The sequence below is a fragment of the Roseomonas sp. F4 genome (assembly GCF_053891155.1).
Map to the genome: position 1 here is coordinate 389,369 of NZ_JBSSHK010000004.1, position 111,303 is coordinate 500,671.

The 111,303-nt window shown below is 69.5% G+C and carries 102 protein-coding genes and 1 tRNA gene (2 of these 103 only partly in view); 45 read left to right on the forward strand and 58 right to left on the reverse strand.

Annotated elements, in window-relative coordinates:
* Positions 1-600: the 5' portion of a hypothetical protein gene (locus ACVFYP_RS18300; RefSeq protein WP_499201638.1), read on the reverse strand. The gene continues 93 nt to the left of window position 1, outside the view; the window shows 600 of its 693 coding nt (coding positions 1-600); the start codon lies at positions 598-600; its stop codon lies beyond the left edge, outside the window.
* 162 nt (positions 601-762) lie between these two features.
* Between ACVFYP_RS18300 and panC the strand changes: the two genes are divergently transcribed.
* A complete protein-coding gene (panC, locus tag ACVFYP_RS18305; RefSeq protein ID WP_499201639.1) occupies positions 763-1,590 on the forward strand; it encodes a pantoate--beta-alanine ligase in 828 nt (275 codons plus the stop codon).
* Between the two features lie 2 nt (positions 1,591-1,592).
* Here panC and ACVFYP_RS18310 read toward each other — a convergent pair whose 3' ends face one another.
* The gene (locus tag ACVFYP_RS18310; RefSeq protein ID WP_499201640.1) at positions 1,593-1,964 is read right to left on the reverse strand and encodes a YraN family protein; all 372 of its coding nucleotides are present in this window, start codon (positions 1,962-1,964) and stop codon (positions 1,593-1,595) included.
* Positions 1,965-1,998: 34 nt separating this feature from the next.
* Between ACVFYP_RS18310 and ggt the strand changes: the two genes are divergently transcribed.
* Together ggt and ACVFYP_RS18320 are read left to right on the forward strand one after the other, a co-directional pair.
* Complete coding sequence (ggt, locus tag ACVFYP_RS18315; RefSeq protein ID WP_499201641.1) at positions 1,999-3,672, forward strand: gamma-glutamyltransferase; 1,674 nt, start codon at positions 1,999-2,001, stop codon at positions 3,670-3,672.
* A 13-nt stretch (positions 3,673-3,685) separates the two neighbouring features.
* A complete protein-coding gene (locus ACVFYP_RS18320) occupies positions 3,686-4,150 on the forward strand; it encodes a CreA family protein (RefSeq protein WP_499201642.1) in 465 nt (154 codons plus the stop codon).
* 93 nt (positions 4,151-4,243) lie between these two features.
* Here ACVFYP_RS18320 and ACVFYP_RS18325 read toward each other — a convergent pair whose 3' ends face one another.
* Entirely contained in the window at positions 4,244-6,316 is a 2,073-nt protein-coding gene (locus ACVFYP_RS18325; protein ID WP_499201926.1) for a methyl-accepting chemotaxis protein, read from the reverse strand.
* Positions 6,317-6,484: 168 nt separating this feature from the next.
* On the opposite strand from ACVFYP_RS18325, the gene ACVFYP_RS18330 reads away from it, so the two are divergent.
* The 6 genes from ACVFYP_RS18330 (at position 6,485) to ACVFYP_RS18355 (ending at position 13,213) form a co-directional block, all read left to right on the forward strand.
* On the forward strand, positions 6,485-7,219 hold the full coding sequence (locus tag ACVFYP_RS18330) for an ABC transporter ATP-binding protein (RefSeq protein ID WP_499201643.1): 735 nt from the start codon (positions 6,485-6,487) through the stop codon (positions 7,217-7,219).
* Positions 7,219-7,950, forward strand: coding sequence for an ABC transporter permease subunit (locus ACVFYP_RS18335; RefSeq protein ID WP_499201644.1), 732 nt, complete (start codon positions 7,219-7,221; stop codon positions 7,948-7,950). The genes ACVFYP_RS18330 and ACVFYP_RS18335 overlap by 1 nt, the downstream gene beginning before the upstream one ends.
* Before the next feature lie 5 nt (positions 7,951-7,955).
* Positions 7,956-9,899, forward strand: coding sequence for a GldG family protein (locus ACVFYP_RS18340; RefSeq protein WP_499201645.1), 1,944 nt, complete (start codon positions 7,956-7,958; stop codon positions 9,897-9,899).
* The gene (locus tag ACVFYP_RS18345) at positions 9,896-10,987 is read left to right on the forward strand and encodes a DUF4340 domain-containing protein (RefSeq protein WP_499201646.1); all 1,092 of its coding nucleotides are present in this window, start codon (positions 9,896-9,898) and stop codon (positions 10,985-10,987) included. Before ACVFYP_RS18340 ends, ACVFYP_RS18345 begins: the two co-directional genes overlap by 4 nt.
* Positions 10,984-11,421 carry an NUDIX hydrolase gene (locus ACVFYP_RS18350; RefSeq protein WP_499201647.1) on the forward strand — a complete coding sequence of 146 codons (438 nt, stop codon included), beginning with the start codon at positions 10,984-10,986 and terminating at the stop codon, positions 11,419-11,421. Before ACVFYP_RS18345 ends, ACVFYP_RS18350 begins: the two co-directional genes overlap by 4 nt.
* A 70-nt stretch (positions 11,422-11,491) precedes the next feature.
* On the forward strand, positions 11,492-13,213 hold the full coding sequence (locus ACVFYP_RS18355; protein WP_499201648.1) for an ATP-binding protein: 1,722 nt from the start codon (positions 11,492-11,494) through the stop codon (positions 13,211-13,213).
* A 4-nt stretch (positions 13,214-13,217) separates the two neighbouring features.
* On the opposite strand, the gene ACVFYP_RS18360 is transcribed toward ACVFYP_RS18355, so the two are convergent.
* From ACVFYP_RS18360 to ACVFYP_RS18375, 4 genes are all read right to left on the reverse strand, one after another.
* Complete coding sequence (locus ACVFYP_RS18360; protein WP_499201649.1) at positions 13,218-13,346, reverse strand: hypothetical protein; 129 nt, start codon at positions 13,344-13,346, stop codon at positions 13,218-13,220.
* A gap of 125 nt (positions 13,347-13,471) precedes the next feature.
* Complete coding sequence (gene msrP / locus ACVFYP_RS18365) at positions 13,472-14,461, reverse strand: protein-methionine-sulfoxide reductase catalytic subunit MsrP (RefSeq protein ID WP_499201650.1); 990 nt, start codon at positions 14,459-14,461, stop codon at positions 13,472-13,474.
* Between the two features lie 49 nt (positions 14,462-14,510).
* On the reverse strand, positions 14,511-15,941 hold the full coding sequence (locus ACVFYP_RS18370; RefSeq protein ID WP_499201651.1) for an ArnT family glycosyltransferase: 1,431 nt from the start codon (positions 15,939-15,941) through the stop codon (positions 14,511-14,513).
* Positions 15,938-17,032: a glycosyltransferase gene (locus ACVFYP_RS18375; protein ID WP_499201652.1), complete on the reverse strand. Its 1,095-nt coding sequence runs from the start codon at positions 17,030-17,032 to the stop codon at positions 15,938-15,940. The genes ACVFYP_RS18370 and ACVFYP_RS18375 overlap by 4 nt, the downstream gene beginning before the upstream one ends.
* 227 nt (positions 17,033-17,259) lie before the next feature.
* Here ACVFYP_RS18375 and ACVFYP_RS18380 point away from each other — a divergent pair, with 227 nt between their 5' ends.
* Positions 17,260-18,957, forward strand: a complete 1,698-nt coding sequence (locus tag ACVFYP_RS18380) for an ATP-binding protein (RefSeq protein WP_499201653.1) — start codon at positions 17,260-17,262, stop codon at positions 18,955-18,957.
* Between the two features lie 271 nt (positions 18,958-19,228).
* The gene (locus tag ACVFYP_RS18385; RefSeq protein ID WP_499201654.1) at positions 19,229-23,431 is read left to right on the forward strand and encodes an EAL domain-containing protein; all 4,203 of its coding nucleotides are present in this window, start codon (positions 19,229-19,231) and stop codon (positions 23,429-23,431) included.
* 27 nt (positions 23,432-23,458) lie between these two features.
* Here ACVFYP_RS18385 and nhaA read toward each other — a convergent pair whose 3' ends face one another.
* Positions 23,459-24,664 carry a Na+/H+ antiporter NhaA gene (gene nhaA, locus ACVFYP_RS18390; RefSeq protein WP_499201655.1) on the reverse strand — a complete coding sequence of 402 codons (1,206 nt, stop codon included), beginning with the start codon at positions 24,662-24,664 and terminating at the stop codon, positions 23,459-23,461.
* Between the two features lie 178 nt (positions 24,665-24,842).
* Positions 24,843-25,634, reverse strand: coding sequence for an SDR family oxidoreductase (locus tag ACVFYP_RS18395; protein ID WP_499201656.1), 792 nt, complete (start codon positions 25,632-25,634; stop codon positions 24,843-24,845).
* A gap of 129 nt (positions 25,635-25,763) precedes the next feature.
* Between ACVFYP_RS18395 and ACVFYP_RS18400 the strand changes: the two genes are divergently transcribed.
* From ACVFYP_RS18400 to ACVFYP_RS18425, 6 genes are all read left to right on the forward strand, one after another.
* Positions 25,764-26,777, forward strand: a complete 1,014-nt coding sequence (locus ACVFYP_RS18400) for a Bug family tripartite tricarboxylate transporter substrate binding protein (RefSeq protein ID WP_499201657.1) — start codon at positions 25,764-25,766, stop codon at positions 26,775-26,777.
* Between the two features lie 24 nt (positions 26,778-26,801).
* Positions 26,802-27,269 (forward strand): hypothetical protein, encoded by a 468-nt coding sequence (locus ACVFYP_RS18405; RefSeq protein WP_499201658.1) that lies wholly within the window; start codon positions 26,802-26,804, stop codon positions 27,267-27,269.
* Positions 27,270-27,281: 12 nt separating this feature from the next.
* Positions 27,282-28,793 (forward strand): tripartite tricarboxylate transporter permease, encoded by a 1,512-nt coding sequence (locus ACVFYP_RS18410; RefSeq protein WP_499201659.1) that lies wholly within the window; start codon positions 27,282-27,284, stop codon positions 28,791-28,793.
* Positions 28,794-28,857: 64 nt separating this feature from the next.
* A complete protein-coding gene (locus ACVFYP_RS18415) occupies positions 28,858-29,373 on the forward strand; it encodes a hypothetical protein (RefSeq protein ID WP_499201660.1) in 516 nt (171 codons plus the stop codon).
* Between the two features lie 89 nt (positions 29,374-29,462).
* On the forward strand, positions 29,463-30,629 hold the full coding sequence (locus ACVFYP_RS18420; protein WP_499201661.1) for a glycosyltransferase 61 family protein: 1,167 nt from the start codon (positions 29,463-29,465) through the stop codon (positions 30,627-30,629).
* A 21-nt stretch (positions 30,630-30,650) separates the two neighbouring features.
* Positions 30,651-31,118: a MaoC family dehydratase gene (locus ACVFYP_RS18425; protein WP_499201662.1), complete on the forward strand. Its 468-nt coding sequence runs from the start codon at positions 30,651-30,653 to the stop codon at positions 31,116-31,118.
* Here ACVFYP_RS18425 and ACVFYP_RS18430 read toward each other — a convergent pair.
* Together ACVFYP_RS18430 and ACVFYP_RS18435 are read right to left on the reverse strand one after the other, a co-directional pair.
* Positions 31,095-32,114, reverse strand: a complete 1,020-nt coding sequence (locus ACVFYP_RS18430; protein ID WP_499201663.1) for a Gfo/Idh/MocA family protein — start codon at positions 32,112-32,114, stop codon at positions 31,095-31,097. The genes ACVFYP_RS18425 and ACVFYP_RS18430 overlap by 24 nt on opposite strands.
* Positions 32,111-32,851: an enoyl-CoA hydratase/isomerase family protein gene (locus tag ACVFYP_RS18435; RefSeq protein WP_499201664.1), complete on the reverse strand. Its 741-nt coding sequence runs from the start codon at positions 32,849-32,851 to the stop codon at positions 32,111-32,113. The genes ACVFYP_RS18430 and ACVFYP_RS18435 overlap by 4 nt, the downstream gene beginning before the upstream one ends.
* Positions 32,852-32,913: 62 nt before the next feature.
* Between ACVFYP_RS18435 and ACVFYP_RS18440 the strand changes: the two genes are divergently transcribed.
* The 6 genes from ACVFYP_RS18440 (at position 32,914) to ACVFYP_RS18465 (ending at position 39,685) form a co-directional block, all read left to right on the forward strand.
* The gene (locus ACVFYP_RS18440) at positions 32,914-34,458 is read left to right on the forward strand and encodes an acyl CoA:acetate/3-ketoacid CoA transferase (RefSeq protein ID WP_499201665.1); all 1,545 of its coding nucleotides are present in this window, start codon (positions 32,914-32,916) and stop codon (positions 34,456-34,458) included.
* A complete protein-coding gene (locus tag ACVFYP_RS18445; RefSeq protein WP_499201666.1) occupies positions 34,455-34,892 on the forward strand; it encodes a MaoC family dehydratase in 438 nt (145 codons plus the stop codon). Before ACVFYP_RS18440 ends, ACVFYP_RS18445 begins: the two co-directional genes overlap by 4 nt.
* Positions 34,893-34,984: 92 nt before the next feature.
* Positions 34,985-35,983 (forward strand): TRAP transporter substrate-binding protein, encoded by a 999-nt coding sequence (locus ACVFYP_RS18450; protein ID WP_499201667.1) that lies wholly within the window; start codon positions 34,985-34,987, stop codon positions 35,981-35,983.
* A 67-nt stretch (positions 35,984-36,050) separates the two neighbouring features.
* Positions 36,051-36,566, forward strand: coding sequence for a TRAP transporter small permease (locus tag ACVFYP_RS18455; protein WP_499201668.1), 516 nt, complete (start codon positions 36,051-36,053; stop codon positions 36,564-36,566).
* Entirely contained in the window at positions 36,566-37,885 is a 1,320-nt protein-coding gene (locus ACVFYP_RS18460) for a TRAP transporter large permease (protein WP_499201669.1), read from the forward strand. Before ACVFYP_RS18455 ends, ACVFYP_RS18460 begins: the two co-directional genes overlap by 1 nt.
* A gap of 39 nt (positions 37,886-37,924) precedes the next feature.
* Positions 37,925-39,685: an ABC transporter transmembrane domain-containing protein gene (locus tag ACVFYP_RS18465; RefSeq protein ID WP_499201670.1), complete on the forward strand. Its 1,761-nt coding sequence runs from the start codon at positions 37,925-37,927 to the stop codon at positions 39,683-39,685.
* Between the two features lie 66 nt (positions 39,686-39,751).
* Here ACVFYP_RS18465 and ACVFYP_RS18470 read toward each other — a convergent pair whose 3' ends face one another.
* From ACVFYP_RS18470 to cysK, 3 genes are all read right to left on the reverse strand, one after another.
* A complete protein-coding gene (locus ACVFYP_RS18470; RefSeq protein ID WP_499201671.1) occupies positions 39,752-40,483 on the reverse strand; it encodes a hypothetical protein in 732 nt (243 codons plus the stop codon).
* The gene (locus ACVFYP_RS18475) at positions 40,473-41,462 is read right to left on the reverse strand and encodes a Bug family tripartite tricarboxylate transporter substrate binding protein (protein WP_499201672.1); all 990 of its coding nucleotides are present in this window, start codon (positions 41,460-41,462) and stop codon (positions 40,473-40,475) included. The genes ACVFYP_RS18470 and ACVFYP_RS18475 overlap by 11 nt, the downstream gene beginning before the upstream one ends.
* A gap of 136 nt (positions 41,463-41,598) precedes the next feature.
* Positions 41,599-42,576: a cysteine synthase A gene (cysK, locus tag ACVFYP_RS18480; RefSeq protein ID WP_499201673.1), complete on the reverse strand. Its 978-nt coding sequence runs from the start codon at positions 42,574-42,576 to the stop codon at positions 41,599-41,601.
* Positions 42,577-42,706: 130 nt separating this feature from the next.
* On the opposite strand from cysK, the gene ACVFYP_RS18485 reads away from it, so the two are divergent.
* On the forward strand, positions 42,707-43,156 hold the full coding sequence (locus ACVFYP_RS18485; protein ID WP_499201674.1) for an RrF2 family transcriptional regulator: 450 nt from the start codon (positions 42,707-42,709) through the stop codon (positions 43,154-43,156).
* A gap of 3 nt (positions 43,157-43,159) precedes the next feature.
* Here the strand turns inward: ACVFYP_RS18485 and ACVFYP_RS18490 are convergent, their stop codons facing one another.
* Positions 43,160-43,834 carry a GntR family transcriptional regulator gene (locus tag ACVFYP_RS18490; protein ID WP_499201675.1) on the reverse strand — a complete coding sequence of 225 codons (675 nt, stop codon included), beginning with the start codon at positions 43,832-43,834 and terminating at the stop codon, positions 43,160-43,162.
* A gap of 110 nt (positions 43,835-43,944) precedes the next feature.
* Between ACVFYP_RS18490 and tcuA the strand changes: the two genes are divergently transcribed.
* From tcuA to ACVFYP_RS18535, 9 genes are all read left to right on the forward strand, one after another.
* Entirely contained in the window at positions 43,945-45,342 is a 1,398-nt protein-coding gene (gene tcuA, locus ACVFYP_RS18495; protein WP_499201676.1) for an FAD-dependent tricarballylate dehydrogenase TcuA, read from the forward strand.
* Positions 45,329-46,474 (forward strand): tricarballylate utilization 4Fe-4S protein TcuB, encoded by a 1,146-nt coding sequence (gene tcuB, locus ACVFYP_RS18500; RefSeq protein WP_499201677.1) that lies wholly within the window; start codon positions 45,329-45,331, stop codon positions 46,472-46,474. The genes tcuA and tcuB overlap by 14 nt, the downstream gene beginning before the upstream one ends.
* Positions 46,475-46,643: 169 nt before the next feature.
* Positions 46,644-49,511: a hypothetical protein gene (locus ACVFYP_RS18505; RefSeq protein ID WP_499201678.1), complete on the forward strand. Its 2,868-nt coding sequence runs from the start codon at positions 46,644-46,646 to the stop codon at positions 49,509-49,511.
* 30 nt (positions 49,512-49,541) lie between these two features.
* Positions 49,542-50,150 carry a glutathione S-transferase family protein gene (locus ACVFYP_RS18510; protein WP_499201679.1) on the forward strand — a complete coding sequence of 203 codons (609 nt, stop codon included), beginning with the start codon at positions 49,542-49,544 and terminating at the stop codon, positions 50,148-50,150.
* Between the two features lie 386 nt (positions 50,151-50,536).
* The gene (locus tag ACVFYP_RS18515; protein WP_499201680.1) at positions 50,537-52,813 is read left to right on the forward strand and encodes a DUF3141 domain-containing protein; all 2,277 of its coding nucleotides are present in this window, start codon (positions 50,537-50,539) and stop codon (positions 52,811-52,813) included.
* A 130-nt stretch (positions 52,814-52,943) separates the two neighbouring features.
* Positions 52,944-53,147 carry a hypothetical protein gene (locus ACVFYP_RS18520; RefSeq protein ID WP_499201681.1) on the forward strand — a complete coding sequence of 68 codons (204 nt, stop codon included), beginning with the start codon at positions 52,944-52,946 and terminating at the stop codon, positions 53,145-53,147.
* Between the two features lie 57 nt (positions 53,148-53,204).
* On the forward strand, positions 53,205-54,146 hold the full coding sequence (locus ACVFYP_RS18525; RefSeq protein WP_499201682.1) for a 3-hydroxyacyl-CoA dehydrogenase: 942 nt from the start codon (positions 53,205-53,207) through the stop codon (positions 54,144-54,146).
* Positions 54,143-55,066: a 3,5-dioxohexanoate:acetyl-CoA acetone transferase gene (gene kce / locus ACVFYP_RS18530; protein WP_499201683.1), complete on the forward strand. Its 924-nt coding sequence runs from the start codon at positions 54,143-54,145 to the stop codon at positions 55,064-55,066. The genes ACVFYP_RS18525 and kce overlap by 4 nt, the downstream gene beginning before the upstream one ends.
* Positions 55,066-55,869 (forward strand): hypothetical protein, encoded by an 804-nt coding sequence (locus ACVFYP_RS18535; RefSeq protein ID WP_499201684.1) that lies wholly within the window; start codon positions 55,066-55,068, stop codon positions 55,867-55,869. Before kce ends, ACVFYP_RS18535 begins: the two co-directional genes overlap by 1 nt.
* A gap of 12 nt (positions 55,870-55,881) precedes the next feature.
* Here the strand turns inward: ACVFYP_RS18535 and ACVFYP_RS18540 are convergent, their stop codons facing one another.
* The 5 genes from ACVFYP_RS18540 to ACVFYP_RS18560 all read right to left on the reverse strand — a co-directional run bounded on the left by ACVFYP_RS18540 (position 55,882) and on the right by ACVFYP_RS18560 (position 60,444).
* Positions 55,882-56,568 (reverse strand): hypothetical protein, encoded by a 687-nt coding sequence (locus ACVFYP_RS18540; RefSeq protein ID WP_499201685.1) that lies wholly within the window; start codon positions 56,566-56,568, stop codon positions 55,882-55,884.
* 81 nt (positions 56,569-56,649) lie between these two features.
* Complete coding sequence (locus ACVFYP_RS18545) at positions 56,650-57,633, reverse strand: ABC transporter ATP-binding protein (protein ID WP_499201686.1); 984 nt, start codon at positions 57,631-57,633, stop codon at positions 56,650-56,652.
* A complete protein-coding gene (locus ACVFYP_RS18550) occupies positions 57,630-58,595 on the reverse strand; it encodes an ABC transporter ATP-binding protein (RefSeq protein ID WP_499201687.1) in 966 nt (321 codons plus the stop codon). Before ACVFYP_RS18550 ends, ACVFYP_RS18545 begins: the two co-directional genes overlap by 4 nt.
* Positions 58,592-59,452 (reverse strand): ABC transporter permease, encoded by an 861-nt coding sequence (locus ACVFYP_RS18555; RefSeq protein WP_499201688.1) that lies wholly within the window; start codon positions 59,450-59,452, stop codon positions 58,592-58,594. The genes ACVFYP_RS18550 and ACVFYP_RS18555 overlap by 4 nt, the downstream gene beginning before the upstream one ends.
* The gene (locus ACVFYP_RS18560) at positions 59,449-60,444 is read right to left on the reverse strand and encodes an ABC transporter permease (RefSeq protein WP_499201689.1); all 996 of its coding nucleotides are present in this window, start codon (positions 60,442-60,444) and stop codon (positions 59,449-59,451) included. Before ACVFYP_RS18560 ends, ACVFYP_RS18555 begins: the two co-directional genes overlap by 4 nt.
* Positions 60,445-60,508: 64 nt before the next feature.
* Here ACVFYP_RS18560 and ACVFYP_RS18565 point away from each other — a divergent pair, with 64 nt between their 5' ends.
* The 4 genes from ACVFYP_RS18565 to ACVFYP_RS18580 are packed head-to-tail and all read left to right on the forward strand — an operon-like array spanning position 60,509 to position 65,179.
* Positions 60,509-62,095, forward strand: coding sequence for an ABC transporter substrate-binding protein (locus tag ACVFYP_RS18565; protein ID WP_499201690.1), 1,587 nt, complete (start codon positions 60,509-60,511; stop codon positions 62,093-62,095).
* On the forward strand, positions 62,095-62,802 hold the full coding sequence (locus tag ACVFYP_RS18570; RefSeq protein ID WP_499201691.1) for a creatininase family protein: 708 nt from the start codon (positions 62,095-62,097) through the stop codon (positions 62,800-62,802). Before ACVFYP_RS18565 ends, ACVFYP_RS18570 begins: the two co-directional genes overlap by 1 nt.
* Positions 62,787-63,797 carry a ketopantoate reductase family protein gene (locus tag ACVFYP_RS18575; RefSeq protein ID WP_499201692.1) on the forward strand — a complete coding sequence of 337 codons (1,011 nt, stop codon included), beginning with the start codon at positions 62,787-62,789 and terminating at the stop codon, positions 63,795-63,797. Before ACVFYP_RS18570 ends, ACVFYP_RS18575 begins: the two co-directional genes overlap by 16 nt.
* The gene (locus tag ACVFYP_RS18580) at positions 63,794-65,179 is read left to right on the forward strand and encodes a M20/M25/M40 family metallo-hydrolase (RefSeq protein WP_499201693.1); all 1,386 of its coding nucleotides are present in this window, start codon (positions 63,794-63,796) and stop codon (positions 65,177-65,179) included. Before ACVFYP_RS18575 ends, ACVFYP_RS18580 begins: the two co-directional genes overlap by 4 nt.
* A 1-nt stretch (position 65,180) precedes the next feature.
* Here the strand turns inward: ACVFYP_RS18580 and ACVFYP_RS18585 are convergent, their stop codons facing one another.
* From ACVFYP_RS18585 to ACVFYP_RS18605, 5 genes are all read right to left on the reverse strand, one after another.
* Positions 65,181-65,756 carry an NAD(P)H-dependent oxidoreductase gene (locus ACVFYP_RS18585; RefSeq protein ID WP_499201694.1) on the reverse strand — a complete coding sequence of 192 codons (576 nt, stop codon included), beginning with the start codon at positions 65,754-65,756 and terminating at the stop codon, positions 65,181-65,183.
* A 50-nt stretch (positions 65,757-65,806) separates the two neighbouring features.
* Positions 65,807-66,301 (reverse strand): gluconokinase, encoded by a 495-nt coding sequence (locus tag ACVFYP_RS18590; RefSeq protein WP_499201695.1) that lies wholly within the window; start codon positions 66,299-66,301, stop codon positions 65,807-65,809.
* Positions 66,298-67,275 (reverse strand): phosphogluconate dehydrogenase (NAD(+)-dependent, decarboxylating), encoded by a 978-nt coding sequence (gene gnd, locus ACVFYP_RS18595; protein ID WP_499201696.1) that lies wholly within the window; start codon positions 67,273-67,275, stop codon positions 66,298-66,300. The genes ACVFYP_RS18590 and gnd overlap by 4 nt, the downstream gene beginning before the upstream one ends.
* Before the next feature lie 47 nt (positions 67,276-67,322).
* Complete coding sequence (locus ACVFYP_RS18600; RefSeq protein ID WP_499201697.1) at positions 67,323-68,213, reverse strand: MBL fold metallo-hydrolase; 891 nt, start codon at positions 68,211-68,213, stop codon at positions 67,323-67,325.
* A 75-nt stretch (positions 68,214-68,288) separates the two neighbouring features.
* On the reverse strand, positions 68,289-68,933 hold the full coding sequence (locus tag ACVFYP_RS18605) for an isochorismatase family protein (RefSeq protein WP_499201698.1): 645 nt from the start codon (positions 68,931-68,933) through the stop codon (positions 68,289-68,291).
* A 111-nt stretch (positions 68,934-69,044) separates the two neighbouring features.
* Here ACVFYP_RS18605 and ACVFYP_RS18610 point away from each other — a divergent pair, with 111 nt between their 5' ends.
* The gene (locus tag ACVFYP_RS18610; protein ID WP_499201699.1) at positions 69,045-69,947 is read left to right on the forward strand and encodes a LysR family transcriptional regulator; all 903 of its coding nucleotides are present in this window, start codon (positions 69,045-69,047) and stop codon (positions 69,945-69,947) included.
* Between the two features lie 16 nt (positions 69,948-69,963).
* On the opposite strand, the gene xdhB is transcribed toward ACVFYP_RS18610, so the two are convergent.
* From xdhB to ACVFYP_RS18630, 4 genes are all read right to left on the reverse strand, one after another.
* Positions 69,964-72,243: a xanthine dehydrogenase molybdopterin binding subunit gene (gene xdhB / locus ACVFYP_RS18615; RefSeq protein WP_499201700.1), complete on the reverse strand. Its 2,280-nt coding sequence runs from the start codon at positions 72,241-72,243 to the stop codon at positions 69,964-69,966.
* Positions 72,240-73,649, reverse strand: a complete 1,410-nt coding sequence (locus ACVFYP_RS18620) for an FAD binding domain-containing protein (RefSeq protein ID WP_499201701.1) — start codon at positions 73,647-73,649, stop codon at positions 72,240-72,242. The genes xdhB and ACVFYP_RS18620 overlap by 4 nt, the downstream gene beginning before the upstream one ends.
* Before the next feature lie 36 nt (positions 73,650-73,685).
* Entirely contained in the window at positions 73,686-76,877 is a 3,192-nt protein-coding gene (gene treS / locus ACVFYP_RS18625; protein ID WP_499201702.1) for a maltose alpha-D-glucosyltransferase, read from the reverse strand.
* A 427-nt stretch (positions 76,878-77,304) separates the two neighbouring features.
* Complete coding sequence (locus ACVFYP_RS18630) at positions 77,305-78,057, reverse strand: response regulator transcription factor (RefSeq protein ID WP_499201703.1); 753 nt, start codon at positions 78,055-78,057, stop codon at positions 77,305-77,307.
* 247 nt (positions 78,058-78,304) lie between these two features.
* Here ACVFYP_RS18630 and ACVFYP_RS18635 point away from each other — a divergent pair, with 247 nt between their 5' ends.
* Both ACVFYP_RS18635 and ACVFYP_RS18640 read left to right on the forward strand, forming a co-directional pair.
* Positions 78,305-79,579, forward strand: a complete 1,275-nt coding sequence (locus tag ACVFYP_RS18635; protein ID WP_499201704.1) for a response regulator — start codon at positions 78,305-78,307, stop codon at positions 79,577-79,579.
* Between the two features lie 99 nt (positions 79,580-79,678).
* A complete protein-coding gene (locus ACVFYP_RS18640) occupies positions 79,679-80,836 on the forward strand; it encodes a family 8 glycosyl hydrolase (protein ID WP_499201705.1) in 1,158 nt (385 codons plus the stop codon).
* Positions 80,837-80,853: 17 nt separating this feature from the next.
* On the opposite strand, the gene ACVFYP_RS18645 is transcribed toward ACVFYP_RS18640, so the two are convergent.
* Genes ACVFYP_RS18645 through ACVFYP_RS18655 form a run of 3 tightly spaced genes read right to left on the reverse strand, consistent with a single transcriptional unit; the run spans position 80,854 to position 83,682 of the window.
* A complete protein-coding gene (locus ACVFYP_RS18645) occupies positions 80,854-81,711 on the reverse strand; it encodes an alpha/beta hydrolase family protein (RefSeq protein WP_499201706.1) in 858 nt (285 codons plus the stop codon).
* 13 nt (positions 81,712-81,724) lie between these two features.
* Positions 81,725-82,909, reverse strand: coding sequence for a toxic anion resistance protein (locus ACVFYP_RS18650; protein WP_499201707.1), 1,185 nt, complete (start codon positions 82,907-82,909; stop codon positions 81,725-81,727).
* The gene (locus ACVFYP_RS18655) at positions 82,906-83,682 is read right to left on the reverse strand and encodes a hypothetical protein (protein ID WP_499201708.1); all 777 of its coding nucleotides are present in this window, start codon (positions 83,680-83,682) and stop codon (positions 82,906-82,908) included. The genes ACVFYP_RS18650 and ACVFYP_RS18655 overlap by 4 nt, the downstream gene beginning before the upstream one ends.
* A 295-nt stretch (positions 83,683-83,977) precedes the next feature.
* Between ACVFYP_RS18655 and ACVFYP_RS18660 the strand changes: the two genes are divergently transcribed.
* Positions 83,978-84,418: a pyridoxamine 5'-phosphate oxidase family protein gene (locus tag ACVFYP_RS18660; RefSeq protein ID WP_499201709.1), complete on the forward strand. Its 441-nt coding sequence runs from the start codon at positions 83,978-83,980 to the stop codon at positions 84,416-84,418.
* Positions 84,419-84,420: 2 nt separating this feature from the next.
* On the opposite strand, the gene ACVFYP_RS18665 is transcribed toward ACVFYP_RS18660, so the two are convergent.
* From ACVFYP_RS18665 to ACVFYP_RS18690, 6 genes are all read right to left on the reverse strand, one after another.
* On the reverse strand, positions 84,421-85,302 hold the full coding sequence (locus ACVFYP_RS18665) for an ABC transporter permease (RefSeq protein ID WP_499201710.1): 882 nt from the start codon (positions 85,300-85,302) through the stop codon (positions 84,421-84,423).
* Entirely contained in the window at positions 85,299-86,246 is a 948-nt protein-coding gene (locus tag ACVFYP_RS18670) for an ABC transporter permease (RefSeq protein ID WP_499201711.1), read from the reverse strand. Before ACVFYP_RS18670 ends, ACVFYP_RS18665 begins: the two co-directional genes overlap by 4 nt.
* A 78-nt stretch (positions 86,247-86,324) precedes the next feature.
* Positions 86,325-87,839: an ABC transporter substrate-binding protein gene (locus ACVFYP_RS18675; RefSeq protein WP_499201712.1), complete on the reverse strand. Its 1,515-nt coding sequence runs from the start codon at positions 87,837-87,839 to the stop codon at positions 86,325-86,327.
* The gene (locus ACVFYP_RS18680; RefSeq protein WP_499201713.1) at positions 87,836-88,894 is read right to left on the reverse strand and encodes an ABC transporter ATP-binding protein; all 1,059 of its coding nucleotides are present in this window, start codon (positions 88,892-88,894) and stop codon (positions 87,836-87,838) included. The genes ACVFYP_RS18675 and ACVFYP_RS18680 overlap by 4 nt, the downstream gene beginning before the upstream one ends.
* Positions 88,891-89,877: an ABC transporter ATP-binding protein gene (locus ACVFYP_RS18685; protein WP_499201714.1), complete on the reverse strand. Its 987-nt coding sequence runs from the start codon at positions 89,875-89,877 to the stop codon at positions 88,891-88,893. Before ACVFYP_RS18685 ends, ACVFYP_RS18680 begins: the two co-directional genes overlap by 4 nt.
* Positions 89,874-90,590, reverse strand: coding sequence for a DUF1028 domain-containing protein (locus ACVFYP_RS18690; protein ID WP_499201715.1), 717 nt, complete (start codon positions 90,588-90,590; stop codon positions 89,874-89,876). The genes ACVFYP_RS18685 and ACVFYP_RS18690 overlap by 4 nt, the downstream gene beginning before the upstream one ends.
* Positions 90,591-90,775: 185 nt before the next feature.
* Between ACVFYP_RS18690 and ACVFYP_RS18695 the strand changes: the two genes are divergently transcribed.
* On the forward strand, positions 90,776-91,153 hold the full coding sequence (locus ACVFYP_RS18695) for a hypothetical protein (RefSeq protein ID WP_499201716.1): 378 nt from the start codon (positions 90,776-90,778) through the stop codon (positions 91,151-91,153).
* Here the strand turns inward: ACVFYP_RS18695 and ACVFYP_RS18700 are convergent.
* The 7 genes from ACVFYP_RS18700 to ACVFYP_RS18730 form a co-directional block, all read right to left on the reverse strand.
* Positions 91,092-92,597: an ABC transporter substrate-binding protein gene (locus ACVFYP_RS18700; protein ID WP_499201717.1), complete on the reverse strand. Its 1,506-nt coding sequence runs from the start codon at positions 92,595-92,597 to the stop codon at positions 91,092-91,094. The genes ACVFYP_RS18695 and ACVFYP_RS18700 overlap by 62 nt on opposite strands.
* An 89-nt stretch (positions 92,598-92,686) precedes the next feature.
* On the reverse strand, positions 92,687-94,657 hold the full coding sequence (locus tag ACVFYP_RS18705) for a methyl-accepting chemotaxis protein (RefSeq protein ID WP_499201718.1): 1,971 nt from the start codon (positions 94,655-94,657) through the stop codon (positions 92,687-92,689).
* A gap of 62 nt (positions 94,658-94,719) precedes the next feature.
* Complete coding sequence (locus ACVFYP_RS18710) at positions 94,720-95,706, reverse strand: branched-chain amino acid ABC transporter permease (protein ID WP_499201719.1); 987 nt, start codon at positions 95,704-95,706, stop codon at positions 94,720-94,722.
* A 3-nt stretch (positions 95,707-95,709) separates the two neighbouring features.
* Positions 95,710-96,597, reverse strand: coding sequence for a branched-chain amino acid ABC transporter permease (locus ACVFYP_RS18715; protein WP_499201720.1), 888 nt, complete (start codon positions 96,595-96,597; stop codon positions 95,710-95,712).
* Between the two features lie 72 nt (positions 96,598-96,669).
* Positions 96,670-97,914, reverse strand: coding sequence for an ABC transporter substrate-binding protein (locus ACVFYP_RS18720; RefSeq protein WP_499201721.1), 1,245 nt, complete (start codon positions 97,912-97,914; stop codon positions 96,670-96,672).
* 41 nt (positions 97,915-97,955) lie between these two features.
* On the reverse strand, positions 97,956-98,648 hold the full coding sequence (locus ACVFYP_RS18725) for an ABC transporter ATP-binding protein (RefSeq protein WP_499201927.1): 693 nt from the start codon (positions 98,646-98,648) through the stop codon (positions 97,956-97,958).
* A gap of 7 nt (positions 98,649-98,655) precedes the next feature.
* Complete coding sequence (locus ACVFYP_RS18730) at positions 98,656-99,456, reverse strand: ABC transporter ATP-binding protein (protein WP_499201722.1); 801 nt, start codon at positions 99,454-99,456, stop codon at positions 98,656-98,658.
* A 254-nt stretch (positions 99,457-99,710) separates the two neighbouring features.
* Here ACVFYP_RS18730 and ACVFYP_RS18735 point away from each other — a divergent pair, with 254 nt between their 5' ends.
* Positions 99,711-100,340: a GAF domain-containing protein gene (locus tag ACVFYP_RS18735; protein WP_499201723.1), complete on the forward strand. Its 630-nt coding sequence runs from the start codon at positions 99,711-99,713 to the stop codon at positions 100,338-100,340.
* An 81-nt stretch (positions 100,341-100,421) separates the two neighbouring features.
* On the forward strand, positions 100,422-101,585 hold the full coding sequence (locus tag ACVFYP_RS18740) for a multidrug effflux MFS transporter (RefSeq protein ID WP_499201724.1): 1,164 nt from the start codon (positions 100,422-100,424) through the stop codon (positions 101,583-101,585).
* A gap of 52 nt (positions 101,586-101,637) precedes the next feature.
* Here the strand turns inward: ACVFYP_RS18740 and ACVFYP_RS18745 are convergent.
* From ACVFYP_RS18745 to ACVFYP_RS18780, 8 genes are all read right to left on the reverse strand, one after another.
* Positions 101,638-101,714: transfer RNA gene (locus ACVFYP_RS18745), tRNA-Pro, on the reverse strand.
* Positions 101,715-101,780: 66 nt separating this feature from the next.
* Positions 101,781-102,200 (reverse strand): MerR family transcriptional regulator, encoded by a 420-nt coding sequence (locus ACVFYP_RS18750; protein ID WP_499201725.1) that lies wholly within the window; start codon positions 102,198-102,200, stop codon positions 101,781-101,783.
* A complete protein-coding gene (locus ACVFYP_RS18755; RefSeq protein WP_499201726.1) occupies positions 102,197-102,517 on the reverse strand; it encodes an integration host factor subunit alpha in 321 nt (106 codons plus the stop codon). The genes ACVFYP_RS18750 and ACVFYP_RS18755 overlap by 4 nt, the downstream gene beginning before the upstream one ends.
* 138 nt (positions 102,518-102,655) lie before the next feature.
* The gene (locus tag ACVFYP_RS18760) at positions 102,656-103,669 is read right to left on the reverse strand and encodes a beta-ketoacyl-ACP synthase III (RefSeq protein WP_499201727.1); all 1,014 of its coding nucleotides are present in this window, start codon (positions 103,667-103,669) and stop codon (positions 102,656-102,658) included.
* 11 nt (positions 103,670-103,680) lie between these two features.
* A complete protein-coding gene (plsX, locus tag ACVFYP_RS18765; protein WP_499201728.1) occupies positions 103,681-104,751 on the reverse strand; it encodes a phosphate acyltransferase PlsX in 1,071 nt (356 codons plus the stop codon).
* 31 nt (positions 104,752-104,782) lie between these two features.
* Positions 104,783-104,983 (reverse strand): 50S ribosomal protein L32, encoded by a 201-nt coding sequence (gene rpmF / locus ACVFYP_RS18770; protein WP_216877644.1) that lies wholly within the window; start codon positions 104,981-104,983, stop codon positions 104,783-104,785.
* A 103-nt stretch (positions 104,984-105,086) separates the two neighbouring features.
* Complete coding sequence (locus tag ACVFYP_RS18775) at positions 105,087-105,611, reverse strand: YceD family protein (RefSeq protein WP_499201729.1); 525 nt, start codon at positions 105,609-105,611, stop codon at positions 105,087-105,089.
* On the reverse strand, positions 105,608-106,153 hold the full coding sequence (locus ACVFYP_RS18780) for a ubiquinol-cytochrome C chaperone family protein (RefSeq protein WP_499201730.1): 546 nt from the start codon (positions 106,151-106,153) through the stop codon (positions 105,608-105,610). Before ACVFYP_RS18780 ends, ACVFYP_RS18775 begins: the two co-directional genes overlap by 4 nt.
* A gap of 86 nt (positions 106,154-106,239) precedes the next feature.
* On the opposite strand from ACVFYP_RS18780, the gene ACVFYP_RS18785 reads away from it, so the two are divergent.
* Positions 106,240-106,794 (forward strand): outer membrane protein assembly factor BamE, encoded by a 555-nt coding sequence (locus ACVFYP_RS18785; protein ID WP_499201731.1) that lies wholly within the window; start codon positions 106,240-106,242, stop codon positions 106,792-106,794.
* 21 nt (positions 106,795-106,815) lie between these two features.
* Here ACVFYP_RS18785 and ACVFYP_RS18790 read toward each other — a convergent pair whose 3' ends face one another.
* The 5 genes from ACVFYP_RS18790 to nuoN all read right to left on the reverse strand — a co-directional run.
* Positions 106,816-107,472 (reverse strand): hypothetical protein, encoded by a 657-nt coding sequence (locus tag ACVFYP_RS18790; protein ID WP_499201732.1) that lies wholly within the window; start codon positions 107,470-107,472, stop codon positions 106,816-106,818.
* 81 nt (positions 107,473-107,553) lie between these two features.
* A complete protein-coding gene (locus tag ACVFYP_RS18795; RefSeq protein ID WP_499201733.1) occupies positions 107,554-109,191 on the reverse strand; it encodes a ribonuclease J in 1,638 nt (545 codons plus the stop codon).
* A 102-nt stretch (positions 109,192-109,293) separates the two neighbouring features.
* Positions 109,294-110,109, reverse strand: a complete 816-nt coding sequence (locus ACVFYP_RS18800; protein WP_499201734.1) for a type III pantothenate kinase — start codon at positions 110,107-110,109, stop codon at positions 109,294-109,296.
* A gap of 3 nt (positions 110,110-110,112) precedes the next feature.
* Entirely contained in the window at positions 110,113-110,850 is a 738-nt protein-coding gene (locus ACVFYP_RS18805) for a biotin--[acetyl-CoA-carboxylase] ligase (RefSeq protein WP_499201735.1), read from the reverse strand.
* Positions 110,847-111,303, reverse strand: partial view of an NADH-quinone oxidoreductase subunit NuoN gene (nuoN, locus tag ACVFYP_RS18810; protein ID WP_499201736.1) — the 3' end only. 962 nt of this gene lie beyond the right edge of the window; 457 of the gene's 1,419 nt are visible here — the last part of the coding sequence; its start codon lies beyond the right edge, outside the window — the gene reads right to left on this strand; its stop codon occupies positions 110,847-110,849. The genes ACVFYP_RS18805 and nuoN overlap by 4 nt, the downstream gene beginning before the upstream one ends.

Genomic DNA, 111,303 nt, shown 5'->3' on the forward strand with positions numbered 1-111,303 from the left:
GGCCGGGCGTGCCGTGGGGTCCAGCCCACCACCTGGCGGCGCGGGGCGTGCCGTGGGGTCCATGTCGAAGCCGCTGCCATTGCGCTGGCGCATCTCTGTCACGCAGGCGGTCATATGCGGCAAGCTGGCCTGGGTGCCGCGCAGGCCGACGCCCCAGTTGACGCCGCTGGCGAAGCGAATCTCCGCCGAACTGGCCTGGGCGAAATCCACGATGAAGCCACGCATGGCCCGAGGCTCGGCGGTGATCAGTCCGGCCGCGCCGCCCAGATTGTTGCGGTCATTGAAATTCCCGAAGGTGAAGGTCACCGGATAGGCGCGCCCGCCCACCGCCACCGCCGCCTGCTGCCCCCGCAACCGGTCGAGCCGCATGTTCGGCGCGCTGATGAACAGATGCAGTCCCTGGCTGTTCAGCATGAAGGAGACAATGCGGCCGGAGCTTTGAAAGCGGGTGTCCCAGGAACACCAGGCGCGGTCGCCCTGGTTCTGGAACAGCTTCACCGTCCATTGGCCGCTGGACCGGCGCCAGATCTCATTGGCCTCCGCCGCCGGAGCTACGCCCAGTCCCAGCGCCAAGCCGACAAGCCATCCACGCAGCCGCATGCCGCCCTCTCCTCCATCCCGTTCCTGAGACGGTAAGGCGATCCTGACCCGCCTGTCATCCGCCCGCCATGCCGCCGCGCCGTCCCTGAAATGCGCCCACCGGGCTTGCCCTGGCGCCCCGCCTCCCCCAATCCGGGGGGCAATCCGGGAGAGGGCCAGGCCATGAAGATCATCCGCGACCTTGCCGCCCTGCGCGCCAGCAGCGCGGAATCGCGCCAGAATGGCCGCAGGCTGGCGCTGGTGCCGACCATGGGCGCGCTGCATGCGGGCCATCTGGCGCTGGTCGCCGCGGCGCGACAGGCGGCGCAGACGGTGGCGGTTTCCATCTTCGTCAACCCGCTGCAATTCCTCGCGAGTGAGGACCTCAGCCGCTATCCGCGCGACGAGGAGGGGGACCTCGCCAAGCTCTCCGCCGGTGGCTGCGACATCGTCTGGATGCCCGATGTGGCCACCATGTACCCGGAGGGTGCCGCAACCACGGTGGAGGTCGCGGGCCCCGCGGAAGGCTATGAGGGCCACGCCCGCCCCGGCCATTTCCGCGGCGTCGCGACGGTCTGCACCAAGCTGTTCAGCCAGACCGGCGCCGATCTGGCGGTGTTCGGGGAGAAGGACTGGCAGCAATTGCAGGTGGTGCGCCGCTTCGTCGCCGACCTCGACCTGCCCATCCAGATCCAGGCCCATGCGACGGTGCGGGAGGCGGATGGGCTGGCCATGTCCTCCCGCAATGTGCGCCTCAGCGCGCAGGAACGCGCGGTGGCGCCGACGCTGCCGCGGGTGATGCAATCCGTGCTGGGCGCGATCCGGGGCGGCGCGCCGCTGGCCTCGACGCTGGAACACGGGATGGCGACGCTGCGGGACGCCGGATTCGCGCCGGACTATCTCGACCTGGTGCAGCCGGAGACGCTGCGCCCCTGGCAATCCGGCCCCGGCCGGCTGCTGGCTGCGGCGAAGCTCGGCGATGTGCGGTTGCTCGACAATATGGCGCTGTAGCCTCACCCCGCCCGCAGCGCATCGGTGATGCGGCGTACCCGCCCCGCCGCATCCACCAGCAGCACATCGAAGCGCACACCCTCCCCGCCCTCGCCCGGATTGGCCGCCATCCAGGCCCCCGCCGCCGCCATCAGCCGGGCTTGCTGGCGCGGGCCGAGGGCGAAGGCGGCGTCGCCCAGCGTGGCGCGGGCTTTCACCTCGACGAAAACCAGCAACCCGCCGCGCGCCACCACCAGGTCGATCTCGCCCGCGCCGGTGCGGGCACGGCGGGCGAGAGTCACAAAACCTTCCGCCGCCAGCGCCGCCTCCGCCCGCGATTCCGCATGCCGGCCGCGCGCTTCAGAAGCGCGGCGCGTGGCGGTGGCATCCTGCATGGCCTAGGCTCGGTTCAGGCTGATGGTGGACTCCATGCGCATCCTGCTGCTCCTTCTTCTCGTCCCCGGCCTGGCCTTCGCCCAGCCGGCCCAGCGCCACATGGTCGCCACCGCCAGCCCGCCGGCCAGCGAGGCCGCCCGGCAGGTGCTGCGCGATGGCGGCAGCGCGCTGGATGCGGCGATTGCCGCGGCGATCATGATGACACTGACGGAGCCGCAGGCCAGCGGCATCGGCGGCGGCGCCCTGATGCTGCATTATGACGGGGAGGCGCAGGAGATCGAGGCCTGGGACGGCCGCGAAACCGCGCCCGCCGGCGCCACGCCAGGTCTGTTCCTGAACCCCGATGGCAGTCCGATGCGCTTCGCCGCCGCCATGGAAGGCGGCCGCAGCGTCGGCGTACCCGGTCTGCTGCGCATGCTGGAGGCCGCGCATCGCGAACATGGCCGCCTGCCCTGGGCAAGGCTGGTAGCGCCCACCATCGCGCTTGCCGAGGCGGGCTTCGCCATTCCCGCCCGCATGGCCGCCGCCATCGCTGGCAATGCCGAATCGCTGCGCCGCGACCCGGGCGCGCGGGCCTATTTCTTCGCCGCCGACGGCACCCCCCTTCCCGCCGGCCATCGGCTGCGCAATCCGGAACTGGCCGATACGCTGAGACGGGTCGCCGAGCAGGGCGCGGTGGCGCTGCATGAAGGTCCGGTGGCGGAGGCGATCGCCGCCGCCGTGCGGGGCCATGCCAATCCCGGCAGCATGACCACCGCCGACCTGGCCGGCTACGCGCCGCAGCGCCGCGCGCCGCTCTGCACCCCCTATCGCATCTGGCGCATCTGCGGCTTTGGCCCGCCGAGTTCGGGCGGCGCCGCCGTGGCGCAGATCCTCGGCGTGCTGGAGCATTTCGACCTGCCGGCCCTGGCCCCGGACAGCGCCGATGCGGCGCATCTGCTGGCGGAGGCCGGGCGCCTCGCCTTCGCCGACCGCAACCTGTACCTCGCCGATGCCGATTTCGTCCGCGTGCCGCTGCACGGGCTGGTGGAGGCGCCCTACCTCACGCTGCGCGCGCAGCTGCTGGACCGCGACCGCGCCTTGCCCGAACCCCGCCCCGGCAATCCCCGCTGGCGCCAGGCCGGGCTGGCGCCGCAGCCGACGGAGCAGGAGGCCGGCACGACCCATATCTCGGTCATCGACGGCTTTGGCGATGCCGTCTCCATGACCTCCACCGTCGAGGCGGTGATGGCCAGCCGGGTCTTCGTGCGTGGCTTCCTGCTGAACAATGAGCTGACGGATTTCAGCTTCCTGCCGGAGGTCGGTGGCCGCCCCGTCGCCAACCGGGTGGAGCCGGGCAAGCGGCCGCGCTCCTCCATGTCGCCGACCATCGTGCTAGATGCCGATGGGCGGCCGCTGCTGCTGCTGGGCTCGGCCGGCGGGGCTCGCATCATCGGCCATGTGGCGCAATCACTGATTGCGATGCTGGACTGGAACCTGGAGCCGGCCGAAGCGCTGTCCCTGCCACGTATCGGCGTCACCGGCACAGGGCCGGTGGAGTTGGAGGCGGGCACGCCGGCCGCTGCATTGGCGCCGGCACTCGAAGCCCGCGGGCATCGGGTCGATATGCGTGAGATGAATTCCGGCCTGACCGCCATCCGCGTGACGCCACGCGGTATCCTCGGCGCGGCCGATCCACGGCGCGAGGGCGTGGCCCTCGGCGATTGAAGGAGTTTCCACCATGCGCCGCCTGCTCGCCTGCCTGCTGCTGCTGGCCGCCACCCCCGCTTTCGCCGAGGAAACGCGGGAGATCGGCCATGTGAACACCGCCATCACCAATCTCGGCCTGACCCGCAGCCACCGCGTGGTGGTGGAGCGTTTCACCGATCCGGAGGTGCGCGGCGTGTCCTGCTACATCAGCCAGGCCCGCACCGGCGGCCTGTCCGGCATGCTCGGCGTGGCCGAGGACCCGGCCCGCTTCGCCCTGAACTGCACCGCCACCGGCCCCGTGGAAGTGCAGCCCGGCGCCCGCCGTGGGGAGCGTGGCGAGGTGGTGTTTGAAAGTAGCACCAGCCTGTTCTTCAAGGAAACCCGCGTGCATCGCTTCATCGATGAGGAGCGGAACGCGGTGGTCTACCTCGCCTGGTCGACCCGGCTGATCGACGGCTCGCCCTACAATGCGGTGGCGGCCGTGCCGGTGAGGTAAGACCAGCAGGCGGGACAGGGCGCTATACCAGCACCAAGTTCCCGCCTTCTACCTGTGCCTTGGCTACCCCGGATGCGGGGTAGCAGGGTCCGGTCAGGCGCTGCGGACCTCCTCGAGGAAGCGCTCCACCTGCACCCGCAGCGTCTTCGCCACGCCATCCACCTCCTGCACCGCCGTGAAGACGGTATCGGCGGCGACGCCGGTCATCTGGCTGTCATTGGCCACCAGGCCGATGGTGCCCGTCACCTCCTGCGTGCTGGTTGCGGCGAGCTGGACGCTGCGGGCGATTTCCTGAGTCGCGGCGCTCTGCTGTTCCACCGCGGCGGCGATGGCGGTCGCCGAGCCGTCGATGCCCATGATGCCCTGGGCGATGGATCGCGTGGCCTGGACGGCCGCCTGGGTCGCGGTGCCGATCTCCTGCACCAGCGTCGCGATGCCATCCGTGGCCTTCGCCGTCTCCACCGCCAGGTTCTTCACCTCGGAGGCGACCACCGCGAAGCCCTTGCCGGCCTCGCCCGCCCGCGCCGCCTCGATCGTCGCATTGAGCGCGAGGAGGTTGGTCTGCCCGGCGATGCGGCGGATCAGCCCCACCACCTCGCCGATCCGGGACGCCGCGCTGGCGAGGTTCTGCACCACCCCCTCCGTCCGCTCGGCCTCGGCACTCACCTGCCGCGCTTCCTGGGCCGAGCCCTGCACCCGGGCGGTGATCTCGCGGATCGAGGCGCCGAGCTGCTCCGTCGCGGCGGCCACCGTGTTCACGCTGTCCATTGCGATCTCGGCGCTGCTGGAGGCGCTGGTTGCCTGCTGCCCGCTGCGCCCGGCCTGCTCCCGCATCTGGCCCGCCGCCCCCTGCAGCCGCGCGCCGGCGCCGCCGAGATCCTGCAGCGCGCCGGCCACGCCGGCCTCGAAGCCGCGGCAGAGCGTCGCGACGCTTTCGGCCCGCTCCAGCTGCGCCTTCTGCTGGGTGGCGCGCTCGGCGCGCAACGCCTCTGCCCTGGCGGCGCCTTCGCGCAGCGCCTCCAGCGCCTCGGCCATGCTGCGCAGCTCATCCGGCTGGCGCGGCATCGGCACAGGGGTGGCGAGATCGCCGGCGACGAGCCGGCCGACGGCGAGGTTGAGCGCACCCACCGGCCGCGCCAGGCGGCGCAGCAGCACCACGCTCGCGACCAGGCTCAGCGCCAGGGTCAGGGCCAGGATGGCGGCGGCGACGACCAGGCTTCGCCAGGCGGCGTCCTCCTGCGCCTCGGCGTTCTCGAGCGCCGAATCCAGGGCGGCGGTGCCGATCGCGATGATCGAGGCGAAGGGCGCGTTGCATTGCCTCGTCCAATCGGCGGCGGGCATCACCGGCCGGTTGCTGCCGTCAAGGCGGGTCACGGCGTCGCGGATCGCGGCATTGGCCTGGTCCACCTGGCCCGAGGCCGTCCCAAACGCCTGGCGCAACGCCGGGTTGGCGCCCTCGCGGGCGAGAAGACCCTCCAATGTCTCGCGGCCCGAGGTCGCGATCTGCGAAATCCGCGCCCAATCCACCTGGGCCTGCACATCCAGGGGGCGGGAGGTGGCGATGAAGGGTCGCAGCAGGGAGCATTGCTGCCCGAAGCCGGACCGCAGCTCCCAGGCCTGCTGGCGCACCGCGACCAGTTCCGCGGCCAGCGGGCTGGTCATCCGCATCCGGGCGCTGACCACCTGGCTGAGATCGCTGACAGCATCGCCCACATCGCGCTGCGCCTGGGACAGCGCGGCCAGCGTCCGCACATCGCGCTCGCCCCTCGGCCGGGTGTAAAGCGCCTCCAGTGCCGGCATCTGCGGGGGCACCTTCGCCAGCGCATCCTGCAGGGCACGGAGCGGGGCGGCCAGCGTGGGGTCCCCCTGCCGGGCCACCGCCTCCAGCGTCTGGCGCGTGGTGGCATCGATCTCGCGGAACATCGCATCGATGCGGGGCTTCGGGTTGTCCTCCGTCAGGATCGCCGTCTGAATGAAGGCGGTCGGGCTGCGCTGGGCCTGGGCCAGGGCGAAGAGCAGGCGATCCAGTTCGGCGACCCCACGGGAATCCCGGGCGTTTGCCAGGCCTGACAGGCTCTGTTGCAGCTGGACCCCCGCCATGGCGAGAAGTGCCAGCAGCGGCACGGCGAACAGAAGGCCCAGAAGTTTGACGACCGAACGGCGCATGGCATTCACGGGCGGAAGTCCTTGAGAGTCATTTGCAATGACTTATCCCCGAAGCCGATTAATCGGACGGTAATGGCCGGCCCCACGGGCCCGCCGCCCCCCGGGGGGGTTGCATCACGCCCCCCGCCTCCTTAATCGCCGCGCTGTGTATTCCGGGGGGTGCCGGCATTGACCGCATTGATTGAGATCGAGCGGCTGACCAAACGCTTCGGGGCCTTCACGGCCGTGGATGACGTGACGTTTTCCGTCGCCAAGGGCGAGGTTCTGGGCTTTCTCGGCCCGAACGGCGCCGGCAAGTCGACCACCATGCGCATGCTGGCGGGCTTCATGACACCAACCTCCGGCACCGCCCGCATCTGCGGGGAGGATGTGGTGGACCGGCCCGTGCCGGCGAAGCGGCATCTCGGCTTCCTGCCGGAAGGCGCGCCGACCTATCCCGAGATGACCGTCACCGGCTTTTTGCAGTTCTGCGGTCGCGCCCGTGGCTTCCATGGGTCCGCCCTCGGTGACCGGGTGGCGCATGCCATGTCCCTGACCCAGCTCGAAGGCGTCCGCCTTCAGCCGGTGGAGACGCTGTCGAAAGGCTTCAAGCGCCGCGTTGGGCTGGCGGCGGCGCTGCTGCACGACCCCGCCGTGCTGGTGCTGGACGAGCCGACGGACGGCCTGGACCCGAACCAGAAGCACGAGGTCCGCAACCTGATCCTGTCCATGGCGCCGACCAAGGCCATCGTCATCTCCACCCATATCCTGGAGGAAGTGGCCGCCGTCTGCACCCGCGCCGTGGTGATCGCGCGCGGCCGCGTGGTGGCGGATGCGACGCCGGCGGAGCTTGCCGCGAAGGGACCGACCATGGATGCCGTCTTCCGCGCCTTGACCCTTCCCGCCGAAGCGGAGGCCGCGTGATGGGTGGCCTTGTCACCGTCTTCCGCCGCGAGCTGGCGGGCTATTTCGCCACGCCCGTCGCCTATGTCTTCATCGTCATCTTCCTGGTGATGGCCGGCGCGCTGACCTTCACGCTGGGCAATTTCTTCGCCCGCGGTCAGGCGGATTTGCAGCCCTTCTTCACCTTCGTGCCCTGGCTGTTCCTGTTCCTGGTGCCGGCTCTGACCATGCGGCTCTGGGCCGAGGAACGCCGGCTCGGCACCATCGAATTGCTGCTGACCCTGCCGCTGGCGCAGTGGGAAGCGGTGGTCGGCAAGTTCCTCGCCGCCTGGGCCTTCTGCGGCATCGCCTTGGTCCTGACCTTCCCGCTGGTCATCACGGTGAACCTGCTGGGCAATCCGGATAATGGCGTGATCCTGACCGGCTATCTCGGCTGCATGATGGTGGCCGGCGCCTTCCTGGCCGTGGGCGCGGCGATTTCCGCGCTGACGAAGAACCAGGTCATCGCCTTCGTGCTCGCGGTTGCCGCCTGCTTCTTCCTGACCGCCGCCGGCAGCCCGGTGGTGACGGAGTTCCTGTCGCAGCGCGTGCCGCAGCTCGCCGATATCGCGCGCGGCATCAGCATCACCGAACGCCTCGGCGGCTTCACCCGTGGCGTGATCTCGGCGCGGGATGTCGTGTTCTTCGCCTCCTTCATGGCCTTCTTCCTCTTCGCGAACACCATCGCGATCGACCAGCGGAAGGCGGACTGAGCCTCATGAGCACCACCACTTCTCCCGCTCCTGCGAAGGCCCAGGGCAAGCGCGGCCTCTCCGCGCTTCTGGCGCTGGCACTCGCCGCCGTGCTGATGGTCGGCGTGAACATGCTGGCCGACCGGCTGCTGTCCCGCGCCCGCATCGATCTGACGCAGAACCGCCTCTACACGCTCTCCGACGGTACCCGTCAGGTGTTGCAAGGTCTGACCGACCCGGTGACCTTCCGCGTCTTCTATTCGCGCCGCCTCGGCGCCGCGATCCCGCTCTACGGCGCCTATGCCGAGCGGGTGCGGGCGATGCTGGAGGAATATGCGGCCGTCTCCGCCGGCAAGGTGCGCCTCGAATTCTTCGACCCGGAACCCTTCTCGGAGACCGAGGACCGCGCCATGGCGCTCGGCATCCAGGGCGTGCCGGTCGACCAGTCCGGCGAGCAGGTCTATTTCGGCCTGGCCGGCGTGAACCTGCTGGATGACGAGCGGACCATTCCCTTCTTCCAGCCGGATCGCGAGCGTTTCCTCGAATACGATCTGACCCGCATGGTCTGGGAGCTTTCGAACCCGACGCGGCCCGTGCTCGGCGTCATCTCCTCCCTGCCGCTGAATGGCGACCCGCGGGCGATGATGATGCGCCAGCCGGGCGTGGGTCAGCCCTTCGTGGTGATGAACCAGATCCGCAACTTCTACACGGTGCGCGACATCGCCATCGACGCGCAGGTGATCGCGCCGGATGTGCAGGTGCTGCTGGTGGCCCATGCGCAAGGGCTGTCGGACGCCACGCTCTATGCCATCGACCAGTTCGTCATGCGCGGCGGGCGGCTGATCGCGCTGACCGACCCGCATAGCGAAAGCCAGGCCTCCCGCCCCTCCCCGGGCCAGCGGCCAGCTACCGATACTTCCTCCTCCCTGTCGCGCCTGCTGAATGCCTGGGGCGTCGAGGCGCCGTCGGACAAGGTGGTGCTCGATCTGCGCGGCGCCTGGCGCGTGCGCGCTGATCCGCGTGACCGGGTGCAGGCGGTGGACTACCTCGCCTGGTACAATGTGCCGACCGATGGCCTGAACCGCACGGAGGTCGCGACCGCCGAGCTCCAGCAGGTGACCGTCGCCTCCGCCGGCGAGGTGCGCCGGCGCGAGGGTGCCACGGTGGAATTCACCCCGCTGGTCACCAGCAGCACGCGCTCCATGCTGGTGGATGCGGCCGCGGTGCGAACCGATCCGAGCCCGACGCGCCTGCTCTCCGACTTCCGCCCGGACGACACCAGCCGCACCATCGTGGCGCGGCTGCGTGGCCCGCTGACCAGCGCCTTCGAGGCGCCGCCGGCACCGCCCGAGGGCGCCGAGCGACCGGCGGATTTCCCGGCACATCGCCCGCGCACGGAAGGCCCCGCCAACCTCATCGTGGGCAATGACGCCGACATCCTGGAGGACCGCTTCTGGGTCCGCACCCAGGACTTCTTCGGCCAGCAGGTGGCGACCCCGATCAGCGACAACGGGTCCTTCCTGATCAACCTCGCCGACAGCATGGCGGGTGGTGAGGCGTTGGTTTCGCTGCGCTCCCGCGGTGAATCGCTACGCCCCTTCGCCTTGGTGGATGACATCCGCCGCGATGCGGAGGCGCAGTTCCGCCAGACCGAGCGCGGGCTGACCGAACGCCTGGAAGCCACCGAGCGCCGCCTGCGCGAATTGCGCCAGGGCCCCGGCCAGGGCCAGCCCGCGGCCAATACCGTCATCACCCCGGAACAGCGCGCCGAAATCGACGCGGCCCGCGCCGAGATCGTCCGCACCCGTGGCCAGCTTCGCCAGGTGCAGCTGGAACTGCGGCGGGATATCGAGCGGCTGGAGACCTGGCTGCGGCTGGCCAATATCGCCTTGGTGCCGGCGCTGTTGACGCTGTTCGCCATCGGCCTCGGCATCATGCGCAGCCGTCGTCGCGCGGGAGCGCGCGCATGACCCGGCGCGGCCTTCTTCTGCTGGGCGGTGCGGCGGCGGTGGCCGTTGGCGGCGCCATCCTGCTGACACCGGATCAGGCGACGCCGCCCTCCCCCTCCAGCAGCGATCTGGCCTTTCCGGGCCTGGCGCAGCGGCTGGCCCAGGCGGCTGCCATCGAGGTGAAGCGCCATGACGGCACCTTGCAGGTCCGCCGCGCCGCGCCGGATGTCTGGGTACTGCCAGCCAAGGCGGATTATCCGGTGCGGCCCGAACGGGTGCGCGAATTGCTGGTGGGGCTCACCGAGCTGCGCCTGACCGAACCCCGCACCGCCAATCCCGAGATGCTCGACCGTCTCGGCCTGGATGATCCGACGCGGGAGGGGGCGACCTCCTCCCTGCTGCGCATCCTGGACGCCCAGGGCGCCGCGATCGCGGAGCTGGTGGTTGGCCGGCGCCGCGTCCGCACCCAGGGCAATGTGCCGGAATCCGTCTATGTCCGCCGGCCCAATGAGAGCCAGGCCTGGCTCGCCGAGGGTCGGCTGCCGTTGGATGGCGATCCGAATCTCTGGATCGACCGCGACCTGGCGAATATCCCGCGCGACCGCGTGCGCGGCGTGACGGTGAACCGCCAGGGGGAGGCGCCGCTGATCCTGCGCCGTGGCGCCGATACCGACGCGCCGCTGGCGGTGCTGGAGCCCACCACCACGCCGGAGCTGGACGAGATCAGCCTGGATGAGGTCGCGCGCGGCTTCGAGTTTCTGACGTTTCTCGATGTCCGCAAGGCGGCCGAGATCCCCGGCGAACGGATCGGCGAAGGTCGCTTCGAACTGACCGACAACCTCCGCATCACCGTCACCATGAACAAGGATGGCGAGACGCTGTGGGGGATGCTGGCGGCGGAGGGCGATGAGGAAGCGGCGCGGCTGAACGCCCGCTGGCGGGGCTGGGCCTATCAGCTCGGCCAGTGGAAGGAGAAGTCCTTCGTGCCGCGGCTGGAGGACCTGCGAAAGCAGGAGGCCAGCGCCCCGGCCGCGACCGCGCCGGAGGCTCCGGCCGTGACCACGCCGAGCGAGACACCGGACGCGCCACCCCCCGCCGCACCCCAGTGACGGCGAATCCGCGCGAATACCCGACCCGCCCCTGGGTCGGGATCGGCGTGGTGCTGCTGCGAGGTGAGGAGGTGCTGCTGATCCGTCGTGGCCGGCCGCCGCGCATCGGCGAATGGTCCCTGCCCGGCGGCGGCCAGCGCCTGGGCGAAACGGCCGAAGCCTGCGCCCGCCGCGAGTTGCTGGAGGAGACGGGGGTCGAGGCCGGCCCCCTCACCCTGCTCGCCGTGGTCGATGCCATCACCCCCGGCGGGGCCGGATGCGGCCCGCGCTTCCACTACACCATCATCGACTATGCCGGCGCCTGGACCAGCGGCAGTGCGAGGCCCGGCGGCGATGTGACGGAGGTGGCCTGGGCGCCGCTGGACGGGCTGACACCCTTTGGACTGTGGCCGGAGGCGCTGCGCGTGATCGCCCTCGCCCGGTCCCGCCGATAGAGCGTTGTCACCGCCACTGTCGCGATTGTGCAGTGGCGGTGCCGCCGCTGATGCGCCAGTTTGACCATGGATGCGGACCGCCCTGAACACTGACCGCCCCACCGGCTGGCGCCCTGCCCGGCGCGGCTTCGCCCTGCTCTGGGCTGCGGCGGTGCTCCTGCCGGCCCTGGGCGTGCTCGGAACCGGCCTGACCTCCTGGCGGGAGGTGGAGCGGGAGGCGCATGACCGGCTCCACCGCAACACCGACATGCTGCACCAGCACGCGCTGCGCGCCTTCGCGACGCAGGAGGCGATCCTGGCCGCCCTGGCCCGCGCCACCGCCTATCGGGACTGGGATTCGCTGCGCCAGGACGCCGCCCTGCACGGTCTGATGGCGGAAATGACGGCGGCCGGCCAGCCGTTGATCCGCGCCGTGGCGCTGGCCGATGACACGAACCGCGTCGTCGCCGCCTCCTATGAATTTCCGGCACGCCCCATCGATCTGAGCGACCGGGCCTATATCCGGGCGCTGAGCCAGGGGGCCGGACAGACGGTGGGCGAGCTGGCGGAAGCCCGGCCAATGGGCGGCCGCGCCTTCGGCATCGCCCGCAGCGCCCCGCCGCGGCCCGATGGGGCGCCGGGCACGCTGATCGCCTCCTTCAACCCGGGGCCGCTGGAGGCCTTCTATGCCTCGGTCGCGGAGGCGCCGCGCGATGTGGTGGCCCTGGTGAGGCTGGATGGTGCCACGCTGGCCCGCCACCCGCCGCTGCCGGCCGATGCCGATCCGGGGCCCAGCCCCGTCGCCGAGGCGCGGCTGGCGGAGGCCCTGTCCCGCCCCCGTGGCGTGGCGCCGCTGCCGTCCGAATCACGCTTCGATCCGGTCAACCGCCTGTTCGTCGCCCGGCAGGTCGGTCAGTGGCCCGTGGCGGTGCTCTACGGCCTCGACCGTGGCGCGCTGGCGGCGACCTGGCGACAGCGCATGGTGGGGCCACTGGTCAGCGGGGTGGGTGCGGCCATCCTTCTGCTGTTGCTCACCGGCGTCGCGGCGCGCGGCGCGCGGCAGGAACGCAAGGCGGCGGAGCGCCGCATGCAGGCGGAGGCGCAGCTGGCCAGCGCCAATCGCGCGGCCGCCATCGGCCTGCTGGCGGCGGGGCTGGCGCATGATGTGAAGAACCTGGTCCAGGCCGTGCGCAGCGGCGCCCGGCTGATGGACCAGCGCGCCGGCGACCCTGTGGAAGTGCGGCGCTGCGCCGGCCTGCTGGGCGATGCGGCGGAGCGTGGCCGCAAGCTGGTGGATGCGATGCTGGCCTTCGCCCGCGGGGGCGAGGCGCCAGAGACGACGCAGCTCGACCTGGCGCCGGCGTTGCGGGAGCTGGTGGAACTGCTGAACCGCACCCTCGGCAGCGGCTGGCGCGTGGCCGCCGAGCTGCCCGCGGACCTGCCGCCGGCGCGTGGCGACCGGGCGGGATTCGAGGCGGCGGTGGTGAACCTCGCCGCCAACGCCCGGGATGCGATGCCGCGCGGCGGCGTTGTGACCATCGCCGCGCGGGTGGAGGAGGTGACGGAGGAAGGGCCGCTGCGGCCCGGCCGCTATGTGGTGACCGCCGTCAGCGACACCGGCGCGGGCATGGATGCGGAGACATTGGCCCGCATCGGCGAGCCCTTCTTCACCACCAAGCCCGCGGGCATCGGCACCGGGCTTGGCCTCGCGACCGTGCGCGGTTTCTGTGAGGCGGCGGGCGGGCTGCTGCGGATCGACAGCGAGCTGGGCCGTGGCACCACGGCCGCGATGTGGCTGCCGGTGGCGGCGTAAAGCGCTACCGCCGCCGCGCGAAACCCGCCAGCAGCAGCAGCACGCCGAGCCCCGCTGGCACGACCCAGACCGGCCAGAGCAGCACCGGCAGGATCACCCAGTCCCACAATTCCGGCAGGACACGACGCTGCACCCCGGCCTGGAAGGTATTCAGGAATTCCGGCCATATCCGAAAAATCGCGGCGCCCAGCGGCGTGTCGGCGCCGAACCACAGCCCCAGCGCCAGGGCTGCGATCAGCAGAAAACTTCCGAGGAATTTCAGGCGTAAAGCCTCTCATTCTGAAGGTTGGTGTAAAGTCCGGCGACGAAATCGCCGTAGCCGTTGAACATGCGCGTCGGCACCCGTTCATTGCTGCCGATCAGCCGTTCCGTCGCCTGGGACCAGCGGGGATGGGGCACCTGAGGGTTCACATTGGCCCAGAAGCCGTATTCGCTGGCCTGCAAGGTCTCCCAGAAGGAAACCGGGCGCTGGTCCGTCAGGGTGATGCGGGCGATCGACTTGCCGGATTTGAAGCCATATTTCCACGGGAAGACCACGCGGAACGGCCCACCATTCTGCGGCGGCAGCGGGCGGCCGAACAGGCCGACCGGCATGAAGGTCAGCTCATTGGCCGCCTCCTCGATGGTGCAGCCCTCGATATGCGGCCAGGGGTACCAGGACTGCCGCAGCCCGGTCATCACCTCCGGCTTCTGCGCCGTCTCGAAGCGCACGTATTTCGCTGAGCCGAGCGGCTTCACGATGTCCAGCAGCTTGGAAAGCTGGAAGCCGGTCCAGGGCACCGTCATGCCCCAGGCTTCGACGCAGCGCAGGCGATAGACGCGCTCCTCCAGCCCGATGCGGCGGATCAGGTCGTCCACGTCGAATTCGCCGGGGCTTTCGACCATGCCCTCGACCTTCACGGTCCAGGGCCGGGTCGGCATTCTGAGCGCGGTGCTCCAGATGCCCTTGTCGCTGCCGAATTCGTAGAAGTTATTGAAGGTGACGGCGTCCCGCTCGGGCGAGATGGCGCGATCCGCCGGGTAGCGGGTGTTGCGCATGGCGGGCGGCAGGTCGGGGATTTCGGCCGGCAGGCGGGTCCAGGGGTCGGCGGGTTCGCTGCGGCGCCAGAACTGGGCCTTGGCGACGCTGGGCGCGAGCATCGCCCCGGCGCCGGCGGCGGCCATCAGGGCGCGGCGGCCCAGCACCAGATGTTCGGGGGTCGCCTGGCTTTCCGGGATCTCCCAGCCGCGCGGTCGCTTGATCAGCATGGTGGTCTCCGCCTTGGGGTCTCTAAGCTTCGTGCGACCCCGCCTTCCGTCAAGGACGGGGAAGGATCGCGGAGGGTGGCAGGCCCGGTCGCGACTCGATCCGGAAGACGCGATAGCGCTCCGCCTCGATGCCCCGCCGGCTGCGCGACAGGCTATGCCCAACCGGCTCGGCTCCGGGCCAGTCAGGCGCGCTGTCCCTTCTTTCGCTTTGCACCAACACCCCGGTTACGCCCGGCACGGGGCGCGGAAGATTAAAAAGCGCCCATCGGGGATTCAGCGCCACCACCGGGATGCCCGGCGGCAGGTTCAGGGCGAGCTGCGCGGCCAGGCCGTATTCCTCCGCCGCCACGAAGCTGGCGCCCTGGGTGCGCCGTTCGGCCTCCACCGCCTGGGCCAGCTCCGGCCAGCCGCCGAGCCGTGCCAGGGTCGGGTCCTGCCGCCGGCCGAGCGGCAGCGGCGCGAAGGCCGCCTGGATATAGACCGCCAGCGCCAGCACGGCGCCAAGCCCCACCGCCGGCCGCTGCCAGCGATGCAGACGCGGCGGCAGGAAGGCGGCGGCGGCGAGGCAGGCGGCGGGGTAGAGGATGGCGGGCCAATTGCCCTGCACCCGGCTGCCGGTCGCCTGCCACAGGAACAGCGCCACGCCCGGCAAGACCAGGGCGGCCAGCAGGCCCGCCGCCGCATCGCCCCGCCACCAGCGGCGCGCCGCCACAGCCACGCCGACGACGCAGAGCAGAAAGACCAGCGGCGTCGCCAGGCCGATCTGCCCGCCGATCAGCTCCCCCAGATAGCGCAGGGTGAAACCCGCCTCATCCGTCCCGGCCCGCCCGCCCTGCTTGGCGAAGGAAGCCCAGTCGTTCCGCGCGTTCCACAGCACCACCGGCAGGAAGACCAGCCCGGCGAGCGCGCCGCCGGCATAAAGCCGCCAGTCCCGCCACCAGCGCCAGGCGTCGCGGCTGCCCACCAACCACAGCACCACGCCGGCGCCCAGCAGCACGGCCGTGTATTTGGAGAATAACGAAAACCCCGCCAGCAGCCCGAAGGCCAGCCACCAGCGCCCATCCTGCGTCGCATGCAGCCGGGCCAGCGCCCAGAGCGCGGCGGTCCAGAACACCAGCAGCGGCAGGTCCGGCGTCACCAATATGCCGCCGACACCGACCAGCAGCGTCGCGTTGAACAGCAGCGCCGCCCAGAAACCCGGCTTCCGGTCCGGAAACAGCGCATCCCCGGCACGGGCCAGCAAAAGGGAGGCGATGGCGAGCGCAATCGGCCCGATCAGCCTGATTCCGAAAGCATTCTCCCCGGCCAGCAGCGTGCCGGCGCGGATGAACCAGGCGACCATCGGCGGATGGTCCAGATAACCGCCCTGAAGCGTGCGGGACCAGACCCAGTAATAGGCCTCGTCGGGCGCCAGCGGCACCAGCGCCGCGACGCCCAGCCGCAGCGCCGTCACCCCCAGCAGCAGCCAGGCCAGGCTCATCGGGCGCGCCAGACCAGGGTGGAGGAGACGGCATAGTTCCACACGACGGTGATCAACGCCCCGGCCGCCCCGGCCGCGCCCCAGGCCAGCAGCCCGTCCCGCACGAGAAGCCCGGCAATGCCGACATTCGCCGCCGCGCCGATGCCGCAAACCAGGTAGAACAGTGCCAGCCCGCGCCACAGCGCCGCCCCGCGCAGCCGTGCGTCGCGATAGGTGATGCGGTTGTTCAGCACGAAATTGGCGGTCATCGCCACGAAGGTCGCGGCCCATTGCGCCGGCCCGAAGCCCAGCGGCCCGACCAGCAGGGCCAGCGCCAGCATATGCACCAGCAATCCGATCGCCCCGACCGCCGCGAAGGCGACGAAGCGCAGCGGCACCGCGCCGCGCGTGGCCTTGTCCAGCAGCAGCCCGCCGAATTCCAGCAGCACCGTGGCGTCCAGCTTGCTCTCCCCCGCCTGGCGGGAGCGGAAGCTGTAGGGCAGCTCCGCCACCACCAGCTTCCGACGGGCCGAAAGCAGGATATCGAGCAGGATCTTGAAGCCGCGCGCGGCCAGCCGCGGCGCCACCTCCTCCACCAGGTCGCGCCGCAGCAGGAAGAAGCCGCTCATCGGATCGGCCACCTTCACAGGCAGTAGCAGCCGCGCCAGCGCCGCGCCACCTTCGGAAAGCGCGCCGCGGGCGGCGGAAAATCCGCCCTCCGCCGCGCCGCCGGCGACGTGCCGGCTGCCGATGGCGATATCGGCACCGCCTTCCACCGCCGCCAGCATGGCCGGCAGGATGGTCTCGTCATGCTGAAGGTCGCCATCCATCACCGCCACGAAGGGTGTGGAGACGGACAGGAATCCCTCGATGCAGGCCGAAGCCAGCCCGCGCCGGCCAATTCGGCGGATGCAGCGGATGCGCGGATCGGTCGCGGCGATGGCGCGGACGGCCGCGGCCGTGCCATCGGGGCTGTCGTCATCGACGAACACGGCCTCCCACGCCAGGCCGGCCAAAGCGGCGTCGAGCCGCGCGACCAGGGGGGCGACGTTGGCGGCCTCGCCATAGACGGGAATGATGACGGCCAGGCGGGCAGGCAGGGTGGCGTTCACCGGCGCCCTCCTACAGCAAGATCGCCAGCGATGAAATCGGTGCGGCGGCGGAGTCACCCGACGTTACAGGCGCTCAACCATAGCGTGCGGGGGGTCATTTCACCCCGGGCGTAAGAAGGTTAATGTCGCCGCCATGATGCCATCGGCGCCTCGACAGGACAGGACCGCGTGCCCGACCACAGGTCGGATGCGATAACGGCGTGATACGGCCTTTCCGGATCCTGCCCTTGCGCCGGCCGCGAGGTCTCTGGTTGCTGCGCGCCGCGGCCATCCTGTTGCCCTTGGCGGCCCTGATCGCCGTGGGCTTCGGTATCTACCGTTCGACGGAACAGGCGGCGCGCGGGCGGGTGCAGCGGGTGGCGGACATGCTGCACGAACACGCGCTACGCGCCTTCGAGGCACAGGAACTGACCATCGCGGCGGTCGAACAGCGCATGTCCGGTCTGGACTGGGACTCGGCGGCGCGGGACCCCGGGCTCTACGACTTTCTGCGCGTGCTGGATGCGGTGAATCACAGCTCCGGCGGCATCGCCCTGGTCGATCCACGCGGGCTGCTGGTGATGTCCTCCGCCCGCCCGCTCAATGCGGTGCCGCGCGATGTCGCCGGCCAGGACTTCGTCGCCGCCCTGCCGGCGGGGTCCGCCATCCGCGATGCGCCCTTCATCAGCCAGGTGATCCGGGAGGCCGATACCGGGATGCTGGCCTTCTCCCTGGTGCGGCCGCGCGCCCGGCCGGATGGGCTCAGCGATGGGGGCGCCGTCCTCGCGGCGCTCTGGCCAGGGAGTTTCCAGTCCTTCTATCGCAGCATCCTGGAGACTCCGGGCGATTCGGTAACGCTATTCCGGCTGGATGGTGCCCTGCTGGCCGCCGTGCCGCCGCCGGCCTCGCCCGAGGGCGCCGCCCTGCCGCGCGGCGCGGGAGATGTGCTGCGGGCCATGCGGCGGGGCCAGGTGGCCACGATGCGCGGCCCCTCCCCCTTCGATGGCGAAGCGCGGCTGACCGCCTTCCGCCGGGTGGCGCGGCACGACATAGGCGTCGCCTATGGCCTGTCGGAACAGGCGCTGCGGCGCGAATGGCTGCGGCGCATGCTGGGACCGGTGGTCGGCGCCACGCTCGGCATGGCGCTGCTGCTGGCCGCGACTTGGCAGGCGGAGCGCGCCATGCGCAACCGCAGCCTCGCGGAGGCCCGGGCGCGCGGCGCCGAACGGCAGGCGACGCTCGGCCTGCTCGCCGGCGGACTGGCGCATGATTTTGGCAATATCACCCAATCCGTGGTCGCCGCCGCCCGGCTGCTGGACCGCCATGCGGAGGATACGGTGCGGGTGCGGCAGGTGGCGAGCCACCTCGCCCGCCACGCCGAACGCGCCACCGCCCTGGCGCGCCGCCTGCTGGACACCACCCGTCGCGCCGACCCCGCCACGCTGTCGAATGCCCCGCCCGTCGATGTCAGCGCTTCGCTGCAGGAACTGACGGCGCTGCTGGATGCCACGCTCGGCGCCGGCATCCGGGTGCGCTGCGAGGCGCCGAGCGGACTGCGCAGCGCGCCGGGCCTGGACCGGGCGGAGCTGGAGACGGCGCTGATCAACCTCGCGGCCAATGCGCGGGACGCCATGCCGGCGGGCGGGGAGGTACGGATCATGGCCCAGCGGCTGACCATTCCGCCGCAGCCGGACGGTGTGACCGGCCTGTTGCCGGGTGCCTATCTGCGTATTTCCGTGAGCGATTCCGGCCAGGGAATGGCGCCCGAAGTGCTGGCCCGGCTGGGAGAACCCTTCTTCACGACCAAGCCGGAGGGGCGGGGCACGGGGCTCGGACTGGCCATGGTGGCGGCCTTCCTGCGCCGGGCCGGCGGCGCGCTGACGGCCGAAAGCGCGTCCGGGCGCGGCAGCACCGTCCATCTGCTACTACCCGCCCAGTCGTCATAGGACCTTTCCCGCCGGGAAGGCGACCAAGGGAACCAGAAGCGAAGCCGATGCCTACTTGTTACCCAGCGGAAAAGCGTCGCCAGGCGCGCCCGCAAACCCATTGTCCACAGGCTGACAGGGCACGCAGCTTCACAATTCCTCCCACTCTTGTCGGGCATTTGCCTTCCTAGGCGGGGAATTATGTTGTCTGATACCACCCTGAGTTGTCAGACGTTGGACGTCACCACCAGGACGAGAAGCGAGAGACGCATTGCCTCCGGCCGGTCTGCCTGTGAATGAGACGGAACGCCTGAAAGCGCTACATGCGACCGGCATTCTCGATACCCCGACCGATGCGCGGTTCGATGCTTTCGCACGGCTTGCCGCCCATCTGGCCGGCACCCCCATGGCGCTGGTCTCCCTGATCGATGCGGACAGGCAGTGGTTCAAGGCGGCGATCGGCCTGGACCTGCGGCAGACCCCGCGCCGTACCTCCTTCTGCGCCCATGCCATCCTGGACCCCGATGCGGTGATGGTGGTGGAGGATGCGGCGCAGGATCCGCGTTTCGCCGACAACCCGCTGGTATTCGGCCCGCCCCATATCCGCTTCTACGCCGGGGCGCCGATCATCGACCGTGATGGCCATGCGCTGGGCACGCTCTGCGTGCTGGATCGGGAGCCGCGGCAGATGTCAGCCGCGGCGGCCGATGCCCTGGCCGATATCGCGCAGGGCGTCGCGGCGGCGATCGAGCTGCGCGGCAGCCTGGAATCAGCCCAGTCGGCGGCGCTGCGCGACCCGCTGACCGGGCTGGCCAACCGCCCCCTGTTCGAACAGCGGCTGGAGGAGGCCATCGCCCAGGCCCGGGCGCCGGATGGGCACGGCTTCGCCGTGTTCTGCCTGGACCTGGACCGCTTCAAGGCGGTGAACGACCTGCTGGGCCATGCCGGCGGCGACGCTCTGCTGCGGGAGGCGGCACGGCGGCTGATGGCCTCGGTGCGCGATGCCGATACGGTGGCGCGACTCGGCGGTGACGAATTCGCCGTCATCCTCTCCGGCCCCGTGACGCATGGCGAGGCCGATGCCCTGGCCGTGCGGCTGATCGAAGCGCTGAGCGCGCCCTTCGAATATGCGGGCCAGCCGGTGCCGATCCGCACCTCCGTCGGCTATGCGCTGGCGCCCGCCGACGGGCTGGATGCGGATGCGCTGCTGCGGCGCGCCGACAACGCGCTCTATGCGGCGAAGAACCACGGCCGCGGCCGGCAGATGCGCTTCGACCCGGCCATGGAGGGCCAGCTCGCTGGCCGCCAGGCGCTGGAGCGGGATCTGCGCGCCGCGCTGGCGCATGGCGCCTTCCGCTTCGACTGGCAGCCCGTCGCGGATGCGCGGACGGGGCGGATCGTCAGCTGCGAGGCGCTGCTGCGCTGGGACCGCCCCGGCTTCGGGCCGGTTTCCCCGGCCGTCTTCGTGCCCATCGCGGAAGCCTGCGGCCTGGGCGGCATGCTGGATGAATGGGTGCTGCGGGAGGGTTGCCGCCAGGCCGCGGCTTGGCCGCATCAGCTCAAGGTCGCGTTGAACGTCTCCGCCTCCCGCTTCCATCTCGGCGGGCTGGCCGGGCTGGTCTCCGCCATGCTGCGTGATTCCGGCCTGGCACCGGACCGGCTGGAGCTGGAGGTGACGGAGGGCACCCTCATCAAGGATGAGGCCGCCGCCGCCGTGACGATCGAGGAGCTGCACGTGCTCGGCGTGCGGGTGGCGCTGGATGACTTCGGCACCGGCTATTCCTCGCTCGGCTATCTGCACGCCCTGCCGCTGGACAAGGTGAAGCTCGACCGGTCCTTCATCCTGGGCGTCGAGGGCAATGACAAGGCGCGCAACGTCATCCGCGCCGTGCTGCAGCTTTGCCGCGGCCTGGGCATCAAGGCCTGTGCGGAGGGGGTAGAGACGCAGGCGCAGCTCGACTTCCTGCGCGCCGAAGGCTGCGATCTGATCCAGGGCTATCTGATCGGCCGCCCGGCCCCGACGCCCCCGGTGCCGGACGCCGCGCCCGATGCGCCCTCCGCCTGGATCCTGCCGCCCCGGCCGGAGATCCTCGCCGCCCCGAGCCGCGCCGCCCCACGTCAAAGCTGGGCCCGGGGCGTGCGGCTGCGCTGGGCCGGGCTGGCGATGCTGGCGCTGATCCCGATGCTGGGCTTCTCCACCTGGCTGCTGGAGACCGAGGCGCGCGACCGCATCGCCGCCGCTGAGAGCCAGGCCGCCGAAGTGGCTCAGCGCGGCGCGCGGGAGGTGGATGCGCTGGTCGAGCAGGCACAGGCACTGCTCGGCGCGCTGTCCCGTCTGCCGGCGGTGCAGGACAGCCTCCGCGACGGATCAGGCGCCGAGGCCTGCACCAATGTTCTGCGGGAAGTGTCGGACGGCGCGCTCTGGCTGCTGTCGCTGACGACGATGCGCCCCGATGGCTGGAGCGTCTGCAGCAGCCGCGGCGGCCCTCCGGTGAATCTGGGGGAGCGTCCCGGCATCCAGCAGATGCTGCGGGAACGGCGGGATGTGCTGTCCGGCCTGACCCGGCCTGCCACGGGCGACGGGCCGCCGGCACTGTATGTGGGGCGGCCGATCCCGGGTGAAGACGGTGAGATCGCGGGCATGATGACCGCGGGCCTCGACGTCGGCTGGCTCATGCGGCGCCTCACCGCCAGCGCCCCCGCCTCCTTCCGCATCGGCCTGATCGATGGCGAAGGGCGACTGGTCGGGCTGCATCTGCCGGATGTCGATGCGGCGGAGCTGGCGAATTGGCGGACAGGCAATGATGTCGCGGCCAATCCCGTGGTGCGGGCCGCACTGGCGGCCAATGGGCCGGGCAGTGTGCGCGCGCCGATGCGCGATGGCGCCGATGGGATCTTCACCTTCGCGCCGCTCGGGCTGGGTGGCGCGCGCGTCATCGTCGGGGTGGATGAGGCGCTCCTGCTCGGCCCGGTGAATCAGCGGCGTCTGCTGTCCTATCTGCTGATGGGCATTGGTGGGCTGGCCCTGGTTGGCCTGGTGCTGGTGCTGGGCGAGGTGCTGGTGCTGCGGCCGATCCGCCGGCTCGGCCACACCGTGGACCGGCTGGCCGATGGCGACCTGTCGGCCCGGGTCGGATTGGGCACGGGCATCGCGACGCCGGAGCTGACGGCGCTGGCCAGCCGCCTCGATTTGATGGCCGCGCGCCTGGCTGCGGCGCTGGAGACGGCCCGGGCGGCGAGCGCGGTGAAGTCGCGCTTCCTCTCCGCCGCCAGCCACGAGCTGCGCACACCGTTGAATGGCATCCTGGGCTGGGCGCAGCTGATGCTGCGCGACCGCACGCTTGGGCCCGACCATCGGGAGCAGGTCCGCACCATCGCCGAGGCCGGGGAGCATCTGGCCGGCGTGGTCGGCCGGCTGCTGGAGATCAGCACCATCGAGGCCGGCCGCGCGGAAGCACCACGGTTGGAGCCGACGGACGCGGCCGCGCTCGCCAGGTCCTGCGTCGATCTGCTGCGGCCCTCGGCCGACCAGAAGGGGCTGTCGCTGCGCATCGAGGTGGCGGCGGACGTGCCCCGCGCGGTGCTGATGGACAAGGCGCGGGTGCGGCAGATCCTTCTCAACCTGCTGGGCAATGCGGTGAAGTTCACCGAGGCGGGCGGCGTCACGCTGCGCGTCTTCCGCCCGCTGGAAGGCCGTCTGCGCTTCGATGTCAGCGACACCGGGCCGGGCGTGTCACCCCGGCTGAACGGCCGCCTGTTCCAGGATTTCGTGCGTCACGATCCGGATGGAAAGGGCGTGGCGGGGTCGGGGCTGGGGCTGGCGGTCTCCGCCCGTTTCGCGGCGCTGCTCGGCGGCCAGATCGAATACGAGCCGGGGCCGGACGGCCGCGGCAGCCTGTTCTGGTTCGAGCTGCCGGCACCCGCAGTGGCCGCGGCGGAGGCCACGCCGTCCTCCGGCTCCACCATGATGGGCCGCGTGCCGGCACCCCTGGTGCTGCCCGAATTGCGGCCGACCGCCCCCGCCAATGCGGAAACCCCTCCCCCCGCCACGACGCCTCCGGCGCCCGCTGACGCACGGCGGGGTTTGCGCATCCTGGCCGCGGATGACGTGGCGGCGAACCGGTTGCTGCTGCGCGCGACGCTGGAATCGGTGGGCCACCGGGTGGAGCTTGTCGCGGATGGCGCCGCGGCGGTGGAGGCGGTGGCGCGTTCGGGCGGCTGCTATGACGCGGTGCTGATGGATGTGCAGATGCCGGGAATGGACGGGCTGGAAGCCACTCGCCGCATCCGCGCCCTGCCCGGCCCGATTAGCCGCGTGCCGATCCTGGCCGTGACCGCCGGCGCCTTTCGCGAGGATATCGAAGCCTGCCAGGCGGCCGGCATGGACGGCCATGTGGAAAAGCCGATCCGCGTCGCGACCCTGGAACAGGCCCTGGCCGAGCTGGTCGGGCCGATCGACGCCATCGCGGAGGCGGCGCGCAGGGCCTCCGCCTGACCGGCGCAATCCAGGATACGCCCGCCGTCAGGCGCGCGCGGTCTTTGGCGCAGGGACGCGACGGGGCGCCAGTCGCAGCAGCAGGAAGCCCAGCGCGCCGGCCATCGCCGATCCCATCAGGATGCCGATCTTCACATTGTCCTGCAGCATGGGGGCATCGGCGAAGGCCAGCAGGCCGATGAACAGGCTCATGGTGAAGCCGATGCCGCAGAGCAGCGCGATGCCCAGCAACTGTGTCCAGCTCGCGCCCATCGGCAGCTCCGCCAGGCCGGTGCGGATGGTCAGGGCGGCGAAGCCGAAGACACCGATCAGCTTGCCGAGGAACAGGCCCATCGCCACGCCGAGCGTCAGGTTGTTGCCCAGCGTGGCCAGGGTGACGCCGGCGAAGCTCACCCCGGCATTGGCGAAGCCGAAGATTGGGATGATGAGGAAGGCGACCCAACGGTGCAGCGCATGTTCCAGTTGGTGCAGCGGGGAATGCAGGTCGTCCGGCGCGCCGGGGGCCGGGCGCAGCGGAATGGTGAAGGCCAGCAGCACGCCCGCCACCGTGGCATGCACGCCCGAGCGCAGCACCAGCACCCAAAGCACCGCCCCCAGCAGCAGATAGGGCCAGAGCTTCATCACCCCGCCGCGGTTCATCGCCATCAGCACCACGATCACCGCCGCCGCCAGACCGAGGTCGAGCAGCGAGATATTGCCCGTGTAGAACACCGCGATGATGGCGACGGCGCCGAGGTCGTCGATGATGGCGAGCGCGGTAAGGAAGACCTTCAGCGAGGTCGGTACGCGCGAGCCCAGCAGGGACAGAACACCAAGCGCAAAGGCGATGTCGGTCGCCGCCGGAATCGCCCAGCCGCGCGCGGCGATGGGGTCGGCGGCGTTGAAGGCCAAGTAGATCAGCGCCGGCACGACCATGCCGCCCAGTGCCGCGATGCCCGGCAAGGCGCGGCGGGACCAGGTGGAGAGCTGGCCGTCCAGCACCTCCCGCTTGATCTCCAGCCCCACCAGCAGGAAGAAGACGGCCATCAGCCCGTCATTGATCCAGTGCAGCAGCGACAGCGGGCCGAGATAGGCGCTGAGCGCGCCGAAATAGCTGGGCGCCAGGGCGGAATTGGCGACGATCAGCGCCAGCACGGCCGCCCCCATCAGCACGAGGCCGCCAGAGGCCTCGCCATCCATGAAGCTCCGCAACATCGAGAAGGGGCGGCGCGGATTTGGGCGGGTCTCGGCCATGCGTCTGCGTGTCCCTCATGCGGTCTTGGGAGGCGGCCGGGGCAAATGGCGGGCGAAGCCATCGCGCGCCACCCCGGACGGCCTCCTCCGCGCTTTGGCGCGGCATGGCCGGGGAGTTACCGGGTTATGGCCAAATAGCAACAAAAGCCGGCGTGTTCGGCAGCGGGCCGTGGCGCGCCTACAGCAGGCCGCGCGCGATCCCGCCATCCACATTGACCGTCTGGCCGGTCACATAGGCGGCGCGCGGGCTGGACAGCCAGACCACCATCACCGCCACCTCCTCCGCCGTCGCGAAACGGCCGATGGGGATCTCGTGGGCGAATTCGGCGATCACCTCCTCCACCGCGCAGCCGCGCTCCGCCGCCAGCTTCGCGGCGCGGTCCTGCCACAGCCGGGTCAGGGTGCGGCCCGGGGCGACGCAGTTCACCCGGATGCCCTCTCCCGCATATTCGCCGGCCAGGGTCTTGGTCAGACCGAGCAGCCCGGCCTTGTGGACGTTCGAGACGATCTGGTTCGGATAGGGCATGCGGGATGCTGCCGCGCCGAGCAGCACCACGGATGGCGCCTGGCCCAGGCGCAGCAGCGGCAGGGAGGCTCGCACCGCCCGCACCGCCGACAGCACGTTGAACTGGTAATTGCCCAGCCAATCGGCATCCGTCAGCGCCTCGAAGCTCGAACGGATGGAGCCGCCGACGGCGTCGACCAGGGCATCCAACCCGCCCCAGCGTGCCTGCGCCGCCGCCGCCAACCGCTCCGCCGCGCCATCCTCTGTCAGGTCGGCGGCCATGCTGGCGGGGGTGCGGCCGCATTCGGCGCCGATGCGCTCCGCCGCCGCGGCGATGGCGTTGGCGTCGCGGGAGGCCATCAGCACCTCCGCCCCCTCCGCCACCAGAAGCTTCGCCGTGGCATAGCCGATGCCGGTGGATGCGCCGACCACCAGCACGCGCCGGCCCTGATATCCAAGATCCATCCCAGCCTCCCCTCGATCGCCGACGCTATGCGCTAAGGCGTTGACTGTCAGCAATAGCCTGTCTAACTGGACTTACGAAGATCAAGAACTGTGCGGCACCCAGAGCCGCCATCCGGGGAGAGATGGGCTATGACCGATTCCATTCATGCGTTTCCGCGCCGTCGCGCGCTGCTGCTGGCGGCCGGTGCCGGCGCCGCGCTGGCAAGCCCGGGCATCGCCCGCGCCCAGAACTTTCCGGAACGCCCGATCACGCTCCTCGTGCCCTTCGCCACCGGCGGCTACAATGACCGCCTGGCCCGCGCCATGGCGCCCTTCGTGCAGAAGCACATCGGCCAGCCGGTGACCGTGGTGAACCGCCCGGGCGGCGGCACCGTGCTGGGCAACACTTTCTATATGCAGCAGCCGGATGACGGCTACATGGTCATGGTCCACTCGGCCGGGCCCTATATCCCGCTGTCGATCCTGACCAGGAATGCCCGCTACAAGGCGGAAGACTTCCACATGATCAACCTGCCCTCCCGCGACCTGACTTTGGCCGCCTGCGCCACCAGCAAGGGCATCAATTCGATCGAGGAGGCGGTGGCGAGCCTGAAGCGCGACCCGCGTAGCCTGTCGATCGGCGTGCAGCCGGCCTCGGCCGACCTGATCAACATGGCGCTGTTCCTGCAGGCGCATGGCATCGACCGGTCCCGCGTCCGCGTAGTGACTTACGACGGCGGTGGTCCGGCGCGCACGGCGACGGCGGGCGGGCATGTCGATATCGGCTTTGTCGGCGGCGAGGGCTTCCTGCCGATCAAGGACCGCATCAGGCCCCTGCTGCTGTTCAGTGACGAGAAGTCCACCGACTACCCGGATGCGCCGCTGCTGACCGACCATGCCCGCGCCAACAACTTCGAGCCGCAGGCTGTCGACGGTTCGCAGCGCGGCTTCGTGGTGCTGAAGCGCTTCGTGGAGGCGCAGCCGGAGCGCTACCGCATCCTGCTGCAGGCGATCGAACGCGCCACCAAGGACCCGGACTGCGTCAGCACGCTCGGCAACCAGCAGCTCGCCACCACCTGGTACGGGCCGGAGGCGTCGAACCGCGCCTATTTGAGCAGCGCCACGCTGATGGAACGCCATGCCGGCCTGCTGCGGCAGGCCTGAACCTCAATGAGCGAGGCGCCGCCAATGCAGGCTGAGACCGTGGGGCGCCGCGTCGCCTGGGCACCCCTGATCCTGGTCACCCTGCTGGCCGGGCTGACCCTGGCCTATCTGCTGGAAGCGCGCGGCGTCTCGCTGGACCCGCAGAACCTGCTGCTGTTGCAGCCCACCGCCTGGCTGGTTCTGCTGCTGTGGGGTGTGTTGGCCATCGGCTTCCTCCGCGCGCCTGTGCTGGCCAGCGATCCCGCGAATGCGGAAACGCCCGGCGACGTGCTGCGCATCCTGGCCATGGTGGCGGCCTTCGGCGGCTTCATCCTGGGGCTGGAGGGTATCGGCTACGACCTTTCCGTCTGGGGCTTCACCCTGGTCGCGCTGATCATCGGCGGGGAACGCAAGCCGCTGCCGCTGCTGATCTTCCCGCCGATCTTCATGGTCGCGGTGATCTACGGCTTCCGTCTTCTGGTCCCCTACCCCTTCCCCACCAGCCTGCTGTAGGGCGCCGCCACCATGATCGACTTCCCCGCCCTCGGCTCGGCCATCGCCCTGCTGAGCAGCTCGCTCGATGCCTGGCTCTGGGTGGTGCCCGGGCTGCTCATCGGGCTGGTCTTCGGCGCCCTGCCGGGTATTTCGGTCTCCATGGCCATGGCGCTGGTGCTGCCGGCGACGCTCTACATGGAGTTCCTGCCGGCCATCATCTTCCTGACCTCGGTCTATACCGGCGCGGGCTTCGGCGGCTCGATCCCGGCGGTGCTGATCAATATCCCCGGCACCTCCTCCGCCGTCGCCACCACCTTCGACGGCTATCCGATGGCCCGGAAGGGCCAGCACAATGAGGCGTTGGGCGTGGCGCTCGTTGCCTCCTGCATCGGCGTGCTGATCTCCTACGTGGTGCTGTTCGTGCTGGTGCAGCCGCTGGCCGAGATCGTGCTGCGTATCGGGCCGTTCGAGATGGCGGCGATCGGCATCTGGGGGCTGGTGCTGTTGGGCTCGATAGGTGGCTCGACCGTCAGCAGAGGGCTGTTCGCGGCGGCGATCGGCGTGCTCTGCGGCACGGTAGGCATGAACACCGCGGGTTATATGCGCGGCGACATGGGCATCAGCTGGCTGCTGGACGGCATCCCCACCATCCCGGCCATGGTCGGGCTGCTGGCGGCGAGCCAGCTTTTCGCCCTGGTGAATGCGAAGTTCATCGTGGAATCGGCCGAGCAGCGCACCATCAGCCTGCGCCGCATCCTGGATGGCGGCATGATCGTGCTGCGCAACCCGCTCACTCAGCTCCGCGGCACCGCCATTGGCGTCTTCGTCGGCGCGGTGCCGGGCATCGGCTCCTCCATCGCCAATCTGATCTCCTATGGCGAGGCGCGGCGCGCGTCGAAGGACCCCGAGAGCTTCGGCAAGGGCAATCCGGAAGGCGTGATCGCGGCGGAAAGCGCCAATAGCAGTTCCGAGGGCGGGTCCATGGCGACCATGCTGGCGCTGGGCATTCCGGGCGGCGGCGCGACGGCGATCCTGCTGGCGGCCTTCGCCATGCACAATGTCATCGGCGGCCCGCGTTTCATGGAGCAGAACCGGGACATCGTCTACGCGATCATCCTGTCCAACTTCGCCCAGGCGCTGGTGCTGCTGGTGATCGGCGCGGCCTTCGTCTTCGTTGCCTCCAACGTGGTGCGGCTGCCGCTGCGCTACCTGATCCCGAGCGTGCTGGTGATGTCCACCATGGGCGCCTTCGCCATCGAGGGGTCCATCGCCGGCCCCATCACCCTGTTCGTCTTCGCCGTGCTGGGCTGGCTGATGTCCCGCTATGGCTTCCCGGTGGCCGCGATCGTGGTCGGCCTGCTGCTCGGCAAGCTCATCGAGACAGAAATGCTGCGCGCCTGGCAGCTTTCGGGCGGCGATGCGGCCTATATCTTCGACTATCCGGTGGCGGTGGGAATCCTGGTGGTGATGATGGTCTCCCTCGGCCTGTCCGTCCGCCGCGACATCCGCCGGCGCAAGGCTTTGAGGGCGGCCGCGGCGTGACGTCATGGTTGACTCGCGCCCGGACGAGGCAAAGAGTTGTTGCTGCGAAGGAGGAGAACCTCAAATGGCCCTGACAGTCGAAGATTTTGCTGCGCAATGCCGCACCGCGCTAAAGGACAACCCCGGCAAGCCCGGTCGGGAGAAGGTCTGCGCCCTCGTGCAGGAGGCGCTGAAGGACCCGGGTTTCGTCGCCGCGGCCATCCCGGAGGGCACGCCGGAGCGCCAGGTGATCTATGAGGACCCGGAGCTGGGCTTCGCCGTCCTCGCCCATGCCTATTCGGATGCCAAGACCAGCAGCCCGCATGACCACGGCCCCTCCTGGGCGATCTATGGCCAGGCGACGGGCGAGACCGTGATGACCGACTATGAATGCCTGGCGCGGCCCGAGGGCATGAAGTCCGGCAAGGCGCTGCGCCTGCGCGACTACACGCTGCGGCCCGGCGATGCCTATTTGTACGAGCCCGGCGACCTGCATTCCCCTCGCCGCGACGGCCCGACCCGGCTGCTGCGGATCGAGGGCGTCAACATGGATCGCGTGAAGCGCCTGCCCTATGTCGAGGTCCAGGCTGCCCAGGCCTGAGGCCGGCTGGCCGGGGCCGCGCGGCCCCGCGCCATGGTCCTCGGCGAGGCTTTCGACTAGCCTCCTCGCGGCAGCGAAGGTGGCCCCACGTGCCTGAAATCGATTGGATTGAGCAGGCTGTTGTCGTTCCCTCCTCCGGTCCAGGGCGCGGCCCTGGCGGCCTGATCGTGGATGGCGGGGTACTGCGGCCGGATGGCTCCCTGGTGGAGCATGGGCGGCATCGCGGCGATCGCATCATGGAGATGCCGCCCGCTGTCCCCGACGCGGCGCTGCCCGTCACCCAGGGCCGCGCCATGTTCGGTGGCTGGCTGCAGCCGCATTTCGGGCATTTCATGGCCTTCAGCATCGGGCGCCTCTGGGCCATCGCGGCGCTGAAGGGCCAGGTGGATGAGGTGGTGTTTCTGCAGTTGCATGGCGTGCGGGGCAATCCAGCGCGCAATCAGCAGCTTGCCACCCCGATCAAGGATGTGCTGGCGCATCTCGGCTTGGGCACCAAGCTGCCATATCGTATCCTGACAGCGCCGGAGCGCTTCGCGCAGTTGGCCGTGCCTGCGCATCTGATCCTGTCCGGGGACGCACCGGACGATCACAAGACCAGCTTCGTCGGCATGCTCAACAGCATGCGGCGCTCGCCCGGCATCCGGAATGGGCTGGTGACGCCCCGCCTCTATGTCTCCCGCCGCCTGTTGCCAGAGGATATGGGCGGGATGCTGTTCGAGGACCTGCTCGAGGAGAACTTGATGGCCGAAGGGTACAGCATCATGTACCCGGAACGCCTGACCATCGCCGAGCAGGTGGCGGTCTATGACTCGGCACGCGATGTCATATTCGCCGACGGGTCGGCGATTCACCTGGGCGTCGGCTTCCTGCGCCGGGAAAATCCGGTCGCGGTGATCGCGCGCCGTCCGGCAACGAACCCGCGGCCGGGCTATCTGATGTCAGCCGGGCTCAGGCGGTCCTGGCTGGTGGATACGGTGGTGGGGGGCGTGGTGACCCTGGATGGCGACAACTTGACGGACCATGCGACGGTGCTGGGCGTCGGCATCCTGGATTTCGCGAAGTTGCGGGATGATCTGGTCGCGGCGGAGCTGATCACCGGCCGGTCCTGGCGCTGCCCATCCCAGCAGGAGCAGCAGGCTGCGATCGACGCCCTGATCGCCGCCCGCAAGGCCGCCACACCAGGCCGCACGGTGCGCCAGGCGACGCGGGAGGAACTGATGGCCGCCAGGCTCAGCCGCCGGCGGCCGCCCGGCTGAGCAATGGCAGGGAGCCCATCCATGAAGATCGACCCGGCACTGCTGCGCTATGAACAGGTCGAGCCTGGCCTGGTGATTGAGACCGGCGGCATCACGGTGACGGAGGCGCATATCATTGCCTTCGCCGGCCTGACCGGGGATTTCTTCGATATCCACATGGACGACGACTATGCGCGCGGCCTGGGCTATCCGGGCCGTGTCGCGCATGGGCTACTGGGATTGGCCCTCTGCGACGGGCTGAAGAACCGTGCGCCCGTGAAGTTTGCCGCCATCGTCTCGCTCGGCTGGCGCTGGACCTTTGCGGGGCCGATCCTGGTCGGTGACCGCATCGCCGCGCGCATCACCGTGCTGTCAAAGCGCGCGACCCGGAACCCCGGGCGCGGCATCGTCACCATGGGGTTCGATCTGCTGAACCAGAAGGGTGAGGTCGTGCAAAAGGGTGAGAACGACCTGATGGTGCATACCCTACAGGTCGACGAAGCCGCCTGACTCGGCGCTGCGCAGAATCGCCTCGATGGCGTGCAGCACGGGCAGGCCGGTGACACCGTCATTCAGGGGCGCGCGGCCTTCGGTGATGGCGGCGCACATCTCGGCGATCATGGCGCGGTGTGGGCCGTGGTCGAAGGCCATGGGGTCGGCACCGCCGCCTCCGGCCATGGCGCCATCGACGATCTCGACCGCCCTGCCCTTCACATGCAGCTCCAGCCGTTCCGCCACCAGCGCCGCGCTGCCGCCGGTGCCGGCGATCTCGACACGTTCGGGATAGCCGGGTTCGGCCACCGTCGTCGCATCCAGCGCGCCGATGGCGCCGCTGGCGAATTGCAGCGCGGCGCTGGCCATGTCCTCCGTATCGATGGCGCGCAGACCGCTGGTCTTCGCCAGCGCGCCGAGGCGCGCCAGGGGGCCGGCGATGTGCAGCAGAAGGTCCAGCGTGTGGATCGCCTGGGTCAGCAGCACGCCACCACCATCCCGCGCTTTCATCCCCCGGCCCGGCTGCGCGAAATAGGCGGCGTCGCGCCACCAACGAATGCTGGCCGAACAGGACAGCAGCGTGCCGAGTTCGCCGTCCGCCACCGCCTGCTTCAGCCGCAGCGCCGCTGGCCGAAAGCGATGCTGGAAAACGACGCCGAGCGTGACGCCGGCGTCGCGCGCCACCTGCACGAGCTGCGCCGCCTCGGCGGCCGTGCGTTCCAGCGGCTTTTCCACCAGCATGTGCTTGCCCGCCGCCGCCGCCGCGCGTGCCACCGGCAAATGCTGGCCCGGCGGTGTCAGAACCAGCACCAAGCCGAGATCCGGCGCGGCGAGCAGCGCCTCCAGGCTATCGAAGACGGGCGCCTTCCAGCGCAGAGCAAAACCCGCGCGACGTTCGGCGCTCGGTGAAAAGCCGCCGATCAGCCGGGCGGTGCCGGCTTCCGCCAAGTCGCGGATCGCCAGCATATGCGGCTGGGTCGCCATGCCCAGCCCGACGACGCCGATGCCGATCATGCCCGTCCCCCTTCGCGTAAAGCCGCCAGGCACAGCACGTTCATCTCGTTCTCATAGGCAAGGCCCGCGGTCAGCGGCGCCTCCAGCGATTGGCGCACCGCCGCTTTCACCGCCTGCACCGCAACAGGTGACAGCGCCGCCAAACGGGCACAGAGCGCATGCGCCGTCTGTTCCAGGGCGTCATCCGGCACAAGCTGTTCCACCAGCCGCAGCCGCAGCGCCTCTGCCCCGTCGATCTGCTCGCCGGTCAGCAGCAGCCGCATGGCCTGGCCGAAGCCCGCCACGCGCGGCAGCATCTGGGAAGCGCCGCCGCCGCCGACCCAGCCGCGCGTCACCTCCGGAAAGCCGATGCGGCTGCTCTCCGCCGCGATGCGAATATCGGCGGCCAAGGCGAGTTCAAAGCCACCGCCCAGCGCCCAACCCTTGATCGCGGCGACAACGGGCTTGCGGATCGCGCGCACTGCCCCCGGATAGTCCGGCCGATGCCGAAAATCCCAGGCGGTCCGAAAAGCCTCGATGGCGCGAAGATCCATGCCGGCGCAGAAGGCGCGTGTGCCTGCGCCGCGCAGCAGCACGGCGCGCACCGCGTCATCTGCATTGATGCGGCGCGCATGATCGGCGAGTTCGGCGGCCATCGTATTGGTGATGGCGTTGTGCTTGGCGGGCCGGTCGAGCGTCAGCACCGCCACGCCTTCCGACACGTCCAGCGTCACCTCTCCGTCCTTGGCCTCCGCCATAGCTTTCCCTCCCGCGCTTTACCGATAGGATAGCGGCAATGACGATTGGGGAAACGGGCGGGATGCGCAAAGTGACGGCGCGGCAGGCGGCATCGCTGCTGCGGGATGGCGACACGCTGCTGATCGGCGGCTCCGGCGGTGGGCACGCGGTGCCGGAGGCCTTGCTCGCGGCGCTGGGCGAACGCTTCGCCGAATCCGGCGCCCCGCGCGGCATCACGGCGCTGCATCCGGTGGGCGTGGGCGATGGCGGGACGCGCGGCCTTGGCCATCTGGCCCAGAAGGGTCTGCTCAAGCGCAATATCGCCGGCAGCTACGTCAACAGCCCACCGGTCGGCGCCATGGCGCTGGCCGATGAGATCGAGGCCTGGTCCCTGCCGCAGGGCGTGCTGTCCCAGCTCATGCGCGAAATGGCGGCCGGGCGCATGGGGCTGTTCACGAAGACCGGGCTGCACAGCTTCGTCGATCCGCGCGTCGAGGGCGGCCGCCAGAGCCCTTCCGCCAAGGAAGACCTGGTGGAGCTGGTGACGCTGCGCGGCGAGGAGATGCTGTTCTACAAGCCCTACCACGTCGATATCGCCTTCCTGCGCGGCACCACGGCCGATGAGGACGGCAATGTCTCGATGGAGCAGGAGGCGGTGACGCTGGAAATGCTCTCCGAGGCGCAGGCGACGAAACGCTGCGGCGGCATCGTGGTGGTGCAGGTGAAGCGCGTGGTCCGCCGCGGCAGCCTGCATCCGAAGATGGTCAAGATCCCCGGCATATTGGTGGACCTGATCGTCCTGGCGCCGGAGCAGGAACAGACCTACCTCACCTCCTATTCCCCCGCCTATTCGGGCGAGTTCCGCATCCCGCTGGACGACATCCCGCGGCTGAAGCTGGATGCCCGCAAGATCGTGGCACGGCGCGGGGCGCTGGAGCTGTTTCCGCGCGCCATCTGCAATCTCGGCTCCGGCATTTTTACGGGCATCGCCAATGTGGCGGCGGAGGAAGGCTGCCTGGACGCCATCTGCCTGACCAATGAGCAGGGCAATATTGGCGGCGCGCCGGCGTCCGGTGGGGAGGCGGGCGCGGCGATGAACCCGGATGCGCAGGTCGACCAGCCCTATCAGTTCGACTTCTACGATGGCGGCGGGCTCGACCTCGCCTTCCTGTCCTTCGCGGAATTCGACGCGGCGGGGAATGTGAATGTCTCCCGCTTCGGCGGGAAGCTGATCGGTCCGGGCGGCTTCATCAATATCAGCCAGCACGCGAAGCGCGTGATCTTCGGCGGCACGCTAACCGCCGGCGGCAAGCCCAAGGCGGTGGCGCAGGTGGAGCAGATCACCTTCTCCGGCGCCTTCGCCCGTGAACGCGGCCAGCCGGTGCTTTATGTGACGGAAGCGGCCGTCTTCCAGCTCGGGGCGGCGGGGCCGGAGATGGTGGAAATCGCACCTGGCCTGACGGTGGAGGAGGTGTGCGGCCGCATGGGCTTCCGACCGACCATCGCGGCCAAGCTGCGGCAGATGGATGCCAGGCTGTTCGCGGAGGCGCGGATGGGCCTCGCCGGCGATATCGCGGCGCGTCCCGGCCGCCCCGTCTCCGACCGCCTCGCGGCCCTGGCGCCATGAGGTTCGGGCTGGAGGCCGGTGCGGAGGCTGCCTTCAGCAAGACGCTGACGGAACGCGACCTGTTGCTGACGGCGGAGATCACCGGCGACCACGACCCGCTGCATGTCGATGCCGACTATGCCGCGCGCACGCCCTATGGCCAGCGCATCGCCCATGGCGCCCTGGTGCTGGGCCTGCTTTCCGCCACCGCCTCCGCCATCGCGCAACGGGCCATCGCCGCGGGGGCAGAGGGGGTGCCAGTTTCCATCGGCTATGACCGCGTCCGCTTCCTCGCCCCGGCCTTCATCGGCGACACCCTGACCGCGCGCTACCGGGTGGAAAGCCTGGATGCGGCACGCCGCCGCTCGGAAGCCGCCTGCGAGGTGGTGAACCAGCATGGCACCCTCTGCCTGGCCGCCCGCCACCTGATGAAATGGGTCAGCCCCGGCGGGTAACTGGGCGGTTTCCAAGCGGCGCGGTAGCTGCTTAGACTGCGAAGGTAAAAACCCGGGCGTCATGACCCGGCAGTAACAAGGGGAAGCTATCCATGGAACGTCGTGCATTGCTCGGCGGCATTGCCGCTGCATCCGGCCTGCTGGCCGCACCGCATGTGGTCCGCGCCCAGACGCCGATCACCCTGAACGGCGCCAGCCAGTTCAATGAGGAACACGTCTTCACCCGCGCGATGAAGCACTTCGCCGAGAAGGTGGTGGAGTATTACGGCCGCCCGGTGAACTTCGTCTGGCACCTCAACAGCTCCCTGGGGCTCGAGAAGCAGTATTTCGAATATATGTCCGCCGGCCGCGCCGTGGATTTCGGCATCGTCAGCCCGGCGCATATGTCCACCTTCAGCCGCGCCGCGCCCTTCATCGACGCGCCCTTCCTGTTCCGCGACCTGTCGCATTGGAACAAGGTGCTGGACGGCGACATGCTGAAGCCTGTCTCCGACGAGGTGGAGCGGCGCGCCCGCGTGGCCCTGATCGGCTATGCCGGCGGTGGCACCCGCAACATCTTCTCCAACCGCCCGGCCACCAACATGGCGGAGCTGCGCGGCCTTCGCGTGCGCGTGCAGGGCGCGCCGATCTGGTCCCGTACCTTCCAGGCGATCGGCATGGCGCCGCAGGTCATCGCCTATAACGAGGTCTACAACGCCATCCAGAACAACGTCATCCAGGCCGGCGAGAACGAGGCCGCGGGCGTCGAGCAGATGCGGTTCTACGAGGTCGGGCCGAACCTCATCATGACGGAGCACGCCATCACCGTGCGGCCGCTGTGCTTCTCCGTGCAGACCATGTCGCGCCTGCCGCGCGAGATGCAGGAGGCGATCCGTCGCGCGGGTCGTGAGGCCGGCGTCTTCGGCCGCAATGCCGAGAGCAGCGAGGATGCGGCGAAGATCACGGCGCTGGAATCCGCCGGCCGCCTGAAGAAGGTCGCCTTCACGCAGCGCGCGGAGATGAACGCCGCCGTTGCGCCGGTGATGGAAGCCTATGCGAAGGAGATCGATGCGGACCGCATCTTCTCCGCCATCAATGCGATGACCTCCTGAGCGTCGCGGCGGGGCGCCAGGCAGCGCCCCGCCCCCCCCCTTCTCTCCTTCTCAAGGATACCCCCGCATGTCGCCAACGGGCGCGCGCGGCCTGTTCCGCCGCATCACCGAGATCTACGCGCGCATTCTGGAGGCGCTGCTGGTCGTCACCGTCGTCGGCATCATCTTGCCGGTCACCTTGCAGATCATCGCGCGCTTCCTGGAGTTCATTCCCCGCTACATCTGGACCGAGGAACTGTCCCGCTTCCTGCTGGTCTGGATGATCATGATCGGCGCCATGATCGGCGTGCGGGAGGCGACGCATTTCAACGTCGACCTGTTCTACAACCTGCGTGGCCGCGCCAAGGCCGCCATGGACATCATGTCCTCGATCTTCGTCCTGGCCTTCGCCTGGGTGCTGATCGTCTACGGCTGGGAATTCACCGACACCGCCTGGTACCGCATCAGCGAACTCGCGGAATTGCCGCTCTGGACCATCCACATCGCCTGGCCGCTGGCCGGCGTCACCTGGGTGATCTTCGCCGGCGAACGCATCTGGGACGACATGCAGATCCTGCTGCATGGTGAGAGGGCGGATTCCTGATGGGCGGCAATACACTCGCGACGGGCGAAGCCGCGTGGCTGATGTTCGGCATCTTCTTCATCCTGCTGGCGCTGCGCGTGCCGGTGGCGGTCTCGCTCGGCCTGGCCTGCCTGCCCGCCTTCATCCTGGAAGACCGGCTCTGGCCGATGATCCTGGTGCAGGAGACCTTCAACTCCTACAATTCCTTCATCCTGCTGGCGGTGCCCTTCTTCCTGCTGGCGGCCAATCTGATGACCGCGGGCGGCATCACGGACCGATTGGTCACCTTGTCACGCTCCATGGTCGGGCATCTGCCGGGCGGCCTTGCCCAGATCAATGTCGTGCTCTCGGTGTTCTTCGCCGGCATCTCCGGCAGCTCCACCGCCGACGCGGCGAGCCAGGGCAAGATCTTCATCGAGGCCCAGATCAAGGAAGGCTACGCGCCGAGCTTCTCGGTCGCGATCACCGCCGTCTCCTCCGTGCTGGCGGTCGTGATCCCGCCCTCGATCCTGATGATCGTCTGGGGTGGCGTGCTTACCACCTCGATCGGCGCGCTGTTCCTGGCCGGCATCCTGCCGGGACTGTTCCTGGCGCTGGCGCAGATGGGCACGGTCCATGTCTATTCGAAGGCCCGCAACTATCCGACCTATCCCAAGGCGAGCTGGGGTGAGCTGGGCTATGCGATCTTCATCGCCATCCCGGCGCTGATGACGCCCTTCATCATCATCGGCGGCAAGATCTTCGGCTGGTTCACCCCGACCGAGGCGGCCTGCGTCGCCGTGCTCTATGCCCTGGCCCTGTCGCTGATCGTCTATCGCAAGCTCGACCTGCGAGGGCTCTACAACGCCTTCAGCGAAACCGGCCGCTTCGCCGCCATCACGCTGTTCTGCGTGGGCACGGCCAGCACCTTTGGCTGGCTGATGGCCTTCTACCAGATGCCGCAGGCGCTGCTGGCCGGGGTGTCCGGCTGGGAGATGGGGCCGATCGCCGCCGGCTTCTTCATCGCGGCGGTCTTCCTGGTCGTCGGCTGCTTCCTGGATGCCATCCCGGCCATCATCATCGTCGGCACCATCCTCCAGCCCGTCGCGGCGGCGGCGGGCATCCATCCCGTGCATTTCGCCATGATCAGCATCGTCTCCCTGGCCTTCGGGCTGGTGACACCGCCCTACGGGCTGTGCCTGCTGATCTGCTGTTCCATCGGCAATCTGCGACTTGTGGATGTGCTGAAGGACGTGGTGCTCATGCTGCTGCCGATGCTGGGCGTGCTGATGCTGCTGATCCTCTGGCCGGACATGGCGCTGATGATCCCACGCCTGCTGGAGCCCGGCTTCATGGAGTAGCCTGTTGCGGCAGGGCGCGGCGGGGTGCATTCAACGGGGGTGACCTCCCCCGCGCCCCGACCACCCCTCGTCTCCCTGCGGCTGATGCTGCCGCATCTGCGACCCTACCTGGCGCGCGCGCTGCTGGCGGGATTCGCCCTGCTGGCTGCCGCCGGCCTGACGCTCACCCTGGGCCAGGGGCTGCGGCGTCTTATTGACGAGGGCTTCAGCGGCGGCGCCGCGGCGCTGGACCATGCGGCGATCTTCATGGGCAGCGTCGTGGCGCTGCTCGCGATCGCCACCTCCGCCCGCTACTACCTGGTCTCCTGGCTCGGCGAGCGGGTGGCGGCGGATCTGCGGCGGCGGGTCTTCGACCACGTGCTGTCGCTCTCGCCCCGCTATTTCGAAACGGCGCGCACCGGCGACATCCTGTCGCGCATGACCGCCGATGTCGGGCTGCTGCAATCACTCATCGGCTCCGCCATCTCCATGGGGCTGCGCAACACGCTCACCGGCCTCGGCGCGCTGGCCATGCTGCTGGCCACCAGCGCCAAGCTGGCCGGCATCGTCCTGGCGGTGCTGCCGCTGGTGATCGTGCCGCTGGTGGTCTTCGGCCGCCGCGAACGCCGGCTTTCGAAAACGGCGCAGGAACGGGTGGCGGACCTTGCCGCGACGGCGGAGGAAGCGCTGAACGGCCTGCGCATCGTCCAGGCCTTCACTCATGAGCCAGAGGACCGCCGCCGCTTCGGGGCGGAGGCGGAGGCCTCGGTCACCGCGGCGCTGCGGCGCGTCGCCTCCCGCACCGCGCTGATCCTGGTGGTGATCCTCTGCGGCTTCGGCGCCATCACCTTCAGCCTCTGGGTCGGCGGGCATGATGTGGTGGCGGGGCGGATGACGGGCGGCGAGCTTTCCGCCTTCGTCTTCTACGCCGTGCTGCTGGCTTCCTCCGGCGCCACGATGAGCGAGCTCTGGGGCGAGATCCAGCGCGCGGCGGCGGCGGCCGACCGGTTGCTGGAACTGCTCTCCGCCGAATCGGACATCCGCGCACCCGAAAGCCCGGCCAGCCTGCCCGATCCGCCGCAGGGCCGCGTGGCCTTCGAGGACGTGCGCTTCACCTATCCGAGCCGACCCGACCGGGCGGCGCTGGATGGCTTCTCGCTGACCGTGGCGCCCGGGGAGACGGTGGCCCTGGTCGGCCCCTCCGGCGCCGGCAAGACCACGGTTTTCCAGCTGTTGCTGCGCTTCTACGACCCGCAATCGGGCCGGGTGCTGGTGGATGGGGTGGATGCCGCCACGCTGGACCCCGCCGCGCTGCGTGGGCGGCTCGGCCTGGTGCCGCAGGATCCGGCGATCTTCTCGACCAGCGTCGCCGAGAACATCCGCTACGGCCGGCTGGATGCGACGGAGGCGGAGGTGCGCGCCGCGGCCCGGGCCGCCGCGGCGGAGGATTTCATCCTGCGCCTGCCGCAGGGCTATGCCACCCATCTGGGCGCCCGTGGCGTGACTCTGTCCGGCGGCCAGCGCCAGCGCATCGCCATTGCCCGCGCCATCCTGCGTGACGCGCCGATCCTGCTGCTGGACGAGGCGACCAGCGCGCTGGATGCGGAATCCGAGCAATCAGTGCAGCAGGCGTTGGAGGAGCTGTCCAAGGGCCGGACGACGCTGGTCGTGGCGCATCGCCTGGCGACGGTGCGCAAGGCCGACCGGATCGTGGTGCTGGAGGAGGGGCGGATCGTCGCTCAGGGCACGCATGACGAGCTGGTGCGCCAGGGCGGGCTTTATGCCCGGCTCGCGGCGCTGCAATTCGCGGAGGCGGGGTGACGAAAGCCATCGGGCGTAATGCACGCCTTCCTCACCCGCCCTCTCCCCCCTTTGGGTGGAGAGGGTTTAGCCGCCGCGTGGGGGCAGGACGAAGCCGTCCTGGCCGGGCGTCTCCGCCCATTCCCGGAAGGGTGCGGCAGGGTTGACCCGGCCGCTGCGCAGCAGGGTCAGCCAGACCTCGCTGGCCTTCAGGAACTGGTTTACGCCGCAGGGCCAGAGCGCCAGGCTCATCGCCTCCGCCATCTTCGGCTCGGGCACCGCCTCGCCATAGGCGGCTTCCAGATCCGCGGCGAGCGCCCATTCCTCGCCCCGCGCGGTGTGGATGCCGAGCAGCGCCAGCCGCGCCAGGACCGGCGGCACGTCGAGCCCCGCGATCAGGGCGGCGACCCCATCCAGATAGCCGCGCGCCGCCGGGACCTCCGGGAAATAGCCCTGCCAGTGCCTGTCGAGGAAGGCGAAGGTCTCCGCGCCGCGCGCCCAGGCGACCAGGCGGAAGGCCGCCTCCGCCTGGCGCCCTGTGCCGCCGGTGCGGAAGAACAGGTCCACATGATGCGTGCCGACATGCTCATCGGCCGCGGTCAGGATGGCGAGCCAGACGAATTCCTTCTCGAAGGGATCAAGATGGCGATCCGTCAGGGTCAGCGCCCGGTACATGATGCCATAGGCGTCCTGCAGATCCGGCAGGGCGGCCGCCATGGCGCCCTGATGCGGCATCAGATAGCCGCGCCGGGCGCGGAATTCGGCCAGCCGCGCGCGCACCTCCTCGGCGGAGGGTGCGGCGGCGGGGTCAGCCGGCACGGATATCGGCCGCCCGGATCACCTCGCCCCAGCGGCGGCTGTCCTTGGCGATCCGCTCCTGGAACTCGCTGACGGGGCCGCCCAGGATCTCGATGCCGTTCTCGGTCATGCGGGCGCGAACCTGCGGATCGGCCAGCGCCTGTTGCAGCGCGGCGTTCCAGGCCGACAGGATCTGCGGCGGCATGCCACCGGGGCCGCAGATGCCGAACCAGTTGCTGACGTCGTATTCCGGCAGCCATTGCTTGATCAGCGGCAGGTCTGGCAGGGCCGGCGCCGCGCTGCTGCCGCCAAAGGCCACGCCCCGCAGCGCGCCAGCGCGGATCTGCGGCAGGAAGTCCGGCATATTGCCGATCATGAAGGCGATCCGCCCGGCCATCAGATCGGTCATCGCCGGCGCGCCGCCGCGATAGGGCACGTGGGTGAACTCCACGCCGGCCATGCGGGCAAACAGCTCCGCCGCCAGATGCGGGCTGGCACCGACGCCGGAGGAGCCATAGGTGATCGCGCCCGGACGGGCCTTCGCCTGCGCGATCAACTCCGGCACGGTGCGGAAGGGCGCCTCGGGATAGGCGATGAGGATCTTGTAGATGCCGGCGACGCTGGCGATCGGAGTCAGGTCGCGCTCCACCGAAATCGGCAGGGTCATGCCGGGCAGGTTGGGCGAGACGGTCAGCATACCCATGGTGGCGAGCACCGCCGTGTGTCCATCCGGCGCGGCCCGCGCGCAGACCTCGGCCGAGATCATGCCGCCGGCACCCGACCGGGTTTCGACGATGACGGACTGGCCCCACTGGGCGCGCAGCGAATCGGCCATCAACCGACAGATCAGGTCGCCGGCGCCGCCCGGCGCGAAGCCACAGATGATCCGCACATCGCGGGAGGGCTTCCAGGCGGGCTGGGCTGAAGCCGGCGCGGCGGCGAGCAGGGTGGCGGAGGCCAGCAGGGTCCGGCGGGTCGGTTGCGGCGGGGCGTGGGACATAAGGGGCCTCCTCGGCTTTTTTGCGGGCCTTGGTCGAGAGTACTTCGCCGGATTCGTTAACCTGCCCGGCGGCAGTCTAGATACGGTATTCTAGGATACAATAGATATTCTGTCAGACTGGTCGAACGCGACCGACTCAGATTCCCTCGAACAGCCGCGTCGAAAGGTAGCGCTCGGCCGAAGACGCCGCGATGCCCACCACCAGCTTGCCGGCCATCGCGGGGTCCCGCGCCACCGCCAGGGCCGCATGCAGCACGGCGCCGGAGGAGATGCCGATGGCCAGCCCCTCCTCCCGCGCGCAGCGGCGGGCGGCGGCCATCGCCTCGCGCTCGGAAACCCGATGAATCGCGTCCAGGCTTTCGAAATCCAGCACCACCGGGCGAAAGCCGGCGCCGATGCCCTGGATGTCATGCGGCCCGGCATCCTCCCCCGACAGCACGGCGCTCTCGGCGGGTTCTACGGCGATGATGCGCAGATCGGGGTGGCGCGGCTTCAGGGTGCGGGCGATGCCGGTCAGGGTGCCGCCGGTGCCGACACCGCCCACCACCACATCCACCTCGCCACCCGTATCGGCCCAGATCTCCTCCGCCGTGGTGGCGGCGTGGATCGCCGGGTTGGCGGGGTTGTCGAACTGCTTCGGCATCCAGGCGTCGGGGGTGGCGGCCAGGATCTGTTCTGCCCGGGCGATCGCCCCGGCCATGCCGCGCCGCGCCGGGGTCAGTTCCAGCTCCGCGCCCAGCAGCTTCATCATCTTGCGCCGCTCGATGCTGGCGCCATCGGGCATCACCACCAGCAGCCGGTAACCCTTGGCGGCGGCGACGAAGGCGAGGGCGATGCCGGTATTGCCGCTGGTCGGTTCCACCAGCGTCGACCGGCCGGGGGCGATCAGCCCTTCCCGCTCCGCTGCCTCCACCATCGCCAGGCCGATGCGGTCCTTCACCGAGCCCAGCGGGTTGAGGAATTCCAGCTTCAAGGCGAGATGCGCGGCCAGGCCTTCGCTCGCTTCCAGCCGCGGCAGACGCACCAGGGGCGTGGCGCCCACCACCTCCAGCACGCTGCCGAAGACGCGACCGCGCGCCAGTGTGGGGCGGTGGTGCGGGGTGCCGTCGGCCATGGCCAGTAACCCTTTTTCGTACTCTGGTCGGGATATGGGCGAGGTCGGCATCGCCTGGCAACAAGCGGGGGGCTGGAAAACCACATCCAGATTTCGTAAATTGCGGGAAAATCAGAGGAAGTCGCTCCAGATGCTGATTCGCCGGGACCGCGCCATGACCGCCATCGCCGTCATGCTGGATGTCGCCTTCCATGCCGGCCGCGGCGAGGAGGTGACCGGCGGGGCGGAGGTCGCGGCGCGCATGGGCGCGGCGCGGCGGGGGATCGAGCCGGTCTTCCAGGCCTTGTCCCGCGCGGGGCTGCTCGACAGCCTGCGCGGCCCGCATGGCGGCTACCGCCTGGGCCGCCGCCCGCGCGACATCAAGCTGGAGGAGATCGTGGCAGCGGTGACCGATGCGGAAGCGGAAGCGGGCGACCTGACCGGCCGGCTTCAGGCCGCGGTGGTGGTGCCGCTCTGGCAGGAAATGACGGAGCTGCTGCGCACCCGCCTGGCCGGGCTGACACTGGAAGACCTGTTGCGCCGCGCCCAGGCGGCCGGGCTGAAGCGGCCGAAGACGGAGCCGCTGAACTTCGCGATCTAAGTCCTAATCCGCCCCGGGCGCCGCGAAAGGCACGCCCACCGTCCGCACCAGCCAGGCCAGACGATGCCGCTGCGCCGCCTGGGCATGGGCGCGGCTGGCGGCTTCCGCTGCGTCGCCATCCCGCGCCCGCAGCGCGGCCAGGATCGCCAGATGTTCCGCATGCGCCTGCTCCGCGCGGCCGGCCACCGTCAGCAGGCTGGGCAGCAGCGCCATGGTGGCGGAGATCTGTTCCAGGCTGCGCAGCAGGTAGCGGTTATGCGCCGCCAGATAGAGCAGCCCGTGCAGGCGCTGGTTGGTCTCGGCCAAGGCGCGGGCATCGCCGAACAAGGCAGGCTCGCCGGCGATGAGCTCGGCCATGGCGCCGATCTCGGTCGGGCTGGCGTGCTGGGCGGCGAGGCGGGCGGCCGCACCCTCCAGCACTTCCCGCATCACATACAGTTCCACCACCTGCTGGTGGTCGGGCTGGGTCACGGTCAGGCCGCGCCGCGCTTCATGGGTCAGCAGCCCCTCCGCCTCCAGCCGGGCGATCGCCTGGCGGACGGGCGTGCGGGAGACGCCGAAGCGCGCCGCGAGATCGGTCTCGGTCAGCCGGATGCCTGGCGCCAGCGCGCCTTCGCGAATGGCGGCGCGGATGCGGCCATAGGCTTCCTGGCCGAGGTCGCGGGTCGGGGGCGGCATGTCCATGAGCAACAGTTTAGCGCAGGCTGGCCAGTGGATGGAACATCCATCTGGACATCACTGGATACGAGTGGATACAAGACAGCACGAAGACAAGGGAAACGTGGCGTATGCCGGATTTCGCCCGGATCTATGACGTATTGGTGGTGGGCGGCGGCAATGCCGCGCTCTGCGCCGCCATCACCGCGCGCCGGGCCGGCGCCTCGGTGATTCTCTGCGAGGCCTCCCCGCCCCCGCTGCGCGGCGGCAATTCGCGCCACACCCGCAACCTGCGCGCCCTGCATCCCGGCCCCACCACGGTGCTGACCGACAGCTATCTGGAGGAGGAGTATTGGGACGACCTCAACCGGGTCACCGCGGGCAAGACCAATGAGGACCTGGCTCGGATGTGCATCCGCGCCAGCCAGCATGCGCCGGACTTCCTGGCGAGCTGCGGCGTGGTGTTCCAGCCCTCACTCTCCGGCACCCTGTCCCTCTCCCGCACCAACGCCTTCTTCCTCGGCGGCGGCAAGGCCCTGGTGAATGCGCTGTACCGGGAGGCGACGAAGCTCGGCATCGTGCTGCTGACCGATACCGAGGTGCAGCACATCCAGGTCGAGGAAGGCCATGCGACGGAGGCGGTGATCTCCCATTGCGGCTTTCCGCAGCGCATCCGCTTCAAGGCGCTGGTCGCAGCCAGCGGCGGCTTCCAGGCTAATCGCAACTGGCTGCGGGAGTATTGGGGCGACGCCGCCGACAATTTCCAGATCCGCGGCACCCCCTATGCCCAGGGCACCATCCTGAAGGATCTGCTGGCCCAGGGCGTGCAGCAGGTTGGCGATCCCACCCAGTTCCACGCCGTGGCGAATGACGCCCGCGCCCCGATGGAGGATGGCGGCCTCGCCATGCGGCTGGACTGCGTGCCGTTCAGCCTGGTGGTGAACCGCAATGTCGAGCGCTTCTACGACGAGGGCGAGGATGTCTGGCCGAAGCGCTATGCCATCTGGGGCCGGCTGATCGCGCAGCAGCCCGGCCAGATCGCGCTGGCCGTCACCGACAGCAAGGCGGTGATGAACTTTCTGCCCAGCGTCTACCCGCCCTACAAGGCGAACAGCATCCGCGAGATTGCCGCCATGGCGGGCTTCGATGCGGACAAGCTGGAAAAGGTCGTCGCGGACTTCAATGCCGCCGTCCGGCCCGGCACCTTCAAGCCGATGGTGCCCGACGATTGCAGTACGGAGGGGCTGAGCCCGCCCAAAAGCCATTGGGCGCGCCGCATCGACACGCCACCCTACTACGCCTACCCGCTGCGGCCGGGGATCACCTTCACCTTCCTCAGCGTCAAGGTGAACGACCAGGCGCGGGTGCTGATGGCGGATGGCAAGCCCTCCGCCAATATGTTCGCCAGCGGCGAAATCATGTCCGGCAATATCCTCGGCCAAGGATATCTCGCCGGCTTCGGGATGACCCTCGGCACCGTCTTCGGGCGGCTGGCCGGTGAAGGAGCGGCGCGCCATGTCCGCAACTGAAATGAGCAAGCTCGACCTGCTGCTGCAGGAAGCGACCGAGATCGAATCGGACGCCTATCAGGACGCCCGGCGCCAGATGGCGGTCTGCAATGCCTGCCGCTATTGCGAGGGCTATTGCGCCGTCTTCCCGGCCATGGCGCAGCGCCGGGAGTTCGAGAAGGCGGACCTGACCCACCTCGCCAATCTCTGCCACGGCTGCAAGGGCTGCTACCACGCCTGCCAATACGCCCCGCCGCATGCCTTCGGCATCAATATCCCGGCGACCTTCGCGACCATCCGCCAGGAGAGTTATGCGGAGTACGCCTGGCCAGCAGGCGCGGGCCGGCTGTTTGAACGCAACGGCACGCTGGTGGCCGGCCTCGCCACTTTATTCGTGATGGTCGCGCTGCTGCTCAGCGTCGCCATCAAGGACCCGACGGTGCTGTTCAGCGCGCAGACGGGAACGGGCGCCTTCTTTCGCATCATCCCGCTCTGGCTGATCAATATCCTGGCCGGCGGCAGCTTCCTCTTCGCGATCATCGCCATGACCATGGGTGCCATCCGCTACTGGCGCGCCACGGGTGGCATGGGCGGCAATTTCCAGCCGGCGCCGGCGGCGGAAGCGGCGGTGGATGTGCTGACGCTGCGCAACCTCGGCGGCGGCGGGCATGGCTGCAACGACCTGGACGACAGCTTCGCCCAGCACCGGCGCTGGCTGCACCAGTCCATGTTCTATGGCTTCATGCTCTGCTTCACGGCGACGACGACGGGGGCGATCTACCACCACATCTTCGGCTGGCACTCGCCGCATGCCTTCTTCTCCCTGCCCGTGCAGCTTGGCACCTGGGGCGGCGTGCTGCTGTGCATCGGCACCGCGGGGCTGATCGTGGTGAAGACCATCACCGATCCGGTGCCGGTGGCGCGCAAGCTGATGGGCGGCGAATACGCCATGCTCGGCCTGTTGTTCCTGATCGGCGCGACCGGGCTGCTGCTGCTGGTGGTGCGGCATACCGGGGCGATGGGCATTATGCTGGTGCTGCATCTGGGCCTGGTGCTGGCCCTGTTCGTGGCGCTGCCCTATTCGAAGATGGTGCACGGCATCTATCGCGGCATCGCCCTGCTGCGGAATGCGCGGGAGAAGCGCGCCGCCTGAGGCGCCCCCCCACCCCCACGCAACAGAGGCCCGCGCAACAGAAACGAAATAATCCCCGCTGTTACGAAACACCATCGAAACCTCGCGGTTCTAGGAAGCGCGCCCATCGCAGGGGCGCTTCCAAGGGACTGGATGACGGCCCGCTGCCGATCCACCCCACGAGGTTTCCATGACCGCGCCCAAAATGGCGTCCTTCGCCGCGTCTCCCCATGTCATCGAGGGCACCGATGGCACGGACTACCTGTTCGGCGAGACCGGCGCCGACCTGATCATCGGCTATGGCGGCGATGACCACATCTTCTACGACAACCTGGCCGAAATGCAGGGCGACACCGTCGCCGGCGGAGCGGGCTTCGATGCGCTGAACCTGACCTTCGCCGGCGCCACCGCCGGCGTCACCGTCACCGTGGTCGATTCGGCCCAGATGATTTCGCTGCTGGGCGCCAAGGTCGTCGACATCGAGAGCTATGCGATCACCGGCTCCGGCTTCGCGGACCGGTTCACCGGCGGCACCTGGGACGACCGCTTCGTCGGCGGCGGTGGCAACGACACGGCGCTGGGTGGCCTGGGCGACGACACGCTCTTCGGCGAGGATGGCCACGACCGCCTGGAGGGCGGCAATGGCGACGACGCGCTGCTGGGGGATGCCGGCAACGACCTGTTGGGCGGCGGCAACGGGCGCGACCAACTCTACGGCGGCAGCGGCGATGACCGCCTCTATGGCCAGGCTGGCGAGGATGGGCTGACCGGCGACGCCGGCAACGACCTGTTGGACGGCGGCACCGGCCACGACACGCTGCGCGGCGGCGAGGGCAATGACCAGTTGCTCGGCGAGGTCGGAGACGACAGCCTGGTCGGCGGTACCGGCGCCGATACGATGCTTGGCGGCAGCGGCAACGACGTGATCGAGCGCTGGAACAGCGACGGCGCCGATTCCATCGATGGCGGCACGGGCGTCGACCGGCTTGTGCTGCACGGCCTGTCCGGCAACTTCGTCGCCAAGGCGGCCAATGTGCTGAACCTTCTGGCCGATGGCACCCGCATTCTCGGCATCGAATCCTACAGCATCGACGGCACCGAGCAGGACAATCTCTTCGCCGGCGAGGCGGGCGACGATGTGCTGAACGGCTTTGGCGGCGCCGATACGTTGCGCGGCGGCGCCGGCCAGGACCTGCTGATGGGCGGCGAGGGCCGCGATCTGCTGGAAGGCGGCGATGGCGACGACATCCTCATCGTTGGTGCCGGCGGCATCGACACGATCCATGGCGGCGCCGGCATCGACACGGCGCGGATCGACCGCTTCTCCTATTCCGATGCGATCGCCTACCGCTTCACCGGCGCCGCGACCGCCACCCTGTCGGACGGCACCACACTGACCGGTATCGAGATCGTCGAGATCAACACCGCCTATGGCAATGATGTGCTCACGGCCGGTACGGCGATGCGCGTGGTGTTCAACGCCGCCGGCGGCAACAATGTGCTGACCGGCAATGTCGGCGATGACGTGATGACCGCGGGCTATGGCAACGACACCATCCGCTCCGGCAGCGGGATGGACCGCATCATCGATGGCGGCGGCGCCAATGTCATCGATGCCGGCGCGGGCGACGACGAAGTGAGCGTGGATGGCGCGTCGGGCCACAGCCGCATCCAGCTCGGCACGGGGAACGACGTGGTCTATCTCAACAATGGCGGCGGCAGTGCCGGCGGCCTCTATACCGTCGATGGCGGGGACGGCATCGACCATGCCTGGATCAACCGCTCCGCCAGCACCCGCGACCTGACCTTCATTCTCTCCGCCAAGGCTGTGGTGGCGAATGGCGATATCTCGCTGGCCAATGTCGAGCGTGTGCATATCCGCTCCGGCTCCGGCAATGACAGCCTGGTGGGCGGCGCGCTGGACGACTGGTTCAACGGCATGTCGGGCGCCGACACGCTGCTGGGCCTCGGCGGCAATGACGAGCTGACGGGCTGGTACGGCGCCGATCGGCTGGAGGGCGGCGATGGCGCCGACATCCTCTGGGCCACGGGTGGTATCAAGGATGGAGATGCCGATACGCTGCTGGGCGGCGCTGGGGCGGACGAGCTGCACATGAATCGCGGCGACTTCGCCGATGGCGGCGCGGAGGAGGACCGCCTCTTCCTCGACCTGACCGAGGAGTTCGTGAACTTCACCTTCGTCTTCTCCACAGGGATGACCCAGGTCGATGCCACCACCCGCTTCACCGGCATGGAGCGCCTGTTCTTCGACGGCGGCCGCGGCCATGACAGCATCACCGGCGGGGCCCTGGCCGATGTGCTGGAGGGCAATGCCGGCAATGACCGGCTGCGCGCTGGCGCAGGCAATGACGAGCTGACCGATGGCGACGGCAATGACAGCCTCTATGGCGAGGCTGGTGACGATGTATTCGTGCGCACCGACTTCGACGCGAATGGCACCGACTTCTTCGACGGCAGCTCGGGCATCGATACCCTGCGCTTCAACATCGTCTCGAACGCGCCGGTCTGGCTGGATATGGTGGCGCAGCAATACAATGGCGGCCTGGCCCAGGGCCTGACGCTGCGCCTGGTCGAGAACGTCGTCGGCAGCGATCGCGGCGACGACATCCGCGGCTCCTCGACCGCCAATACCTTCTGGGGCGGCAAGGGCACCGACTACCTGGAGGGTCGCGAGGGCAACGACGTGCTGGTCGGCGGCGAGGACTCCGACATCCTGTCCGGCGGCACGGGGCGCGACATCTTCCGCTTCGGCCTCGGCGCCACCGGCTCCGGCGACCTCATCCTCGATTTCGTCCGCGGCGAGGACCGCATCGCCATCGAGCGCGAGGCCTTCGGGCTGGGCAATGCGGCGGCGCCCTCGCTGGTTGTCGGCGCCAGCCCGGTGGCCAATGCCGCGACGGCGCAGTTCCTGTTCGAGACCGGCACCGGCCGGCTGTGGTTCGATGCCGATGGCGCGGGGGATCAGGCCGATGCCAGCTGGGTCGCAACCCTGGCCGGCGTCACCACCCTCTCGACGGCGGACCTGATCCTGGTGTGAATGGTCCCCGGCATGGGGGGGGACGGCGCGATGCGGCATTTCTTTGGATGGGCGACGCCCAATTCCCAGCGCGTCTCCATCATGCTGGAGGAATGCGGGCTGGATTACGCGGTCACCGGCGTGAACATCCGCGCCCGTGAACAGTTCGCGCCCGAAATCCTGGCGCTGAACCCCTATGGCAAGATCCCCATCCTGGTGGAGGATGGGCGGCCAATCTTCGAAAGCGGCGCGATCCTGCTGCATCTGGCGGAGCGCCACGGCGTACTGATGGGCGAGGACCGGGCCACCACCCTGTCCTGGCTGATGGTCGCCCTGACCTCGCTCGGCCCTTTTACGGGCCAAGCGCATCACTGGACGGAACTGGCCCCCGAAAAGCCGGAGGCGGCGCGGGCGCATACCACCGCGCTGGTCGACCGGGTCTATCGCCTGCTGGATGGGCGCCTGGCGGAGGTGCCCTATCTGGCCGGCTCTACCTGCTCCATCGCCGATATCGCAGCCTATCCCTGGGTCGCCAAGCACGGCTGGGCCGACCGGACGCTGGAGGCGACCCCACATCTGGCCGCCTGGTTCGATCGGATGGGGGAACGGCCGGCGGTCGCGCGGGGGATGTCAGTGCCGGCGGGGGCGCGGTTGAAGTAGATCGTCGCCAAGTTACAAGCCTAATCCGGGCGCACCACCCTGGCATCCAGGGCATTTCCGCAGGTGAAAATCTGATCCATTTGCACCAAAATCCAAGCCGCAGTGCTTACACCTAAGGTGCCAGACGTATTGATTGTGATCATTTCCAGGCTGTTTAGTTTTCTCGATCAGCAGCTGACCGTTTCTGTTGGTTTGGCCTGGCTGAGTCTTTGAGATTGCCATAATTTTTCGCTCGCTCCTGCGGAATCTGGTGGCGGACGATTGCCCAATTCCAAGCCTCCCGCCCAGCTTAGATGAAACTTTCCCCGCGTGATCCGTTGATCATTCCTCGCTATGCTGCACCGCCGTCATGCCTTCCCCGGCAGGGCCACCAAGGAATGCTTCGCATGAACGCCCAAGCCCCTCCCCCCGGGCGCGAGATGATGGCCCGGTCCGCCGAGGCCATGACCCGCTTCATGGAACAGGCCCAGGCCATGGGCGAGGTCGCCCGGCGCCAGATGGCCGCCATGGCCCCGGTCGTCGCCCCGCGGGTCATGGATGGCGCAGCCCCGACCGGCGCGGCCTTCCTCAGCCGGTCCCCCTTCAAGCTCATGGCCGACGCCATGGCCTATGCGGTCGATGCCTCCCAGCGCTCGGTCCTGTTCTGGGACACGATGCGCCAGGCCGGGAACACCTTTGCCGAGCATGAGAAGGCCGGCTGCCCGCCCGTGCTGGTCTTCGACTGGGACATGGTGGTGGATGGCCGCACCCTGCCCCGCCGCTGCAACTACGCCCTGGTCCGCATCAAGCCGCCGGAGGGCGCCAAGCCCACAGACCCGGCGATGCGCCCCTTCGTCATCATCGATCCCCGCGCCGGCCATGGCGCCGGCATCGGCGGCTTCAAGTCGGACAGCCAGGTGGGCGTCGCGCTGCGCCGCGGTCATCCGGTCTATTTCGTCATCTTCTTCCGCGACCCGGAGCCGGGCCAGACCATCCTGGACATCACCGAGGCCGAGGCGATCTTCCTGCGCCGCATCCACGAACTGCACCCGGAGGCCCAGCGCCCCGTGGTCATCGGCAATTGCCAGGGCGGCTGGGCGGTGATGATGCTCGGCGCCTCGGAGCCGGAGCTGACCGGCCCGCTGGTGCTGAATGGCGCGCCCCTCTCCTACTGGGCCGGGGAGCGCGGCCGCAACCCGATGCGCTACACCGGCGGCCTCGCCGGCGGGTCCTGGCCGGCGGCGCTGCTGGCCGATCTCGGCAATGGCACCTTCGACGGCGCCAACCTGGTTTCCAACTTCGAAAGCCTGTCGCCGGGCAACACCAAGTTCCGCAAATACTACAATCTGTACGAGAAGGTGGACAGCGAGGCCGAGCGCTTCCTGGAATTCGAGCGCTGGTGGGGCGGCTACTTCCTGATGACACGGGACGAGATCCGCTGGATCGTCGAGAACCTGTTCATCGGTGACAAATTCGCCCGCGGCGAGATTTCCGCCGGCAAGGGCGCATCCTTCAACATGCGCTCCGTGAAGTCGCCGATCGTCGTCTTCGCCTCGGCCGGTGACAACATTACCCCGCCCGGCCAGGCGCTGCGCTGGATCGCCGACGTCTATCGCGACGAGCAGGAAATCAAGACGCTCGGCCAGACCATCATCTATCTGGTGCATGACGAGATCGGCCATCTCGGTATCTTCGTCTCCGGCAAGGTGGCCAATAAGGAACACACCGAAATCGCCAATACGCTCGACCTGATCGAGAGCGTGGCGCCCGGCCTGTACGAACTGCGCATCACCGGCACCGCCGGCAGCGGGCTCAACACCGGCTATCAGGTGGAGCTGGTGGAAAAGACCATCGGCGATATCCGCGCCATCTCCGGCGAGGCGGAGAACGAGGCCTTCCCGGCGGTGGCCCGCATCTCCGCGCTGAACCAGATGGTCTATGACCTGTTCGCCAGCCCGGTGATCCGCCAGTTCACCACGGAACAGTCGGCGGAGCTGCGGCGGCAGATGAACCCGATGCGCGCCCGCCGCTACATGGTCAGCGACGCCAATCCGCTGATGCGCGGCCTGGGTCCGCTGGCGGAGATGGTGAAGACCAACCGCGCCCCGGCGGCGGCCGACAATCCCTTCGTGGCCATGGAACGCGCCTGGGCCGATTCCGTCGAACGCAGCATCGATGCCTGGCGTGACTGGCGCGACTCCCTCCAGGAAACCGCCTTCCACGCCATCTACGGCACGATGTCCGCTCTGAATGTCGCGGCGGAGGTGCCGACGGTGGATGCGGTGGCGGAGCTGGCGGCCGAGACCCCGGATGTCCGCGCGGCGCTCGACCGGGTGGCGGAAGGTGGCTACGCGGAAGCCGTGGTGCGGATGATGATCCTGATGGCCAAGGCCCGCGGCGGCGTCCGCCGCAGCCGCCTCGCACGGTCCAACACCCTGCTGACGACGGAGGAGCCCTTCGCGCAGATGACCTCCTCCGCCCGCCAGGCGCTGATCCGGGAACAGACGGTGGTGGTGGAGATGGCGCCGGGGGAGGCCTTCGACACCCTGGCCACCCTGCTGCCCGACGCGGAGAGCCGCGAGCGGGCGCTGACCACGGTGGCGGATGTGGCGGGGCCGGAGGAGGAGTTGGGCGAGCCGGCGCTCGCCATGCTCGGCCGGCTGCGCGGCTTGCTGCGGGCCTGACGTCAGGAAACGACCGCGCATTCATTAATGCGCAACTTGGCGGGGTTCATCCTGTCTCTGCATCCAGTGCCCCCGTGCTGGATTCCAAGGCCGCAAGAATTGCGGCGCCGAGGCAAGAGGGCCACCCCCCATGTTACCCATGACGTCGCATGCCACGGGCCACCGGCCCGTCCAGACCGCCGATTTCGTCGCCGCATCCCTCCTTACCTCGGAGGAGGGCGCCGAGATCCACCTCATCGCCCGAGATGGGCGCATGTTACGCCTTCCAACCGATGAGGCGAATGCGCGCCAGCTGATCATCGGCCTGTGGAAGGCCCTGGATGGGCAGCGCTGAGAACGGGATTGCGCCGCGCGGGATGAGGCCTATCGTGCCCCGAACGGGGGAAACGACATGGCGGAAGCGCGCAAGGTTGCGATCGTCGGGGCGGGGCTGATCGGCCGGTCCTGGGCGATGATCTTCGCCCGGGCGGGATGGCATGCCAGCCTGTATGACCCCAGCGCCGCGGCCCTGGAAGCCGCCCCGCGCCTCTGCGCCCAGGGTCTGGCGGAACTCGAACGGCACGGGCTTTGTCCCGCGCCGGAAGCCGCCGCTGCCCGCATCAGCCTGGCCAGCAGCCTGACCGAAGCCCTGTCCGGCGCCACCTTCGTGCAGGAAAACGGGCCGGAGGATGCCGCGACCAAGCGGGCGATCTTCGCCGAGCTGGATTTCCTGGCCGCGCCGGATTGCATCCTGGCGTCTTCCACCAGCGCCATCCCCGCCTCCGTCTTCACCGAGGGGCTGGCGGGCCGCGCGCGATGCCTCGTCGCCCATCCGGTGAACCCGCCGCATCTGGTGCCGGTGGTGGAACTGTCCGGCGCGCCCTGGACGGCGCCCGCGACCATCGACCGTGCGCGGACCATCTTCGCCAGCATCGGCCAGGCGCCGATCACGGTGAAGCGGGAGATCGAGGGCTTCATCCTCAACCGCCTGCAAGGCGCCCTGCTGGCGGAGGCCTTTCGCCTGGTGCAGGAAGGCTATGTCTCGCCGCAGGACCTGGACACGACGGTGGCGGAGGGGCTGGGCCTGCGCTGGTCCTTCCTCGGCCCCTTCGCGACCATCGAGCTGAACGCGCCCGGCGGCATCCCCGATTATTGTTCCCGATATGGCCCCTTCTACGGCCGCATCGCCGCGGCACCCCCCTCGCCCGAGGTCTTTGGCGCAGCAGGAATCGCCAGCATCATGGAGCAATGGGGCGCAACGCCTGACCGCGCGGAGATCGCCGCACGCAGCGCGAGACGCGACGCGCGGCTGGCCGCCTTGGCCGCGCACAAGAAGGAGGCCGAGAAGGCATGAGCCGCAAAGTCATCATCACCTGCGCGGTGACGGGCGCGATCCACACCCCCAGCATGTCCCCGCATCTGCCGATCACGGCGGAGCAGATCGCCGATGCAGCGATCGGCGCGGCGGAGGCGGGCGCGGCCATCGTCCATCTGCATGCCCGCGACCCGGTGGATGGCCGCCCCGACCAGTCGCCAGAGGCCTTCGCGCCCTTCCTGCGGGTCATCAAGCAGCGCAGCGACTGCGTGGTGAACATCACCACCGGTGGCGCGCCCACCATGACCATCGAGCAACGGGTGAAGCCGGCGGCGAGCTTCGCGCCGGAAGTGGCTTCGTTGAACATGGGCTCGATGAATTTCGGGCTGTTCGGCATGCTGAACAGGTTCAAGGACTTTCAGCATGATTGGGAACAGCCCTACCTGGCCAACAAGGACATCCTGTTCCGCAACACCTTCGGGGATATCGAATATATTCTGAAGACCTGTTCCGAGAACGGCACGCGCTTCGAATTCGAATGCTACGATACCTCCCACCTCTACAACCTGAAATACTTTCTCGACCAAGGCCTGGTGAAGGCGCCGCTGTTCATCCAGACGGTTTTTGGCCTGCAGGGCGGCATCGGCGCGCATCCGGAGGATGTGATGCACATGAAGCGCACGGCGGACCGGCTGTTCGGCGACCAGTATCGCTGGAGCGTGCTCGGCGCCGGCCGCAACCAGCTTCCCATCGCGGCCATGGCCGCCGCCATGGGCGGCAATGTGCGCGTCGGCATGGAGGACAGTCTCTGGGCCGGGCCAGGCCGGCTGGCGCGCAGCAATGCCGAACAGGTCCGCGCCGCGCGGCAGATCATCGAGGGGCTGGGGCTGAGCGTGGCCACGCCGGATGAGGCGCGGGAAATACTGAGCCTGAAGGGCGGGGACCGGGTGAATTTCTAATGTCTCTGGCGACGCTGCGCGCGGTTCGGACCTGGCGAGCCGCGCTGGCGGCCTCCCTGCTCGCCTTCGCCATCTCCATGCCACTTGGCGTGCTCCTCGACGACCTGTTGCGGTTCGTGTCGCGGGACGGCCTTTTCGCGGTGATGCTGGCGTGGGACCTGCTCAGCCTCGCCGTGGTGGAGGGCTGCAAGCTTGCGGCGCTGTGGTGGATCCTGCGCCGGGACATCGAAAGCTGGCCGGCGCTCGGCCTTGCCTATGGCGTGCTCGCATGGGGCTGGTCGCTGCTGCGCTGGGGGCTCGATTGGCTGCAATTCCCGGGCTTCGTGACCGCCTCGCCGATGATGGCACTGCACCTCGCCACGCCGATCCTGTTCCACTTCCTGCTCGGCCTTCTGGCCGTGGGGCTTGCGCGCGCGCCGGGGCGGGTCTGGTGGGGCTGGGCCGGGGCAAGCCTGGCGGGCCTTGTCCTGATGAGCTGGCGATTCTGGCTGATGCAGACGGTGCCGCTGCCGGAAAGCCTGCTGCTGCTGGTGGATATTGGCCCCCCGCTCAGCCTGATCCTGTTCGGACTCGCCGTATGGCGGGTGCGGCGCCATGGTCCCCGCCACCTGGTGGTGCTGGGGTTTGGCGTGATCGCGGCGCTGCTGCTGGTGCTCGGGCTTCTGTACCAGATCGTGCCGGTGGCGGGCTTCCGCCGGGCGGACCCCGCGGCAGCGCTGGTGGTGGCGCTCGGCCTTTGCTTCCTGGCGGCGATGGTGGCGCAGCAGACCATACTGCGCTGGATGCGCCGCCCGGGGGAGTAGAGCTAGACGCCGCTACCCGTGGATGTTCCCGTTGCGCGCCGACCAGCGATAGGTGATCTCGCCATACTGACGGCCCGTGATGCGCAACGGCAGTGTCGGCGCGTAGATCTCCATCGCATAGGCGGGGCGGTAGTCGCAGACCAGCTTGCCCGTGGCATCGGTGATGAACACCCAGGTCGCCGGCCCGACCCGCCAGGTGACGCCGCCATGACTGGCGACCTGCATCGCCACGATACCGCGCCCCGAAATGCCGTAGTTGCGGACGGAACGGATGAAGGGCCGGTACATCGCGGGTTCATTCGCGACGGCCTGGGCGATGATGTCGTCCTCATGATCCTCGACCATCGCCTTCACCACACCGGTGACGATGCTGGCAGCCGAACCTATGGCGCCGCCGGCGAGGGACACCACGGTGCCGAGCCCCCAAAGCTCCATATCCCCCGGCTGCGGCGCCCGCCCCGACAGCACCCAGACCGCGGGCTGCACCAGCGCGCCCGCGAGTCCGCCCGCCGCCCCGCGCAGGCCAAGCCGGCCCGCCTCCCCGGCCCCACGCTCGATGGCGCGGGTCAGCGTTTCGGAGGCGATGGTCTGCGCCACCTCCCGCCCGGTGTTGGAGGAGTTGTTGATGAGGTCGGTGATGCCGTTGGTTTCGGCCGGTGGGGTGAAATCCCCGGCGGCCGGCTGGGTGGCTCCACTCATGGCCTGCTTCCTCGCTACCGTCTTTGGACGGCAGGATAATCAGCACGGCGCGGAGCCCGCGTTTCGGTCTGCTTCGCGCCGTTACGCGTGATGGCAGGCCACCAGCGCACCATCCTCCCGCGGCGTCAGCAGCGGGCGTTCGGCGCGGCAGATGTCGGTCGCCTTCGGGCAGCGCGGATGGAAGGCGCAGCCGGAGGGCGGTGAGAGCGGGGATGGCAATTCGCCCGCGATGGGCTTGAACTGCGCCGGCGCGTCGCCGTCCAGCCGCAGTTTCGGCACGCTGTCCAGCAGCCCCTGGGTGTAGGGGTGGCGCGGCGCGGCATAGATGCGGGCGGCCACGCCGCTCTCCACGATGCGGCCGAGATACATGATGGCGACGCGGTCGCTGACATGCCGCACCACGGACAGGTCGTGCGAGATGAAGACGCAGGTCAGGCCGAGGTCGCGCCGCAGGTCGAGAAACAGGTTCAGGATCTGCGCCTGGATCGAGACATCCAGCGAGGCCACCGGCTCGTCACAGACCAGCATCTCGGGCTGCATCGCGAGCGCCCGCGCGATGGCCACACGCTGCCGCTGGCCGCCGGAGAACTGGTGCGGGAAGCGCGTGGCGAAGGCGGGGTCGAGGCCGACGCGCGCCAACCATTCCGCCACCATGCGCGGCGCCTCCGCCCGGGTGGTCAGGCCGTGGGTGACGGGGCCTTCTGCGATGGTCTCACCGATGCGCATGCGTGGGTTCAGCGAGGCGAAGGGGTCCTGGAACACCGTCTGGATGCGCGTTGTAGCTTTGTGCCGCCCGACCATGGGCGCGACGCCCGAGACCAGCACGCGGCCCGTCGTCGGCGCCAGGATGCCGGCCAGCATTCTCCCGAGTGTGGACTTGCCGCAGCCGCTTTCGCCCACCAGGCCCAGCGTCTCGCCGGCGGTGACGGAGAGCGACACGTCGGACACCGCCTGTACCGCGCGACGCTCCACCTGCGCACCCAGCGCGCCGGCGATGCGGTCCCCCAGCGACAGCCGCGGGTCGAAGCGTTTCGTCACGCCCTCCGCCACCAGGATCTGGTTCATGCCGCCACCCCAAGCGGATGGTGGCAGCGGAACAAACGGTCGCCCATGACCACATCCGGCGGGTCCGTCGCGCAGACCGCATCGGCCCGCGGGCAGCGCGGCGCGAAGGGGCAGCCGGGCGGCAGGGACAGCAGGCTGGGCGTGGTGCCGGGAATCTGGTTCAGCCTCTCGCCCGGCAGCGCCGTGGCCGGCAAGCTGTCCAGCAGCCCGCGCGTGTAATGGTGGCGCGGATCGCGCAGCACCTCCCCCACCCGTCCCGACTCCACGATGCGGCCGGCGTACATGACTAGCAGCCGGTCCGCGAGGGAGGAGACGGTGGCCAGGTCGTGGCTGATCCAGACCAGCGCCGTGCCCGTCTCCCGCGCCAGCTTCTGCATCTCGGCCAGGATCTGCGCCTGGATCGAGACATCGAGTGCCGTGGTCGGCTCATCCGCGATGATCAGGTCCGGCTCATGCAGCAGCGCGGTCGCGATCGCCACGCGCTGGCGCATGCCGCCCGAGAATTCGTGTGGATAGGCATCCAGCCGTGTCGCCGCATCCGGAATACCGACGCGGGTCAGCGTGCGCGCGGCGAGGTCCCGCGCCGCGGCCTCGCTGGCCCCACCATGCGCACGCACGGCGAGTGCCATCTGCTGACCGATGGTCAGCACCGGGTTCAGCGTCGCCGCCGGGTCCTGGAAGACCATGGCGATGCGCTTGCCGCGCAGCTTGCGCATTTCGGGCTGCGTCAGCCCCACCAACTCCTGCCCATCGAAGCGGATGGAGCCGGAGACGATGCGGCCGGGCGGATCGACCAGGCCGATCAGCGAAAAGCCGGTGACGGATTTGCCGGAGCCGCTTTCACCGACCAGGCCAAGAATTTCGCCGCGTTGCAGGGTGAAGGACACGCCTTCCACCGCGCGCACCACGCCGGCGCGGGTGAAGAAATGCGTGCGCAGGTCGCGCACTTCCAACAGGCTCATTTGCGGAGCCTCGGGTTGAACTGGTCGCGGATCTGGTCGCCCACGATGTTGATGGCGACGATCAGCAGGATCAGCGCGACGCCCGGATAGACCGATATCCAGCTTCGCCCGTTCATCATGTAGGGAAAGCCGTTGGCGATCAGCATGCCGAGCGAAGGCTCGGTCGGCGGCAGGCCGAGGCCGAGGAAGGACAGCGTGGCTTCCAGCGCGATGGCATTCGCCACCTGCACGGTGCCGACGACGATCAGCGGCGGCAGGCAGTTGGGCAGGATATGGCGCAGCACCACGCGCCAGCTTGGCAGCGGCGTGGCGGAAGCGGCCTCCACATAGTCCTTCTGCCGCTCGGCCGTCGCGGCGCCGTAGGCGGTGCGGGCGAAGTAGGCGTATTGCGCGGCCACCAGCGCGATGATGAGCTGCGACTTCCCCTGCCCCAGCACCGCCACCAGCACAAGCGCCAGCAGGATCGCGGGGAAGGAGAGTTGCAGGTCCACCACCCGCATCACCAGCGCCTCCACCCATCCGCCAAGATGGGCGGAGAGGATGCCGAGCGCCGCACCCAGCGTCATCGCCACCGCGCCGGCGACCAGCCCCATCTGCAAGGAGATGCGCAGCCCATAGAGAATGGCAGAGAGCAGGTCCCGCCCCTGCGCATCCGTGCCGAGCCAATGCACATAGCCGCCGGAGCCGACGAAGCCGGGCGGCCGCCGTGCATCCATTAGGTCCAGTCCGGCGAGGTCATACGGGTCCTGCGGCGCGAAGATCGGCGCCGTTAGCGCGGCCAGCACCACCAGCACGACGACGGCCAGCGCGACGACCGCCACCCAGTTTTCCCGGTACTCGCGCCAGAAGTTGGTCACGCCGCGCGCCCCCTACGCAGCCGCGGGTCCAGCAGCGCGTAGGACAGGTCCACGATCAGGTTGATCACCACGAAGAAGAAGGCGACCAGCACGAGATAGGCCACCATCACAGGCCGATCGAGCGAGGTGATGGAATCGATGATCAGCTTGCCCACGCCGGGCCAGGAGAAGATCGTCTCCGTCACCACGGCGAAGGCCAGCGTCGAGGCGAATTCCAGCCCGAAGACCGTCACCAGCGGAATCGAGATCAGCCGCAGCACGTGCCGCCGCAGGATGGTGAATTCGGACAGGCCGGCGGCGCGGGCGAACTTCACCGTGTCGGTCAGCATGATCTCCCGCGTGCCGGCGCGCGCCAGGCGGATCATCATGGCCAGCTTGAACAGCGACAGGTTCAGCGCCGGCAGGATCAGGAAGGTCAGCCCCTCCGCCGTCAGGAAGGACCAGCCGACGCCGAAGACCTCCACCGTCGGTCCGCGATCTCCCGCCGGCAGCCAGCCGAGATTGACGGCAAAAGTCAGGATCAGCAGCAGACCGACCCAAAAGGTGGGCACCGAAAACCCCAGCACCGACACCGCCATGATGGCGCGGGAGGAGACCGCGTCCGGCCGATACCCAGCATAGATGCCGAGTGGGATGCCGATGAACGCACCGATCAGCACTGCAGCCAGCGCCAGTTCCAGCGTCGCCGGCAGCCGCTGCATCACCAATTCCAGCACCGGAATGTCGAAGACCAGCGACCGGCCGAAGTCACCCGTCAGCAGCCGTCCGAGGAAGGCGAAGTACTGTTGCCACAGCGGCAGGTCCAACCCGTAGCGGCGGATCACCTCCGCCCGGATGTCCTGCGTCGCATCCGGGGCGATCAGCACGTCGATCGGGTTGCCGATGGCGTATACGCCCACGAAGACAAGCGCCGACATCGCCAGCATGACGCCGACCGATTGCAGGAGTCGCTGGATGATGAAGCCGAGCATTGCGATGCAGTATCGGGGCATGGACAGCGGACGCAAGCCGTTCCTACCATCGGCGTGACAGGACGCTTCCCCGGGGACGAAAAGAATGACCCAGACCTTCCGACGCCTCGCCTTGGCCGCCACCACCGGCCTGATGCTGGCAGGAACCGCCGGTGCCCAGACCCTGAACCTCGGCGTACGCGCGGGGCCGGAGGGGGTGGACCCGCATTTCACCGCCACCGGCACGCATGCGGAGGCGCTGAAGCATGTCTTCGACACGCTGGTGACCAGCGGCGACAACCTTCAGCTGGAACCCGGCATCGCCGAAAGCTGGCGGCCGATCGACACCACGACCTGGGAATTCAAGCTACGCCAGGGTGTCACCTTCCATGACGGCAGCCCGATGACGGCGGAGGATGTGGTCGCCTCCATCCGCCGCATGCAGGTCCTTTCGGGCCCGAACCCAACGCGCATCTACGTCCGCAGCGTGAAGGACCTGCGCATCGTCGATCCGCATACGCTGCATGTCATCACGGACGGGCCGGCGCCCACCCTGCCGAACGACTTCATTCGCGTCTTCATCACCTCGGCCCGCGCCACCGCCAGCCTGACGCCGGAGACGAGCAACGAGGCCTTCAACACCGGCCGCGCCGCCATCGGCACCGGCCCCTACCGCTTCGTCTCCTGGACGCCGCGGGAGCAGTTCGTGGTGGAGCGCAACGACAGCTACTGGGGCGGCCGCCAGCCCTGGGCGCGGCATGTGCGCCGCGAAATCCCGAACGACGCCGCCCGCGTCGCGCAGCTGCGCACGGGACAGGTGGACATGATCGTCCGCGTGCCGGCGGCCGATGTCTCGACGCTGGAGCGCGACCGCGCGCTGCGGGTGGTGAAGGCGGATACCGTCTATGTCTTCAACCTGCAGCTCGACCTGCGCGAGAGCACGCCGCAGGTCACCGCCCGCGACGGATCGCGCCTGAACACGAATCCCTATCGCGACATCCGGGTGCGGGAGGCGATGGACCTCGCCATCGACCGCAAGGCCCTGGCCGAGATCGCCATGGAGGGCCTCGGCACGCCGCAGGGCCAGATGGTCACGCCCGGCATCTTCGGCTTCAACCCGAACATCCCCATCCCGACCCCGAACCTGGCCCGCGCCCGCACGCTGCTGGCCGAGGCCGGGTACCCCAACGGCTTTCGCATGGTGCTGAATTTCACCAACAACCGCTTGCCGGGCGACAACGGTGTGGGCACCGCGCTGGCCCAGATGTTTGCCCGCATCGGCATCGAGGTGCAGGCCGCCGGCCAGCCCGCCGCCGTCATCTTCCCGGCCCGCGCGCGTGGCGAGCTTTCGAACATCATGGCCGGCTGGGGCACGCTGACCGGCGAGGCGAACTACTACTATTCGTCCAACGCGCACACCAACAACCCGGCCCTGCGCCTCGGTGCCTTCAACTGGCACGGCTATTCCAACCCGGAGATGGACCGCCTGATCCAGGCCGCCTCCATCGAGCTGGATGACAAGAAGCGGGAAGAGTTGTTGCAGCAGATCGCCACGCTGTTCACCACGGACCGCGTCGGCATGCCGCTGGCCTCCGTCGGCTCCGCCTGGGCGATGCGGCGGGACCGGGTGAACCTGGTGCGGGCACGGACGGATGAGGACACCCTGGCGATAGACATCGTGCCGACGCGCTGATGAACATCGCTGAGCATAACTGGAAGGATATCGAGGCGCGGTTGCGCCTCGATGACCGTTGTGTGTTGCCGCTGGGCAGCACGGAGCAGCACGCCCAGCTTTCCCTGGCGACGGATGCCATCCTGGCGGAGCGTGTCGCGCGGGAAGCGGCGGCACCCCTCGGCGTGCCGGTGTTTCCGGTGATGCCCTTCGGCCTCGCGCCCTACTTCGCCGCCTTTCCAGGCAGCATTTCGCTGCGTGTGGAAACGTTGCTGGCGGTGATGCGCGACCTCATCACCAGCGTCACGCGCGCGGGCTTCCGGCGCGTGATGGTGGTGAACGGCCATGGCGGCAATGCGCCCGTCGCCGCGCTGTTGCAGGAGATGATGGCGGAAACGCCCGGCCTCAGCCTCAAATTCCACAACTGGTACAACACACCGCGCGTCTGGGCCGCGGCCATGGCCGCCGACGCCTCCGCCAGCCACGGCAACTGGTTCGAGAATTATCCCTGGACCCGCCTGCCCCATGCGCCGGCGCCCGAGGGCCGCAAGCCTATCCCGGACCTGGCGCGCATGAAGGCGAGCGGCCCCGCGCAGACGCGGGAAATCCTCGGCGACGGCGCCTTCGGCGGCCCGTGGCAGATCGACGACACAACCATGCAGGCCATCTGGGAGATCGGCGTGGCCGAGACCCGCGAAGCGCTGGAGGGACCATGGCAGACCCGATAGTCATCTGGGGTGCCGGCGCCATCGGCGGCACGCTCGGCGCCTTCTGGGCGCGCGCCGGGCATGACGTGCTGCTGGTCGACACCGTCGCCGAACATGTCGAGGCCTGCCGCACCACCGGCCTGCACATCACCGGCCCGGTCGCCGAGTTCACGCAGGTGATCCCCGCGGTGACGCCGGCGGAGCTCACCGGCACGTTTTCCCGCATTGTCCTCGCGGTGAAGGCCCAGGCCACCGAAGCCGCCATCCCCATGCTGGCGCCGCACCTGGCGCCGGATGGCTTCGTCTTCTCCGCCCAGAACGGGCTGAACGAAATCACCCTGTCCCGCGCCCTGGGCGCCGATCGCGTGATGGGCTGCTTCGTCAATTTCGGCGCCGACTGGCACGGCCCCGGCCAGATCCTGTTCGGCAACCGCAGCGCCGTGGTGATCGGCGAGCTGGATGGCGTGACCCGCCCGCGGACGGAGGCGATGTTCGCCCTCGCCCGAGAATTCGAGCCGGATGCGATCCTCACCGACGACATCTGGTCCTACCTCTGGGGCAAGATGGCCTATGGCGCGATGCTCTTCGCCACCGCGCTGAACAATGACAGCATGAGCGCCAATTTCGGCGATCCGGCGCGCCTGCCCGTCTGGCTGGCGCTGGGCCGGGAAGTCGTCGCCACGGCGCTGGCCCATGGCGTGACGCCGCGTGGCTTTGGCGAGTTCAAGCCGATGGCCTTCGCCCCCGGCGTGCCGGATGCGGAGGGTGCGGCCGTGGTGGATTGGCTGCGCGATTTCAACGCGGTCGGCGCCAAGACCCATTCCGGCATCTGGCGCGACCTGGCTGTCCGCCGCCGCAAAACGGAAGCGGATGCACAGATTGGGCTGGTGCCCGGCTTGGCGGCGGAGAAGGGCATCCCCGTGCCCGTCATGAAAAAGCTCTGCGCCCTGATCGCCGATCTTGAGACCGGCCGCCGCGCCCAATCCCCCGAGACTTTTGCGGCGCTGCTGGCATGAGTGATCCGGTCCTCGACCACCTTCTGGCCCATCGCACCCCCTTCGTCGCGCGCCTCGCCGCCCTGGTCGCCTGCCCCTCCGTCTCCACCGACCCCGCTTTTGCCCCCGGCATGGCGGAGGCGCGGGACTGGTGGTGCGCGCGCCTCGTCGCGCTGGGCTTCGAACAGGTGCGGGAGGTGGCGGCCGGCGGTCACCCCGCCGTCACCGCGCGATGGCATGGCGCCGGGCCGCAGGCGCCGACGCTGCTGGTCTATGGCCATTACGACGTGCAGCCGCCCGACCCGGCCGAGGCCTGGACCTCGCCCCCCTTCCAGCTCACGCCCCGCGGCGGCCGGCTGTATGCGCGCGGCGTTTCCGACGACAAGGGCCCTTCCCTTCTCGCCATCGAGACGCTGGGCGCCTTCCTGGCGGTGGAGGGCAAACTGCCCTGCAACGTCACCATCCTGCTGGAGGGCGAGGAGGAAGTCGGATCCGCCACACTGGCCAAGATCCTGGAACAGGACCGCACCTGGTTCGCCGCGGATGCCGTGCTCTCGGCCGATGGCGCACGCTGGCGGGCCGACATGCCGACGCTGACCGTCGCCACGCGCGGCAATACGGCACTGGAGCTGTCGCTGCGCAGCGCGGGGAAGGACCTGCATTCCGGCCGCTATGGCGGCGTGGTGGCGAATGCCGCCCAGGCCATGGCGCGGCTGCTGGCGACGCTGCACGACGCCCAGAGTGCCATCGCCGTCGCCGGCTTCGCCGATGGCACGACACCGCCCGATGCGGCGATGCGCGCGCAGCTCGCAGCGATTCCCTTCGATGTGGCGGCGCACGATGCCAGCATCGGCGCCGCGCCTTCCGGCCTGTCCACCGCCGCCTTCCTGGAACGGCTCTGGCTGCTGCCGACGCTGGAGGTGAATGGGATGTGGGGTGGCTATACCGGCCCCGGCGGCAAGACCGTCATCCCACACCAGGCCTTCGCGAAACTATCGATGCGGCTGGTGCCGGGGCAGGACCCGGCGGCGGTGGTCGAAGCCGTCTCCCGCCATCTGCGCGCCCATTGCCCGCCCGGCCTGGCGCTGGAGATCCGCAGCCTGCGGGAGGGCAGCCGCGCCACCGAGGTCCCCGGCGACCACCCCCTGCTGCTGGCCGCCGAGGCCGCGCTGACCCAGACCACCGGCACCGCCCCCTTGCGTGTCCGCATGGGCGCGACGCTGCCATTGAGCGACATCGTGCAGCGCGTGCTCGGCCTGCACACCGTCATGTTCTCCTTCGCCACGGCGGATGAGGATTTTCATGCGCCGGACGAGAACTGGCGGGAAAGCGCGATCCCCGAGGGCTTCGCCGCCTGGGTGGCCCTGCTGCGAGAGGTGGGCCGGTTGGGGCGGGTGGGATAGGTCAGGCGGCGGCGGCGCCCAGCCGTCGCATGGTCGCCAGCCAGCCCTGCCGCGTCGCCTCGTCGCGCCCCGCGGCGTTGCCGAACAGGGTCCGGCGCACGGGGCGGATGCCGACGAATTGCAGCAGGTTCCGCTCCAGGCTGCGCAGGCTGTGGGCGCGGAAGAACAGCCGGTAGAGAATGGCCGGCATCCCCATCGTCACCACCACCCGAGCCGACCGCCCGCGCAGCAGCCCGGCATTGAGGCCTCGCGCGCCGCGCGGAAAGGCGAAGCCAGGGCGCATCACCTGCTCGAACAGCGCCTTCAGCGCCGCCGGGATATCGCCGAGCCAGAGCGGGTAGAGGATGACGATGTGCTCGGCCGCGGTGAAGGCCGCCTGCACTGCCGCTACCTCCGCGGAGGGCGCGGCCTCCCATTCCGTGGTGCTGCGCAATGGCGGCAAATCGAGCTGCGCCACGTTCAGCCGTGCCACCACATGCCCGGCCGCGGTGGCGCCCTCGGCATAGGCATTGGCCAGCGCATGGACCAGGCAGCCTGGGTCGGGATCCGGATGGCCATCGAGGATCAGGATGCGCATGCGGCGTCCCGTGGCGGTGTCCGCCCAGCCTGCGCCTTTTCCGGGCGGCGTTAAACGCCCAATCGGGCAATGGCCTCCGCTGCCAGCGCGTCCGGCGTCGCCGCGACATCCAGCAGCACGGCCCCTTCCTCCGGCGCCGGGGGTTCCAGCGTGGCGAATTGGCTGGCCACCAGGCTGGCCGGCATGAAGTGGTTTTGGCGCGCCGCCTGGCGCGCCGCGACCAGGGCCATGTCGCCTTGCAGGAAGACCAGCCGTAGATCGGGCGCCGCCGCGCGCAGGCGGTCGCGATAGGCGCGCTTCAGGGCGGAACAGGTCACCACGCAGCCCCGGCCGCGATGGGCCGCCAGATGCGCGCCGATGGCATCCAGCCAGGGCGCGCGGTCGTCATCATCCAGCGGCTCCCCCCGGCTCATCTTCGCGACGTTCGCGGGCGGATGAAAACTGTCCGCGTCGTCGAAGCGCAGCCCCAGCCGATCCGCGATCAGCGGCCCGACGGTGGATTTCCCCGCGCCCGAAACGCCCATCACCAGAACAAGATGGCTCATTTCGGCTCCAGATGCCCACCGAAGGCGTTCCGCATGGCCGATAGCGACCGATCCGCGAAGGGCGCCTCCTGCCGTGACCGGAAGCGGGAATAGAGCGCGGCGGAGAGCACCGGCGCCGGCACCGCGCTTTCGATCGCCGCCTGCACCGCCCAGCGCCCCTCCCCACTGTCGCCGACCCGCCCGGAATAGCTGGAAAGCTCCCCATCCGCCGCCAGCGCCTGGGCCGTCAGGTCCAGCAGCCAGGAGGCGACGACGGAACCGCGGCGCCAGGCCTCGGTGATATCGGGCACAGGCAGGTCGAGCCGCAATTCCGGCGCCACGGCGTCGCTGCCCTGCTGGCGCAGCAGTTCCAGCCCCTCCGCCATCGCCTGCATCATCCCGTATTCGACGGCATTGTGGACCATCTTGGTGAAATGCCCGGCGCCGTTGGCGCCGCAATGGACGTAGCCCTGTGGTGGGCGCGGGTCGGCTTCGGCGCTGCGGCCCGGCGTGGGGCCGGCGGCCGCCTCGCCCGGCGCCAAGGCCCGAAACACCGGGTCCAGCCGTTCCACCTGTTCCGCCGGCCCGCCGATCATCAGGCAGTAGCCGCGCGCCAGGCCCCAGACACCGCCGGAGGTGCCGATATCCAGCATGTCGATGCCGGCGTCGCGCAGCAGCTCGGCACGGCGGATGGCGTCCTTCCACATGCCGTTGCCGCCATCGATCACGACATCGCCGGAGGCCAGGAAGCTGGAGAGCTGGTGGATCGCGTCTTCCGTCGCCTCCCCCGCCGGCAGCATGACCCAGACGGCGCGGGGCTCGGCCAGTTTCCCGGCCAGATCCTCCAGATCCTTGGCCGCCGTTGCCCCCTCCGCCGCCAGCTTTGCCACCACCTCGGGGTCGCGGTCCCAGACCACGCAGTCGATGCCGGCGCGAATCAGCCGCCGCACCAGATTGCCGCCCATGCGCCCGAGCCCGACCATGCCGAGTTGCATTGCCCATTCCTCCCGTATCCGTTGGTCAGGATGCGGGCCGGCGGCGGTCAGGACAAGCCGGCGGCGGCCTCGGCGGTCTTCGGCTTCACCGGGATCTTCAGGTAGCGCACGCCATTGGCCTCCGCCGCCGGGAAGCGGCCGGCGCGGATATTCACCTGGATGGAGGGTAGCAGCAGAGTCGGTGCCGCCAGCTTCGCGTCGCGGGCGGTGCGGAAGGCGACGAAATCCTCCTCCGTCTGGCCATCCTTCACATGCGGGTTGTGAGCGCGCTGTTCAGCCACGGTGGACTGCCAGGCGAAGCGGTCCCGGCCCGGCGCCTTGTAGTCGTGGCACATCCACAGCCGGGTTTCGGGCGGCAGGGCCAACAGGCGGTGGATGGAACGGTACAGCGTGCGTGCATCGCCACCGGGGAAATCGGCGCGGGCGGTGCCGTAGTCGTGCATGAACAGCGTGTCGCCGACGAAGACATCGTCCGCGATCTTGTAGGCGGCGCAGGCTGGCGTGTGGCCCGGCACATGCAGCACCTCCACCTCCAGCCCGCCGATACGGAAGCGCTCGCCATCCTCGAACAGATGGTCGAAGTCACCGCCCTCGGGGGTCATGTCCTCCAGCCCGAAGACAGGTCGGAAGATGGTCTGCACCTTCTTCACACCGGCGCCGATGCCGATCCGCGCGCCGCTATGCTGCTTGATCCAGGGGGCGGCGGTCAGGTGATCGGCATGGACATGGGTTTCCAGCACCCAGTCCAGCGTCACACCCTCCGCCTTCGCCGCGTCCAGCAGCGCCTGGGCGGAGGTCGTGTCTGCCTCCCCGCTCCGATTGTCCCAATCGAGCACCGGGTCCACCACCGCGCCGTGCTTCGTGGCCGGGTCCCACACAAGGTAGGAGACGGTGTTCGTCGGCTGGTCGAAGAAAGCACGGATTTCGGCCCTGGCCATGACTATCTCCCCTGGCTTCGGCCGATCCTACAGCATGATCGCACTGTGAATCACCGAGTTCCTGGGCAGAATTTCTTACCCGGCCGGCAATTGCATCCCACGCCCGTCTGGCGTGGTGTCCTGCACAGTCCCGACGGTGGAGGCCGGCCAGTGCTGCCGGATGATGCCCATCATGCCGCCCCCGAACGGCCCCGCGAAATCGGTGCCCAGTTCCGTCAACGTGTTCAGCCACCCCGCATTCACCGCACCCGCCGCGGCCAGGCGCTGGATGGCCATATCCTCGGCCAGCTTGCTGTTGCTGCCGGACACGTCGGTCACGACCTGCACGTTGTAGCCCGCCCGCAGCAGGTCCAGCGCCGTGTGCAGCGTGCAATTGTCGATCGAGATCCCGCCAATGATCACATCCCGCCTTCCCGTCGCCGCGAGCCAGGCCATGAAGGCGCTGGTGCAGCCGGATGGCGTGGTGCGCGGGAAGGTCGCGGCCCCCGCATCGATCAGGGCGCGTATCTCGGGCAGGAATGTGCCGTAATAGCCGTTCTCCTCGCCGAAGACCGCCGTCGGCATGGCAAACAACGCGCTGAACTTGGCATAGGCCTGGATGTTGTTCCGGAACTGGCGGCCGGGGATGGTGGTGATCAGATTGTCGAGGCCGGTGACGTAGTCGACATAGACGACAACGGCACTGTCCGGCGTCATGCGGCGAAGCGCGGGATGGGTCATGGGGAGCGGGTCCTTGGCTGTTTCAACGAGCCGAGAGGTAGGGCGCTCCGCAAGGCCGTCGCCGGCGCGGAAGTGGGACGGGCCGTTCCCGGATGGGAACGGGCCGGCGCCTTGAACAGCGAAGATCTTCGCCTATTCCTGCGCGTCGCCGAGGCCGGCAGCCTTTCGCGTGCGGCCACTGTGCTGCGCCGCCCGAAATCCTCCATCAGCCGGCAGTTGGCGCGGCTGGAGGATGAGGCCGGGGCGCGGCTTCTCGAACGGGGTCGGGAGGGAGTCCGCCTGACCGACGCCGGCCGGGTGCTGCTGGCGCATGCCGCGCAGGTGGCAGCCCTGATCGATGGCGCGGCGGCAGCGGTCCAGGCGGCGCTGGAGACCCCGCAGGGGGTGCTTCGGGTGAATGCGCCGCATCTCTTCGCGACGCATTTCCTGGCGCCGCATCTGCCTGCCTTCCTGGCAGCCCATCCCGGCGTGAAGCTGGTGCTGGACGTTTCACCGGTGCCGGTCGGCGCGGCGGCGGCCGAGACGGATGTCATGATCCGCGTCGGCCCGCTGGAGGACAGTTCGCTGCTGGCACGACGCATCGGCACCAGCGAGCTCCGCCTTTATGTGACCCCCGCCGCACTGGGCGGCCTGGCGCCGGAGGAGGCCGCCGCGCGGCTGCGGGTGTCGGGCATCGCGGAAGATGCGCCGCTGGGCCAGTACCGCAACGTCATCGCCTTCGAAGCAGGGACTCCGGTCCAGCGGATCGAGGTGCTCGACCCGATCATCCGCCATGGCCTGGTCACCGCGGGGGCGGGTGCGGCCTGGCTGCCCGCCTTCCTCTGTCGCTCTGCGGCGGAGCGGGGTGAGCTTCTGGACCTAATGCCAGACGCCCCGCGTGGCCCCATCGCGCTGCACGCCGTCTTTCCGCCGGAGGGATCGAAAAGCCCGAAGCTGCGGGTCTTCCTCGATTTCCTGACGTCATTGGACGTGCTGGGAAACCGCGATGGCGGCCCATCACGCCAGGATCGGTAGCGGTAGCAGGATCACCTCAGCTCCAGCCGCCGGTCCCGGCCTTCCGGTGCAGCGCCATGAGAATGCGTTCCGGCGTGGCAGGCAGGTCCAACGCCTCCACCCCGATCGCGTCCTTCAGCGCATTGGCGACGCTGATCGCCAGCAGCAGCGGCGGCTCCCCCACCGCCTTGGAGCGGAAGATGGTCTCGGACCGCGCCGGCGCGCCTTCCAGCAGCCGCACGTTGAAGACGGGCGGCACGTCGCGGGAGCCGGGGATCTTGTAGGTGGAGGGCCCCACCGTGCGCAGCCGGCCCTGCGCGTCCCACCAAAGCTCCTCGCAGGTCAGCCAGCCCATGCCCTGCACGAAGGCGCCCTCGATCTGGCCGCGATCGACGGCCGGATTCAGGCTGCGCCCGCAATCCTGCACGATGTCGGTGCGCAGGCAGCGATGCTCGCCGGTCAGCGTATCGACGATGACTTCCGACGCGGCCGCGCCGTAGGAGAAGTAGAAGAAGGGATTGCCGCGCATCGTCGCGCGGTCCCAATGGATGTCCGGCGTGCGGTAGAAGCCGGTGGAGGACAGCGAAACCCGTTCCAGGAAGCAGAGTCTCGCGAGTTCGCTGAACTCCAGGAAGACATTGCCACCTACGCGCTCGGCCCAGACGCGGTTGTCGGCGAAGATCACCTGGTCGGCCGGAATGCCGAAGCGGGTCGCCGCCACCTCCGCCATCCGGCCCTTGATCGTCTCGGCGGCATTGTGCGCGGCCCAGCCGTTCAGATCGCTGCCGGTGCTGGCTGCGGTGGGCGCCGTGTTCGGCACTTCCGCCGTGCTGGTCGCGGTGATGGCGATGCGGTCGAGGTCGACGCCGAAGACGTCGCAGACCACCTGCGCCACCTTCACGAACAGCCCCTGACCCATCTCCGTGCCGCCATGGTTCAGCCGGATGGAGCCATCGGCATAGACATGCACAAGCGCGCCGGCCTGGTTCAGATGCATGACGCCGAAGGAGATGCCGAAGGCCAGCACCATGGAGCCCAGGCCACGCCGCAGCGTGGGATGCGCCGCGTTGAAGGCCGCGATCTCCCCCCGCCGCCGGTCCCAATCGCTGTCCTGCCGGGCCTCGGCCCAGACGCGGGCGATCAGGTCGCCCTCGACCTTCTGGCCATAGGGCGTCTCCTCCCCATTGCCCGGCGCGCCGCAAAAATTGCGCGCGCGCACCAGCTCCGGCGGCAGGCCGCAGGCGGCGGCGACGCGATGCACCACATCCTCCATCAGCAGCGCGCCCTGCGGGCCGCCGAAGCCGCGGAAGGCGGTGTGAGAGACGGTGTTGGTCTTCACCGCGCAGCCGGTGATCGCCACATCCGGCACGTCACAGCAGTTCAGCGCATGGGTGATGGCGCGGAAGACGACACCCGGCGACATGTCGACGGACCAGCCGCCATCAGCCGCCAGCAAGGCGGTCAGGCCCAGGATACGACCCTGCTCGTCGAAGCCGGCGGTCCAGCGGTAGAGGAAGGGATGGCGCTTGCCGGTGGCGATCATGTCGGCCCGCCGCGACAGCCGCAGCTTAACCGGCCGCCCGGTGGCCTGGGCCGCCAGGGCGGCCGCCGCCGCGACCCAGCTCGCATTGCTCTCCTTGCCGCCAAAGCCGCCGCCCATGCGCCGGCAGGTGACGGTGACGCGGTGGCAGGCGCCGCCCAAAACCTTCGCCACCACATGCTGCACTTCGGAGGGATGCTGGGTGGAGGAGACGACGAGCATCTCCCCATCCTCCCCCGGCGTGGCGAGGGCGATCTGGCCTTCGAGGTAGAAGTGCTCCTGCCCGCCGGCGCGGAATTCCGCCTCCATCCGGCGCGGCGCCGCGGCGATGGCCCGTGCCGCGTCGCCGCGCGTCATGACCTGCGGCGCGACCACATGCTGGTCGAGCTCCAAGGCCCGCTCGATGCTCAGCACCGGCTCCAGCGGCGTGATCTCGGCCTGGATGGCGGCGGCGGCGCGGAGCGCATCGTCGCGGCTGGTGGCGACGACCAGGGCCAAGGGCTGGCCGGCGAATTCCACCAAGCCGTCGGCGAAAAGCGGCTCATTCACCGCGATGTCGTTCTGGCCCGGCACGTCGCGCGGGCCGAGCACGGCGACCACCCCCGGCATCGCCCGCGCCGCCGCATCGTCCAGCGCCAGCAGCCGGCCATGGGCGATGGGGGAGAGCACCAGCGCCGCATGCAGCGTGCCGGCGGCCTCCGCCGCATCATCGGCGAAGCGGGCCTCGCCGGTCGTGTGTTTCAGCGCGCTGTCATGGCGCAGGGCGGCGCCCTTCATGGGCACACCGCATAGCTGGCGACATCCGCGGGCAGGTCGGGGTTCGAGCCCCGCAGCGCCAGGCGCCGCAGCAGCCCCTGTGCCACCATCAGCCGATAGGCGGCCGTGCCGCGCCAATCCGACAGCGGCGCGATCTCCTCCGCCAGCACTTCAGCGGCCTCCCCCAGCGTGGCGGCGTTCAGCGGATGGCCGCGCAGCGCGGCCTCGGCTCGCGGCGCACGGGCGGCCATGGGGCCGACGCCACCGAAAGCCAGCCGCGCCTCTACCACCCGCCCCGCCTCCATCCGTATCCAGAAGGCGGCACCGACCGTGGCGATGTCCTGGTCGTGGCGCTTGCTGACCTTCTCACAGACAAACAGATCGTCGGGCGCGCGGCGCGGCAGGATGACGGAGAGGATGACCTCATCCGGCGCCAGATCGTTCACCCGATAGCCCTTGAGGAAATCCGCCACCGCAATCTGCCGCCGCCCGCGCAGCGAGGCCAAGGTCACCTGTGCCCCCAGCGCCAGCAGCGGCGGCAGCGCATCGCCGATGGGGGAGGCCGTGCCGAGATTGCCGCCCAGCGTGCCCAGCCCGCGGATCTGCCGCGAGCCGAGCCGTGCCAGCAGGCTGACAAGCGGTGCGAAACCTGCCTCATGCCGGCAGGCCTCCAGCAGCGCGGCATAGGGGAGCGCGGCGCCGACCTCCAGCGCGTCCTCCGTCGCCCGCAGCGCGTGCAGTTCGGGCACGCCGAGCAGGCAGATCACCTCCGCCGGCCTTTCGCGATGGTCGGAGACGCGCAGGCCGAGATCGGTACCCCCGGCCAACAGCCAAGCGTCCGGATGCGCTGCCCGCAGTGCCAGCAAGGCATCAAGCATCACCGGCCGATGGAACACCTGGCCCGGTGCCTCGAAGCGCGCCGGTTCGGCTGGCAGCGGTTCAGGCGCCGCCATGCCGTCATCGGCAAGGCCGGCAAAAACATCGAGGATCGGGCGATAGCCGGTGCAGCGGCACAGGTTGCCGGCAAGGGCCTCATGCACCTCCCCGCCCTGGCGCGCATGCGCCCAGGCGGTCATGACAATGCCGGGGGTGCAGAAGCCGCATTGCGTGCCGTCGCTCTCGGCCATGGCCCGCTGGATCGGGTGCGGCGCGCCATCCGCGCCGCGCAGGCCCTCCACCGTGCGGATGGCGCGGCCGTGCATCTGGCCCAACAAAGCGAGGCAGGCATTGATCGGCGTGCGGCTGCCCTCCGCCCCCTCCAGCACCACGGTGCAGGCGCCGCAGTCACCCTCCGCGCAGCCTTCCTTGGTGCCCATCAGGGCCGCCGGACCGCGCAGCCAATCGAGCAACGAGGTGGTGGGGGAGGTGCCGGGCGGCAGGTGGACCTGCCGCCCGTTAAGGAGAAAGGCGATGGAGGTGGCGCTCATGGCCCGAGCATAAGCAAAAGCCGGGCCTGCGGACCATCATCCCGGCTCGGAGACATCCTCCCCGAGCATCCGCGCCCCGATCGTCACCAGCCCACGCAGCGGCACCGGCAGCCAGGCCGGGCGGTTGGCGATCTCGTAGCCCACCTCATAGGCCGCCTTTTCCAGCAGGAAGAGGTCGAGCGCCGCCGCCGCCCCGGCCGGCACCGGCCCGGCCTCCGCCTCCCAGGCCGTGTTGTAGGCGCTGAGGAAGGCGGCCTCCGCCGCCACCCGCCAGCGCGCGATCAGCGCCGAGCGGCGCGAGGTCGGCGCGGCGGTGGCGGAGCCGGATTCCTCCGTCGCCGTCGCCACCGCGCCGGCATAATCCAGGCTGCGCAGCAGACCGGCGACATCGCGCCAGGGGCTGGATTTCGCCCGGCGGTCATCCAGCGACCGCGCCGGCTCACCCTCGAAATCCAGGATGACCGCATCGCCCGGTGCAACCAGCACCTGGCCCAGGTGGAAGTCGCCATGGATGCGGGTGGCCATCAGCGATGCCGGGTCCGGCGGGTTGGCGCGCAGCGCCGCGAGCAGTGCCTCACGCCGGCTCGTCAGCCATTCTGCCAGCCGCGCCGCCTCCCCTTCCAGCCCGGGCGCGGAGAGATATGCCAAGGCCCTGTCCAGCATCGCCGCGGTCTGCTCGACCCACTGCGTCACCATCGCCGCATCGGCGGCATCCGGCGCGAAATCCGGATCCTCCGAGGGGCGGGCGAGCACCAGGTGCAGCTGCGCCAGGCGGCGGCCGATGGCCTCAGCCAGGGGCAGGTAGCCGGCCAAAGGGTCGTCGGGTTCGGACTCCGTCAGCGCGGCGTCATCGACGGTCCGGGCCAGCCAGTCCAGCGTCCAGCCCCAGGCATCGCCCTGGTTGCGGCTGAAGGCCTGCAGGACCATCAGCGTATGCGGCACGCCCTGCGCATCCACCCGCACCACCTCGCCCAGCAAGGCCGGGGTGCCCGGATAGCCGGCGGCGGTCAGGTGGCGCGCCATTTCCGATTCCGGATGGCGGCCGGGCAGCACGCGGCGGAACAGCTTCATCACCACCTGCTCGCCGATGATGACGGTGGAGTTGGATTGCTCGACCCCCAGGCGTCGCACATCCGGCACGTCCGGCAGGTCCATGGCCCGCAGCGCCTCGGTAGCCGTGAAGCGCACCGCGCCTTTCGGTGTTTCCACACTGTCGCCATTGCGGCAGGCGGCCAGCACGGCGCGAACGAAGCCGTCCACCGCCATGGCGTCGGTCAACAGCCCGACGCGGGAGCCCTGGCGCAGCCGCGCCAAGGCGAGCTGCCCGGCCGGCAGGCTTTCCTCCTCCACGCCGATGCGCGCCATGGGCAGTGACCAGAGGGCACCATCCACCTCCAGCTCCGCGAGGATCATCAGCGGCGACAGGGCGAAGGGCACGGCATAGGCGAAATGCGGAGGGTTTTCGGAGGTCTGGTTCTTGGCGCCGAACCAGCGGCGGCGATGCAGCCATTCCGGCAGCACCTCCCGCTCCAGCACCCGGCGGGCCTCGGCGATCAGGGATTGCGCGCCGCCGGCCTTCATATCGGCCGGCCCGACCAGGGTACGCAGCTCCGCCAGCGGTTGCGGCGCGGCGACATGCCAGGCCGGCAATTGCGCGCCTTCCGCCAGCAGGAACCAGTGGAAGGCATAGGGCGGCAGGGTCAACACATAGGACTGGCCGCCGATGGGCGGGAATGGCGTGCCACCCAGCATCTCCACCGGAACGCGGCCGGCCAGCGCCGACAGGTCCAGCTCCACCGCCTGCGCGGCGCGGGAGAGGTTGAAGACGCACAGCACAACATCGCCCTCATACTCGCGCAGATAGGCGAGCACCTTGCGATTGCCGGGATAGAGCAGCCGCATCGCGCCGCGGCCGAAGGCCTGGCTGCGACGCCGCACCGCCAGCATGCGGCGCGTCCAGTTCAGCAGGCTGTGGCTGTCCCGCGCCTGGGTTTCGACGTTCAGGCTCTGATAGCCATACATCGGGTCCTGAATGGTCGGCAGGACCAGCGCGGCGGGATCGACGCGGGAAAAACCGCCATTGCGATCCGGCGACCACTGCATCGGCGTCCGCACGCCGTCGCGGTCGCGCAGGAAGACATTGTCGCCCATGCCGATCTCGTCGCCGTAATAGATCACCGGCGTGCCGGGCATCGACAGCAGCAGCCCGTTCATCAGCTCGATCCGCCGACGGTCATTCTCCATCAGCGGCGACAGGCGCCGGCGGATGCCGAGGTTCAGGCGAGCGCGACGATCCGCCGCATAGACCGACCAGAGCGTGTCACGCTCGGAATCGGTGACCATCTCCAGCGTCAGTTCGTCGTGGTTGCGCAGGAAGACGGCCCATTGGCAGCCATCGGGAATTTCCGGCGTCTGGCGCAGGATATCGGTGATCGGGAAGCGGTCTTCCTGCGCCACCGACATGTACATGCGCGGCATCAGCGGGAAGTGGAAGCACATGTGGCACTCGTCGCCATCACCGAAATACTCCTGCACATCCTCCGGCCATTGGTTGGCCTCGGCGAGCAGCATGCGGTTCGGGTAGCGATCCTCCAGCGCCGCGCGGATGCGCTTCAGGATGGCGTGGGTCTCGGGCAGGTTCTCGTTGTTGGTGCCGTCGCGCTCCACCAGATAGGGCACGGCGTCCAGCCGCAACCCGTCCACGCCCAGGTCGAGCCAGAAGCGCATGACGCGCAGGATGGCTTCCAGCACGCGGGGATTGTCGAAATTCAGATCGGGCTGGTGGCTGTAGAAGCGGTGCCAGTAATGCGACTTGGCAACCGGGTCCCAGGCCCAGTTCGACTTCTCCGTGTCGATGAAGATGATCCGCGTGCCGTCATAGCGATTCGGATCGTCCGACCAGACGTAGAAGTCCCGCTGCCAGGAGCCGGGCGGCGCGTGGCGGGCGCGCTGGAACCAGGGATGCTCGTCGCTGGTGTGGTTGATGACCAGCTCCGTGATCACCTTCAGCCCGCGCGCATGGGCTTCACGCACCAGACGCCGGAAATCCGCGAGCTTGCCGTAATCCGCATGGACATCGGTGTATTCGGCGATGTCGTAGCCATCGTCGCGCCGGGGCGAAGGGTAGAAGGGCAGCAGCCAGATCGCGTCCGCGCCGAGGCCCGCGACGTGATCCAGCTTGGAGATCAGCCCGGCGAAGTCGCCGATGCCATCGTCATTGCCGTCCATGAAGGATTTTGGGTGGAGCTGGTAGATGACGGCGTCGCGCCACCATAAGGGCGCCCGCGCCAGGTCCCATGCCTGCTCCTGCCTGCCTGCCTGGGATGCCCCCGCCCCGGTCGTTGCAGCCTGGTCCGTCCCAACCTGGTTCGTCCCCGGCTGGTTCGCCGCGCTCCGTCCGTCCGCCATGCTGGCCGCCATGATCTTCCCCTGATTGAGGAGGCGGAACGCGATGAAACCTGTTCCGTTCCGCCTGCCCCGCCGATCGGCGCCTGATGCTGGTTGGAATGCAGATCGGGGGCCGACCCTGTGTCGCCGCTGCGAGGTCCTGCCGCAAGCGCGGGACGGCCGCCCTCGCGACAGGCGCGCGGGGGCCGGCGACACAAGCGGGTGATTTGTCGCCGCCCGTCGCGCGGATTGGCCGCGCGTAGATGGGCTACTGCGGAAAACCGATGAAGACGTAGCCGACCTGGCGGATGGTGATGATGCAGCGCTCACCCAGTTCCGGCGCCAGCTTCTGCCGCAGATGCAGCACCGCATTGTCCACCGCCCGGTCGCCCGGGCGCCAGGTGCGGCGGAAGACCTGCTGGGTCAGCACTTCCCTCGTCTGCACCTCGCCGGGCTTGGCGGCCAGGGCGGCCATCAGGTCGAATTCCGAGCCGGTCAGCTCCAGCAGGCTGCCGTCGGGCCGCAGCAGCCGGCGTTCCACCGGCTGCAACCGCCAGCGGTCGCGATGCACCGGCGCGGCGGCCATGCCCGCCGGGCGGCGGATTCGCGCACGCAGCCTCGCCACCAGTTCACGGCCGGAGACCGGCTTGACCAGGAAGTCATCGGCGCCGAGCTCCAGCCCCAGCACCCGGTCCGTCTCCTCCCGGTTGCCGGTCACGATCAGGATGGGCGCATTGGTGCGCGCGCGCAGCTCCGGCAGATGCGGCAGCGTGTCCACCGGCCCCAGCCGCTGGTCGAGGATGATGGCATCCAGCCGCTGCGTCTCGACGATGGCCAGGGCCGCCTGGAAGGAATTGGCGACGACGGTGCGCAGGCCGTAGCGCGCCAGATAGGCGGCCATCTCATCGGTCAGCTCCCGCTCGTCATCCGCCAGCAGCACCAACGGCAGCAGCGCCTGCCCCATCGCCATGGTCTCCCGGCTGCGTGGTTCAGCATCCGCGACGTCAAGGCGAGCGGCCATCGTCCTCAACGTCATGGAATGTCTCCCGGGATGGGCGAGCAGTCCACAAATGGAGACGTTCGCCGACGCGGAGGTTAACCGAGGACAAAGGCTGACGTCGAGCGGCCGTCTCAGAAAAAGGCATAAATCATTCCGCAAAAGGCGACACCACGGCGACGCGTTAACGTCTCATTCATCTCTCCGCCTTCCAGGGACGGTGCCGGATTGCCGGATCGCCCTGCCAGGACCTGCGAGACGGAGCCGTGCGATGAACATGCCGATCAGCCTTGGCAGCGCCCCCAGCCCGGCGTCGCTGCGCCTGCAAAGCCTTGCCGGACTTTCGGTGATGCTGGTGGATGACGAGGTGGAGGTGCTGGAGGAACTGGCCGGCGCGCTCGGCCGGCGCGGCCTCGACGTGCTCTCCGCCAGCTCGGCGGCAGCGGCACTCGCCCTGCTGGCTGGCCGGCCGGACGTGGCGACACTGGTCAGTGACATCCGCATGCCGGCGATGGATGGGCTGGCCCTGGCGGAGGCGGCGCTGCGGGGCAGGACGGAGGCGGAGGCTTTGGAGGTGGTGCTGGTCACGGGCTACGCCTCCTCCGCCCATGGCATGGCGGCGGCGCGGCTTGGCGCCTTTGGCCTGCTGCAGAAGCCGATGCGGGGTGCCGACCTGGCGCGCATGGTGCAGGACGCCCTGGCCCGCGCGGCGCTGCGCCGCGGGATCTCGCTGGGACGCGACCGGGGCGCGAGGGCGCGCTGGAGCGCGCCGGGCTGGAACGCCACCGACCCCGCCTCGCGCCAGCGGCCGGCCACCCCCGGCCCGCACCCCTTCCCCCCGATCCCGGCGCCCCGCCCCGCCCCGCGGCGCCCTGCCCCGCCCCTGACCGTCGTCCCTGCCCCCCGGCTCGACCCGACCCGCGCCGCGGAGGCCCTGCTGCACAGCCTGGCGCAGCGGCTGGACGCCGCGGGGCATGGCATCGAGGCGATCGCCCGCGATCTGCACGGCCCGCTCGGCGACCTGCTGCGTGCCGTGCCGAAGGCGGAGGCCGGTTCCGGCGCGCCCAGCCGCCTGCTCGACCTGCTGGACGAACTGATGGACATCGCGGCGCTGGAGGTCGGTGCCCTCCAGCCGCAGCGCGCGCCGATCTCGGTGCATGGCCTGCTGGATGCCGTGGCGCTGCGGCTTTCCGCGCTGGGCCTGCGCTGCGGCCGACGCATCATCCTGCAGCCGGATGCGGACCCGGCCTTCCTGCTGGACAGCACCCGGCTGGTTCGCGCCATGGCGCTGCTGGCGGGGCTGGCACTGGGCCCGAAGCCCGGCACGGGGCTGGCCGAACTGTCGATCGATGCCGGCGCCGGCCAGGCGCGGCTGGATCTGATGATCCGCCCGCAGTCACCGCCGCCGGAGGCGGAGGATGCAAGTCTGCGCCACATGACCATGGCCATCGCCCGCCACTTGGTCGCCCTGCAGGGCGGCAGGCTGGATACTTGGCCATTGCCCGAGGGCGCCCTGCGCGCCCGGCTGCTGATCCGCGGCACCTGATACCCCGGGCGCCCACGCGCCCGATCCCGAGACCTGAAGCGGCCCCTCCGCGCCCCGTTGGGCGGGACGGGTGATCCGCGCCCCCTGGAGACCGCCTTGATGCTCGCCGAATCGCCAGCCGCCGCCGCGACCCCCCGGCCGACTTTTTCACCGATGGCCCGTCGTGCCTTGCTCGCCCTGACCACCGCCGCCCTGGTGCTGGCGCCCGCCTGCGGCAAGTCCTGGGTGCCGGCCTCGCCGGCAGCGGCCGAGGACGACCCCGCCGCCGAATGGCGGTTGTTCAGCGACCGCTTCATCACGTTGGATGGCCGGGTGGTGGATGATGGCAATGGCGGCATCTCCCACAGCGAGGGCCAGGGCTATGCCCTGCTCTTCGCCGAGGCCTTCGACGACCGCCAGACCTTCGAGCGCGTGCTGCGCTGGACGCGCACCCATCTGCGGCGTCCGGACGGGCTGCATGCCTGGCGCTTCCGCCCGGAGGGGCGGCCGCAGGTGGAGGACAGCAACAATGCCACCGATGGCGACCTCTATATCGCCTGGGCGCTGCTGCGCGCCGCGGATCGCTGGCAGGAGGCCGGCTGGCGGCGCGACGGCCAGCGCATGGCGCAGACCATCCTGCAAAAGCTGGTGGTGGAGGTGGAGGGGCGCTGCCTGCTGCTGCCGGCTGCTTTCGGCTTCAACCATGCCGACCGGGTGGTGGTGAACCCGTCCTACTACTGCTTCCCGGCGCTGGCCGCCTTCAACCGGGCGCTGCCGGACCGGATCTGGGGCCGGCTGATTGATGACGGCCAGCAACTTCTGCGCGGCGCGCGCTACGGTCGCTGGGGCTTGCCGGCGGATTGGGTGGAAATCAGCCGCCGTGGTGGTCAGCTCCAGCCGGCCGCGGGATGGCCGGCGCGCTTTTCCTATGACGCGGTGCGGGTGCCGCTCCACCTCGCCTGGGCGGGGATGGGGACGGAGCCGGCGCTGCGCGCCTCCGCGCAATTCTGGACCGGCCCCTGGACGGCGGGCCGGCCCGCCTGGGCCGACCTTCGGACCGGCCATCTCGCCCCCTATATCGCCCCCGCCGGGATCGAGGCGGTGGCGGAGGTGACACTGGCCAGTCACCAGCACCGCGCCGTGCCGCGCCCACTGCCGGGCATCACCCGTGGCACGGAGTATTACTCCGCCGCGCTGTCACTGCTGGCGCGACTGGCCCTGCGGGAGAACCCGCGCAACCTGATCGCGGAGGCCGCGCGCGAGGGACATCCCGGCTGAGTCCCAACTCTCGGGAATTACCCCGCGGCGATGGCTGCCGCCCGTCGCGCCACGCCGCCATTGTCGTGGCCCACGCCCGGCACCGTCTCCAGCCGCCAGTGGAAGGGCACGCCCAGCCGGGCGGCCGCGGCACGGGCTTCCGCGTAGAAGCGCATGCCTCGCGCCAGGCGATGCGGCCCCTGGGCGATGGCGCCGGGCTGGCGCGGGATGGAGCGGTGATTCGGGTCCACGTCATCCGCGCCGAGCAGCACCGTGACGGGCCGCGCGAAGGCCGCCGCCAGCCGTGCATCCTCCACCGTGGTGCCGCCGAGGCCGAAGGGAAAGGCCACGTCCCGCACCGGCATGGTGTAGGAGCCGGCATTGGCGGTGACGATCGTCTCCGCCCGGCTGGTCTCCGCTAGCATCAGGTAGCGATGGACGAATTGCGCGCCGGCGGAATGGCCAAACAGCGCGAAGCCATCCCGTGTCGTCCCGGTATGGGCACGCACCGCGTCCCAGACCCGGTCGATGACACCAAAGGTCCAGGCCTCCGGCGGGTTCGGCACCCCGTCCTGGGTGACGACATTGCCCCAGTTGTAGGAGGCGACGGTCGGAAACTTCGCATGCGAGAATTCGGGCGCGATCAGCAGCAGGTTGGCGGCCTCGGCCTGCGGGATCCATTGCGTCAGATAGCGGTCGGCATCGCGCTGCAATCCGTGCAGCACGATGATCGCCCGTCCCTCCCGCCGCCAATCGGCGGGACGGTGCAGGAAAACCCGCATCGGGCCGGGCTGGCCGGCCGGCTCCGCCATCTCGAACATCTCGGGCGGCTGAGCCCGCGCCGCGCGGGGCACGGCGGCGAGGGCGCCCAGCGCCAGAAGGCTGCGGCGTTGCATCAGACCCGCCCCATCAAACGGGCCGCGGCGCCGGCGGCGGCGGCTTGGCCGCCTTCAGGGCGCGGCGGATGTCGCCCTCCAGCTTCTCCAGCTCCTCCGCCGCGCGCAGGCGCTGGCCGCGGGCCTCGTCGGCGATGCGGAGACTGTCCTCGATGGTGGCAACCAGCGCGGCATTGGCCTTCTGGACGGCGGCCAGGTCGAAGACTCCACGTTCCAACTCGGTGCGGGCTTCCAGATTGCCGCGTCGCAGCGTCTCAGCATTGGCGGTCAGCAGCTGGTTGGTCAGGTCGGTCGCGGCCTTCACCGCCTGGCCAGCTTCCCGCATCCGGTGGATCGCCAGCGCCTGGGCGAGCTGCTGGCGCCAGAGCGGCACGGTATTGGCCAGCACCGAATGGATCTTGCTGGCCAGGGCCTTGTCGTTTTCCTGGATCAGCCGGATCGAGGGCAGCGCCTGCATCGCCACCTGGCGGGTCAGGCGCAGATCGTGCACCCGGCGGTCCAGTTCATCCCGCGCGCCACGCAGGTCGCGCAGTTTTTGAGGCGCTAGGTCGTCGGTGGAATTGGCGACGGCCGCTTCCATGGCCGGAATGGCCTCGTTGTCCGTCTTGCGCAGTACCGATTCGCCGGCCTGCACATGGGTGCCCAGGGCGTGGAACCATTCGAGCGTCGCCTGGTACAGCCGCTCCAGCCGCTCCACGTCTTCCAGCAGGCGGGTGCGGTGCGTGTCGAGCTTGTCGCCGATTCCCTCGATCTGGCCCTTCACCGTCTCGTAGCGGCCGATGATTTCCGTCACCTCGGCGCCGGCCTTGGTGAAGATGCGGGCGAGGAAGCCGGGGCGTTCGTCCAGCTTGGTCACGTCGAAGCCGCGCAGCGTCTGCAACAGGGACGCCAGGGTGCGCCCCGCCTCCCCCGTCTCCTGGTTGCGGGCGCCTTCCAGCATGGCATCCGCCGCGGCCTGGGCCTGGGTCTGGGTCTGCTGGCCGAAGCGTAGGATGGAGCCGGGATCGGAGATGTCGATCTGCTGCGCCAATTCGCCGATCAAGGCATCTGGCACGGCCGCGCCGGATGGCGCGGCTTCGGAAAGGTCGCGCTCGGCCGCGGCCTGGGCGGCCGCCATGGGGCTGGGGGAGGCAACCTCCACCACCTCCGGCCGTGCGGCGCCGTAGGGCTTCGGGCTGTTGGGCTTGGTCGTGCTCATGCGTAACCCTCCTGGCGCAGCCGTTCAGACAGCACCTTCACCTGGATATCGAGTGCCACGCTCTCCTCCGCGCGCAGCTTGGCGCGGAGTTCATCGGCGGCGGTCTGCATGTCGGCCAGCAATTGCGGCAGGCTTGCGGGCGGTTCGGCGCCCGCGGCCAACCGCTGGGCGATGCGGTCCAGCCCGTCCAGATGCACGGCCAGGAAGCGCCGCGCCAAAGGCAGCCGGTCCGGCCGCGCCTCCAGATCGTCCAGCACCGCATCCATCGCCTGGGCGATGCCGGCCATGCGCGGCTCCGCCGTGACGCGGGCCAGGCGCAGGCGCGCTTCCTCCAGCGGTCCGGGCGGCGGCGGGGGCATGGCGGGCGCGGGCGGGTCCACCTCCACCAGCGCGCCGTCGTACATCAGCCGGGTGCCGAGCCAGGCGCCGGCGGCCAGCAGCAGCGCGATCGGCACGCCCGTGGCGGCGCCCATGCCGGCGACGATGCCGGTCGCCGCGGCCACCAGCAGGGCCGCCCGCCTGGTATCGCCGCGCCGGCCGCGGCGCAGGGTGCGAACTGCCAGGATCGGCAGCAGGATGCCGAGGCCGGCGGCGACCAGGCCGCGCGTGTTCCCACGCACCACCTCCACCACCACGTCGAACAGAAGTGGCCAGGTGAACAGCGGCAGCAGCAGCCCGCGGGTGCCGTTGCGGAAGTTGCTGAAGGCACCCTCCGCCTTGGCGCGCGCGCCGCGCCAGGGGTCGTTCTGCCAGACGGGACGCTGATCCGACATCAGCGGAACAGCGCGATGGCGCTGGCCAGCCAGAGGCTGAGCGTCAGCAGCCAGAAGCCGGCGACACGTCGCGCGGGGGCCGGCAGGGTGGGCAGGAGGATCTTCGGGGGTCGGGCCATGGCGCCCCACAAATCGACGCGCGGGGCCGCCGGATCAAGGGCCTTGCGGGTTACAGGGGCCGCGGGCACGCCAAAACTTCAGCGGGCTGGTGCCGCATGCCGGAATGTTGACGCCGCGGCCCGTGCCGGAAAGCCGGGCGCCGCGTTGCATCGGCCCAAGGGCGGAGAGCAAGCACATGGCGACGTGGACAATCGAGGATCTGGCCAAGGCGATGGGCCGGATCGACTTCGCGATGCTGACCACCAGAACCGAAGGTGGCGCCATGGCCACCCGGCCGATGAGCAACAATGGCGAGGTCGAGTACCGCGGCGATTCGTACTACTTCAGCTGGGACAGCGCGCGGACGGTGCGGGACATCGAGGCGGAACCGCAGGTCGGCCTATCCTTCCAGGGCCAGAGCATCGCCGGCCTGCTCGGCAAGCCGCCGCTGTTCGTCGCAGTGCAGGGCACCGGCCGCATCATCCGCGACAAAGCAGCCTTCGCCGCGCATTGGTCACCCGACCTGGACCGCTGGTTCCCGCAGGGCATCGAGACGCCAGGCGTGGCGATGATCCATGTCCGCGCCACGCGCATCCATTACTGGGACGGCTCGGAGGAGGGTGACATCACGCCCTGACGTCAGCGCCTGTCCGCCCTGGGGTCCAGCGCATCCCGCAGGCCATCGCCCATCAGGTTGAAGGCCAGCACCACGATGAAAATCGCCGCCCCCGGCGCGATCGCCAGCCATGGTGCCGTTTCCAGGAAGCGCTGGGCGCTGTTCAGCATGGACCCCCAGCTCGGCGCCGGCGGCTGCTGACCGAGCCCGAGGAAGCTGAGCGAGGCCTCGGCGATGATCGCCTCGGCGATCGAAAGCGTGGACTGCACCAGCAGCGGCGGGATGATGTTGGGCAGGACGTGGACGAAGGCGGTGCGCCAGGGCGGATTGCCCAGCGAGCGCGCCGCCTCCACCCAATCGGTGCTTTTGGCATCCAGTGCCATGCCACGCGACAACCGCACGAAGATCGGGCTGGCGGTGATGGCGATGGCCAGCATCGCATTTTCGAGAGCCGGGCCGAGGAAGGCTGCCAGGGCAATGGCCAGGATCAGGAAGGGGATGGACAGCATCGCATCGGCGATGCGCGAGATCAGCGCATCCACCCAGCCGCCGGCGAGCCCTGCCAACAGCCCGAGCGGCACGCCAATCAGCACCGCGCCGATCACGGAAACGACGCCCGCCATCAGCGAGGCCCGCGCGCCCCAGATGACGCGGGACAGCACATCCCGGCCGTTCTCATCCGTGCCGAACCAGTAGAGCTCGGAGGGTGGGCGGCGGATGCGGGACCAGCTGGTCTCGATCGGGTCGAAGGGCGCGATCCAGGGGGCCAGCAGCGCCACCAGCACGAAGGTCAGCACCACCAGGAAGCCGGCCAGCGCCAGGCGGTGGCGGATGAAGCGGCGGATGGCGCGGCGCGTCGGGCTTTCGCCGCGCGCAACCACGACAGGGGCTGCGGTCGCGCTCATGCCTGCCGCAGCCTCGGGTTGATCGCCATGTACAGGATATCCGCCAGCAGGCTGAGCGCCACGAAGATCAGCGCGGTGGCCAGCACCACGCCCTGCACCACCGGGTAGTCCCGGTTGAACACCGCATCCACCACCAGCTTGCCGAAGCCGGGGATGGTGAAGATCTGCTCGGTCAGCACCGCGCCTGCCAGCAGCCGGCCGAATTCGATGGTGCCGAGCGTGACCACCGGGATCAGTGCGTTGCGCAGCGCGTGTTTCCAGACCACGACACGCTCCGTCAGCCCCTTGGCGCGGGCGGTGCGGACATAGTCCTGGCTCAGCGCCGTCAGCATCGCCGCGCGGGTGTGGCGCATCAGCACGGAGGCGACGCCAGTGCCGAGCACGAAGGCCGGCATGATCGTCGTCGCCAGCGACTGCACCGGATCCTCCCACAGCGGCACGTAGCCCGAGGGCGGCAGCCAGCCGAGCTGCACGCTGAAGAACAGAATCATCATGATGCCGAGCCAGAAGTTCGGCGTGGAAATGCCGAACAGCGCGATGCCATTCGCCGCCCAGTCCCAGGCCGTGTCCTTCTTCACCGCGGACAGGATGCCGAGCGGCACGCCGATGGCAATGGCGATCAGGAAGGCCATGGTGGCGAGCTGCGCGGTGACCGGCAGCTTCTCCAGGATCAGGTCGGACACCGGCATGCGAATGCGCCAGGAGAAGCCGAAATCGCCCTGGAGGACGTTGCCGATCCAGTAGAGGTATTGCGCATAGATCGGCTGGTCGAGCCGCAGTTCGGCGCGGATCTGCGCCAGCACCTGCGGGTCGCCGCGTTCCTCACCTGCCAGGATCATGGCCGGATCGCCGGGCATCAGCTGCTGCAGCCCGAAGATCAGGAAGGAGAGAATCACCAGCGTCGGCAGTACCTGGCCGAGGCGTTTCAGAAGCCAGTTCCACATGTTCGGTCAGCTCCTGGGCCTTACGCGAGCCCCCCTCACCCAACCCTCTCCCCCCCGTCGGGGGGAGAGGGCTTTTGCTCAGTTCAGCCTCATGCCCTGCAGCCGCACCATCCCATCCGCGATCGGCTGGTAGCCGGTCAGCCGCGCCGAATGGATCATCACGTTCTTGCGGTGCCACAGATAGATCCGCATGCGGTCGCGGCCGAGCGCCAGTTCCATGATCTGGCGATAAAGATCCTGCCGCTTGGCCACATCCTGCTCCGTCCGCGCCGATTGCAGCAGCGCGTCCACCTCGGGGTTCGCGTAGCGCCCGTCATTCTGGCCGCCCGTGCTGTGCATGAAAGCGAAGATATTGCCGTCCGGATCGGTACGGCCGGACCAGCCGAGCAGGAAGGTCTCGAATTCGCCGCGCACGGCGCCGGCGAGCGCGGAGGCGAATTCGGCGGCGCGCAGCGTCACCTCGAAGCCAGCCTCGCGCGCCATCGCCTGGATCACCTCGCCGGCCTGGCGCAGGTCCGGGTTGTTCGGCACGGTCAGCTCCACCGGCACCGGGCTGGTGAAGCCGGCTTCCCGCAGCAAAGCGCGGGCGCGGGCCACGTCGCGGGTCTCGGGCTGGAAGCTGCGGACATGGAAGCTGCTGGCGGGCGGCACCGGCTGGCGGGTCGGCGTGTACATGCCCTCATAGACCACCTGGTTGATGGCGGTGCGGTCCAGCGACAACTCGAAGGCCTGGCGCACGCGGGCATCGCGCCCCATGGGCGTGTTCGCGCGCGGGCCATTGCCGATATTGATGGTGATGCCCTGGTAGCCCAGCTCATCCACCGGCACGCCGCGCAGGTTGCGGTTGCGCTGGATGGAGCGCAGGTCGTCCGGCTCCATCCGCTCGCCGAACTCGACCGCGCCGGATTGCAGGTTGGCCAGGCGCACCGTGTTGTCCGGGATCGGCAGATAGGTCACGCGGTTGAAGTGGATGTTTGCGGCGTCCCAGTATTCCGGGAAGCGCTCCAGCACGATGCGCTCCTGCGCCACGCGTTCCACGAAGCGCATCGGGCCGGCGCAGACGGGACGGTTGCCAAAGTTGCGGCCGGCGGCCTCGGCGGCCTTGGGGCTGACGATCATGCCTGCGCGGTCGGTCAGCGTCGCCATGAAGGCGGCGTTGGGCGCGCCGAGCTTGATACGGACGGTCAGCGGGTCCACCACCTCGATGGATGTGATGTCGCCCATCTCCGAACGCCGGAAGCTGCCCTGGAGCGTCAGATGGCGGTTCAGCGAATAGCGCACGGCCTCCGCATCCATCATCTCCCCATCATGGAAGCGCACGCCCTGGCGCAGCCTGATGGTCAGCGTGGTCGCGTCGTCCCAGGTGAAGCCCGTGGCGAGCTGCGGGATAGGCTCCAGCGCCGCGTTGATGTCGAACAGCTTGTCGCAGAAGCCCATATAGACGATGCGGCCGACATAGGTGCGCGACAGGGTGGGGTCGAGGATGTCCGGGTCCTCGCGCAGGGCGATGCGCAGGTTCTGCCCCAAGGCGGCCGGCGTTGCGCCGAAGGCGGCCAGGGCGACGAGCCCCGCGGCGAGGGTTTTGCGGATCATGCCAGTTCTCCCGTTTTTTGTGTCTGGTCGGTGAAATAGGCCTGCAGGCGGCGCAGCCTTTCGCCGCCGGTATCGGCATCATGGCCAGCCAGCGCAGGCGGCAGGCTATCCTGGAAATGGCAGGCGGCGAGGTGGCTGGTGCCTTCCATCGGCGGCACCTGCTCCGCGCAAAGCGCCTGGGCATAGGGGCATCGCGTCCGAAACCGGCAGCCGGAGGGCGGATTAATCGGGCTGGGGATGTCACCCTCCAGCAGCGGGGCGTTCGCATGCCCCTGCCCCGGCACGGCCGCCAGCAGCGCGCGGGTATAGGGGTGCCGCGGCGCCCCGAAAACCTGGGCGGTGGGGCCTTCCTCGACAATGCGGCCGAGATACATGACCGCCACGCGGTCGGCGATGTGGCGCACCACGCCAAGGTCGTGGCTGATCAGCACGAAGGTCAGGCCGAGTTCCCGGATAAGGTCCTGCAGCAGGTTCACCACCTGCGCCTGCACCGAGACATCCAGCGCCGAGACCGGCTCATCGCCGATGATCAGTTTGGGCTGGCTGGCCAGGGCCCGCGCGATGGCGATGCGCTGCCTCTGGCCGCCCGAGAATTCATGCGGCCAGCGCCGCGCGAGTTCCGGCCGCAGCCCAACCCGCGACAACAGCTCCGCCACCCGCCGCGTCTCCTGCGCCCGCGGCACGATGCCATGCAGCCGCAGCGGCTCCGCGACAGCCTGTTCCACCGTCATGCGCGGGTCGAGACTCGCAAAAGGATCCTGGAAGATGAGCTGCATGTCGCGCCGCCGCGCGCGCAGCGCGCGGGCGGACAGGCCGCGAAGGTCTTCGCCCTCGAATAGGATCTGGCCCTGATCGGCCTCGATCAGCCGCAGCGCCAGGCGGCCGAGGGTGGATTTGCCGCAGCCGCTCTCGCCGACGATGGCGAGCACGCTGCCCTTCGGCACGGCGAGCGACACGCCGTCCACAGCGCGCACCGCACCCCGCCGGCGGCCCAGCGCATCGCGCACCGGGAATCCCTTCGCCACATCGCGCAGTTCCAGCAAGGGCGCGCTCATGCGGCCTGCTCCAGCAAGGTGTCGAGTGGCGCGCGCCAACAGGCGGCCTGGTGGCCGGGCGTGATCTCCGCCAGCGGCGGCTGTTCCGCGCATTTGGCGATGGCGAAAGGGCAGCGGGGGGCGAAGCGGCAGCCGGGCGGCGGGTTCATCAGGTCCGGCACCGTGCCCTCGATGCTGGCGAGCCGAGCGACGCCGCCCTCCAGACGTGGCACGGCGCCCAGCAAGCCAATGGTATAGGGGTGCTGCGGATTGGCGAAGAGGTCGGCTGCCTTGGCGCGTTCCGCGACGCGGCCGGCGTACATCACCACCACATCATCCGCATGGTCGCGCACCACGCCCAGGTCATGGGTGATCAGCACCACCGCCGTCCCCGTCTCCCGCTTCATCTCGTCGATCAGCGCCAGGATCTGCGCCTGCACGGTCACGTCCAGCGCCGTGGTGGGTTCGTCCGCGATCAGCAGGCGCGGGCGGCAGGCAAGCGCCATGGCGATCATCACCCGCTGGCGCATGCCGCCCGAAAGCTGGTGCGGGTAGCTGCGGGCGCGACGCTCCGGCTCCGGGATACGGACGCGGGCGAACATCTCGATGGCCTTGGCAAAGGCGGCCTCGGGCGAGAGGCCCTGATGCAGGCGCAGGGCTTCGGCCACCTGCTCGCCGGCGGTGAAGGCGGGGTTCAGGCTGGTCATGGGTTCCTGGAACACCATGGCCATCTGCCCACCGCGCCGCGCCCGGCGCTGGTCCGGCGTCAGGGCCAGCAATTCCTCACCCACCAGGCGGATGCCTCCACCCACCTCCCCACCCTGCGGCAGCAGCCCCATGATGGCCAGGGCGGTGACGGATTTGCCGCAGCCGCTTTCACCCACCACGGCCAGGGTCTTGCCCGCCTCGACGCTGAAGGACACGCCATCCACCGGCCGCAGCCGGCCGCGATCGGTGGGGAATTCCACGGTGACGCGGGCGAGGTCGAGAACCGGCGTGCTCATTCGGATAGCGCCTCCTGCCTCTGGGCCTCGGCGATGGCCGCCTGGATCACGGCCCGGTCGAAGACGCCGGGATGGTCGCGGCCCGGCAGGAAACGGCGAAAGTGGCGCAGATAGCCGCGCCAGACGCCGTGCAGCCGGCGCAGCTCTGCCAGCGGGTCCGGGTGGTCATCCACCCGCAGATCGAGATCGGGATAGGGATCGGCGGAGGCCACCTGCATCGCCGCCGATTGCCGCCCGCGCCGGTCGCCGCCCGCCGCCTCCCCGGCCTCCATCGCCAGCAGCAGGCGTTCCGCCATGGGCAGGCCGGCACTGGCCAGCGCGGCCTGCAGCGTGGCGTCCAGAACCTCCGGCCCCGCCAGCATATTGCCGGCCACCGAGACATCCGGCGCTGCCAGATGGCCGCACCAATCGATGCAGGCGGCCCCGGTATGCTGGGCGCTGGTGCCATCGGCCGCCAGCACATGCGCCTGGCGCATCGCCTGACCCGCATCGGCCTGCATCAGCTCGGCCAGGGCCTGCACCGGCCCCTGCCCCGCCCGGAGCCGCGCCAGCGCGTCCGGCGCGACAAAGGGGTTCACCAGGGCCTGGGTACTGGCCGCCCCGACGCCCCCCTCGACGCGCGGGCACAGGGCACCCGCCGCCAGGAAGCGGCTGGCCACCGCGACGCCGAATTCACCGGTCGTTGGATCGCGCAAAAGGATCGACCACGTCATGCCTTGCTACATGACAGGCTGACCCGGCGGCGCAAGCCTGACCTTTGGCCGAATGTCCGATCCTGCGCCGCGGCCTGCCATCGGCTTGACCAGATTGCCGCCCGGCGCGGCAGATCAGGCCGCCCTGGCGCCGCGGCTGATGATACGCTGCCGAAAGATCACCCCCTCGGCGCCAGGAGCCCGCCATGCCCAAGCCCATGCAGCTTTCCCTTGCCCCCGAGCAGCTCTGGCAGGCGATCAATCCCTGGAGCTTCTATCAGCAGGGCGCGCAATTCGGCCTGTTCAACGTCCAGCTCGGCCGCACCCCGGATCCGGCCGTGGAGCAAAAGATTCTCGAGGATGTCGGCAGCTATGGCCGCCAGATCGGCCGGCTCGGCGATGCGCTGGAGGTGCTTTTGCGCCATGTGAAGTTGGAGGGGCTGAGCCCGGAGGAGGTTGATGCCCTCGACATCCTGCGCGGGCAATTGGCGGAGGTGCGCCGCATCAAGCAGCGGGAGGGGGTCAATCCAGCCGCACATCCTGAAACCGCACCAGCCCGTCCGGATGCGCCCGCAACCCGTTGAGCCGGGCCGAATAGCCGATGATGTTCTTGCGGTGCCACAGATAGATGCGGCTGCGGTCCTGCTCGATGGCGATCCGCCAGACCTGGGCATACATCTCCCGCCGCCGGGCCGGATCACGCTCCGCCCGCGCCGCGTCGAGCAGCCGGTCGACCTCCGGATTGGCGTATTTGCCGTCATTCGTGGCGCCGGCGCTGTGTGAGCCGTTATAGACATTGCCATCCGGATCGGGCCGACCCGACCAGGCACCGATCGTCGTCTCGAAGGCGCCGCGGGACGTGGAATTGAGCTGGGAGGCATATTCCATCGCCGCCAGCCGCAGCTCGAAGCCGGCCTCCCGCACCATGGCCTGAATCATCTCCCCGGCCTGGCGCAGATCGGGGTTGTTCGGCACCGTCATCTCCACCCGCACCGGCAGGGCGACGCCGGCCTGTTGCAGCAGAGCACGCGCGCGGGCCAGGTCGCGCGGCGGCACCGTCGCCTCACGCAGATGGAAGGCGGAGGAGGGCGGAATCGCCTGCACCGTGGGGGTGAACTGGCCGGCGAAGATCACCTGGTTCAGCGCCTGGCGGTCGAGCGCCGCATCGAAGGCCTGCCGCACCCGCGCATCGCGCCCCATCGGCGTGTCGGCGCGTGGGCCATTGCCGAGATTGATGGTGATGAGTTGGTAGCCCAGCTCATCCGCCTCCGCCACACGCAGCCGGGGGTTGCGCGCCATGGCCTGCGCATCCTCCGGCTCCACCGCGAAGATCAGGTCGAGCGAACCGGCCTGGAGATTGGCCCGCCGCGCGGTATTGTCCGGGATCGCCTGGAAGGTCACGCGGTCCAGGTGGATGCGGCCAGCGTCCCAGTACCCCGGAAAACGGTCCAGCACGATGCGGTCCTGCGCCACGCGCTGGGTGAAGCGGAAGGGCCCGGCGCAGACCGGGTTCAGCCCAAAATCCCGCCCCGAAGCGGCGGTGGCCGTGGGGCTCAGGATCATGCCGGAGCGGTCGGCCAGCTGCGACAGGAAGGGCGCGGAGGGCGCGCTGAGGCGGATCACCACGGTCAGCGGGTCCACCACCTCCACCGCCGCCAGGCTGGTCAGCTCGGCGCGCCGAAAACTGCCTTGCAGCGTCGCATGGCGTTGCAGGGAGGCCTGCACCGCGGCGGCATCCATCGGCGTGCCGTCATGGAAGGTGACGCCGGGGCGCAGCGTCAGCCGCAGCGTGGTCGGATCCTCCCAGCGCCAGGCGGTGGCGAGCTGGGGCACGATCTCCAGCTTCTCGTCCAGATCGACCAGCTTGTCGCAAAGCCCGGCGAAGACGGTGCGGCCGACGAAGGTGCGTGCCAGGGTCGGGTCCAGGATGTCGGGATCGTCGCGCAGGCCGATGCGCAGCGTCTGCGCCTCCGCGGCACCGAGGCCGAGCGTTACTGCCAGAAGCCATGCCGCCGCGCGTGGGATCATCGCCCGCCCCTCCGGTTCCTGCTGCAATGCAGTAGGCCGCAGGAAGGCGTGGCCCGCCAGCGCAAAACGGCGATGGCGGGTGGCGCGGCTCAGGCCGCCCTTCGCTGCGCCCCGCGGGCGACCAGCGTCGCGACCTCCGCCTCGGTCAGGCGCTGCGGGCTGAAGCGCAGGCGAAGCCGGCCCTGCTCCAGCCCCACCAGCTCCGCCTGTCGCTGGCCGAGGCCCGGCAGGTCCAGCTCCAGCAGCGCGCCGCGCGCCAGGCCTTCGGACCAGTCCGGTCCCCGTGCCAGCCGGGCCCCACCCATGGAGACATCTTCCACCCGCACCGGCGTGACGCTGCCGCCATGGCGCAGCGTGGCATCGAGCTGCACGGCATGGCGCGGCGAGCCGCGCCGCTCCAGCTCCGGCGCCGCGGCGCGCACCGTCGCCACCACCGTGTGGCGCAGGCCGGCGAGGCCGGAGCGCATCTCCCCCGCCATTTCGCCCAGCGCGGCCGCGCGCGCGCCCACGGCGGCGCCGGCCTCGGTCACGGCGGCCAGCCGCCCGCTCATCTGCCGCGCCGCATCGGCCGTGCCCATCACGGTGCGGGCGATGTCATCCGTCGCCTCGTTCTGCTGCGCCATGGCGGCGGCGATGGCGGCGGAGATCTGGTCCAGCTCGCCGATCGTGCCGAGCGTGGCGCGCACCGCCAGCACGGCGGCTTCCGTCGCCGCGCCGACCTCGGCGATGTGGCGGGCGATTTCCTGCGTACTGCTGGCGGTCTGGCTCGCCAGGGATTTCACCTCCCCCGCCACCACGGCAAAACCCTTGCCGGCATCGCCGGCGCGCGCCGCCTCGATCGTCGCGTTCAGGGCCAGCAGGTTGGTCTGGCCGGCAATGTCGCCGATCAGCCGCGCGACGGCGCCGATCCGGCCCACCGCTTCCTGTAGCCCGGTGATGGCGCGGGTGCCGGATTCGGTCTCGGCCACGGCGCGGCTGGTGGCGGCGGCGGCGGCGGCGACCTGGTCCGTGATGCTGCGGATGCTGGCGGTCAGCTCCTCAGTGGCGGCGGCGCCGGATTCGGCATTCTCCAGCACGCGATGCGCGGCCTCCGCCACCTGCGCGCCGGCCTCGCCGGAGGCGGCGGCGAATTCGCCCATGGCGGTCGCGGCCGTCGTCATCCGGGCGAGGTCCGCGGCCATGGTCTCGCTGGCATCGCCCGTCCTCTGCTCCACGGCTTCCGCCATGGCGCGCAGCCCAGCGATCCTGGCCTGCTGCGCGGCCTCCCGCGCGGTTTCCTGGTCGGACCGGAGGCGCACCGTCTCCGCGCTGCGTTCCCGCAGCACCTCCAGCGCCTGCCCCATGGCCCCGAATTCGTCGCGGCGCGGGCTGACCGCGCGCACCCCGTCCAGCCTGCCCTCCGCCACCTCCTGCATCGCGCGGGTCAGCGCGTTGAGCGGACGGGCGACGCGGCGGCGGACCAGCCACAGCGCGCCAAGCGCCACCAGCAGCGCGGCCACGGCGAGCCCGGCCAATATCCGGCCGAGCCACAGGGCGATGGCGCCGCTATCCCGCAGCCTGGCATCGGTGCGCGCCAGGATGCTGTCGGACAGGCCGCCGATCGCCTCGCTCAAGGGGTCGATGTCGCGGTAGAGGGCGTTGCGCACCAGATCATCCAGCGCCGCCCGATCCTGGCCTTGCAGCGCCCTGGAGAGGGCGGCGACCGTGGCATCGGCGGCCTGCCGGCGTCGTTGCACCTCGGCCCAGCCCACCGCATCCGGCGGCGCGCGGTCAAGCCGCGCGAGGCTGGCGGCGATGGTGGCCTGGGCGGTGCGGAAGCTGTCCAGACCCTCGGCCCATTGCATATTGCCGTTGCGGACCTTGTGGCTGGCATCGACCACCGCCACCGCATAGGCGTCCGACATGGCCTTCAGCTCGATCAGCGGCGTGACCGCCTGCTCGTTCAGATAGCCGAGGTCGGCCTGGTTGTTGCGCAGCGCCGACCAGCCAAGCAGGCAGGCCGCGCCGACACACAGTGCCAGCGCGAGCTGAATGGCGACGAGAAGGTGGCGGATCGGCATGCCGGCGTGACCCTGGAACGGATCGACGAACCTAACCCGCCGCGGTTAATCGGCGCTGAACCCTACAGCTTCACCTTCAGCAAATGGCCGATCTCGCCGACCACGCCGCGCCGGAAGGCCAGCACGCAGGCGACGAAGATGACGCCCTGGATCACCGTGACCCAGGCGCCGAATTCCGCGAGGTAGTTCTGCATAGTGACGATTACCGCAGCCCCCACCACCGGGCCGAAGACCGTGCCGAGCCCGCCCACCAGCGTCATCAGCACCACCTCGCCGGACATGGTCCAGTTCACATCGGTCAGCGTCGCGATGCCGAAGACCAGCGCCTTGGTGCCGCCGGCCACGCCGGCCAGCGCGGCGGAGAGCACGAAGGCCATCAGCTTGTAGTCGTCGGTGCGATAGCCGAGGGAGGTGGCGCGCGGCTCATTCTCCCGCACCGCCTTCATCACCTGGCCGAAGGGCGAATGCACCACGCGGTGGATCAGCAGGAAGCCCGCCAGGAAGACCGCGGCCACCACCCAGTACAGCGTGAAGTCGGACCCCAGCGGGATCACACCGAACAGGAAGCCGCGCGGCACCTGCTGGATGCCGTCCTCGCCGCCGGTGAAGGGGGCCTGGAGGCAAAAGAAATAGACCATCTGCGCCGCCGCCAGGGTGATCATGGCGAAGTAGATGCCGGATCGGCGGATCGCCAGCCAGCCGATGATCAGCCCCAGCACCGACCCGACCAGGCCGCCGCCAAGGATGGCGAGTTCCGGCGTCAGGCCCCAGACCTTGGCGGCATGGGCGGTGACGTAGCCGCCCATGCCGAAAAAGGCGGCATGGCCGAAGGACAGCAGCCCGACATAGCCGATCAGCAGGTTGAAGGCGCAGGCGAACAGCGCGAAGCACAGCACCTTCATCAGGAAGACGGGGTAGAGAAAGAAGGGGCTGATCAGCACAAAGGCGAGCAGCACCCCGAAGGCCAGCGCCTGGGCACGGGTGAAGCCGAGGAAGCCAGCCTCCTCATGCGCCGCCGGCGTGGCGAGGGTGATGGTGGTATCGGCCATGTCTCAGCCCCTCCCGAACAGGCCGGCGGGCCGCGTCAGCAGCACGATCGCCATGATGACGAAGACGACGGTGGCGGAGGCTTCCGGATAGAAAACCCGCGTCATGCCCTCGATCAGCCCGAGCGCGAAGCCGGTGACGACCGAGCCCATGATGGAGCCCATGCCGCCGATGACCACCACGGCGAAGACGGTGATGATGAAATTGGCGCCCATTGCCGGGTTCACCGAATAGATCGGCGCCGCCAGCACGCCGGCGAAGGCGGCCAGCGCCACGCCGGCGCCATAGGTCAGCGTCATCATCCGCGGCACATTGACGCCGAAGGCCTGGACCAGCTCGGGCCTTTCGGTCGCGGCGCGCAGATAGGCGCCGATCTTGGTCTTCTCGATCACCAGCCAAGTCAGCAGGCACATGGCGGCAGAGGCGATCACCACCCAGACGCGATAGCCCGGCAGAAACAGGAAATCGAAATCGAGGTCGAGCGCCGCGAATTCCGGCGGCGGCGCATAGGGAAGGCCGGAGGAGCCGAAATTGTTGCGGAACACCCCCTCGATGATCAGCGCCAGGCCGAAGGTCAGCAGCAGGCCGTAGAGGTGGTCCAGCTTGTAGAGCCGCGCGATCATCGTGCGCTCGATCACCATGCCGAAGACACCCACCAGCAGCGGCGCCAGCACCAGCGCGCCCCAATAGGGAATGCCGGCCCAGGCCAGCAGCATCCAGGCGACGAAGGCCCCCATCATGAACTGGGCGCCATGGGCGAAGTTGATGACGTTCAGCATGCCGAAGATGATGGCAAGGCCCAGCGACAGCAGCGCGTAGAAGGCGCCATTCACCAGCCCGAGGATCACCTGCGGGGCCGCCATCTCAAGTTCGAAGAGCAGGTTCTCGATCACCGGGCGCGGGCCTTCGCGAAATCGGGTGGCAGGCGGTGCCGCGCCCCGGACTGGCCGGGGCGCGGCGCGGCGTCAGCTCCGCACCAGGGAGCAGCCGCCCTCGGCCAGGGGGCGGAAGGACTGGTCGGCGCCGGTGGTGCCGAGCAGCTTGTAGTAGTCCCAGGCGCCGCGGCTTTCGCCCGGGGCCTTCACCTCGAACAGGTAGCAGGGGTGGATCTTCCGGCCATCGGCGCGGATCGAGCCCTCCCCGAAGGCATCGTCGCTGGTCGGCATCGCCTTCATCCGCGTCACCGCATCGGCGCCGGACGCCTTGGCCGCCGCAACGCCCATGTCGCCCACCGCCTTCAGGTAGTGCAGCACGGAGGAGTAGCAGCCCGCCTGCACCATGGACGGGCGGATATTGCCCGGCATGGCGCCGAGGCGCTGGGTGAAGGCGCGGGTCTTGTCGTTCAGATCCCAGTAGAAGGTCTCCGACAGCACCAGCCCCTGCGCCACTTCAAGGCCGAGCGAGTTGACGTCCGTGATGAAGACCAGCAGCCCGGCCAGCTTCACGCGCCCGCCGCGGGTGATGCGGAATTCGGCGGCCTGCTTGATCGAGTTGATGGTGTCCGCGCCGGCATTGGCCAGGCCGATGACCTGGGCACGCGACCGCTGCGCCTGCTGGAGGTAGGAGGAGAAGTCGGTGGTGCCCGGGAAGGGCGTGCGCACCGCGCCCAGAACCTCGCCGCCCTGCGCCTTCACGAAATTGCCGGTGTCGCGTTCCAGCGCATGGCCGAAGGCGTAGTCGGCGGTGATGAAGAACCAGGACTTGCCGCCGGCCCGCACCATGGCGCCACCGGTGGACTGCGCCAGCATCCAGGTGTCGTAGGTCCAGTGGACCGTGTTCGGCGAGCATTGCGGCCCGGTGAGGTCGGAGGTCGCCGCGCCGGAATTGAGGAAGACCTTGTTCTTCTCCCGCACCAGCGTGTTCGTGGCCAGCGCCACGGAGGAGGTCGGCACATCGACCACCACGTCGATGCCGTCGCGGTCGATCCACTGGCGCACCACGGTGGAGCCGACATCGGGGCGGTTCTGATGGTCGGCCTGCACGACCTCCACCGTCACGCCGCGCGCGGCGATGCCGGATTCCTGCACGGCGAGCTGCACCGCCTGGGTGGAGCCCGGGCCGGACAGGTCGCGATAGGTGCCGGACTGGTCGTTCAGCACGCCGATGCGGATGGTGTTGGCGGCCTGAGCGCGGGCGCTGCGGAAGGGCAGCCCGCCCAGCGCCGGAAGAGCGGCGGCGGCGCCAAGTAGCGTGCGGCGATTGATGGTCATGTTCGAATTCTCCCCAGAATGTTCGGCAGGCACCGGGCTTTTCAGACGCCCAGGTATTCGTGCAGCCGGTCGAGGCTGGCGGTCAGATCCTGATTCGCCACCATGTCCACGATACGGCCGTGTTCCATCACATAGTGCCGGTCCGCCACGGTCTGGGCGAAACGGAAGTTCTGCTCCACCAGCAGCACGGTGAAGCCGCGCTGCTTGATCGCCCGGATCATCGCGCCGATCTGCTGCACGATGACGGGCGCGAGCCCCTCCGAAGGCTCATCCAGCAGCAGCAGCCGCGCGCCGGTGCGCAGGATGCGGGCGATGGCCAGCATCTGCTGCTCACCGCCCGACAGCTTCGTCCCCGGGCTGCGCGCGCGTTCCTTCAAATTCGGGAACAGCGTGTAGATCTCATCCAGCCCCAGCCCGCCGGGCGCGATGACCGGCGGCAGCATGAGATTTTCCGTGACGTCGAGGCTCGCGAAAATGCCGCGCTCCTCGGGGCAATAGGCGATGCCGGTGCGGGCGATGAGGTCGGAGCGCAGGCCGATCGTCTCCCGCCCCTCGAACTTGATGCTGCCGGCGCGGCGACCGACCAGCCCCATCATGGAACGCAGGGTGGAGGTCTTGCCAGCGCCGTTGCGGCCCAGCAGCGTCACCACCTCCCCCGGATGGATATCGAGGGAAACGCCGTGCAGCACATGGCTTTCGCCGTACCAGGCCTCCAGGTCGCGGATTTCCAGCATGGCCGCGTCAGACATGCGCACTGCCTCCGGCGGTTTCATGCTGCGTGCTGCCGGCAATGGTGGGATCGGTGCCGAGATAGGCGGCCTGGACTTCCGGGTTGCGGGAGACGGTGGCGTAGTCGCCCTGCGCCAGGACGCGGCCGCGCGTCAGCACCGTGATGGTGTCGCAGAGACCTTCCACGACTTTCAGATTGTGTTCGACCAGCAGCACGGTGCGGCCCGCGGCGACGCGCTTCACCAGGGTGACGATGCGGTCCACATCCTCATGCGTCATGCCGGCCGTCGGTTCATCCAGCAGCATCATGACGGGATCGAGCGCGAGGGTCGTGGCGATTTCCAGCGCCCGCTTGCGGCCATAGGGAAGCTGGCCCGCGGTCAACTGCGCGTAGCCGGTCAGCCCCACATCCTCCAGCAATTCCAGGGCGCGGTCGTCGTAGCGCTGCAACACGCTCTGCCCCCGCCAGAAGTCGAAGGACGCGCCACGCTGGCGCTGCAAGGCCAGGCGCACATTCTCCAGCACCGTCAGGTTCGGGAAGACGGCGGAGATCTGAAAGGACCGCACCAGGCCGAGCCGCGCCACCTCGGCCGGCTTCATGCCGGTGATGTCACGACCGTCGTAGCGGATGGTGCCGCGCGTCGGCTGCAGGAATTTCGTCAGCAGGTTGAAGCAGGTGGTCTTGCCGGCCCCATTCGGGCCGATCAGCCCATGGATGCTGCCGCGCCGCACCTCCAGACGCACATCGCTGACCGCGGCGAAGCCACGGAATTCCTTCGTCAATCCCTCGGTCTCGAGGATCGTATCGACCACTCGCGGACGCCCCCAATTGTTCGTTTTTTGCAAGACCCGCGCCGGGGCGATTGATGCCGCCCCAGCGCATGGCCGATGCGCTTGTTGTGCATTGTCGCGGGCCAAACGCCCGGGCGCAAGCGGGGAAAGGAACCAATCTAAGTAATGGTCGGCCTATCAAAGGCATGTCACTGGCAGGCCAGCCCCGCCAGGCGCTTGACAGCTTGGCAAGCGGGGATCGAATATTTGTCCGGACAAATTAAGGGGCTGCGCGAATGGATATTCAGCGCGACGATCTCCAGGCCCGCGGCCTCGCCATGATCGAGACCGCCGGCGCCGAAGCGATGGCGGCCCCGGGGCCGGAGGCGGCGATTCGGGCGCTGGCGCAAGGCTGCTTCGATTTGCTGGGCGACCGGGAGGCGCATCGGCGCCCCGGCGCCCTGAAGCCCGGTGAGCGCGACTACTTCATCGCCGGCAGCTTCTTCGTCACGCCCGACCGGCAGTACCACATGCTGGTCGGCCAGATCGGCTTCCCGCCGGAACAGGAAAGGCTGCTGGTGCCGATCGATGGCGGCCATCCGGGCCGGGTCTATGCCAGCCGTCGCAAGCTGCTGCTGGAAAACACCGATGACCATGAGGGCTTCCGGCAATACCTGAAGACCTCCCGCATGGGCTCCACCATCTTCGCGCCCATCCTCTGGCAGGGCGATTTCCACGGCATGCTGATCATGGCCGCACAGGCGCGCTATGCGATGCGGCCGGTGGATCTCGCCATCCTCGTCGCCTGCGCCCAGGTCGCCGCCGGCGCCTGGATCGCCCATGGCGGGCCGGCCTGGCTCGCCGCCAGCTACCCGCCGGCCAATGCCTTCAAGGTGAACCGCGAAGGGGTGGATCAGCCCGCCTGACGCGCGGCAGCCACCCCATATTCGCGGTGGCGTGGCGGGCCCCGACCGGGCAAGGCTCGCCCCAACCTTCCCAGGACGACCATGGCCCGCTGGCTGCCCCTGCTGCTCGGCTTCCTCACCGCCGTCGGCCCGCTTTCCACCGACATGTACCTGCCCGCCTTCCCCGCCATCGAGGCGGAGCTGGGCACCGGCTGGGGCGGGGTGCAGGCCACCCTCTCCGCCTGGTTCATCGGGCTGGCAGTGGGCCAGCTGGTGCAGGGCACGCTGGCGGACCGGCTGGGGCGTCGCCGGCCGCTGATCATCGGCACGGCGGTCTATACGGTGGCCTCGATCGGCTGCGCGCTATCCGCGGATATGCTGCAACTCTCCGCCTGGCGCTGCCTGGCGGCCTTCGGTGGCGCGGCAAGCGCGGTGATCCCGCGCGCCATGGTGCGGGACCTGGCCACGGGGATGGACGCGGCGCGGCTGATGTCGCGGCTGATGCTGGTGATGGGCGCCGCGCCGATCCTGGCGCCGACACTGGGCGGGGTGCTGCTGCTGGGCGGCGGCTGGCGCGCCATCTTCTGGGTCTCGGCCAGCTACGGCCTGATCTCCTGCCTGCTGGCGGCCTGGCTGCTGCCGGAGACGCTGCCGCCCGAGCGCCGGCTGCGCCGGTCGCCATTGGCGCTGATCGGCGATTTCGGCCGCATCGGGGTGGAGCGGGGCTTCCTGTCCAATGCGGTGATGGGCGGGGCCACCATGTTCCTGGTTTTCGCCTTCATCGCCGGCGCGCCGGAGGTCTATATCGCGCAATACGGCATCGCGCCGGCGCAGTTCGGCGTGCTGTTCGCGGTCAGCGCCACCGGCTTCATCGGCATGACCCAATTGAACCCCTGGCTGCTCGGCCGCATCGGCAACCAAGTGCCGCGGCTGGCCGTGACGGTCTGCCTGGGAGCCGTCAGCCTGCTGGCCTTCTTCGCCTTCACGGGAATCGGCGGCTTTCTCGGCCTGTACCTGCCGGCCTGCGTGGCGCTGGCCTGCACCGGGCTGGTCTTCCCCAACTCCGCCGTAGGCGCCCTGGCGCGGCATGGCGTGCGGGCGGGCAGCGCCTCCGCCCTGCTGGGCACGCTGCAATTCGCCCTGGCGGCATTGGGTGCGGCGTTGGTCGGCGCGCTGACGGAGGACAGCGCCCGGCCGATGGCGGGGCTGATGCTGGCGGGCGTGTTGGTGGCCGTGGTGGCTGAGAGGCTGCGGCCGCGCGGCTGAGGTGAGGCGGGCGGACACAAAAAACCCCGCACGCGGCGGGGTTGAAAGATGATGGTCGGAGCGGCGGGATTCGAACCCACGACCCCCAGTCCCCCAGACTGATGCGCTACCAGACTGCGCTACGCTCCGACTGCGGCGGCAATAGCATCGGGGGGGCGTCGCCGCCAACCCCCGCCCGGCAGGTTTCGGCGTGTCTCAACTGCGTGCGACAAGCGCCCGCAGTTCATGGGCCAGGCGTTCCAGCGTATCCAGCGCCTCCCGCACCGGCTCGGGCGCATCCGCCTCCTCCAGGTCGCCCAGAGGCAGTTCCGGGGCGGCGCCGGCCTCGTCCAGCCCACCCTCGCGCAGCAGGCGCTGCACACCCTTGATGGTGTAGCCCTGGGTGTAGAGGAGGTCGGAAATGCGCTTCAGCAGCGCGATATCCTCCGGCCGATAATAGCGCCGGCCACCGCCGCGCTTCAGCGGCTTCAATTGCGGGAATTTGGTTTCCCAGAAACGCAGCACATGCTGGGGGATCTGCAGATCGTCCGCGACCTCGCTGATGGTGCGGAAGGCGGTGGGCGCCTTGCGCGGCCGGGCGCGGGTGGCGTCACCCTCCAGCGTGTCGTCGCTCATGCGTCATCATCGGCGCTGCCGCCGATGGTCTGGCCTGGATTGAGTCGCGCCTTCAGCACATGGGACGGGCGGAAGGCCAGGACCTTGCGCGGCTGGATCGGCACCTCGACCCCGGTCTTCGGATTGCGGCCCACACGGCGGCCCTTCTGGCGCACGACGAAGGAGCCGAAGGCGGAGATCTTCACCGCCTCCCCAGCCTCCAGCGCCTGGGACATGCGTTCCAGCACCGTTTCCAACAGCTCGGCGCTCTCGTTGCGCGAGAGTCCGACCTGCGCGTAGATCGCTTCCGCCAGATTGGCCCTCGTGATCGTCGTCATGCCCGAGCAGGTCCTTGCAACCCCTTCAAGTCACAAGAAAGCCGGGTTCCGCGACGGCCGTCAACCATGGGTTTGTGGCAACTGAGGCTTCGTTCCGAGAGCTCGTATCAGGTTTGCGATGCAAACCTTTGTTCGTACTCAGAACCTTGCGAGCGCGGCGCCCCAGGTCAGCCCACCGCCGATCGCTTCCATCAACACCAGATCGCCACGGGCGATGCGCCCATCGCGGGTCGCCTCGGCCAAGGCGAGGGGAATGGAGGCGGCGGAGGTATTGGCATGGCGGTCCACCGTCACCACCACCCGGTCCATCGGCAGGTGCAGCTTGCGGCCCATCGCCTCGATGATGCGGATATTCGCCTGATGCGGCACCAGCCATTTCACATCGTCATGGCCGAGGCCATTGGCCGCCAGGGCCTCATCCACCGCCCAGGCCAGCTTGGTGACGGCGTGCTTGAACACCTCCCGCCCCGCCATGCGCACGACGCCGGTGCCGCCGGTGGAACCGGCGCCGCCATCGACCGCCAGGATGTCACCATGCCGGCCATCGGCGTGCAGATGGGTGGAGAGCAGGCCGCGATCGGCCTCCTCCGTCTCTGCCGCGCGCAGGAAGACGGCGCCGGCGCCGTCGCCGAACAGCACGCAGGTGCCGCGGTCGGACCAGTCCAGGATGCGGGAGTAGATTTCGGTCCCCACCACCAGCACGCCGCGCGCCTGGCCGATGCGGATCATCGCATCCGCGACGGACAGGGCGTAGATGAAGCCGGTGCAGGCCGCCGCGAGGTCGAAGGCGAAGCCCCGGGTCACGCCGAGCCCGCCCTGAATACGGGCGGCGGTGGAGGGAAAGGCGCTGTCCGGCGTCGAGGTGGCGACGATCACCGCATCCACGTCATCAATCGAGGCGCCAGCCTGGGCCAGCGCGGCCTGACAGGCGGCGATGCCCATGGCGGAAGCGGTCTCGCCCGGCGCGGCGAAGTGCCGGCGGCGGATGCCGGTGCGCTCGACGATCCAACTGTCGCTGGTGTCGAGGTTCTTCTCCGCGGCCAATTCGTCATTGCTGACGGAGCGGGCCGGCAGGTAGCCGCCGGTGCCGGCGATCACGCCGCGAATCGACGCCGGATTCATCGACGCCGGAATCCCTGGGGCCACGGACATGTCGGAGCTTTCTAGCGCGAGGTGGCGGCAAGCCGCGGGGTGGGGCTGGGCAGAAGCGCCAGGCCTTCCCGGATCCGGTCGTTGAAGCGATGCGTGACCATGTCCATCGCGACATCCACGGCATGGGCGAAACCGATGGCATCGGTGCCACCATGGCTCTTCACCACCACGCCGTTCAGCCCGATCAGCACGGCGCCGTTGTAGCGCCGCGGGTCCATCCATTCGCGCAGCCGGTCCAGCGCCGGGCGGGCCAGGACATAGCCCATGCGGGCGGGAATGGAACTGGTGAAGACCTGGCGCAGCAGGTCGCGCATCAGCTTCAGCGCGCCCTCCCCGGTCTTCAGCGCCACATTGCCCGTAAAACCATCGGTGACGATCACGTCCACGGTGCCGGCGGCGATGTCGTGGCCTTCGACAAATCCCCGGAAGTTCGTACCGAGATGGCTGACGCGCAGCGTTTCCGCCGCCAGCCGCACCCGCTCATCGCCCTTCAGCTCCTCGGAGCCGACATTCAGCAGGCCGAGGGTCGGATTGGTCAGGCCGAGGACAGCACGGGCGAAGGCGTCGCCCATGATGGCGAATTCCACCAGATTGCGCGCATCGCACTGTAGATTGGCGCCGAGGTCGAGCATGACCACGTCGCCGCGCGCCGAAGGGCCGATCGCCGCCAGCGCCGGCCGGTCGATCTCCGGCAGCGTCTTCACGACGATCTTCGCGAGCGCCATCAGCGCGCCGGTATTCCCGGCGGAGACAACGCCCGAGGCCTCGCCCTGGGCCACGGCATCAATGGCCACGCGCATGGAGGAACCGCGCACGCGCAACGCGGCGGTCGGCTTCATGTCACCGGGAATCGATTCCGGCGCATGGCGCAGCATGCAGGCCTTGGCGGCACGCGGCCGCCGGGCCAGCAGGGCACCCAGCCGAACCTCATCACCCGCGAGAAGGAAGCGCGCCTGCGGATGACGTTCCGCAGCCAGCTCCAACCCATCCAGGACGGATTCGGGGGCGTGGTCGCCGCCCATCGCATCGATCGCAAGGGAGAAGGCTGCCGCCTCCCGCCCCGCAAGGACCTTACCCGCCACCTTCAGAGCCCCATGGGCATGCGCCCCCTGGTCAGACGCGGACGACACCCTTGGCCTTATCCGCGGCCATCACTTCGCGGCCGTCATAGTGACCGCAATGGGAGCAGATATGGTGCGGGCGCTTCAGTTCACCACAGTTCGAGCATTCCAGATGCGCGGCGGCCGTCAGAGCCTGATGGCTCCGGCGCATGCCGGCACGGGAGGGCGAAACCTTTTTCTTCGGAACGGCCATGGTGCCGAGCCTTTCTCATCAACAGGCTGAAATATCAGCGGAGCGGCGGGCATTAGCACCGCGCGGCCCGATGGCGCAAGCTACCCGCCCCGGCTTTGACCGTTCAGTTCCGCTTCAGGCGGGACAGCGCGGCAAAGGGGTTCGGACGCTGGGGGGTATCCTCGATCTCCGGCTCCGGCTCAAGCGCCGCGCCGTCCAATTCGGGCGGAATCGCCGCATCCGGCGCGCGCGGCCAGGGATCGAGTGCCAAAGCGAGCTGTTCGGCCAGGATTTCGCCCAGATCCACCGAATCCCCGCTGGTCTCGATTTCGTCCGGGCTGTCCGGATCGTCGTCGGTCGCAGGAATGCCGGGCGGCAGGATTCGCAGGTCGAGCTGCGTGGCGACGTGCTGGGCCACCGGCTCCAGCGACACCACGCATTCCTGCACCACATCGGCGCTGAGCTGCCCCTTCAGGCGAATCACACCGCCCGACTCCGGCACCAGATTCACCTCCGCCTCCAGCCTGGTCACGCCGGGAATCCCGAAGCGTTCGGCCAGGGCAGCGCATTCGGCCGGATTCGCGCGCAGGTCCAGGCGGCGCGGCGCGGTGGCGCCCAGGCGATGGAGGCGGGAGAATTCGGGGGTCATGCGGGGATCTCCACATCGAATCGCGCATGGCCGCGCCGGAAGGCGTCGATCTGCTGCGGCGCCAGGGCGGCGGCCACAGCCAGGCTGTAACGGGCGAGCCGGGCCGGCGCGCCCTCCGGCGGCGCCTCCCCGCGCCAGATGTTGCGGGTCAGGGCGGCTTCCAGCGCCGGGGCATCGCCAGCATCCACCGCCGCCTCATACGCCGCGGCGCGGCCGTGGAAGGCCTCCCACATCCGCTTCACCCGCTTGCCCACCACCAGATCGCCCACGCCCATCTCACGCAGGTTCACATCCATATCGGCGAACATGGCGTCGAACACCGCCTGGGCCAGCTTCGGGCCATCCGGATCCGCATCCCGCCGCAGGCGGCGGATCAGCAGCGCCACATGCAGGGAAACCAGGTCGAACCGCCCATCCAGCGTGTCCGGCGCCCCGAGTCCCGCGAAGAAGCCCGGGCGCCGCGCCGCGCCGACAGCGGCCGCATAGAGCTCGAACCCCGCCCTTTCATGCGGCTTGCGCGTGAAAAACCCGAGCAGGCCCATATCTCTCCGTCCTCATGAAGCCGCCGCGCCGCGTGGCCGTTGACCGCGACCCGCCAGGGTGGCATTGCCGCCACATGGAGCGCCCCATGCACGCGGTCAACATCTTGCGGCCTTTGGTGGCCCGTCGAACCCGCCCCCTCCCGGGTGCGGCCCTGGCGCTCGTCGCCCTGCTGGCCACCGCCGGCTGCTCCTGGATGCCCTCCGTCCCAGGCGCCAGCCTGTTCGAGAGCCCGCGCCAGATGCGCGGCCATGCGGTGGAGGAGGAGGCGCTGGCCCAGATCACCCCGGGCGTCAGCACCCGCGCCGATGTCGAGGCCGCGATCGGCTCGCCCTCCGCCACCGGTACCTTCGACAATAGCATCTGGTACTATATGAGCAGCGTCACCCGGCAGCGGCCGGCACGGACCCTGTCCGTGGAAGATCAGCGCGTGGTCGCCATCACCTTCAACGGTTCGGGCGTGGTGCAGAACATCCAGCGCGTCGGGCCGGAGGATGGCCGGGACGTTCAAGTGGTCAGCCGCATCACCCCTGCCCCGGGCAACGATCGCACCGTCCTGCAGCAGCTCTTCGGCAATATCGGGCGCCTGGCGCCGGGCCTGGGTGGCCAGACCAACCAGACGATCGGCGCGCCGAGCCGCTGAGGCTTGCTTACGGCCTTCACCTCAGGCGAAGGCCGCCGCCCCCGCGATCTGCTCGCCGGCGCCTGTCACGCGGGTGGTCTGCGCGAAGAAGCGCCAGTTGCCGTCCCTCCGGATGCCGATGACCGCGGCGCGATAGGCGTAGCCTTGGTTGCGAGCAAAAATCGCCCGCACGCCGTCGGTCAAGCCGGCCTGCACGGTCGGGTTCAATGCAGCGCCATCCATATCATCCGTGCCGGCCAGGACATTCGGCCCCTGGATGTGGGAGACGATTTGCGCGCCGCCGGAGGGCATGCCCACCCCGAAGGTGCAGCCGGATAGCAGGCTGGTGAACATGATGTCCGGACCGCCGTGGCGCGGCAGGGTGAAATGCGTGTCGACCGGCTGTTCGTTCATCTGCTGCATGCGTACGAACCAGATCCGCAGCGTGCCGCCGCCAGCATAATGGCCCGGCTGGGCCAGCCCGATATCGAAGACGATGCGGGGCCGCTGCTTCACCCTGCCCAGCAGCCCGGACAGGCCGGTGGTGAAACCCGGATCATCGACACCCCAATCGGTGAACCAAGCCTCCGTCTCGCCGGAAGTATAGTGATTGCCGGAGATCATCACACGGTAGTGGCGCAGGAAGGCGGCGGTGTTCTGCACCATCTCGTTCTGGATCTGCGCCAGGGTGATTGGCATGGCGGAACCTGCAATCGTTGCGTGACGATCAGGTAATGCAATGCGGGGCCGGAAGAAAATACCTTTCCGGCCCCGGCGACATCACACCCGCATCAGATGCACCTCGACCGAGGGGCGCTTGCGCAGCCGGCGGCCAACGGCCTTGCGCACGGCGGTGCGTGCGGCTTCGCGCAGCAGCCCATCCTCCCTCTTCAGATTGCCCGGCATCTCGGCCACCGCGCGCACCAGGTCGGCAGCGATCTGCCCCGGCTCCTCACCGCTGTCCTCGAACAGGCCGGGGGCCGAGACCTGCGGCTTGCCCAGCACGCGGCCGTTGCTGTCCACCACGAAGGAGGCGACGATCACGCCGTTCAGCAGCATCTTCTTCCGCGCCGCCAGAACATCGCCGTCCAGCCGCAGCAGGCGGTCGCCATCGATGGCGAGGCGTCCGACCGGCACGCTTTCCACCACATCCGGCTTGCCCGGGGCGAAGCGCAGCACGTCGCCATCCTCGATCACATAGGCGATGGCGCCCAGGCTCTCCGCCAGATTGGCGTGCTCGTTCATGTGGCGCCATTCGCCATGCACGGGGATGGCGTATTTCGGGCGGACCAGCTGGTACAGCCGCTTCAGCTCATCCCGCGCCGGATGGCCGGAGACATGGACCATATGATCATCCGCCGTCATCACCTTGACGCCGGCACGCGACAGCTCGTCCTGCACCCGCAGGATGGCGCGTTCATTGCCCGGGATCATGCGGGAGGAATAGATCACGCAATCCCCCTCCCCCAGCGAGATATGAGGATGGGTGTCGCTGGCGATCTTGGTCAGTGCGGAGCGTGGCTCACCCTGGCTGCCGGTGCAGATGATCAGCAGCTGGTTGTCGGGCACATCCTCCGCATCGTCTTCCGACAGGAAGGGCGGAATGGACCGCAAATAGCCGCATTCCCGCGCCGAGGCATCGGCATTGCGCAAGGACCGCCCGAACAGCGCCACCTGCCGCCCGGCGCCCTGGGCCGCCAGCGCGATGGATTCGATGCGCGCGAGGTTGGTCGAGAAGCAGGAGACGGCGACGCGACCTTTCAGCCCCTTGATCAGCGCGGCGAGGTTGCGGCGGACCTCCGCCTCGCTGCCGGAATGGCCCTCGACCATGGCATTGGTGCTGTCGCAGACCATGGCCAGCACGCCCTCATCGCCCAGGCGCCCGAAGGCGGCCTCGTCGGTTGGCGGGCCGATCAGCGGGTTTGGGTCGAGCTTCCAGTCGCCGGTGTGCAGGATGGTGCCGTATTTCGTGCGGATCGCCAGCGCCTGCGGCTCGACGATCGAATGCGCAACCCGCAGGAATTCCAGGTCGAAGACGCCCAGCTTCCAGCGCCCGCCCAGCGGGATGGTAATGATTTCCGCCTGTTGGCCCAGCCCAGCCTCGCCCAGCTTGCGACGCAGGACGGAAGCGGTGAAGGGGCTGGCATAGATCGGGCAGCGCAGCTTCGGCCAGATATGGGCAACAGCGCCCACATGGTCCTCATGCGCATGGGTGATCACCAGGCCCACCAGCTTGTCCCGGCGCTCGGCCAGCCAGGCGGGGTCGGGCACCATCACCTCGACTTCCGGATGTTCCGATCCGCCGAAGCCCAGGCCGAGGTCCACCGCCAGCAAGGCGCCATCGCAGCGGTAGACGTTGAAGTTGAGTCCAATTTCCCCCGTCCCGCCGAGCGGGATGAAGGCCAGGTCACCAGTCATTCTTCTTGTTCCAGTCTTGATACAGCGTTCGTCGTCTCGGGGCGCAGCGCCCGACCCGGCCGCCGCCTGCCCGTCGCCATCAAGGGCGCCAGGCGGGGTGGCTCAGGGGTCGTCGCGTCGCGCGGTTCTGGTGAAGATGGGGGCGGGGTTGCGGGTCGCCAACAGGCGAAGACCATCCAGGGTCGTATCCTGATCGGTCGTCTCGATCACTGTGGTGCCTTCCGCGAATAACGGGGCCAGGCCGCCAGTGGCGATCACCTTCAGATTGCCGACCGGATGCTCCTCCTGCTCCGCCCGGATGCGGGCGACGATCCCTTCGATCAGCCCGACATAGCCCCAATAGATGCCCGATTGCATCGCGGCAACGGTATTGCGACCAACCACCGCCTGCGGCCGGCCGATGCCGATGCGCGGCAGCCGGGCGGCGGCGCGGTGAAGTGCCTCGATCGACAGGTTGATGCCGGGCGCGATCACACCGCCGAGATAGGCGCCATCCCTCCCCACCACGTCGAAGGTGGTGGCCGTGCCAAAGTCGATGACGATCAGCGGCCCGCCATAGGTGTGATGCGCCGCCAGGGCGTTCAGCAGCCGGTCGGCACCCACCTCATGCGGCGCATCGACGCGAATCTCGAAACCCCAGTCGAGATGGGCGCGGGCGACCAGGGGTTCGCATTCGAACCATTCGCGCGACAGGCGGCGCAGATTGTAGAGCGCGGCCGGCACCACCGTGCCGATGACGCAGCGGGTGATGTCGGTGGCCTTCAGACCGGAATGCTGGAGCAGGGTCAGCAGCCAGACCGCATATTCGTCCGAAGTCCGCTCGGCATCCGTGCGGATGCGCCAGCGGCCGCGCCATTCCTGGCCGTCATGCACCGCGAAGACAACATTGGTATTGCCCGCATCCACCGCCAGCAGCATGTCTCAGTCAGCCTCTCGATAGGCGATTTCGCCAGTGGTCACCGCCTGGACCCGGCCCTCCGCGGCCAGCAGCAGGCTGCCATCCTCGGCAAGGCCGGCATAATGGCCCGAACGGCCACCGCGCAGCGTCAGCGGGGCCTGCAAGGCCGGGCCGCGCGCCATCCAGGCCGCACGCACCGCATCGAAACCCTGGTCCCGCCATAGCCGCCGCAGCCGTTCCAGCGCGAACAGCATGCTCACGGCCACCTGTTCGGGTGGGATGACACCCAGGCTGGCGGTCGGGCGGTCCGGCAATGCGGGGGGTGCGGCCAGGTTCACGCCGATGCCCATGACGAGCCAGTCCAGTTCACCCGCCGGCGTCGCGGCGCTTTCGCACAGCACGCCGGCGAGCTTGGCCTCTCCCAACAACACGTCGTTCGGCCATTTGAGGCGGAGCTCGGCGGGGTTCGGGGCGAAGGGGGCGACGCCTTCCGCCATCACCAGGGCGGCCAGCAAGGCCCATTTCCCGGCATCCCGCGCCGGGCCGCCGGGGCGGAGCAACAGGGAAAAATAGAGATTGCCGACCGGGCTTTCCCAGGCTCGCCCATCCCGGCCGCGCCCGCCTGTCTGCCGCCGCGCCAGCACCGCCAGCCCCTCAGGCTCCCCCGCCTCGGCCAGTTGCTTCAGCAGGTCGGAGGTGGAGGACAGGCTTTCATGGATGCGCAGGCGCCACCCAGGCGGTGGCGCGATGCCAGGCGTCATCCGGCCAGGGCCGCGACCGCCACCTGGGCGGCGGCGATGATCGGCGCCGGGAACAGGAAGAACAGCACCGTCAGGATGCCGGTGGCCGTCATCACCACCGTCAGGCCGGCAGGGCGCGCATCCAGCGCCTCATCGCCCGCGTCGAAATACATCACCTTGACGATGCGTAGGTAGTAATAGGTCGCGACGACGGAGGTGCCGATGCCGACCGCAGCCAGCACCCAGTAGCCGCCCTGCACCGCCGCCAGGAAGACGTAGAGCTTGCCGAAGAAGCCGGCGAGCGGCGGGATGCCGGCCATGGAGAACATGAACACCGCCATCCACATGGCCATCGCCGGATCGGTGCGGCCGAGGCCCGCCAAGTCCTCCACCTGTTCCAGCGCGCGGCCCTTGCGGCGCATGGCGACCAGCACGGCGAAGGTGCCGACCGAGGTCACCATATAGATCGCCATA

What these genes read in the sequence shown, in the direction of transcription:
- panC (WP_499201639.1), top strand. Translation starts at nt 763, where the DNA reads ATGAAGATCATCCGCGACCTTGCCGCCCTGCGCGCCAGCAGCGCGGAA.
- ACVFYP_RS18310 (WP_499201640.1), bottom strand. Translation starts at nt 1,964, where the DNA reads ATGCAGGATGCCACCGCCACGCGCCGCGCTTCTGAAGCGCGCGGCCGG.
- ggt (WP_499201641.1), top strand. Translation starts at nt 1,999, where the DNA reads ATGCGCATCCTGCTGCTCCTTCTTCTCGTCCCCGGCCTGGCCTTCGCC.
- ACVFYP_RS18320 (WP_499201642.1), top strand. Translation starts at nt 3,686, where the DNA reads ATGCGCCGCCTGCTCGCCTGCCTGCTGCTGCTGGCCGCCACCCCCGCT.
- ACVFYP_RS18325 (WP_499201926.1), bottom strand. Translation starts at nt 6,316, where the DNA reads ATGCGCCGTTCGGTCGTCAAACTTCTGGGCCTTCTGTTCGCCGTGCCG.
- ACVFYP_RS18335 (WP_499201644.1), top strand. Translation starts at nt 7,219, where the DNA reads ATGGGTGGCCTTGTCACCGTCTTCCGCCGCGAGCTGGCGGGCTATTTC.
- ACVFYP_RS18340 (WP_499201645.1), top strand. Translation starts at nt 7,956, where the DNA reads ATGAGCACCACCACTTCTCCCGCTCCTGCGAAGGCCCAGGGCAAGCGC.
- ACVFYP_RS18345 (WP_499201646.1), top strand. Translation starts at nt 9,896, where the DNA reads ATGACCCGGCGCGGCCTTCTTCTGCTGGGCGGTGCGGCGGCGGTGGCC.
- ACVFYP_RS18355 (WP_499201648.1), top strand. Translation starts at nt 11,492, where the DNA reads ATGCGGACCGCCCTGAACACTGACCGCCCCACCGGCTGGCGCCCTGCC.
- msrP (WP_499201650.1), bottom strand. Translation starts at nt 14,461, where the DNA reads ATGCTGATCAAGCGACCGCGCGGCTGGGAGATCCCGGAAAGCCAGGCG.
- ACVFYP_RS18370 (WP_499201651.1), bottom strand. Translation starts at nt 15,941, where the DNA reads ATGAGCCTGGCCTGGCTGCTGCTGGGGGTGACGGCGCTGCGGCTGGGC.
- nhaA (WP_499201655.1), bottom strand. Translation starts at nt 24,664, where the DNA reads ATGGCCGAGACCCGCCCAAATCCGCGCCGCCCCTTCTCGATGTTGCGG.
- ACVFYP_RS18395 (WP_499201656.1), bottom strand. Translation starts at nt 25,634, where the DNA reads ATGGATCTTGGATATCAGGGCCGGCGCGTGCTGGTGGTCGGCGCATCC.
- ACVFYP_RS18400 (WP_499201657.1), top strand. Translation starts at nt 25,764, where the DNA reads ATGACCGATTCCATTCATGCGTTTCCGCGCCGTCGCGCGCTGCTGCTG.
- ACVFYP_RS18405 (WP_499201658.1), top strand. Translation starts at nt 26,802, where the DNA reads ATGCAGGCTGAGACCGTGGGGCGCCGCGTCGCCTGGGCACCCCTGATC.
- ACVFYP_RS18410 (WP_499201659.1), top strand. Translation starts at nt 27,282, where the DNA reads ATGATCGACTTCCCCGCCCTCGGCTCGGCCATCGCCCTGCTGAGCAGC.
- ACVFYP_RS18415 (WP_499201660.1), top strand. Translation starts at nt 28,858, where the DNA reads ATGGCCCTGACAGTCGAAGATTTTGCTGCGCAATGCCGCACCGCGCTA.
- ACVFYP_RS18425 (WP_499201662.1), top strand. Translation starts at nt 30,651, where the DNA reads ATGAAGATCGACCCGGCACTGCTGCGCTATGAACAGGTCGAGCCTGGC.
- ACVFYP_RS18430 (WP_499201663.1), bottom strand. Translation starts at nt 32,114, where the DNA reads ATGATCGGCATCGGCGTCGTCGGGCTGGGCATGGCGACCCAGCCGCAT.
- ACVFYP_RS18435 (WP_499201664.1), bottom strand. Translation starts at nt 32,851, where the DNA reads ATGGCGGAGGCCAAGGACGGAGAGGTGACGCTGGACGTGTCGGAAGGC.
- ACVFYP_RS18440 (WP_499201665.1), top strand. Translation starts at nt 32,914, where the DNA reads ATGCGCAAAGTGACGGCGCGGCAGGCGGCATCGCTGCTGCGGGATGGC.
- ACVFYP_RS18445 (WP_499201666.1), top strand. Translation starts at nt 34,455, where the DNA reads ATGAGGTTCGGGCTGGAGGCCGGTGCGGAGGCTGCCTTCAGCAAGACG.
- ACVFYP_RS18450 (WP_499201667.1), top strand. Translation starts at nt 34,985, where the DNA reads ATGGAACGTCGTGCATTGCTCGGCGGCATTGCCGCTGCATCCGGCCTG.
- ACVFYP_RS18455 (WP_499201668.1), top strand. Translation starts at nt 36,051, where the DNA reads ATGTCGCCAACGGGCGCGCGCGGCCTGTTCCGCCGCATCACCGAGATC.
- ACVFYP_RS18460 (WP_499201669.1), top strand. Translation starts at nt 36,566, where the DNA reads ATGGGCGGCAATACACTCGCGACGGGCGAAGCCGCGTGGCTGATGTTC.
- ACVFYP_RS18475 (WP_499201672.1), bottom strand. Translation starts at nt 41,462, where the DNA reads ATGTCCCACGCCCCGCCGCAACCGACCCGCCGGACCCTGCTGGCCTCC.
- cysK (WP_499201673.1), bottom strand. Translation starts at nt 42,576, where the DNA reads ATGGCCGACGGCACCCCGCACCACCGCCCCACACTGGCGCGCGGTCGC.
- ACVFYP_RS18485 (WP_499201674.1), top strand. Translation starts at nt 42,707, where the DNA reads ATGCTGATTCGCCGGGACCGCGCCATGACCGCCATCGCCGTCATGCTG.
- ACVFYP_RS18490 (WP_499201675.1), bottom strand. Translation starts at nt 43,834, where the DNA reads ATGCCGCCCCCGACCCGCGACCTCGGCCAGGAAGCCTATGGCCGCATC.
- tcuA (WP_499201676.1), top strand. Translation starts at nt 43,945, where the DNA reads ATGCCGGATTTCGCCCGGATCTATGACGTATTGGTGGTGGGCGGCGGC.
- tcuB (WP_499201677.1), top strand. Translation starts at nt 45,329, where the DNA reads ATGTCCGCAACTGAAATGAGCAAGCTCGACCTGCTGCTGCAGGAAGCG.
- ACVFYP_RS18505 (WP_499201678.1), top strand. Translation starts at nt 46,644, where the DNA reads ATGACCGCGCCCAAAATGGCGTCCTTCGCCGCGTCTCCCCATGTCATC.
- ACVFYP_RS18510 (WP_499201679.1), top strand. Translation starts at nt 49,542, where the DNA reads ATGCGGCATTTCTTTGGATGGGCGACGCCCAATTCCCAGCGCGTCTCC.
- ACVFYP_RS18515 (WP_499201680.1), top strand. Translation starts at nt 50,537, where the DNA reads ATGAACGCCCAAGCCCCTCCCCCCGGGCGCGAGATGATGGCCCGGTCC.
- ACVFYP_RS18520 (WP_499201681.1), top strand. Translation starts at nt 52,944, where the DNA reads ATGTTACCCATGACGTCGCATGCCACGGGCCACCGGCCCGTCCAGACC.
- ACVFYP_RS18525 (WP_499201682.1), top strand. Translation starts at nt 53,205, where the DNA reads ATGGCGGAAGCGCGCAAGGTTGCGATCGTCGGGGCGGGGCTGATCGGC.
- kce (WP_499201683.1), top strand. Translation starts at nt 54,143, where the DNA reads ATGAGCCGCAAAGTCATCATCACCTGCGCGGTGACGGGCGCGATCCAC.
- ACVFYP_RS18535 (WP_499201684.1), top strand. Translation starts at nt 55,066, where the DNA reads ATGTCTCTGGCGACGCTGCGCGCGGTTCGGACCTGGCGAGCCGCGCTG.
- ACVFYP_RS18540 (WP_499201685.1), bottom strand. Translation starts at nt 56,568, where the DNA reads ATGAGTGGAGCCACCCAGCCGGCCGCCGGGGATTTCACCCCACCGGCC.
- ACVFYP_RS18545 (WP_499201686.1), bottom strand. Translation starts at nt 57,633, where the DNA reads ATGAACCAGATCCTGGTGGCGGAGGGCGTGACGAAACGCTTCGACCCG.
- ACVFYP_RS18550 (WP_499201687.1), bottom strand. Translation starts at nt 58,595, where the DNA reads ATGAGCCTGTTGGAAGTGCGCGACCTGCGCACGCATTTCTTCACCCGC.
- ACVFYP_RS18560 (WP_499201689.1), bottom strand. Translation starts at nt 60,444, where the DNA reads ATGCCCCGATACTGCATCGCAATGCTCGGCTTCATCATCCAGCGACTC.
- ACVFYP_RS18565 (WP_499201690.1), top strand. Translation starts at nt 60,509, where the DNA reads ATGACCCAGACCTTCCGACGCCTCGCCTTGGCCGCCACCACCGGCCTG.
- ACVFYP_RS18570 (WP_499201691.1), top strand. Translation starts at nt 62,095, where the DNA reads ATGAACATCGCTGAGCATAACTGGAAGGATATCGAGGCGCGGTTGCGC.
- ACVFYP_RS18575 (WP_499201692.1), top strand. Translation starts at nt 62,787, where the DNA reads ATGGCAGACCCGATAGTCATCTGGGGTGCCGGCGCCATCGGCGGCACG.
- ACVFYP_RS18580 (WP_499201693.1), top strand. Translation starts at nt 63,794, where the DNA reads ATGAGTGATCCGGTCCTCGACCACCTTCTGGCCCATCGCACCCCCTTC.
- ACVFYP_RS18585 (WP_499201694.1), bottom strand. Translation starts at nt 65,756, where the DNA reads ATGCGCATCCTGATCCTCGATGGCCATCCGGATCCCGACCCAGGCTGC.
- ACVFYP_RS18590 (WP_499201695.1), bottom strand. Translation starts at nt 66,301, where the DNA reads ATGAGCCATCTTGTTCTGGTGATGGGCGTTTCGGGCGCGGGGAAATCC.
- gnd (WP_499201696.1), bottom strand. Translation starts at nt 67,275, where the DNA reads ATGCAACTCGGCATGGTCGGGCTCGGGCGCATGGGCGGCAATCTGGTG.
- ACVFYP_RS18600 (WP_499201697.1), bottom strand. Translation starts at nt 68,213, where the DNA reads ATGGCCAGGGCCGAAATCCGTGCTTTCTTCGACCAGCCGACGAACACC.
- ACVFYP_RS18605 (WP_499201698.1), bottom strand. Translation starts at nt 68,933, where the DNA reads ATGACCCATCCCGCGCTTCGCCGCATGACGCCGGACAGTGCCGTTGTC.
- xdhB (WP_499201700.1), bottom strand. Translation starts at nt 72,243, where the DNA reads ATGAAGGGCGCCGCCCTGCGCCATGACAGCGCGCTGAAACACACGACC.
- ACVFYP_RS18620 (WP_499201701.1), bottom strand. Translation starts at nt 73,649, where the DNA reads ATGAGCGCCACCTCCATCGCCTTTCTCCTTAACGGGCGGCAGGTCCAC.
- treS (WP_499201702.1), bottom strand. Translation starts at nt 76,877, where the DNA reads ATGGACGGCAATGACGATGGCATCGGCGACTTCGCCGGGCTGATCTCC.
- ACVFYP_RS18630 (WP_499201703.1), bottom strand. Translation starts at nt 78,057, where the DNA reads ATGGCCGCTCGCCTTGACGTCGCGGATGCTGAACCACGCAGCCGGGAG.
- ACVFYP_RS18635 (WP_499201704.1), top strand. Translation starts at nt 78,305, where the DNA reads ATGAACATGCCGATCAGCCTTGGCAGCGCCCCCAGCCCGGCGTCGCTG.
- ACVFYP_RS18640 (WP_499201705.1), top strand. Translation starts at nt 79,679, where the DNA reads ATGCTCGCCGAATCGCCAGCCGCCGCCGCGACCCCCCGGCCGACTTTT.
- ACVFYP_RS18645 (WP_499201706.1), bottom strand. Translation starts at nt 81,711, where the DNA reads ATGCAACGCCGCAGCCTTCTGGCGCTGGGCGCCCTCGCCGCCGTGCCC.
- ACVFYP_RS18650 (WP_499201707.1), bottom strand. Translation starts at nt 82,909, where the DNA reads ATGAGCACGACCAAGCCCAACAGCCCGAAGCCCTACGGCGCCGCACGG.
- ACVFYP_RS18655 (WP_499201708.1), bottom strand. Translation starts at nt 83,682, where the DNA reads ATGTCGGATCAGCGTCCCGTCTGGCAGAACGACCCCTGGCGCGGCGCG.
- ACVFYP_RS18660 (WP_499201709.1), top strand. Translation starts at nt 83,978, where the DNA reads ATGGCGACGTGGACAATCGAGGATCTGGCCAAGGCGATGGGCCGGATC.
- ACVFYP_RS18665 (WP_499201710.1), bottom strand. Translation starts at nt 85,302, where the DNA reads ATGAGCGCGACCGCAGCCCCTGTCGTGGTTGCGCGCGGCGAAAGCCCG.
- ACVFYP_RS18670 (WP_499201711.1), bottom strand. Translation starts at nt 86,246, where the DNA reads ATGTGGAACTGGCTTCTGAAACGCCTCGGCCAGGTACTGCCGACGCTG.
- ACVFYP_RS18675 (WP_499201712.1), bottom strand. Translation starts at nt 87,839, where the DNA reads ATGATCCGCAAAACCCTCGCCGCGGGGCTCGTCGCCCTGGCCGCCTTC.
- ACVFYP_RS18680 (WP_499201713.1), bottom strand. Translation starts at nt 88,894, where the DNA reads ATGAGCGCGCCCTTGCTGGAACTGCGCGATGTGGCGAAGGGATTCCCG.
- ACVFYP_RS18685 (WP_499201714.1), bottom strand. Translation starts at nt 89,877, where the DNA reads ATGAGCACGCCGGTTCTCGACCTCGCCCGCGTCACCGTGGAATTCCCC.
- ACVFYP_RS18690 (WP_499201715.1), bottom strand. Translation starts at nt 90,590, where the DNA reads ATGACGTGGTCGATCCTTTTGCGCGATCCAACGACCGGTGAATTCGGC.
- ACVFYP_RS18695 (WP_499201716.1), top strand. Translation starts at nt 90,776, where the DNA reads ATGCCCAAGCCCATGCAGCTTTCCCTTGCCCCCGAGCAGCTCTGGCAG.
- ACVFYP_RS18700 (WP_499201717.1), bottom strand. Translation starts at nt 92,597, where the DNA reads ATGATCCCACGCGCGGCGGCATGGCTTCTGGCAGTAACGCTCGGCCTC.
- ACVFYP_RS18705 (WP_499201718.1), bottom strand. Translation starts at nt 94,657, where the DNA reads ATGCCGATCCGCCACCTTCTCGTCGCCATTCAGCTCGCGCTGGCACTG.
- ACVFYP_RS18710 (WP_499201719.1), bottom strand. Translation starts at nt 95,706, where the DNA reads ATGGCCGATACCACCATCACCCTCGCCACGCCGGCGGCGCATGAGGAG.
- ACVFYP_RS18720 (WP_499201721.1), bottom strand. Translation starts at nt 97,914, where the DNA reads ATGACCATCAATCGCCGCACGCTACTTGGCGCCGCCGCCGCTCTTCCG.
- ACVFYP_RS18725 (WP_499201927.1), bottom strand. Translation starts at nt 98,648, where the DNA reads ATGCTGGAAATCCGCGACCTGGAGGCCTGGTACGGCGAAAGCCATGTG.
- ACVFYP_RS18735 (WP_499201723.1), top strand. Translation starts at nt 99,711, where the DNA reads ATGGATATTCAGCGCGACGATCTCCAGGCCCGCGGCCTCGCCATGATC.
- ACVFYP_RS18740 (WP_499201724.1), top strand. Translation starts at nt 100,422, where the DNA reads ATGGCCCGCTGGCTGCCCCTGCTGCTCGGCTTCCTCACCGCCGTCGGC.
- ACVFYP_RS18750 (WP_499201725.1), bottom strand. Translation starts at nt 102,200, where the DNA reads ATGAGCGACGACACGCTGGAGGGTGACGCCACCCGCGCCCGGCCGCGC.
- ACVFYP_RS18755 (WP_499201726.1), bottom strand. Translation starts at nt 102,517, where the DNA reads ATGACGACGATCACGAGGGCCAATCTGGCGGAAGCGATCTACGCGCAG.
- ACVFYP_RS18760 (WP_499201727.1), bottom strand. Translation starts at nt 103,669, where the DNA reads ATGTCCGTGGCCCCAGGGATTCCGGCGTCGATGAATCCGGCGTCGATT.
- rpmF (WP_216877644.1), bottom strand. Translation starts at nt 104,983, where the DNA reads ATGGCCGTTCCGAAGAAAAAGGTTTCGCCCTCCCGTGCCGGCATGCGC.
- ACVFYP_RS18775 (WP_499201729.1), bottom strand. Translation starts at nt 105,611, where the DNA reads ATGACCCCCGAATTCTCCCGCCTCCATCGCCTGGGCGCCACCGCGCCG.
- ACVFYP_RS18780 (WP_499201730.1), bottom strand. Translation starts at nt 106,153, where the DNA reads ATGGGCCTGCTCGGGTTTTTCACGCGCAAGCCGCATGAAAGGGCGGGG.
- ACVFYP_RS18785 (WP_499201731.1), top strand. Translation starts at nt 106,240, where the DNA reads ATGCACGCGGTCAACATCTTGCGGCCTTTGGTGGCCCGTCGAACCCGC.
- ACVFYP_RS18790 (WP_499201732.1), bottom strand. Translation starts at nt 107,472, where the DNA reads ATGCCAATCACCCTGGCGCAGATCCAGAACGAGATGGTGCAGAACACC.
- ACVFYP_RS18795 (WP_499201733.1), bottom strand. Translation starts at nt 109,191, where the DNA reads ATGACTGGTGACCTGGCCTTCATCCCGCTCGGCGGGACGGGGGAAATT.
- ACVFYP_RS18800 (WP_499201734.1), bottom strand. Translation starts at nt 110,109, where the DNA reads ATGCTGCTGGCGGTGGATGCGGGCAATACCAATGTTGTCTTCGCGGTG.
- ACVFYP_RS18805 (WP_499201735.1), bottom strand. Translation starts at nt 110,850, where the DNA reads ATGACGCCTGGCATCGCGCCACCGCCTGGGTGGCGCCTGCGCATCCAT.